General features: G+C 63.2%; 108 protein-coding genes and 3 pseudogenes (2 of these 111 only partly in view). 59 read left to right on the forward strand and 52 right to left on the reverse strand.

Going from position 1 to position 112629, the window contains the following annotated elements:
- From MAFF_RS27775 to MAFF_RS27800, 6 genes are all read left to right on the forward strand, one after another.
- Positions 1-86, forward strand: the final stretch of a protein-coding gene (locus tag MAFF_RS27775; RefSeq protein WP_244420636.1) for a class II aldolase/adducin family protein. It extends 571 nt beyond the left edge of the window; 86 of the gene's 657 nt are visible here — the last part of the coding sequence; the start codon falls outside the window, past its left edge; its stop codon occupies positions 84-86.
- A 111-nt stretch (positions 87-197) separates the two neighbouring features.
- Positions 198-1829, forward strand: a complete 1632-nt coding sequence (locus tag MAFF_RS27780) for a GMC family oxidoreductase (RefSeq protein ID WP_010914331.1) — start codon at positions 198-200, stop codon at positions 1827-1829.
- Positions 1826-2755 (forward strand): 5-formyl-3-hydroxy-2-methylpyridine 4-carboxylate 5-dehydrogenase, encoded by a 930-nt coding sequence (gene fhmpcd1 / locus MAFF_RS27785; RefSeq protein WP_010914332.1) that lies wholly within the window; start codon positions 1826-1828, stop codon positions 2753-2755. The genes MAFF_RS27780 and fhmpcd1 overlap by 4 nt, the downstream gene beginning before the upstream one ends.
- A 130-nt stretch (positions 2756-2885) precedes the next feature.
- Positions 2886-3716: an ABC transporter ATP-binding protein gene (locus tag MAFF_RS27790; protein ID WP_010914333.1), complete on the forward strand. Its 831-nt coding sequence runs from the start codon at positions 2886-2888 to the stop codon at positions 3714-3716.
- Positions 3713-4540 (forward strand): ABC transporter permease, encoded by an 828-nt coding sequence (locus MAFF_RS27795; RefSeq protein ID WP_010914334.1) that lies wholly within the window; start codon positions 3713-3715, stop codon positions 4538-4540. Before MAFF_RS27790 ends, MAFF_RS27795 begins: the two co-directional genes overlap by 4 nt.
- Before the next feature lie 33 nt (positions 4541-4573).
- Positions 4574-5584 carry an ABC transporter substrate-binding protein gene (locus MAFF_RS27800; RefSeq protein ID WP_010914335.1) on the forward strand — a complete coding sequence of 337 codons (1011 nt, stop codon included), beginning with the start codon at positions 4574-4576 and terminating at the stop codon, positions 5582-5584.
- Positions 5585-5621: 37 nt separating this feature from the next.
- On the opposite strand, the gene MAFF_RS27805 is transcribed toward MAFF_RS27800, so the two are convergent.
- Positions 5622-6047: a hypothetical protein gene (locus MAFF_RS27805; protein ID WP_080511954.1), complete on the reverse strand. Its 426-nt coding sequence runs from the start codon at positions 6045-6047 to the stop codon at positions 5622-5624.
- A 101-nt stretch (positions 6048-6148) separates the two neighbouring features.
- On the opposite strand from MAFF_RS27805, the gene MAFF_RS27810 reads away from it, so the two are divergent.
- The 7 genes from MAFF_RS27810 (at position 6149) to pldH (ending at position 13699) form a co-directional block, all read left to right on the forward strand.
- Complete coding sequence (locus MAFF_RS27810) at positions 6149-7177, forward strand: putative B6 ABC transporter substrate-binding protein (RefSeq protein WP_044549415.1); 1029 nt, start codon at positions 6149-6151, stop codon at positions 7175-7177.
- Positions 7178-7255: 78 nt separating this feature from the next.
- A complete protein-coding gene (locus tag MAFF_RS27815) occupies positions 7256-8824 on the forward strand; it encodes a putative B6 ABC transporter ATP-binding protein (RefSeq protein WP_032928954.1) in 1569 nt (522 codons plus the stop codon).
- On the forward strand, positions 8821-9918 hold the full coding sequence (locus tag MAFF_RS27820; RefSeq protein WP_044549417.1) for a putative B6 ABC transporter permease subunit 2: 1098 nt from the start codon (positions 8821-8823) through the stop codon (positions 9916-9918). The genes MAFF_RS27815 and MAFF_RS27820 overlap by 4 nt, the downstream gene beginning before the upstream one ends.
- Before the next feature lie 3 nt (positions 9919-9921).
- Entirely contained in the window at positions 9922-10857 is a 936-nt protein-coding gene (locus tag MAFF_RS27825; protein WP_010914340.1) for a putative B6 ABC transporter permease subunit 1, read from the forward strand.
- Positions 10858-10904: 47 nt separating this feature from the next.
- A complete protein-coding gene (pldA, locus tag MAFF_RS27830; RefSeq protein WP_010914341.1) occupies positions 10905-11711 on the forward strand; it encodes a 4-pyridoxolactonase in 807 nt (268 codons plus the stop codon).
- 25 nt (positions 11712-11736) lie between these two features.
- Complete coding sequence (gene ppaT, locus MAFF_RS27835; protein ID WP_044551453.1) at positions 11737-12915, forward strand: pyridoxamine--pyruvate transaminase; 1179 nt, start codon at positions 11737-11739, stop codon at positions 12913-12915.
- 37 nt (positions 12916-12952) lie between these two features.
- The gene (gene pldH, locus MAFF_RS27840; RefSeq protein WP_010914343.1) at positions 12953-13699 is read left to right on the forward strand and encodes a pyridoxal 4-dehydrogenase, SDR-type; all 747 of its coding nucleotides are present in this window, start codon (positions 12953-12955) and stop codon (positions 13697-13699) included.
- Positions 13700-13772: 73 nt separating this feature from the next.
- On the opposite strand, the gene MAFF_RS27845 is transcribed toward pldH, so the two are convergent.
- On the reverse strand, positions 13773-14735 hold the full coding sequence (locus MAFF_RS27845) for a dihydrodipicolinate synthase family protein (RefSeq protein WP_010914344.1): 963 nt from the start codon (positions 14733-14735) through the stop codon (positions 13773-13775).
- A 108-nt stretch (positions 14736-14843) separates the two neighbouring features.
- On the opposite strand from MAFF_RS27845, the gene MAFF_RS27850 reads away from it, so the two are divergent.
- The 11 genes from MAFF_RS27850 (at position 14844) to MAFF_RS27900 (ending at position 24938) form a co-directional block, all read left to right on the forward strand.
- Positions 14844-15884 carry a proline racemase family protein gene (locus MAFF_RS27850; RefSeq protein WP_010914345.1) on the forward strand — a complete coding sequence of 347 codons (1041 nt, stop codon included), beginning with the start codon at positions 14844-14846 and terminating at the stop codon, positions 15882-15884.
- Positions 15885-15935: 51 nt separating this feature from the next.
- Positions 15936-17174: a serine hydrolase domain-containing protein gene (locus MAFF_RS27855; protein ID WP_244420637.1), complete on the forward strand. Its 1239-nt coding sequence runs from the start codon at positions 15936-15938 to the stop codon at positions 17172-17174.
- Between the two features lie 224 nt (positions 17175-17398).
- The gene (locus MAFF_RS27860) at positions 17399-18448 is read left to right on the forward strand and encodes a PilN domain-containing protein (protein WP_010914347.1); all 1050 of its coding nucleotides are present in this window, start codon (positions 17399-17401) and stop codon (positions 18446-18448) included.
- 2 nt (positions 18449-18450) lie between these two features.
- The gene (gspM, locus tag MAFF_RS27865) at positions 18451-19044 is read left to right on the forward strand and encodes a type II secretion system protein GspM (protein WP_044549419.1); all 594 of its coding nucleotides are present in this window, start codon (positions 18451-18453) and stop codon (positions 19042-19044) included.
- Positions 19041-19616, forward strand: a complete 576-nt coding sequence (locus MAFF_RS27870; RefSeq protein WP_044549421.1) for a hypothetical protein — start codon at positions 19041-19043, stop codon at positions 19614-19616. The genes gspM and MAFF_RS27870 overlap by 4 nt, the downstream gene beginning before the upstream one ends.
- Entirely contained in the window at positions 19613-20539 is a 927-nt protein-coding gene (locus tag MAFF_RS27875; protein WP_044549423.1) for a hypothetical protein, read from the forward strand. The genes MAFF_RS27870 and MAFF_RS27875 overlap by 4 nt, the downstream gene beginning before the upstream one ends.
- Positions 20536-22179 (forward strand): GspE/PulE family protein, encoded by a 1644-nt coding sequence (locus MAFF_RS27880; protein ID WP_032928967.1) that lies wholly within the window; start codon positions 20536-20538, stop codon positions 22177-22179. The genes MAFF_RS27875 and MAFF_RS27880 overlap by 4 nt, the downstream gene beginning before the upstream one ends.
- Complete coding sequence (locus MAFF_RS27885; protein ID WP_010914351.1) at positions 22179-23396, forward strand: type II secretion system F family protein; 1218 nt, start codon at positions 22179-22181, stop codon at positions 23394-23396. Before MAFF_RS27880 ends, MAFF_RS27885 begins: the two co-directional genes overlap by 1 nt.
- Complete coding sequence (locus MAFF_RS27890; RefSeq protein WP_010914352.1) at positions 23393-23866, forward strand: prepilin-type N-terminal cleavage/methylation domain-containing protein; 474 nt, start codon at positions 23393-23395, stop codon at positions 23864-23866. The genes MAFF_RS27885 and MAFF_RS27890 overlap by 4 nt, the downstream gene beginning before the upstream one ends.
- On the forward strand, positions 23863-24222 hold the full coding sequence (locus MAFF_RS27895; protein ID WP_080511955.1) for a PulJ/GspJ family protein: 360 nt from the start codon (positions 23863-23865) through the stop codon (positions 24220-24222). The genes MAFF_RS27890 and MAFF_RS27895 overlap by 4 nt, the downstream gene beginning before the upstream one ends.
- Complete coding sequence (locus MAFF_RS27900) at positions 24219-24938, forward strand: PulJ/GspJ family protein (RefSeq protein ID WP_157866098.1); 720 nt, start codon at positions 24219-24221, stop codon at positions 24936-24938. The genes MAFF_RS27895 and MAFF_RS27900 overlap by 4 nt, the downstream gene beginning before the upstream one ends.
- 19 nt (positions 24939-24957) lie before the next feature.
- On the opposite strand, the gene gspG is transcribed toward MAFF_RS27900, so the two are convergent.
- The 14 genes from gspG to MAFF_RS27955 all read right to left on the reverse strand — a co-directional run bounded on the left by gspG (position 24958) and on the right by MAFF_RS27955 (position 40576).
- Entirely contained in the window at positions 24958-25428 is a 471-nt protein-coding gene (gspG, locus tag MAFF_RS27905) for a type II secretion system major pseudopilin GspG (RefSeq protein ID WP_010914355.1), read from the reverse strand.
- Positions 25428-25922, reverse strand: coding sequence for a prepilin peptidase (locus MAFF_RS27910; RefSeq protein ID WP_010914356.1), 495 nt, complete (start codon positions 25920-25922; stop codon positions 25428-25430). The genes gspG and MAFF_RS27910 overlap by 1 nt, the downstream gene beginning before the upstream one ends.
- A 2-nt stretch (positions 25923-25924) precedes the next feature.
- A complete protein-coding gene (gene gspD / locus MAFF_RS27915) occupies positions 25925-28051 on the reverse strand; it encodes a type II secretion system secretin GspD (protein ID WP_010914357.1) in 2127 nt (708 codons plus the stop codon).
- Positions 28052-28313: 262 nt separating this feature from the next.
- Positions 28314-28571 carry a transposase gene (locus tag MAFF_RS27920; RefSeq protein ID WP_010914358.1) on the reverse strand — a complete coding sequence of 86 codons (258 nt, stop codon included), beginning with the start codon at positions 28569-28571 and terminating at the stop codon, positions 28314-28316.
- Between the two features lie 96 nt (positions 28572-28667).
- Positions 28668-29015 (reverse strand): hypothetical protein, encoded by a 348-nt coding sequence (locus tag MAFF_RS39415; RefSeq protein ID WP_157866099.1) that lies wholly within the window; start codon positions 29013-29015, stop codon positions 28668-28670.
- Positions 29016-29147: 132 nt separating this feature from the next.
- The gene (locus MAFF_RS27925) at positions 29148-29810 is read right to left on the reverse strand and encodes a transposase (RefSeq protein ID WP_010914359.1); all 663 of its coding nucleotides are present in this window, start codon (positions 29808-29810) and stop codon (positions 29148-29150) included.
- A gap of 74 nt (positions 29811-29884) precedes the next feature.
- The gene (locus tag MAFF_RS39420; RefSeq protein WP_157866100.1) at positions 29885-30250 is read right to left on the reverse strand and encodes a hypothetical protein; all 366 of its coding nucleotides are present in this window, start codon (positions 30248-30250) and stop codon (positions 29885-29887) included.
- A gap of 312 nt (positions 30251-30562) precedes the next feature.
- Entirely contained in the window at positions 30563-30946 is a 384-nt protein-coding gene (locus MAFF_RS40910) for a transposase (protein ID WP_010914361.1), read from the reverse strand.
- Positions 30947-31052: 106 nt separating this feature from the next.
- Positions 31053-31784, reverse strand: coding sequence for a hypothetical protein (locus MAFF_RS27935; protein WP_044549428.1), 732 nt, complete (start codon positions 31782-31784; stop codon positions 31053-31055).
- Between the two features lie 183 nt (positions 31785-31967).
- Positions 31968-32660 carry a transposase gene (locus tag MAFF_RS27940; RefSeq protein WP_010914362.1) on the reverse strand — a complete coding sequence of 231 codons (693 nt, stop codon included), beginning with the start codon at positions 32658-32660 and terminating at the stop codon, positions 31968-31970.
- A gap of 40 nt (positions 32661-32700) precedes the next feature.
- Positions 32701-33342, reverse strand: coding sequence for a hypothetical protein (locus MAFF_RS39425; RefSeq protein WP_157866101.1), 642 nt, complete (start codon positions 33340-33342; stop codon positions 32701-32703).
- Between the two features lie 14 nt (positions 33343-33356).
- Entirely contained in the window at positions 33357-38804 is a 5448-nt protein-coding gene (locus MAFF_RS39810; protein ID WP_044549432.1) for an RHS repeat-associated core domain-containing protein, read from the reverse strand.
- Entirely contained in the window at positions 38755-39444 is a 690-nt protein-coding gene (locus MAFF_RS39815; RefSeq protein ID WP_048894813.1) for a SpvB/TcaC N-terminal domain-containing protein, read from the reverse strand. The genes MAFF_RS39810 and MAFF_RS39815 overlap by 50 nt, the downstream gene beginning before the upstream one ends.
- Positions 39445-39937: 493 nt before the next feature.
- Positions 39938-40576 carry a MarR family winged helix-turn-helix transcriptional regulator gene (locus MAFF_RS27955; RefSeq protein WP_010914365.1) on the reverse strand — a complete coding sequence of 213 codons (639 nt, stop codon included), beginning with the start codon at positions 40574-40576 and terminating at the stop codon, positions 39938-39940.
- A gap of 118 nt (positions 40577-40694) precedes the next feature.
- Between MAFF_RS27955 and MAFF_RS27960 the strand changes: the two genes are divergently transcribed.
- Entirely contained in the window at positions 40695-42224 is a 1530-nt protein-coding gene (locus MAFF_RS27960; RefSeq protein ID WP_048894814.1) for an MDR family MFS transporter, read from the forward strand.
- Between the two features lie 174 nt (positions 42225-42398).
- Positions 42399-43418: an NADP-dependent oxidoreductase gene (locus tag MAFF_RS27965; protein ID WP_010914367.1), complete on the forward strand. Its 1020-nt coding sequence runs from the start codon at positions 42399-42401 to the stop codon at positions 43416-43418.
- 39 nt (positions 43419-43457) lie between these two features.
- On the opposite strand, the gene MAFF_RS27970 is transcribed toward MAFF_RS27965, so the two are convergent.
- Entirely contained in the window at positions 43458-44780 is a 1323-nt protein-coding gene (locus tag MAFF_RS27970; protein ID WP_044549434.1) for an MFS transporter, read from the reverse strand.
- Positions 44781-44995: 215 nt separating this feature from the next.
- Here MAFF_RS27970 and cyoA point away from each other — a divergent pair, with 215 nt between their 5' ends.
- From cyoA to MAFF_RS28015, 9 genes are all read left to right on the forward strand, one after another.
- A complete protein-coding gene (gene cyoA / locus MAFF_RS27975; RefSeq protein ID WP_010914369.1) occupies positions 44996-46177 on the forward strand; it encodes a ubiquinol oxidase subunit II in 1182 nt (393 codons plus the stop codon).
- Between the two features lie 10 nt (positions 46178-46187).
- Positions 46188-48185: a cytochrome o ubiquinol oxidase subunit I gene (gene cyoB, locus MAFF_RS27980; protein WP_010914370.1), complete on the forward strand. Its 1998-nt coding sequence runs from the start codon at positions 46188-46190 to the stop codon at positions 48183-48185.
- Between the two features lie 9 nt (positions 48186-48194).
- Positions 48195-48821: a cytochrome o ubiquinol oxidase subunit III gene (cyoC, locus tag MAFF_RS27985; RefSeq protein WP_010914371.1), complete on the forward strand. Its 627-nt coding sequence runs from the start codon at positions 48195-48197 to the stop codon at positions 48819-48821.
- Positions 48818-49195: a cytochrome o ubiquinol oxidase subunit IV gene (cyoD, locus tag MAFF_RS27990; RefSeq protein WP_010914372.1), complete on the forward strand. Its 378-nt coding sequence runs from the start codon at positions 48818-48820 to the stop codon at positions 49193-49195. The genes cyoC and cyoD overlap by 4 nt, the downstream gene beginning before the upstream one ends.
- Positions 49192-50007: an SURF1 family protein gene (locus MAFF_RS27995; RefSeq protein WP_080511957.1), complete on the forward strand. Its 816-nt coding sequence runs from the start codon at positions 49192-49194 to the stop codon at positions 50005-50007. Before cyoD ends, MAFF_RS27995 begins: the two co-directional genes overlap by 4 nt.
- Complete coding sequence (locus tag MAFF_RS28000; protein WP_010914374.1) at positions 50004-51356, forward strand: ATP-binding protein; 1353 nt, start codon at positions 50004-50006, stop codon at positions 51354-51356. The genes MAFF_RS27995 and MAFF_RS28000 overlap by 4 nt, the downstream gene beginning before the upstream one ends.
- Positions 51346-51882, forward strand: a complete 537-nt coding sequence (locus tag MAFF_RS28005; RefSeq protein WP_044551461.1) for a response regulator transcription factor — start codon at positions 51346-51348, stop codon at positions 51880-51882. The genes MAFF_RS28000 and MAFF_RS28005 overlap by 11 nt, the downstream gene beginning before the upstream one ends.
- A gap of 317 nt (positions 51883-52199) precedes the next feature.
- Positions 52200-52808: a cysteine hydrolase family protein gene (locus MAFF_RS28010; RefSeq protein ID WP_044549436.1), complete on the forward strand. Its 609-nt coding sequence runs from the start codon at positions 52200-52202 to the stop codon at positions 52806-52808.
- Positions 52809-52910: 102 nt separating this feature from the next.
- Positions 52911-54173, forward strand: a complete 1263-nt coding sequence (locus MAFF_RS28015) for a DUF763 domain-containing protein (protein ID WP_044549438.1) — start codon at positions 52911-52913, stop codon at positions 54171-54173.
- Positions 54174-54208: 35 nt separating this feature from the next.
- Here MAFF_RS28015 and MAFF_RS28020 read toward each other — a convergent pair.
- The 3 genes and pseudogenes from MAFF_RS28020 to MAFF_RS41345 all read right to left on the reverse strand — a co-directional run.
- Positions 54209-54514 (reverse strand): annotated as a pseudogene (locus MAFF_RS28020) (PPC domain-containing DNA-binding protein); the annotation flags it as partial.
- A gap of 99 nt (positions 54515-54613) precedes the next feature.
- Positions 54614-55579, reverse strand: coding sequence for an SDR family oxidoreductase (locus MAFF_RS28025; protein ID WP_010914379.1), 966 nt, complete (start codon positions 55577-55579; stop codon positions 54614-54616).
- Between the two features lie 79 nt (positions 55580-55658).
- Positions 55659-55988 (reverse strand): KTSC domain-containing protein, encoded by a 330-nt coding sequence (locus MAFF_RS41345; RefSeq protein WP_010914380.1) that lies wholly within the window; start codon positions 55986-55988, stop codon positions 55659-55661.
- A 9-nt stretch (positions 55989-55997) separates the two neighbouring features.
- Between MAFF_RS41345 and MAFF_RS28035 the strand changes: the two are divergent.
- A pseudogene (locus MAFF_RS28035) lies at positions 55998-56613 on the forward strand (alpha-ketoglutarate-dependent dioxygenase AlkB).
- Positions 56614-56636: 23 nt separating this feature from the next.
- On the opposite strand, the gene MAFF_RS28040 reads toward MAFF_RS28035, so the two are convergent.
- Positions 56637-57422, reverse strand: a complete 786-nt coding sequence (locus tag MAFF_RS28040) for an SDR family NAD(P)-dependent oxidoreductase (RefSeq protein WP_010914383.1) — start codon at positions 57420-57422, stop codon at positions 56637-56639.
- Positions 57415-58179 (reverse strand): FadR/GntR family transcriptional regulator, encoded by a 765-nt coding sequence (locus tag MAFF_RS28045; RefSeq protein ID WP_044549440.1) that lies wholly within the window; start codon positions 58177-58179, stop codon positions 57415-57417. Before MAFF_RS28045 ends, MAFF_RS28040 begins: the two co-directional genes overlap by 8 nt.
- 155 nt (positions 58180-58334) lie before the next feature.
- Here MAFF_RS28045 and uxuA point away from each other — a divergent pair, with 155 nt between their 5' ends.
- Complete coding sequence (uxuA, locus tag MAFF_RS28050) at positions 58335-59519, forward strand: mannonate dehydratase (RefSeq protein ID WP_010914385.1); 1185 nt, start codon at positions 58335-58337, stop codon at positions 59517-59519.
- 158 nt (positions 59520-59677) lie between these two features.
- Here uxuA and MAFF_RS28055 read toward each other — a convergent pair whose 3' ends face one another.
- The 3 genes and pseudogenes from MAFF_RS28055 to MAFF_RS28065 form a co-directional block, all read right to left on the reverse strand.
- Positions 59678-60538, reverse strand: a complete 861-nt coding sequence (locus tag MAFF_RS28055; protein ID WP_010914386.1) for a sigma-70 family RNA polymerase sigma factor — start codon at positions 60536-60538, stop codon at positions 59678-59680.
- A 165-nt stretch (positions 60539-60703) separates the two neighbouring features.
- Positions 60704-61297 (reverse strand): annotated as a pseudogene (locus tag MAFF_RS28060) (crotonase/enoyl-CoA hydratase family protein); the annotation flags it as partial.
- A 463-nt stretch (positions 61298-61760) separates the two neighbouring features.
- Positions 61761-62582 carry an alpha/beta fold hydrolase gene (locus MAFF_RS28065; RefSeq protein WP_010914388.1) on the reverse strand — a complete coding sequence of 274 codons (822 nt, stop codon included), beginning with the start codon at positions 62580-62582 and terminating at the stop codon, positions 61761-61763.
- Positions 62583-62758: 176 nt separating this feature from the next.
- Here MAFF_RS28065 and MAFF_RS28070 point away from each other — a divergent pair, with 176 nt between their 5' ends.
- A complete protein-coding gene (locus MAFF_RS28070) occupies positions 62759-65470 on the forward strand; it encodes an ATP-binding protein (protein ID WP_010914389.1) in 2712 nt (903 codons plus the stop codon).
- A gap of 194 nt (positions 65471-65664) precedes the next feature.
- Here MAFF_RS28070 and MAFF_RS28075 read toward each other — a convergent pair whose 3' ends face one another.
- A complete protein-coding gene (locus MAFF_RS28075) occupies positions 65665-66144 on the reverse strand; it encodes a carboxymuconolactone decarboxylase family protein (protein WP_010914390.1) in 480 nt (159 codons plus the stop codon).
- 274 nt (positions 66145-66418) lie between these two features.
- Here MAFF_RS28075 and MAFF_RS28080 point away from each other — a divergent pair, with 274 nt between their 5' ends.
- Positions 66419-67858 (forward strand): FAD-binding oxidoreductase, encoded by a 1440-nt coding sequence (locus tag MAFF_RS28080; protein ID WP_010914391.1) that lies wholly within the window; start codon positions 66419-66421, stop codon positions 67856-67858.
- 271 nt (positions 67859-68129) lie between these two features.
- Here the strand turns inward: MAFF_RS28080 and MAFF_RS28085 are convergent, their stop codons facing one another.
- The 11 genes from MAFF_RS28085 to MAFF_RS28135 all read right to left on the reverse strand — a co-directional run bounded on the left by MAFF_RS28085 (position 68130) and on the right by MAFF_RS28135 (position 78668).
- Positions 68130-68618: a response regulator transcription factor gene (locus tag MAFF_RS28085; protein WP_010914393.1), complete on the reverse strand. Its 489-nt coding sequence runs from the start codon at positions 68616-68618 to the stop codon at positions 68130-68132.
- 184 nt (positions 68619-68802) lie between these two features.
- Complete coding sequence (locus MAFF_RS28090; protein ID WP_010914394.1) at positions 68803-69618, reverse strand: trypsin-like serine peptidase; 816 nt, start codon at positions 69616-69618, stop codon at positions 68803-68805.
- A complete protein-coding gene (locus tag MAFF_RS28095) occupies positions 69615-69971 on the reverse strand; it encodes a hypothetical protein (RefSeq protein ID WP_010914395.1) in 357 nt (118 codons plus the stop codon). The genes MAFF_RS28090 and MAFF_RS28095 overlap by 4 nt, the downstream gene beginning before the upstream one ends.
- Before the next feature lie 16 nt (positions 69972-69987).
- Positions 69988-70689 (reverse strand): hypothetical protein, encoded by a 702-nt coding sequence (locus MAFF_RS28100; RefSeq protein ID WP_010914396.1) that lies wholly within the window; start codon positions 70687-70689, stop codon positions 69988-69990.
- Positions 70690-70733: 44 nt separating this feature from the next.
- Positions 70734-71768 carry a DUF4438 domain-containing protein gene (locus tag MAFF_RS28105; RefSeq protein WP_010914397.1) on the reverse strand — a complete coding sequence of 345 codons (1035 nt, stop codon included), beginning with the start codon at positions 71766-71768 and terminating at the stop codon, positions 70734-70736.
- Positions 71765-72601: a hypothetical protein gene (locus tag MAFF_RS28110; RefSeq protein WP_044549446.1), complete on the reverse strand. Its 837-nt coding sequence runs from the start codon at positions 72599-72601 to the stop codon at positions 71765-71767. The genes MAFF_RS28105 and MAFF_RS28110 overlap by 4 nt, the downstream gene beginning before the upstream one ends.
- 30 nt (positions 72602-72631) lie before the next feature.
- On the reverse strand, positions 72632-73735 hold the full coding sequence (locus MAFF_RS28115) for a hypothetical protein (protein WP_010914399.1): 1104 nt from the start codon (positions 73733-73735) through the stop codon (positions 72632-72634).
- An 88-nt stretch (positions 73736-73823) separates the two neighbouring features.
- Complete coding sequence (locus tag MAFF_RS28120) at positions 73824-74498, reverse strand: hypothetical protein (protein WP_010914400.1); 675 nt, start codon at positions 74496-74498, stop codon at positions 73824-73826.
- Between the two features lie 23 nt (positions 74499-74521).
- The gene (locus MAFF_RS28125; protein WP_244420639.1) at positions 74522-76282 is read right to left on the reverse strand and encodes a hypothetical protein; all 1761 of its coding nucleotides are present in this window, start codon (positions 76280-76282) and stop codon (positions 74522-74524) included.
- An 11-nt stretch (positions 76283-76293) separates the two neighbouring features.
- The gene (locus MAFF_RS28130; RefSeq protein WP_044549448.1) at positions 76294-77586 is read right to left on the reverse strand and encodes a hypothetical protein; all 1293 of its coding nucleotides are present in this window, start codon (positions 77584-77586) and stop codon (positions 76294-76296) included.
- A gap of 32 nt (positions 77587-77618) precedes the next feature.
- Positions 77619-78668, reverse strand: coding sequence for a hypothetical protein (locus MAFF_RS28135; protein WP_010914403.1), 1050 nt, complete (start codon positions 78666-78668; stop codon positions 77619-77621).
- A 591-nt stretch (positions 78669-79259) separates the two neighbouring features.
- Between MAFF_RS28135 and MAFF_RS28140 the strand changes: the two genes are divergently transcribed.
- From MAFF_RS28140 to MAFF_RS28150, 3 genes are all read left to right on the forward strand, one after another.
- Positions 79260-80279, forward strand: a complete 1020-nt coding sequence (locus tag MAFF_RS28140) for an isopenicillin N synthase family dioxygenase (RefSeq protein WP_032929016.1) — start codon at positions 79260-79262, stop codon at positions 80277-80279.
- 299 nt (positions 80280-80578) lie between these two features.
- The gene (locus MAFF_RS28145) at positions 80579-81268 is read left to right on the forward strand and encodes an SDR family NAD(P)-dependent oxidoreductase (RefSeq protein ID WP_010914405.1); all 690 of its coding nucleotides are present in this window, start codon (positions 80579-80581) and stop codon (positions 81266-81268) included.
- A gap of 390 nt (positions 81269-81658) precedes the next feature.
- Positions 81659-81910, forward strand: coding sequence for a DUF768 domain-containing protein (locus MAFF_RS28150; protein ID WP_044549455.1), 252 nt, complete (start codon positions 81659-81661; stop codon positions 81908-81910).
- Positions 81911-81970: 60 nt separating this feature from the next.
- Here MAFF_RS28150 and MAFF_RS28155 read toward each other — a convergent pair whose 3' ends face one another.
- The 3 genes from MAFF_RS28155 to MAFF_RS28165 are packed head-to-tail and all read right to left on the reverse strand — an operon-like array spanning position 81971 to position 85683.
- A complete protein-coding gene (locus MAFF_RS28155) occupies positions 81971-83107 on the reverse strand; it encodes a P1 family peptidase (RefSeq protein ID WP_010914406.1) in 1137 nt (378 codons plus the stop codon).
- A 2-nt stretch (positions 83108-83109) separates the two neighbouring features.
- Complete coding sequence (gene xseA, locus MAFF_RS28160; protein WP_010914407.1) at positions 83110-84675, reverse strand: exodeoxyribonuclease VII large subunit; 1566 nt, start codon at positions 84673-84675, stop codon at positions 83110-83112.
- Positions 84676-84726: 51 nt separating this feature from the next.
- Positions 84727-85683 (reverse strand): LysR substrate-binding domain-containing protein, encoded by a 957-nt coding sequence (locus MAFF_RS28165; RefSeq protein ID WP_032933113.1) that lies wholly within the window; start codon positions 85681-85683, stop codon positions 84727-84729.
- 177 nt (positions 85684-85860) lie between these two features.
- On the opposite strand from MAFF_RS28165, the gene MAFF_RS28170 reads away from it, so the two are divergent.
- Positions 85861-86151: a DUF1127 domain-containing protein gene (locus MAFF_RS28170; protein WP_019860034.1), complete on the forward strand. Its 291-nt coding sequence runs from the start codon at positions 85861-85863 to the stop codon at positions 86149-86151.
- A 171-nt stretch (positions 86152-86322) separates the two neighbouring features.
- Here the strand turns inward: MAFF_RS28170 and MAFF_RS28175 are convergent, their stop codons facing one another.
- The 4 genes from MAFF_RS28175 to MAFF_RS28190 all read right to left on the reverse strand — a co-directional run bounded on the left by MAFF_RS28175 (position 86323) and on the right by MAFF_RS28190 (position 90414).
- The gene (locus MAFF_RS28175; RefSeq protein ID WP_010914410.1) at positions 86323-87336 is read right to left on the reverse strand and encodes a DUF937 domain-containing protein; all 1014 of its coding nucleotides are present in this window, start codon (positions 87334-87336) and stop codon (positions 86323-86325) included.
- 89 nt (positions 87337-87425) lie between these two features.
- Positions 87426-88799, reverse strand: coding sequence for a glutamate--cysteine ligase (locus MAFF_RS28180; protein ID WP_010914411.1), 1374 nt, complete (start codon positions 88797-88799; stop codon positions 87426-87428).
- 201 nt (positions 88800-89000) lie between these two features.
- Positions 89001-89735 (reverse strand): 16S rRNA (uracil(1498)-N(3))-methyltransferase, encoded by a 735-nt coding sequence (locus MAFF_RS28185; protein WP_010914412.1) that lies wholly within the window; start codon positions 89733-89735, stop codon positions 89001-89003.
- A 31-nt stretch (positions 89736-89766) separates the two neighbouring features.
- Entirely contained in the window at positions 89767-90414 is a 648-nt protein-coding gene (locus MAFF_RS28190) for a hypothetical protein (RefSeq protein ID WP_010914413.1), read from the reverse strand.
- Between the two features lie 88 nt (positions 90415-90502).
- Between MAFF_RS28190 and MAFF_RS28195 the strand changes: the two genes are divergently transcribed.
- Together MAFF_RS28195 and MAFF_RS38390 are read left to right on the forward strand one after the other, a co-directional pair.
- A complete protein-coding gene (locus MAFF_RS28195) occupies positions 90503-91201 on the forward strand; it encodes a type 1 glutamine amidotransferase (RefSeq protein ID WP_044549465.1) in 699 nt (232 codons plus the stop codon).
- A 281-nt stretch (positions 91202-91482) separates the two neighbouring features.
- Entirely contained in the window at positions 91483-91623 is a 141-nt protein-coding gene (locus MAFF_RS38390; protein ID WP_162034344.1) for a hypothetical protein, read from the forward strand.
- Positions 91624-91668: 45 nt separating this feature from the next.
- On the opposite strand, the gene MAFF_RS28200 is transcribed toward MAFF_RS38390, so the two are convergent.
- Genes MAFF_RS28200 through MAFF_RS28210 form a run of 3 tightly spaced genes read right to left on the reverse strand, consistent with a single transcriptional unit; the run spans position 91669 to position 94438 of the window.
- Complete coding sequence (locus tag MAFF_RS28200) at positions 91669-92436, reverse strand: metallophosphoesterase family protein (protein WP_032929028.1); 768 nt, start codon at positions 92434-92436, stop codon at positions 91669-91671.
- Positions 92437-92473: 37 nt separating this feature from the next.
- A complete protein-coding gene (locus tag MAFF_RS28205) occupies positions 92474-93610 on the reverse strand; it encodes an alpha-hydroxy acid oxidase (protein WP_010914417.1) in 1137 nt (378 codons plus the stop codon).
- Positions 93611-93634: 24 nt separating this feature from the next.
- Positions 93635-94438: a FadR/GntR family transcriptional regulator gene (locus MAFF_RS28210; RefSeq protein ID WP_010914418.1), complete on the reverse strand. Its 804-nt coding sequence runs from the start codon at positions 94436-94438 to the stop codon at positions 93635-93637.
- Positions 94439-94647: 209 nt separating this feature from the next.
- Here MAFF_RS28210 and MAFF_RS28215 point away from each other — a divergent pair, with 209 nt between their 5' ends.
- The 5 genes from MAFF_RS28215 (at position 94648) to glcF (ending at position 100719) form a co-directional block, all read left to right on the forward strand.
- The gene (locus tag MAFF_RS28215; protein WP_010914419.1) at positions 94648-95970 is read left to right on the forward strand and encodes a DUF3422 family protein; all 1323 of its coding nucleotides are present in this window, start codon (positions 94648-94650) and stop codon (positions 95968-95970) included.
- 125 nt (positions 95971-96095) lie between these two features.
- Positions 96096-97592: an FAD-linked oxidase C-terminal domain-containing protein gene (locus MAFF_RS28220; protein ID WP_044549468.1), complete on the forward strand. Its 1497-nt coding sequence runs from the start codon at positions 96096-96098 to the stop codon at positions 97590-97592.
- A gap of 4 nt (positions 97593-97596) precedes the next feature.
- Positions 97597-98181, forward strand: a complete 585-nt coding sequence (locus tag MAFF_RS28225) for a hypothetical protein (RefSeq protein WP_044549470.1) — start codon at positions 97597-97599, stop codon at positions 98179-98181.
- Positions 98178-99383, forward strand: a complete 1206-nt coding sequence (locus MAFF_RS28230) for an FAD-binding protein (protein WP_044549472.1) — start codon at positions 98178-98180, stop codon at positions 99381-99383. The genes MAFF_RS28225 and MAFF_RS28230 overlap by 4 nt, the downstream gene beginning before the upstream one ends.
- Positions 99384-99393: 10 nt before the next feature.
- Positions 99394-100719, forward strand: coding sequence for a glycolate oxidase subunit GlcF (gene glcF / locus MAFF_RS28235; protein WP_010914423.1), 1326 nt, complete (start codon positions 99394-99396; stop codon positions 100717-100719).
- Between the two features lie 10 nt (positions 100720-100729).
- Here the strand turns inward: glcF and MAFF_RS28240 are convergent, their stop codons facing one another.
- Positions 100730-101650, reverse strand: coding sequence for a bifunctional 5,10-methylenetetrahydrofolate dehydrogenase/5,10-methenyltetrahydrofolate cyclohydrolase (locus MAFF_RS28240; RefSeq protein WP_010914424.1), 921 nt, complete (start codon positions 101648-101650; stop codon positions 100730-100732).
- 61 nt (positions 101651-101711) lie between these two features.
- Between MAFF_RS28240 and MAFF_RS39445 the strand changes: the two genes are divergently transcribed.
- Positions 101712-101903 (forward strand): hypothetical protein, encoded by a 192-nt coding sequence (locus tag MAFF_RS39445; protein WP_010914425.1) that lies wholly within the window; start codon positions 101712-101714, stop codon positions 101901-101903.
- 13 nt (positions 101904-101916) lie between these two features.
- Here MAFF_RS39445 and MAFF_RS28245 read toward each other — a convergent pair whose 3' ends face one another.
- The gene (locus tag MAFF_RS28245; RefSeq protein WP_010914426.1) at positions 101917-102648 is read right to left on the reverse strand and encodes a L,D-transpeptidase; all 732 of its coding nucleotides are present in this window, start codon (positions 102646-102648) and stop codon (positions 101917-101919) included.
- 214 nt (positions 102649-102862) lie between these two features.
- Between MAFF_RS28245 and MAFF_RS28250 the strand changes: the two genes are divergently transcribed.
- Complete coding sequence (locus MAFF_RS28250) at positions 102863-103501, forward strand: DNA-3-methyladenine glycosylase I (protein ID WP_010914427.1); 639 nt, start codon at positions 102863-102865, stop codon at positions 103499-103501.
- Between the two features lie 146 nt (positions 103502-103647).
- Here MAFF_RS28250 and MAFF_RS28255 read toward each other — a convergent pair whose 3' ends face one another.
- Entirely contained in the window at positions 103648-104037 is a 390-nt protein-coding gene (locus MAFF_RS28255; protein ID WP_010914428.1) for a hypothetical protein, read from the reverse strand.
- Positions 104038-104085: 48 nt separating this feature from the next.
- A complete protein-coding gene (locus MAFF_RS28260; protein WP_032929040.1) occupies positions 104086-104337 on the reverse strand; it encodes a hypothetical protein in 252 nt (83 codons plus the stop codon).
- Positions 104338-104586: 249 nt separating this feature from the next.
- On the opposite strand from MAFF_RS28260, the gene hisS reads away from it, so the two are divergent.
- The 6 genes from hisS (at position 104587) to MAFF_RS28290 (ending at position 111440) form a co-directional block, all read left to right on the forward strand.
- Positions 104587-106089 carry a histidine--tRNA ligase gene (gene hisS, locus MAFF_RS28265; RefSeq protein WP_010914430.1) on the forward strand — a complete coding sequence of 501 codons (1503 nt, stop codon included), beginning with the start codon at positions 104587-104589 and terminating at the stop codon, positions 106087-106089.
- 246 nt (positions 106090-106335) lie between these two features.
- A complete protein-coding gene (locus MAFF_RS28270) occupies positions 106336-107457 on the forward strand; it encodes an ATP phosphoribosyltransferase regulatory subunit (RefSeq protein WP_010914431.1) in 1122 nt (373 codons plus the stop codon).
- Positions 107454-108152 (forward strand): ATP phosphoribosyltransferase, encoded by a 699-nt coding sequence (gene hisG, locus MAFF_RS28275; RefSeq protein ID WP_010914432.1) that lies wholly within the window; start codon positions 107454-107456, stop codon positions 108150-108152. Before MAFF_RS28270 ends, hisG begins: the two co-directional genes overlap by 4 nt.
- A 103-nt stretch (positions 108153-108255) precedes the next feature.
- Positions 108256-110028 carry an AMP-binding protein gene (locus tag MAFF_RS28280; protein WP_010914433.1) on the forward strand — a complete coding sequence of 591 codons (1773 nt, stop codon included), beginning with the start codon at positions 108256-108258 and terminating at the stop codon, positions 110026-110028.
- 69 nt (positions 110029-110097) lie between these two features.
- Positions 110098-111201 (forward strand): calcium:proton antiporter, encoded by a 1104-nt coding sequence (locus MAFF_RS28285; protein WP_032929046.1) that lies wholly within the window; start codon positions 110098-110100, stop codon positions 111199-111201.
- A gap of 26 nt (positions 111202-111227) precedes the next feature.
- Complete coding sequence (locus MAFF_RS28290) at positions 111228-111440, forward strand: hypothetical protein (RefSeq protein ID WP_010914435.1); 213 nt, start codon at positions 111228-111230, stop codon at positions 111438-111440.
- On the opposite strand, the gene MAFF_RS28295 is transcribed toward MAFF_RS28290, so the two are convergent.
- Complete coding sequence (locus MAFF_RS28295; protein ID WP_010914436.1) at positions 111424-112332, reverse strand: LysR family transcriptional regulator; 909 nt, start codon at positions 112330-112332, stop codon at positions 111424-111426. The genes MAFF_RS28290 and MAFF_RS28295 overlap by 17 nt on opposite strands.
- A gap of 32 nt (positions 112333-112364) precedes the next feature.
- Here MAFF_RS28295 and MAFF_RS28300 point away from each other — a divergent pair, with 32 nt between their 5' ends.
- On the forward strand, positions 112365-112629 hold the 5' end (the start) of the coding sequence (locus tag MAFF_RS28300; RefSeq protein WP_244420640.1) for a class I SAM-dependent methyltransferase. It continues 611 nt past the right edge of the window; the window shows 265 of its 876 coding nt (coding positions 1-265); its start codon is at positions 112365-112367; its stop codon lies off the right edge, out of view.

Raw genomic sequence — 112629 nt, forward strand, 5'->3', positions numbered from 1 at the left:
AGACGGCAGGAAAACTCGTCGGCGCCCAGATCGATCGAGGATGGAACCACTGGTCGCAGCGCCTCAGGCAAGCAGGCCTCGCCTGATGTCCATCGGGCTTTGAACATCAGCTGGGAAGCCTGGTGTCGGCCAGGACTTTCCAGCCTCAATCGCACTAGTTCTCTGGCGCCGGGGCGTCGGACGAAAGCAATGAAACCATGCCGCACGCGGAAAGTTACGACTATATCATCGTTGGGGCCGGATCGGCCGGTTGCGTGCTCGCCAACCGGCTGAGCGCCGATCCGAGATGTTCGGTGCTGCTGCTGGAGGCCGGCGGCTGGGATCGCGATCCCATGATCCACATTCCGCTTGGATGGGGCAAGATCCTGACCGAGCGCCGCCATGACTGGATGTATTTCTGCGAGCCGGAAGACAATGTCGGCGGACGCCGGGTCGAGTGCGCGCGCGGCAAGGTCATTGGCGGATCGTCGTCGACCAACGCCATGGCCTATGTGCGGGGAAATCGCGGCGACTATGATCGTTGGGCAGCGACAGGGCTCAGCGAGTGGTCATACGACAAGGTCCTACCGTACTTCCGCAAGCAGGAGAGCTGGGAAGGGGGCGCGAACCAGTATCGCGGCGGCAATGGCCCGGTCAGCACCCAGTTCTGCCGCTACAAGGACACGCTGATCGACGCCTTCGCGCAAGCCAGCGTGCAGGCAGGCTATGCGCAGACGAAGGACTATAATGGCGAGCGGCAGGAAGGTTTCGGCCGCCTCCAGATGACGATTTCAAAAGGTCGGCGCGCCTCGACCGCGTCAGCCTATCTGCGGCCGGTGCTGAAGCGGCCCAACCTGACCGTTCTGACGGAAGCGAGCGCGACCAGGATCGTGCTGGAGGGTGCGCGCGCCACCGGCGTCACCATCAACCATCGCGGCGGCGAACGTACGGTTCTCGCCCGCAAGGAAGTGCTGCTTGCCGGCGGCGTGATCAACACGCCGCAACTGATGATGCTGTCGGGTATCGGGGCGCAGGATGAGCTTGCCGCGCACGGTGTCCAGACGCGGGTCAATCTGCCGGCGGTCGGCAAGAACCTGCAAGATCACGTCTCGGTCATTCTCATGTACCGGCGCCGGGCTCCGGGCGGCCCCTTCCTGCGCAACATGCGTGCCGATCGCATCGGCTTCGATTTCGTCAAGACCTACCTGACGGGACGCGGTTTCTCTGGCGATGTGCCCGGCGGGGTTGTCGCCTTCCTCAAGAGCGGTCCGGCGCGACCCTTGCCGGATGTGCAACTGCTCTTCACGGCGGCGCCGCTCGCGGCATGGCCATACTTCAAGCCGTTCAAGGCGCCGTTTGCGGACGGCTTCGCGACACGGATCGTAGCGACACAGCCCGAAAGCCGGGGAGCGGTGAAACTGGCCTCGGCCGATCCTTCCGCGGCGCCCCTGATCCACCAGAATTTCCTCGCGTCGCCCAAGGATTGGGAGTCGCTGCGGGCCGGTTTCCGTGTGGCAAGGGATCTGGCCGCGCAGCCCTCCATGCAACCCTTCATCGAGGCGGAGTTCTTTCCCGGCCCGAAGTGCCAGAGCGACGACGAGATCGACGAGCATATCCGCAAGACCTCCATCACCGTGCATCACCCGGCCGGGACCTGCAGGATGGGGGCGGATGCGGCCTCGGTCGTCGACCCGCAATTGCGGGTTCGCGGCGTCGATAGGCTTAGAGTGGTGGACGCTTCCGTCATGCCCGACCTGGTCTGCGGAAACATCAACGCGGCAGTGATCATGATTGCCGAAAAGGCCGCCGACCTCATCGCGAGCTCAAAAGAAGGCAGGGCAGTGCAATGATCCGAAATATCGCCATCATCGGCCTGGGTACGATGGGGCCGGGCATGGCCGCCCGGCTCGCCAGAGGCGGCCTGCAGGTGGTCGCCTACGATGTTGCCCCGGCAGCGATAGAGCGCGCGCGATCCATGCTGAGCGTGGCCGAGACCGTTCTGGACGCCTTGGGCATCGCGCTGCCGTCAGCTGGCGTCGGGACGGTTCGCTTCACCGACGATATCGGCGATGCGGTATCCGGTGCCGACCTCGTCATCGAGAACGTTCCTGAAAACATCTCGATCAAGGCCGATGTCTATCGCACCATCGACGGCCTGATAGGCCAGGATACGATCGTCGCGTCCGACACGTCGGGTATCCCGATCACCAAGTTGCAGGCGCATATCTCGTATCCCGAGCGGATGGTGGGCATGCACTGGTCGAACCCGCCGCACATCATCCCGATGATCGAGGTGATCGCCGGCGAGAAGACCGCGCCGCAAACCGTGGCGACGATCCGCGATCTCATCCGCTCGATCGGCCTGTTGCCGGTGGTGGTGAAGAAGGACGTCCCCGGTTTCGTCGAAAACCGCGTGCTCTATGCGCTGCTGCGCGAGGCGGTCGACCTCGTCGAGCGCGGCGTCATCGATCCGGAAGATCTCGACACCTGCGTGTCCTGGGGCATCGGCTACAAGATCGCCGTGATCGGGCCGATGGCTCTGCTCGATATGGCGGGCCTGGATATCTACAAGTCCGTCTCCTCCTTCCTCAACGCCGATCTTTCCAATCGCGACGATGTCGCGCCCATGGTGCTGGAAAAGACCAGCGCGTCGAAGTTCGGCATCAAGTCAGGCGAGGGCATGTTTTGCTACACGCCCGAGCAGACCAAGGCGCTGCAAGCCGAAAGGGCGCGCAAACTCGTCGCGGTACGACGCATCCTGGAAGGCCGGGAGTAGCCAATGGTTTATCGAGCTCACAAAGCCGGCTGGGTTGGGGAGGTCGTAACGGCCGCCGCGGATGCCAAGGGCGCCTTCGCGGACCGGACGGTGCGGTTGAGGCTGATGGCAGCGAATGGAGTGGCAAGCCATGCGCGTTGAAACCATTCGAGCAGCCGGCGGCCGGCCAGCCCATATCCGCCATGACGACCTGATCTCCGCCAAGGGTGTGTCGGTGGTCATGGCCAAGCAACTGGTTCTGCAGAATATCGATCTTTCGGTGCCGAAGGGATCGTTTGTCTCCCTTATTGGTCCCTCCGGTTGCGGCAAGAGCACTTTGCTCAAGGTCCTGGCCGGACTTGTCAATCCGACGAGCGGCAACGTTTCGATTGCCGGGCTTTCGCCGGTCGAGGCGGCGCGCAAGCGCATGATCGGCCTCGTCTTCCAGGACGCCAACTTGCTTCCCTGGAAGAACGCCGTCGACAACGCATCGATGCTGCTTAGCATTGCCGACAAATCGCTCTCGCGCGCCGAGTTGCGGGCGCGCGGCCAGGAGATGCTGGAACTGGTGGGGCTGGGCGACAGCGCCCACAAGCGCCCCCATGAATTGTCCGGCGGCATGCGCCAGCGCGTGGCCATCGCGCGAGCCCTGGCGCTCGATCCGGCGGTGCTGCTGATGGACGAGCCGTTCGGCGCGCTCGACGCCATTACCCGCGATGCGATGGGCCAGTCGCTGCTGGAGATCTGGCAGCGCACCGGCAAGACCATCGTGCTCGTCACCCATTCGATAGATGAGGCCATTCACCTGTCGCGCCATGTCCACGTGCTGGGGATCAAGCCTGGGCGGATCACCGAAAGCCTCGACATTGGTCTGCCCTATCCGCGCGACCTGACGGTCACCGAGGATCCGGAGTTCGTCAGGCTCGTGGTTCAACTGCGCACCATGCTGCGCGCCAGCCATCAACCGGGAGGTGCGTCGTGAGCGATCAACCCATCACCAATCTCTCCGAGTCGCGACCCGAGTCGCGGTTTGCCTCGAGCTGGGGCGCGGCGACAGGCAGCTGGCTTCCGGCGGTCATCCTTCTGCTGGTGACGATCGTGGTGTGGGAAGCCGTGGTGCGGATTTTCGCCATATCCGCCTTCATCATTCCCGCCCCGTCCGAGATCGCGCAATCGCTGGTCGCGCAATGGGGAACGCTTATGCAGGCGACGCTGGTGACGGCGGGCGAGATCCTGTTCGGGTTCCTTGTCTCTGTCGTGGTCGGCATTGCCATTGCCTTGGTCATCGTACGCTTCGACTGGCTGGGGCGAGCGCTCTATCCGCTGGTGGTGCTGTTCCAGAACGTGCCCAAGGTGGCACTGGCGCCGATCTTCATCCTCTGGTTCGGCTATGGGCTCGCGCCCAAGATCGGCCTGATCCTGGTCATCGCCTTCTTCCCGGTGACCTTGTCGATGCTGGCGGGCATGCAGTCGGTCGATCGCTCGCTGCTGTCGCTGATGAATTCGGTCGGCGCCAGCCGCACGCAGATCCTGTTTAGGATTCGCGTTCCGCATTCGCTGCCCAACCTGATGGCTGGCACCAAGATCGCCGCGACGCTCAGCGTCATCGGCGCCATCGTCGGCGAATTCGCCGGCGCCTCGGACGGGCTCGGCTACGTCATCCAGTTCGCCTCGACCCAGCTCGACACCGCGCTGGTCTTCGCGGCCCTGCTCCTCGTTTCGGTGCTGGGCATCGCCTTCTACTACGCGGCCGAAATTCTCGAACGCATCGTGGTGCCGTGGGCGCCGAAATTCAGCCAGTCCTAGGTCAGCTCTCAATCAACAAAAAAGGGAACAAAAATGCTCAGACGCTCACTCATCAAGGCAGCCACGCTTGCGGCCTGTGTCGCGACACTCGGCTTTTCGAGCGCGGCCCTGGCGGCCGACAAGGTCAACGTCCAGCTCGACTGGGTGGTGCGCGGCAACCATGCCATGTTCTTCGTCGGCAAGGAAAAAGGCTTCTTCGCCAAGAACGACATCGACGTCGCCGAGATCCGCAAGGGATCGGGCTCGCCGGACGCCATGCGGCTGGTGGGCAATGAGAACGCGGATTTCGGTTTCGGCGATCTTCCCACGCTCGCCGTCGCGCGGTCGCAGAATGTTCCCGTCGTGGCGCTGGCCGCCGTCAACCAGCACTCGCCGCTGGGCATCATTTCGCTTGCCAAGACGTTGAAGCTGGCAAAGCCGTCCGATCTCAAGGGTCTCACCATCGGCATTCATCCTGCCGGTTCAACCTACATCTTCTTCAAGGGCTTCCTGGCGGCCAATGGCCTGACCGAGAAGGACATGACGCTGAACAGCGTCTCGCCGCCCTATGAAAGCTATCTGCTTCTGGGCAGGGTCCAGACGGTGGTCGGCTATGTCGACGCCGAGGTTCCCGAACTAGAGGCCAAGGCCGGCGGTCCTGGTTCGCTCAGCATCATGATGGGTTCGGACCATGGCTGGAAGGCCTATGGCTCGGGCCTGTTCACCTCGCAGAAGATGATCAAGGACAAGCCCGAAATCGTCGCCCGCTTCGTCAAGGCGTACAGGGAGGCCTTCGACTATGTCGTGGCGCACCCCGAAGAGGCAGCCGAGATCACCGCCAAGGCCGCACCCGGCTACGCCGACAAGAAGGATGTGCTTCTGGCGCAGATCAACGCAGACATCGCGTCGACCTTCACCAGCCCGGACACCAAGGAACACGGCCTCGGCTGGATGACGAAGACGCAGTGGGAGGAAACGCTGAAGACGCTCACCGATCAGGGCGTGCTCAAGGCGGCCCTGTCGGCGGACGACGTCTTTACCGACAAATTCCTGGCCAAGGAATAGGCCGCGCTATGTCGCGAGCCAACGGATCGATGAGCGCCTACCGGCACGCCAGCGTGTCCTGCTCCACGCCGCAGGACACAGTGCGTGCTCCCTTGGCCGCGCCGGTGCGGTCAAGCGTGATTTGCACCCGTGTGGCGTATGCGCGGCCCGACAGGCCGCACCACAACCGCTCGACCGGCAGGTTCTCGCGCTTGTCGTTGAGGATCGTGAACGTGCCGGTCTTGGCGTCGAACCAGAGCTCGACGCGGGCGCTCTCGCCCGGCTCGACCGTCGCGATCCCTGCCGAATACCAGTGGGCGAAGTCGGCATTGCAGGACAGTGCTTCCTTGCCCGCATTCGAAATCGTCAACGGCACCATGTCGAGCCCGTCGGTGCCCTTGCGGACGATGACATGGTGCAACTCGACCGCGTTGGCGAAGGATGTGAACGCCAGCGCCACCGGAAGGACATAACGAATCTTCACTTTGCTCGATCTCCATGGGTAGATTTTCATCGGGCAGTCTATCTCGCTTGTGCGCAATAACAACAAGAATATTGATTGGCAAATCAAACAGAGAGGGTAACATGTTAAAGATTCTTAAAAGCAGTGTAAGTGCAGTTATACTGAGCAGCATCTTGCTGGGTGGCGCGCTTGCCGGAGAAGTCAAGTCGATCGCCATCCTGACGCCCGAAGAAGGCACCGACTACGGCTGGAACCAGCAAGGCATCGACGCCGCCAAGGCGGCGGGCAAGGCCGCTGGCGTCGAAGTGGTCGTGGCCCAGGGCCTCGGCTATGGCGACGTTCGTCCGACCTTGCGCGAACTTGCGTCCGACGGCGCCAGCCTGCTGATCGCCCACGCCAGCGGCTACAACACCTCGGCGCCTGAAATCGCCAAGGAGTTGAAGGTTCCGGTGGCGATCGTCGACACGCCGAACGGGCTGGAGAAGGGCCTCGTCGCCGACTACACGCTGAGCGGCCACCAGGGCGCCTATCTCGCCGGCCGTCTCGCCGCCAAGATGTCGCGCTCGAAGTCTGTCGGGATCGTCGTGTCGGGCGAACCGCCATCATGGAATTCGCAGTCGGCGGCTTTCGCGCAAGGCGTGAAGGCGGAAAACCCGGACGTCAAGATCACCTATGCGGTGATCGGACCTGCCGCCTACAGCGATGCGGCCGGCGGCAAGCGCGTCACCGAAAGCGTGATCGCATCGGGGGCCGACATCATCTTCGGCCAGGGCAACGGTTCGAGCTTCGGTATGCTGCAGGCGGTCGAAACGACCAAGGCAGCGGATGGCGGCAAGGTCTATTTCATCGACGTCATCGGTGACAAGTCGCCGATCGACAAGGGCTTCCTGCTGTCGTCGGTGGTGTGGAACATCGAGCCGGTCTACGCGGCGATGATCGCCGACCTGAAGGCCGACACGTTCGGCACCAAACACTACACGATCGGCCTCAAGGACGACTCGGTGAAGCTGCTGAAAACCGCTGCCATTCCGGACAATGTCTGGACGGAAATCCAGACGCTGCGCGAAGACGTCATTTCCGGCAAGATCAAGGTCGATCCGGTCTATGACGCGGCCGCCGTCAGGGCGCTGATGACCAGCGTCGCCCAGTAAGGCGATGACGGGTCAACTGCCGGAGGGGTGATCTGTTCGCCCCTCCGGCTGATTACCATTCTTTGGTGCAGGGCTTTCATGAGCGGTTCTTCTTCATCGTCCGTTGCCGGGCGCGACATCGTCGCGCTTGAAGGCGTGACCAAGCGGTTTCCCGGCATTGTCGCCAATGACAGTGTCGACCTGTCGATCCGTCCCGGCGAGGTGCATGTGCTGCTCGGCGAGAACGGCGCGGGAAAATCCACCTTGATCGGCATGCTGTCAGGCCTGCAGCAGCCGGACGAAGGGCGCATACTGGTCGACGGCAAGCCAACGCCGATCACTTCGCCGCGCCATGCGCTGGCGCTGGGTATCGGCACTGTCTTCCAGCACATGATGTTGGTGCCGACGCTGACGGTGGCGGAAAACCTCTTGCTTGGCGGACCCTGGTGGCAACGCCCCAGGACCGAGGAGCTTGAGGCGCGCGTCGCCGAGATCACCCGAAGTCTCGGCATCACGGTGAAGCTGCATGCCAAGGTGTCGGAGCTTTCGCTCGGCGAGCAGCAGCAGGTTGAAATCCTGCGCGCCATGGTGCGCAACAGCCGGCTGCTGATCCTTGACGAGTCCACCTCCATGTTGACGCCGAAAGGCATCGACGAACTGGGCGCGCTGATGCGCCGCCTCGTCGAGCAGGGTCTGGCGATCGTCTTCATCACCCACAAGCTCAAGGAGGCGGCGGCCTTCGGCGACCGCATCTCGGTGCTGAAGCTCGGCCGCAAGGTTGGCGAGATTCCGCCCGAGCGGTTTCGCGCGCTGGACGAACAGGCGATCATCTCGGAGATCGTGGAACTGATGTTCGGCAAGCAGAAGGACGATCCGGAAGCTGTCGGGCGCCCGGTCCGTACAGTCCAGGCCGAAGCGGCGCCGCTGCTCCAGGTCGTGGATCTGGCGGTCGCGCCGACGGACAATGCGCCCGGCCTGTCGTCGATCTCCTTCGACATCCGCCCGGGCGAGATCCTGGGCATCGCCGGCATCGACGGCAACGGACAGAAACAGCTAGCCGAAGCGCTGGCCGGCCAGCGCGCGGCGACCAGCGGTTCGGTGCGGCTGGAGGGCGTCGCCATCGAGGCGCTGAGCGTCGGCGAACGCCGTCGGCGCGGTCTGCGCTACCTGACCGACGACCGGCTCGGCGAAGGCACTGTCGGCACCTTCCCGGTTTCGATCAACTTCTTCCTCAAGCAGGTCGGCGCTGCGCCGTTCTGGCGCCACGGCGTCGAGCAGCGTGGCGAGATCGACAGGCGCGCCGTCGAACTCGTACGCGAATACGACGTGCGCACGCCAAGCCTGAAGACGCCGGTCGCCCGGCTGTCCGGCGGCAACATCCAGAAGGTGCTGCTGGCGCGCGAACTGGCCGAAGGCGCCAAGGTGGTGATCTTCAACAAGCCGACCTATGGGCTCGATCTCGCCAACACATTGGCGTCGCGCCAACGCATCCGCGATACGGCGGCGCGCGGCCTTGCCGTGCTGCTCATCTCCACCGACCTCGAGGAGTTGCTTGTTATGTGCGACCGCGTCGCCGTCATCGCCAGCGGAGCGCTCGTCGGCACCGTCGAGAACACCGACGATGCGCGCACCAGGATCGGCCGCCTGATGATCGGACTTGCCGCATGAGCATCGACACCGCGCCCACAGCCAGTGCCACCGCACTCGATGCGACGAGCGCGGCGGCGACACGCCGCGACATCCTGCATCGGCTGCTGATGACGCTAGGCCCGATCCTCATCGCCCTCATCATAGCAGGCTGCATCCTGCTTGCAGTCGGCGTCGACCCGCTCGCCTATTACGGCTTCGTGCTGGAGAAAGGACTGTTCTCGCCGCTCGGTATCCAGCAAACGCTGACGCGGATGGCGCCGCTGCTGTTTCTTGCCGCCGGCCTGATCGTCGCCTTTCGCGCGGGCATGTGGAATCTCGGTGGCGACGGCCAGTTCCTGCTTGGCGCGGTGACGGCGGCGGCCAGCGCGCCCGTACTCGTTCAGATCATGCCGTCCTGGCTGGCGCTGACCTTTTCGTTCTTCATCGCCATGGCGGTGGCGATGATCTGGTCGCTGGTGCCGGCTCTTCTGCGTGCCTATCAGGGCGTCAACGAGATCATCACCACGCTGATGATGACGTTCCTCGGAACCTCGCTCGCCAATGTTCTGGTCAAGCTCATGTTTCGCGACCCCAGCACGACCGTGCCGCAGACGCGTACGCTGCCGGTGGAAGACCGGCTGCCGCGCCTGTTCGAAACGACCATCACCAGCGGCCTGCTGCTCGGCCTGGCGGCGATCATCATCGTGCATCTGGTGATGACGCGCACGGCGTTCGGGCTGAAATTGCGGATCGTCGGCGCCAATCCGCGTGCAGCGGTCCATTCGGGGCTCGGCGTGCCCGGCCTGACCGTCGCCGTCTTTGCCATTTCGGCCGGGCTTGCCGGCCTCGCCGGCGCCGTCGACATCATCGGGGTGCAGGGCAATGTCCGCGCCGACTGGAATCCCGCCTACGGGCTTGCCGTCATCCCGGCCGTGTTCCTCGCCCGCATGAACGGCTTTGCCGCCATCGGTTTCGTGTTCCTGCTCTCGGTGCTGTCGATCGGCGGCGAGAGTGCGGCCCGGCGGCTCGGCGTGCCCAATCATTTCACGCTGGTGCTGGTCTCCATCGTGCTGATCGTGCTGGCGCTCGCCGAATATGTCGACCATCGCCACAACCAGTCGAGAAAGGCTTAGGGCATGACCGGGCTCTTCAGCGAAGTCTTTCTCAGCGCGCTGCTGTTCGGTGCCGTCACCGCGGCGATCCCGCTGCTGCTGGCCGGCCTCGGCGAGCAGATGTCGGAAAAAGCCGGCGTGCTCAACATCGGCATCGAAGGCATGATGCTGGCCGGCGCCTATCTCGGCTTCGTCGGCGCGTTCTATTCCGGGTCGCTATGGCTGGGGTTCCTTACCGGTGCCGCCGGCGGCGTCGCCGTGGCGTTGATCATGGCGCTGCTTTGCGTGTGCATCGGGCTGAACCAGATCGTCATCGGCATCGCGCTGACGCTCGGCCTCGAAGGCCTGACGGCGCTGCTTCATCATTTCCAGTTCTCGCGCAGCTATCCCCGCCTGCCGGCGGCGGAGGCCACTGTCATTCCCTTGCTGTCGGATATCCCTGTCGTCGGGCCGGCCCTCTTCAAACACCATCTGATCGTCTATCTGGCGGTCGCGCTGGTGTTCGGCATGGGCTACCTCTATCGGCGCACGCAGCTCGGCCTCAACCTGCAGGCAGCGGGCGACAAGCCGGCAGCACTCGACGTCGCCGGTATCGACGTCATCAGGACCCGGACCATCGCGGTGCTGACGACCGGTGCGCTGGCCGGGCTGGGCGGCGCCTATCTCGCCAATGTCGGTGCGGGCCTGTTCATTCCGTTCATCACCAATGGCGCCGGCTTTCTCGGCATCGTGCTGGCCATGCTGGCGCGTGGCCGTCCGGTCTGGGTGCTGCTCGGCGCGTTGCTGTTCGGCGTCTGCCTGTCGCTGACGACGGCCATGCAGGTGGCCGGCATCAACATACCGACCGACGTCATCCAGATGCTGCCGTTCCTGGCGGTGATGATCATGCTGGTGCTGTTCGGCCGGCGTGCCAGCCTACCGGCGGCACTTGGCATTCCATACGAGCGCGGCGCGCGCTGACCACAATCAGATGCGCGGAAGGGACCCGCGCCAAACAGGAGGCAAGAATGTCGGATACAAAGGTCTACCTGCTCGACGGCGGCTCGCTCGTTCTCGACGGCTATCACGTGTTCTGGAACCGGGGCCCTGGTGGCGAAGTGCGCTTCCCCGTCTATTCGATCCTGATCGAGCATGCCGAGGGCCGGTTCCTCATCGACACCGGCTACGACTACGATCACGTCATGAAGGTGCTGCCCTTCGAGAAGCCGATCCAGGAAAAGCATCAGACCATCCCCGGCGCGCTTGGCCTGCTCGGGCTCGAGCCCAGGGATATCGACGTCGTCGTCAATTCGCATTTCCATTTCGACCATTGCGGCGGCAACAAGTATTTTCCACACGCCAAGAAGATCTGCCATCGCTCGGAGGTGCCGCAGGCCTGCAATCCGCAGCCTTTCGAACATCTCGGCTATTCCGACCTGAGCTTCTCGGCGGAGGCCGCCGAAGCCCGCGGCGCGACCGCGCAACTGCTGGAAGGCACGACGCGCGCCAACTCGACCTTCGAGGGCATCGACGGCGACGTCGATCTCGCCAGGGGCGTGAAGCTGATCTCGACGCCAGGCCATTCGATCGGCCACTACAGCCTGCTGGTCGAATTCCCCAGGCGCAAGCCGATCCTATTCACCATCGACGCCGCCTACACCCAGAAGAGCCTGGAGACGCTGTGCCAGGCAGCTTTCCACATCGACCCGGTAGCGGGCGTCAATTCGATGCGCAAGGTAAAGAAGCTCGCCGAGGACCATGGCGCCGAGCTGATGTACTCGCACGACATGGACAACTTCAAGACCTACAGGACCGGCACGCAATTCTACGGCTGATCGCCGCCAATCCGGAGACAAGATGATGCGCTATCCCGAACATGCCGATCCGGTCATCACCCTGACCGCGGGGCCGGTGAACGCCTATCCAGAAGTGTTGCGCGGCCTCGGCCGTACGGTGCTTTATGATTACGATCCTGCATTCCAGCTCCTTTACGAGAAGGTGGTCGACAAGGCGCAGAAGGCGATGCGGCTGTCGAACAAGCCGGTCATCCTGCATGGCGAGCCGGTGCTCGGCCTCGAAGCGGCGGCGGCGTCGCTGATCTCGCCCGACGACGTTGTGCTCAATCTTGCCTCGGGCGTCTACGGCAAGGGCTTTGGCTATTGGGCGAAGCGGTACTCGCCGCATCTGCTCGAGATCGAAGTGCCCTATAACGAGGCGATCGATCCGCAGGCGGTCGCCGACATGCTCAAGGCGCATCCGGAGATCACCGTTGTGTCGGTCTGTCATCACGACACGCCGTCGGGCACCATCAATCCGATCGACGCCATCGGCGCGCTGGTCTCGGCGCATGGCGCCTATCTGATCGTCGACGCGGTCTCGTCCTTTGGCGGCATGAAGACGCATCCCGAGGATTGCAAAGCCGATATTTATGTCACCGGCCCCAACAAATGCCTGGGCGCCCCTCCCGGCCTCACCATGATGGGCGTCAGCGAGCGGGCCTGGGCCAAGATGAAGGCCAACCCCCTGGCGCCGCGCGCATCGATGCTGAGCATTGTCGACTGGGAAAATGCCTGGTCGAGGGACAAGCCGTTTCCGTTCACGCCGTCGGTCTCGGAGATCAACGGGCTCGACGTCGCGCTCGATCTTTACCTCAATGAGGGACCGGAGGCGGTATGGGCGCGCCATGCGCTCACCGCCAAGGCCATGCGAGCGGGCGTCACCGCGATGGGCCTGTCGGTCTGGGCCGCCAGCGACAGCATCGCGTCGCCGACCACCACCGCCGTCCGCACCCCCGATGGTGTCGACGAGAAGGCGCTTCGCCAGGCCGCGCGTGCCCGTTACGGCGTGGTGTTTTCGTCGGGGCGGGGCGAGACGTTGGGGAAGCTGACGCGCATCGGCCATATGGGGCCGACCGCCCAGCCGATCTACGCGATCGCGGCGCTGACGGCACTTGGCGGCGCCATGAACGCGGCCGGCCGGAAACTCGCAATCGGCAAAGGCATCGAGGCGGCGCTGGCCGTAATCGACGCCGACGCCTGAACAGACATCACCAGATCACGGATTGAGGGAGCATTTCATGACTGAACGGCTTGCGGGAAAGACGGCCCTGGTTACCGGCGCCGCACAGGGTATCGGCAAGGCGATCGCGGCGCGGCTTGCCGCCGACGGGGCGACCGTCATCGTCAGCGACATCAACGCCGAAGGCGCCAAGGCGGCCGCCGCGTCGATCGGCAAAAAGGCGAGGGCGATCGCCGCCGACATTTCCGATCCGGGCTCGGTCAAGGCACTCTTCGCCGAAATTCAGGCTCTGACCGGAGGCATCGATATCCTGGTCAACAATGCCAGTATCGTGCCGTTCGTCGCCTGGGACGATGTCGATCTCGACCACTGGCGCAAGATCATCGACGTCAATCTGACCGGCACCTTCATCGTCACCCGCGCCGGCACCGACCAGATGCGCGCGGCGGGCAAGGCCGGGCGGGTGATCAGCATCGCCTCCAACACCTTCTTTGCCGGCACGCCGAACATGGCGGCCTATGTCGCGGCCAAGGGCGGCGTCATCGGCTTCACCCGCGCGCTGGCCACGGAACTCGGCAAATACAACATCACGGCGAACGCGGTGACGCCCGGCCTGATCGAGAGCGACGGCGTCAAGGCGAGCCCGCACAACGAGGCATTCGGCTTCGTCGAGATGCTTCAGGCGATGAAAGGCAAAGGACAGCCGGAACATATCGCCGATGTGGTTTCGTTCCTGGCTTCCGACGATGCGCGCTGGATCACCGGCCAGACGCTGAATGTCGACGCCGGGATGGTCAGGCACTAAGTCGGATAGTGGCTGCTCAGCCTCGCAATGCAACCGGCGGCCGTACTATGGCCGCCCGTCGCACTTGCCGGGCTCAGGCTGCAGACCTTGCAATCACGCCGGGTTGCCTCGACCATTGGGCATACCAGCTGTCGAACAATTTGAGCTGCGCCTCGGCGTAGCCGCGCTGGCTGTCGGTCAAGGCATCGGTCTCGTTGAAGTGCAGCTTGTACTCGGGATTACCCTTCAGCACCATCATGTGCTTGAAATAGAGCACCAGGTCTGGGCCTTCGTCGAAGGAGGACAGCACGGCGAGCGCAGCGTCGAGCTCCAGCGCGCGCTGGCGGGCTTCGACGTCGCCCTTGGCCGCCGCCTGGCTCAAGCCCACAAGGTGCAGCACCTCCTTTGGCAGCACGTTGCCGATGCCGGTGATGGCGCCGGACGCGCCGCAATTGACGAAACCGTGGAAGACGGCGGTGTCGACGCCGATCATCAGCGCGACCTCATCGTCGCGGCTGGTGATGTTTTCCGCCGCGTAGCGCAGGTCCGACGGGCCGCCGAACTCCTTGAAGCCGACCAGGTTCGGATGTTCGGCGCGTAGCGCGAAGAACAGGTCCGCACGCGTGGCAAAGCCGTAATAGGGGCTGTTGTAGATGACCGCCGGCAGGCCGGGCGCGGCGGCAAGAATTGCCTTGAAATGATGGCGCTGCGCCGTCACCGAAGGCCCGCGCGACAAAACACGCGGGATCACCATCAGGCCTCGCGCGCCGACCTTCTGGGCATGCGCCGCGTGCGCCACGGCCTTGGCGGTGTTGACCGCGCCGGTGCCGACGATCACCGGCACGCCGGCCTTCACCAGGCGCTCGACGCCTTCCATGCGTTGCTCGTCGGTCAGGAGCGGCCAGTCGCCCATCGAGCCGCAATAGACGACGGCCGACATGCCGGCGGCTATCAGCTCTCGTCCCTTGCGTACCAGCGCGTCGAAGTCGGGCTGACGGTCCTGCGTGCATGGGGTCATCAACGCCGGCATGCAGCCGGAAAAAACATTAGCAGTCATTTCGGATTCTCCTTGAGGCTTGCACGCGGATTGATCAGTTTGTCCCGAAGCGGCACGGCTTGCCAAGCAAAATAGTCGTGGCCGCGAGGGACCAACGCAGGAACAGCAATGCGCAGCAAAACCAGCATTCGTGTCGTCGGCTGCCATGCCGAAGGTGAAGTCGGCGATGTCATCATCGGCGGTGTCCTGCCGCCGGCTGGCCGCACGATGATGGACAAGATGATCACGATGGAGCGCGATCATGACCATATCAGGCGCATGCTGATCTGCGAGCCGCGCGGCAGCGTCGCGCGCCACGTGAACCTGCTCGTTCCCTCGACGCGGGAGGATTGCGCCGCCGGCGCCATCATCATGGAGCCGACGGAATATCCGCCGATGTCCGGTTCCAACACGATCTGCGTCGCCACGGTGCTGCTGGAGACCGGCATGGTACCGATGCAGGAGCCCGAGACACGCTTCAAGCTCGATATGCCGGGTGGCGTCATCGAGGTGCGCGCGCAATGCCGCGACGGCAAATGCGTCTCGATCACCTTGCGCAACGCACCGGCCTTTGTTGACCGCCTCGATGCCAGCATCGAGGTCGAGGGGCTGGGCACGCTCACCGTCGACATCGCCTACGGCGGCATGTTCTACGCCATCGTCGATGCCAAGGCGCTCGGCTTCTCGATCGCTCCCGACGAAGCGCGCGAGCTGGCGGTGGCCGGCGAGAAGATCAGGCGGGCCGCGCGCGAGCAGCTCGATGTCGTCCATCCGCAATTCGATCATGTGCGCGGCGTGTCGATCGTCCAGTTCGCCATGCCGTTCCAGGGGCCGGGCAATGTCACGCGCAACACCTGCATCGTCTCGCCGGGCCGCTCCGACCGCAGCCCGACCGGAACGGGTACATCGGCCCGCATGGCCGTGCTGCAGGCACGCGGCTTGATGGGTGTTGGCGACGTGTTGATCCATGAATCGATCATCGGCTCGCGCTTCACGGGCAGGATCGTGGAGCTGGCCGAAATCGCAGGACGCAAGGCGATCGTTCCGGAGATCACCGGCCGGGCCTGGATTACCGGCGAGCACAGCTACTATCTCGATCCGACGGATCCATACCCTCAAGGCTACGTGCTGTCGGATACCTGGGGCACCTCCACCTCGGTGAAGCAGTAGGCCTGAGCCGGCCCATCGATTGCCTTGGTGCCATGATTTTCGGGTCGCATCATGTGGGCGACGATCTTGAATGTCGGCAATTCGCTGGACTGCTGGGTTCCCGCCGAGCCAGAATGGTCGACGGCGGCATTCCCGTCATATCAGCCTGGTGAGAGTTCACGCATGAACATGGATGGTATCTGCGATCCGCGCTTTGGTGCCGTGCGCGCGGCATTCGCCGAGTGTTTCGCCCAAGGGCTGGAACATGGCGGGGGCGTATCCGTCGTCGTCCACGGCAAGACCGTCGTTGACCTCTGGGGCGGTCATGCCGATGCCGCGCGAACCCGTCCGTGGCGGCAGGACACGCTGATCAATGTCTGGTCCTCCACCAAGGGCGTCGTGGCGCTGGCGATCGCAATGTTGGTCGAGCGCGGCAGGCTGGACTATGCCGCACCCATTGCCCGCTACTGGCCTGAATTCGCGGCCGGCGGCAAGGAACACATCACGCTCGACCAGGTGATGTCGCACCAGGCCGGGCTGAATGGTCTTGCCGTGCCGATGGACGAAGCGGGCCTGTTCGCGTGGACGCCTTTTGTGGACGCGCTTGCGGCCATGCCGCCACTCTGGGAGCCCGGCAGCCGCTGCATCTATCACGCCCTTACCTACGGCCACCTTGCTGGCGAAGTGCTGCGCCGCGTCGACGGGCGAAGCATCGGCCGCTTCATCGGCGAAGAGATCGCGGGCCCGCTTGGAGCTGACTTTCATGTCGGTCTGCCGGATCGTGAGGATTCCAGGGTCGCCGAGATGATCGAAGGCCCCGGCGCTTCGGACTGGGTCGATTTTGTCCGCGCCTCGCCCTTTCCCCACGCAAGCGACAATCCGGCGCCCCGTGCATTGGCCCCCAACGACCGCGTCTGGCGCGCCGCCGAGGTGCCGGGCGGCAACGGCCAGTCGACGGCGCATGCACTGGCCCGTATTTACGGCATGATGGCAGCCGGTGGCGTCTGGGAGGGCCATCCACTGATCGGGCGCGCGGCAATCGAAGCGGCGGCGCGTCAGCGTGTTCGCGGCACGGATGAAAGCTTCGCCGCACCGGCCGCCTTCGCCGCCGGCTATCAGATGGAGGATCCGGTCTATGCCGGCCGCGCGTCGCCGCAAACCTTCGGCCACACCGGCTGGGGCGGCGCCATCGGCTTTGCCGATCCCGGTGCCGGCATCGGTTTCGGCTACGTCACCAACCGCATGCTGGGTTTTGACGACATGGACCCACGCCGCAAGATGTTGATCGACGCCGTCTACGACTCGCTCTGACTGAATGGCCTAAAAGCCAGCCGGGTGGTTCCGCAGGCTGGAAACGGTGCGCGCCACTGCCGAGCTCCGCAACGGACAGCGTTCGCACGTGCGTTCGGCTCCCAACAAAAGCTGTGGCTAATCCCTCTCCCGCGCCTTCGCAAATATCCGCATGGCACCAGCATCTGTAGTAGTCTCAGCCTGAACCTCGGCTGAGAATCAGCCGGGGCGGCGGGTGGTTGATTGTGGCGACATTCAACGCGCAATTTCTGGATTTTTTCGACTGGTGGCTCGATGAGCTGCGAGGGGTCTGGACGCGGGTTGTTCCCGGGAAAGCACAAGCTTCGACCGTCGACTGGATCGTCAGCCTGGCGGATGACGGCATTCGTGTGCGCGAGGCCAAGGCGCCGGAGTTCCAGTCGATCCCGCTGGCGCTCACGGCTTCCTCCGACGAGATCCTGGCGCTGCTGCAGGGCGGGACCCGGCGCAGGCGTTCGAGCTTCGATATCAGGGTCCAGCCAGGCCTGTTCCTGACCCGGCAGCTCTCGGCGCGGCGTCTGCCTGTCCGGCAGGCGCGCGACATGGCCGAACTCGACCTTATGGCTTCGACGCCGATCGACCCGGCGCAGGTGCATGTCGTGTTCGCCGCGGCGGCGGAACAGGACAGCGCCTACCATGTCGTCAAGGCCAAGACGCTTGCCGCCGTGCTGGACGCGGTGCGCCGGGCCGGTGGCTCGGTCCGCTGCTTGTCGTTGTCGCAGCCCGAAAACACGCTGCGCGCCGATCCGCTCAGCCTGGCCGCCATCTGGCCGCCGACGGCGCGCGACCGGCGTGCCAGGACCGCCTGGATTGCGGCCCTTTCGGTGCTGGCCGGGGCGGTGCTGGTGACCTTTGCGCATGCGCATTGGCGCGCCTGGCAGGCCGAGGCCGAACTGGATACGCAGATCGCCGATGCGCAGGTCCTGGCCAAAGCGGCGCGCGCCTCGCTGCAGAAGCGCCAGGCCGGCATCGAGCGGATCGAAAAGATCCGCCAGGAAAAGAAGACGACGGCGTCGCTGGTGCGCGTCTGGGCCGAGTTGACGCATCTGCTGCCCGACACGGCCTGGCTGACCGATCTCTCGGCCAAGGGCGACGACCTGACCATTTCAGGCTTTTCCACCTCGGCCGCCGAACTGATCCAGCCGATCGACGCCTCGCCGCTGTTTTCGGCGCCTGAATTCGCCTCGCCGGTGGTCAAGGTTCCCGGTCAGGATGGCGAGCACTTCACCATTTCGGCCAAGATCGGGGCGCTCTGACGATGCTCTCCACCATCCTCAACACAAGGCCGACGATCCGCCGCCTGATCGCGCTGGCGATCGCCGCGGTCACGGCCTGCGTGCTTGCCTGGGTGGTGTTCGCGGCGTTCGACAGCGTCGCCTCCGTACAGGCCGGGATCGAGGAAAAGCGCGAGCTTCTCGGCCAGTTGCAGAGCGTGGCCGCCCTGGCAAAGCGCCTCGACAGCGCCGCCAGTCCGGAAGCCGCGGCCAATCCCGAATTTCTCACCGGCGGCAGCGAGGCGATCATCCGCGGCGGGCTGCAGACCCGGCTGAACGCGATTGCCGCCGCCAATGGGGTCAGCGTGCTGTCGGCTGGCAATGCACCGGTGCTCAGCGAAGCCGGCGTCGATTTCATCGGGCTGCGGGCCAACCTTTCGGGATCGCTGGAAGGCATCCACAACGCCATCCTCGCCATCGAGACGTCGCTGCCGGTGCTGTTCATCCGCGAGGCCACCTTGCGCACCACCGATGTCGGGCCGGCGGCGGGACGGACCGGCGATCCCGAGCTTTTCGCCGAGATCCTGTTTTACGGGCCGCTGCAAACACCGATGGCACCCGCCGGGGTCAAACCATGACCGGGAAATTCGCAGGCCTGGCGATTGCGGCTGTCATTGCGGCCCTCGCTTTGGTCAATGTCGCGCTCTTCGACACGCCTGTCGATATCACGCCCGTCGCTTCCGGCAAGGGGCATGATGGCGGCCTCGTCTCAGTCGCGGGATCGCTGCAATTTCCCGAAGCCGGCGATTTCAGCGAGACGTTCCAGCGTCCGCTGTTCACGCCGACACGCCGGAAATTCGTGCCCCCGCCGGTCGCGCCGCCGCCGGTGGAGGTTGCCGCTGCCCCGGTCGAGCAGGCGCCGGCGCCGCCGCCATCCGAAGCGCCACCGGCCGTCGCCCCATCGCTGCTGGGCATCAGCATTCACGGCGGCGCCGCGAAGGCGCTGCTGCGCGTCGCCGGCAGCGAAGCCGCGGTCTGGTATGGCAGTGGAGACACGGTTGACGGCTGGAGGGTGTCGGCGGTCGACAAGGATCAGGCCGTGCTGGAGCGGGATGGCAAGCTGGCGCGCATCCCGCTTTATCCGCCATGGAAGAATGTCCCGGCACCCGCGAATGCGCCGCCGCCACTCCCGAGCGAACCGCAACTATGAGCGACAGCGCACTCCATGATAGCGCGGGCACCAACTGGCGGGATGAAAGCGCCCGCAGCGGCTTTTCGCTGGTTGCCGTGCTGGTGTTCATGCTGATCGTCTCGGCGATCGTCGTCCCCTTTGCCGTGACGGCCAAGACACGGTTGATGATCGCCAACAGCGAGGTCGAACAGGAGCGCCTGTCGCTGCTGGCGGAAGGCCTCGGCAATGTGGTCGCGAGCGCATTGACCGGCGGCTCCGGCGGGCAAAAGTTTTCGCTGGATTCCACGCCGACATCATGCCGGTCGGGAGAGTATAGTTTCACCGTGCGCGTCCAGGATCATGGCGGGCTGATCGATCTCAACGCCGCGGATGACCGCCTGCTGGAGCTTGGCTTTGCGGCGCTCGGCTTCGAGCAGCAGGCATCGGCCGAATTGGCCAAGGCCACGATCCGGTTTCGCGACAGCGCAAAGCTGTTCGCCGACCTGCCGCGGTCGAGAAGCACTGTCGGGCCGCCCGAAGACAAGCAGGCGCCGTTCGAATCCGTGTCCGAACTGCAGGAGTTTTCAGCACTGTCGTCGATACCGCTGCATACCCTGAATGGCGTTTTCACGGTCAACTCGAAGCGTGGCACGATCAGCGCTGATCGCGCGCCAGGCCGGCTTCGCGCCGCCCTTGCAAGCGGCTCCAGCGCTTCGGTCGTTCAGGCGGTGGCCGATGCATCTGCCTACACGGTCGACGTGGCGGCGAGGCGGGACGGCTCCGGGATCGCGGGCGAGGCCGGGTTCATCATCGAGAAATCTCCGACGGGCGCGGCATTTTCCCGCGTCGCCCGAAGCCCGGCCGCCGAAGCCGGCGTATTGCCGCCAGTTGCCGGCACCGCCGACTGCGAGATGCTTTTCGGCACCGAGGCGGCACAGATCCTTAGGGGTTGGAGCTCATGAACGCTTCCGCCCAGACGAAGGGGATCGAGGCGTTTCTCGCCTTTCTCGAGGGCGAGAAAGTGCTGACCGCGCATGCCGCTCAACGCGCCTTGGGAGCATCGCGAACATCGGGGCACCCGTTTGATACGGTGATGACCGAACTCGGGCTGATCGGCGAGCAGGAGCTGGCCAGCAGCCTCAGCCGCTATCTCGAAGCACCGATGCCGGTCGAGATCCCCGAACAGGTCAGCCCTGAAATGCTGGCAAGCGTACCGCTGGCCTATCTCAGGGAAAACGCCATCCTGCCGCTGCAGATGGACGCCGAGCGGCTGGTCGTCGCGGTGGCCGATCCTTTCTCTTCGGCCACCATCGATGCATTGGCCTTCCACTATGAGCGCACCCTGGCGCTGCGCATCTTGCCAAGGCGCATGATCGCCGAATGCATCGACCGCATCGAGCAATCGGCCCTTGCCGCCGTTTCGAATGGCGGCGGCAGTGGTGAAATCCTGGATTTCGGCCCTGACGACCTCGAGCGCTTGAAGGATTTCGCCCGTGAGGCGCCGATCGTGCGCTTCGTCGCCGAGACCATCCACAAGGCGGTCGATGCAAGAGCCACCGACATTCACATCGAGCCGCTCGAAGACCATGTCCGTATCCGCTTCAGGCATGACGGCATGCTGTCCACCGTCGACACCGCGTCGATCGCGATGCTGTCCGGCATCTCGACCCGCATCAAGATCCTGTCGCGGCTCAACATCGCCGAACGGCGCCTGCCGCAGGACGGTCGCATGCGCATTGCCGTGCGCGGCCGCGACGTCGACCTGCGCGTCTCGGTCATTCCGTCCATTCACGGCGAGGCCATCGTGCTGCGCATTCTCGATCGCGCCGGCGTCGAACTGAAGCTGGAGAAGCTTGGCTTCGACGGCGCCGCGCAGGCCAAGATCCGCAACATGTCGCAATCGGCCAATGGCATCGTGCTGATCACCGGTCCGACCGGCAGCGGCAAGACGACGACGCTGTACTCGATCCTTGCCGAGCGTTCGCGGCCGGACGTCAAGATCTTCACCGTCGAGGATCCGGTCGAGTACCGCATGGCCGGCATCACCCAGCTCCAGGTCAATCCTGCGATCGACCTCGACTTCGCCGCCGCCTTGCGCTCGATCCTGCGCCAGGATCCCGACATCATCCTGCTCGGGGAAATCCGCGACCGCGAGACGGCGCAGGTCGCGGTCCAGGCGGCGCTGACCGGCCATCTGGTGTTCTCCACACTGCACACCAACAGCGCCGCCGGCGCGCTGACGCGGCTGCGCGACATGGGCATCGACGGCTATCTGCTCGGCGCGACGATCCGCGGCGTCATCGCGCAGCGGCTGTTGCGCCGTGTCTGCCCGACCTGCCGGGGCGCGGAGCAGACCGGTCCGGCCTGCCGCACCTGCAACGGCTCCGGCTACAGCGGCCGCACGGTGACCTATGAAATGCTGCAAGTGTCGCCGCGCATCGCCGAACTCATCGACCAGGGCGCCGGCGAAATGGAGATCGGCCGCATTGCCGCCGAGGACGACCTGGTGCCGATGTCGGTCCACGCAACCGCCCTTGCCCGATCGCAGGTCACCACAATGGACGAGGTCCGCCGTGTCATCGATCTGGCGGGAGCTGACTGATGCCGGCCTTCGCCTATCGCGCCTACCTGGCCGACGGCTCGACGGAGGCCGGCGTTCTCGATGCGTCGACCAAACAGGACGCCGCCCGAAAACTGGCGCAGCAGGGTCGCCGGTCCTACCATCTTGCACCCGTGAACAGCGAAAGGCCGCAGCTTCGCCTGCCGGGCCGCAGCGCGCTGACGCTGACCCGCAGGGTCGACCTCAGCCGCTTGTTCTCCGAGCTTTCGGTTCTCCTGAACGCCGGCTTCACGGTCGACCGCGCCCTGGGCGCGGTCATTTCGGGCGAAGCCAACCGGCAGCGGCGCCAGCAACTGCAATCGGTGCTCGACCTGACGACCGGCGGCCGGCCGATCGCCGAAGCCTTTGCCGCACTGCCGGGCATCACGCCGGACGTTGCCGCCTTGCTTGCCAGCGGCGAGCGCAGCGGCAAGATGGCCTTTATCTGCCAGCGGCTGGCGGACACGTTCGAGGCGACGGCCAAGCGCCGCGCCGCGATCATCGAGGCGTTGGCCTATCCGGCCTTCCTGCTCCTGGTCATGAGCGGGGCACTCGTCATTCTGGCGACGGTCCTGGTGCCGGCGCTGGAGCCGATCTTCGAGGGCTCGTCGGCCCCCAAGCCCTTCACCATGACCATGCTTTCCGCCTTCGGCACGGTGTTCCGCGACTACCCCTTCGTTTTCCCGCTGGCGGCGGTGCTCGGCCTGCTTTGCTATCTCCTGCTGTCCCGTTCCGCCGGCGCCAGAAGACGGCTTTCGCACTGGCTGCTGCGGATCCCGCTGATCGGCGCGCTGGTCAGGGACGCGGTGATCGCGCGCTATCTCGAAACGCTTGCGCTGCTGCTCGGCAACGGCGTGGCGATGACCGAGGCGCTTGGCCTTGCCGCCAATGTTTCCAGGCAGAGTTCGTTGGCGACAAGCTTCGCATCGATCGAAGACAATGTCGCCAATGGCGCCCGCCTGCACGGCGCGATCGTCAAGGCAGGGATTTTCGACCACGCGACAATGTCGCTGGTCTCCCTTGGCGAAGAGGCCAATGCACTTCCCGTGGTGCTGGATCGCGCCGCTAAAATGCTTCAGCTGACGCTGACGCGGCGGATCGACACCGTGCTGAAGCTGCTGACGCCAGCGCTGACGATCTCGCTCGGTTTTCTCGTCGGCAGCCTGGTCATTTCGGTTATGACGACGATCCTCTCCATCAACGATCTGGCGCTGCAATGACCGCCGCTCCCGCAGCCGACACGCAGGCACACGCGACGGCGGGGTTCACCCTGGTCGAGATGCTGGTGGTGCTGGCGATCATGGCGCTTGTCGCCGCCATCGCTGCACCGGGGCTGGTCAGCCACTATCGCACCAAGAGCCTGGAGACGGTGGCCGGCGAGATCACCATGCGGTTGCGCCTGTCGCGCACATCGGCCATCGCCACCGCCCGGCCGAAGCAGGTCCTTGTCGACCTGGGTAGCCGTGTTATCCGCTTCGGCGAACGAGACAGCCTGGCCTTGCCGGACGATGTCAAAATGACCGTCATCACCGGCCAGGAGACCGTCGTCGCCGACCGGCAGACGGTGCTCACCTTCCTTCCCGACGGCCGCGCTTCCGGCATGGACATGGCGCTGCAGCGGAAAGGACGGACCGCGCGTATCGCGGTCAACTGGCTGACAGGGCTTCCGACATGGCGAACCCTGCCATGACTGGGCCATTGCCCCAATCCTCATCCGAAGATGGATTCTCGATCCTGGAGATGATCGTCGCCATGACGATCCTGGCGCTCGTGCTGGGCATCGCCAGCCAGTCGATCGTGCTGGCCAGCCGCAGCATTGCCGCGGCCAAGCGCCAGGTCGAAGCGGCCAGAACGGTTCGCATGATGCTGGCCGACTACGAGGCCCGGGCACAAACCACGGCACAACCGGGCTGGACCCTGAAGACCCGCACGATAGACGTCGCGAAGGCGAAAGTGACCGCCGTTCTCATCGAGAAGCAGGGCGGCGCGTTTCCAAGCGGGCCGTTTCTGACCTTTGTGCCGGCGCGAGGCCCGGCTGCGCCATGAGCTGGATGTTCTCCCGCGCTCGGGCGAAGGCCCGCGCCGTTCGCCGCCATCTTGCAGGTGCTGCTTCATCAAGCGTCAATGCGCATCCGCAATCCTCGGGGCCGGTGGCGGGTTTCGCGCTCATCGATGTGTTGGTGGGGCTGGCGCTGATCGGCGTCATCACGTCGCTGATGATGGTCTTTCTCGGCCAGGCTCGAACGATGATGCGCATCGAAAAGGCAACCGAGTTCCAGATGGAGGTCGACGCCGCATCGCGGTTTCTCGAGACGGCGATCAGCCATGCCGAGGCCTTGCCCCTGTCGAAATCGTCGCCGGACCAAGTGCTCTATCTCAGCGGCGATGGTGCCTGGGTCGAGTTCAATGCCGTTCAGGCGATCGGCTTCAAATCCTCCGCATTGCGCGAAATCACCGTTTCGCTTGCCGACGGGGGCCAGACGGGGGCGGCGCTGGCCATCGTCCAGAAAACGCGGCGCGGCAGCAAACCTGGTGCAGCGGTGTCGAGCGAACCGGTGCGGCTGATCGGCGGCGTGAGTGCCATGAAATTCGAATATCTAGACAACGCGCTGGCGCCGCCATCGTGGCTGCCGGGCTGGAATGCGCCGCGGCAACTGCCCGCCGCCGTGCGCTTCACCCTCTCGGTGGTGCGCGATGGCGCGGCCTATTCGTCGCGCGGGTTTGCCCGCCTCGATCTTGCCGGCACCCCTCGCACGAATTGAGCGCTCTCTCCGGTCGCCGTCAGTTGGTGACGTCCTGGTCCTCGCCGGTTCCGTCGGGCTTGCCGTCCTTGCCAAGGCTGCGGATGACCACGCCGCTGGCATCGGCCTTCACTTCGTAGGAGTAGGGCCTGCCCCATGGATCCTTCAGGCCGGTACTTCCCTTGAGATAAGGCCCGTTCCAGCGCGTTTCACCGGCAGGCTGCGCGACCAGGGCGTTGAGGCCCTCTTCGTTGGTCGGATATTTCGCATTGTCGACATAGTAGAGTTCGAGCGCGCTTTCGATGTTGCGGATCTGCGCCTTGGCCGCATTGGTCCTGGCCGCGCCGAGATAGCGCAGCACCTGTGGCGCCGCCAGCGTGGCGATCAGTGCGATGATGGCAAGCACGACCAGAAGCTCGACCAGGGTGAAACCGCCTTCGCGATCGTCGCGAGCGCGGCCCGTTTTTTCGGAGGATTGAAGTCTTTCGGAGGGTTGAAGAAAGCGCATCATCAGAGCAGTCCCATGTCTAGACCTGCAAATTGCTCCAGCGCCCAGCTTGCGCCGAGGCCGATGGCGATGAACGGACCGAAGGCGACGCGGGCCCGCGCCGCCGCCGGCCCCGTCGCGACCACCTGGCCGCCGACGAACAGCAAAGCGCTGGCGCTGGCGATGAACAGCAGCACCGGCAACAGCAGCGGGCTGATCCAGCATGAAGCGGCCGCCAGCATCTTGACGTCGCCGAGGCCGAGGCCGATGCGTCCGGTCATGAGGAAATGGCCGCGCCTCAGCAGCCAGGCGGCGGCGAAGGTCGCGGCGGCGAAGAGCAGGCGCTGCGGCATTGCGTCGGCGTCGGCCGCCAGCTGATAGGAAAGGCCGATCCCGGCGAGCGCCAGGTTGAGCCCGTCCGGGATGATCTGCCGGCGGAAATCGGCGATCGAAATGGCGCCAAGCACAACCGCCAGGGCGATCGTCGCGGCAAGCACGAGAGAGGGGTGCGTCACCATCGTCAATACGCCAGCCTCTTCAAATCCTGCTGCAGCTTGGTGCCGCCGCGCCGCTTCTGGATCGGCGTCTGCAGGCTGATCTTGCCGCGGAATTCGTCGGTCACCTCGCGGGCTTCGTTGATATCACGCACGACATGTGGCCGGATGAAGATAATCAATTCGGTCCGTCTGATCGTGTCGTCCTTTTGCTTGAACGCATTGCCGAGTATAGGGATGTCGCCGAGGATCGGCACCTGGCTGCGGTCGACACTGTTGTTCTGCTGGATGAGGCCGCCCAGCGCCAGGCTCTCGCCGTCATTGACCAGCACGCGCGTCTGGACCTTGCGCTGCTGGATGGTTGGCGAGTCGATATCGGAACTGTCCGTCTTGGTGACGTTGCTGACCTCCTGCTGGATGTCGAGCATGACCCTGCCGGCATTGTTGATGCGCGGCGTCACCGTCAGGATGACGCCGGTATCCTTCATCTGGACCGAGTTGATGATCGGCGCGCTGCCGTTGCCGGTGTCCTGCGATTGCTGGGTCAGGATCGGCACCTGGTCGCCGACCTGCAGGATCGCCTTCTGGTTGTTGAGCGCCATGATGGTGGGCGCCGAAATGACGTTGACGTCGGTGATCTTGGAAAGCGCGTTCAGCGTCACCTGGATGTTGTCGGTTGCATAGCTCCAGTTGAAGCCGGGCAGGGTGGCCGCCGCGGCGGCCTTGGCCACGTCGGTCACGGAGACCTTGGTACCGCCATTCTCGAAGAACCAGCGCAGGCCGTATTTCAAATCGTCGTTGAGCGTGACTTCGGCGATCACCGCTTCCAGCATGACTTGCGTCGGCAGCACGTCGACCTTGGACAGGATCTGCTCGATGCGCTGGTAGTCGCGCGCCGTGGTCTGGATCAGCAGCGCATTGTTCTCGACATCGGCGACGACAGTGGCATGGGCGGGCGCCTGATTGTCCTGCTGAGGCAGCGAGGGCGAAGGCCCGGTCAGCGGCGCCGGTGTGACGCCGTCCGACTGCATGGCGATCGGCGTCTGGTCGGGCGCCACGTTCGAGCCGCCCGATTGGCCTTCGGTCTTCACCGTGGTGCCGAGAACCGAACTCAGCACCGATGCCAGTTCCTTGGCCGGCCGGTTCTGGATCTGGTAGACGAAGAGCTGGCTTTCATTGGTCTCGGCCAGCCTGTCGAGCTTGTTGATCCAGGTTGCCGCGCGCGCCAGATAGGCCGGGCGCGAGGTGATCACCAGCACCGAATTCAGCCTGTCGTTGGGGATGAACTGGATGAGCTTGGCGCCTGGCCCTTCCTTGGTGCCGAAGATCGAATCGAGTTCGGCGGCGACCGCTTCCGGCTTGGAGGTCTTCAAGGGGTGCAGCGCCACCGACATGCCGCGCATCCAGTCGACATCGAACACCGAGACCGCTTCGCGGATGGCATTGAGGTCGCTGTCGCTGCCGGCGACGGTGATGATGTTGCGGGTGGAATCGACGCGCAGCACCGAGCCCTGGCGGGTGATCGGTTCCAGAATGGTCTTCATCTCGTCGGCGGCGATGAATTGCAGCTGCAGCACCTGCACCTTGACGCCGGGACCGGACGGTGAGGTCGACGGCACGCTGACCGGCGGAGTGCTGGCCATGATCTCCGACAGCGGCACGATCTGGTAGGTGCCGGCGCGGCTGGTGATGCCGGCGGCGTTCACCGCCAGCGCCGATTGCAGGATGTCGACCAGCGCGTCCTGCGACACCGGCTGCGAGGTCTGCAGCGTCACCGTGCCCTGCACGCGCGGGTCGACGATGTAGTTGAGGTGCAGCGCGTCGCCCAGCACCGCCTTGGCCGCGTCGGCGATCGGCGCGTTGACCAGGTTGAGCTCGAACTTGCCGGAGCCGTCGCTCGTCACCTTGGTGACCGGGGCGCCCGACGAGACGAACTGGCCAGTGCCCTGATATTGCGCGCCGTTGAAGCGCTGTGCCGCGCTCGACGCCGAAGTGACGGCGGCAGGCCCGCTATAGCCCGCCCGCAGCGGCGAGTTCTTGGCGTGCAGGCTGTCGATGGTCTCGGTGAAGAAGTCCTTGCCCGGCGCGGAGGTGCAGCCGGCAACAGCCAGCAGCGTGAACAACACGACGCAATGACTCGGCTTGCTCGACATCCACCCGATTCCCCAAGAGCCTCAGTCTAGGGCTTCTTGCAAGCCGATGTCGGGAATGATGGCGGTGTTTGGGGTCTATCCACAGGGTAGGTGGGTTGTGGGCTGCTGGGGTAGGGTGGGAGCGTCAGCGATCGGGATATCGATTGAGGACGCTTGAATTCCGGCAGAGCAGATTGGTCTCGTCCGGCACTGCTTTGGACTACAGAGGCGGCGTGGCTTTAGCGGCTCAGGTGGTCGAGACGGTCTGGCAATAAATGCACTGTCACCGTAATTCGCGGTGCACCTTGGCGAGTGCGCGGCGCAGGCCGCCGGGATCGGCCGGCGTCAGGATCAAATGCACATGGTTCGGCATCAGGCACCATGCCCAGATGCCGACATTGGCGGCACGGCAATGCTCGGCCAGCAGGGTCTTGTAGAGCGCGTAGTCCTCGGGCGTGAAGAACACCTTGGCCCGCCTGTTGCCGCGTTGCGTCACGTGATGCGGCAGACCGGGAACGACGATGCGGGCAAGGCGAGCCATGCGGTCGATCTACGCGCGGCGATAGCCAGACGAACAGGGTAAAAAGTGCACTGTCACCGTAATTTCCGCATTCAAATAGTGCACTCTCGTCGTAATTTATTCTCCAATTAGCCACCAATGGTAGGTAATTTCTGGGGTGAAGGTAATTAAGGCTTCAGAGACGACGTCATGAATATTAAATACGACACGCAGGCCACTTTCCCCGTTCTGACCTTGAGTTATTTCAATGAGATTTACCTTCTCGGATGATATAGTGCCAAATATATTGCCTGCTATGCGAGTGGAAATCTGAAAAGATTTTGAAACATCGCTAAAAGAAACCTCCGCTTCCAACGGGCCAGTATTCGATCGAAAAACATATCGCACATATGATGTGCTTGGGTCTTCATCCTCTGGCTCGAGACCAAATGCAGCTAGAAATTCCAACTTGTCGGGAAATTTCATTCCGTTGTCCTCTTGCCCATATGGGTAATCATCGTCGAAAACTGTCGAGTCCCGTCGTCCATGACACGAAATGTTGACTCTGCCTTTGCAGCCTTTCCCGATGGTCCCATAATGAATTACGGTGACAGTGCACTAATTTTGCCCCGCCGCCCCCCGCTTTCCTGGTTTTAAGGCTCTTCCAGTTTGCCCGGCAATCTGACCAAGAAACACCTCGTCGCCCACCGGTCGGCCGATGCTCTCGGCCTGGCGCAGCGCGTCGAAGGCCGCGACATCCGTCTCGACCAGGTCGAACAGCCCGCTCGATGATGGCAGACGGTCCCGCATTGGCTGCAGATCGGTGACGCCATCGGGCTCGCCCGTCAGATGCGCCTGGGCGCTTGACCAGGGCCAATCGGTCGCCTGTTTCGCCAGCCCTGCGCGCACCGGATTCAGTCCGACATAGCGCACCGCCGACAGGAGGTGGTCCTCGTCCATCGCGACGGCGCCGAAGCGACCTTGCCAGAAATGTCCGGTTTTCTTCTGCCGCGCATGGATGATGCCGGCATAGGCGCGATGCAGCTTGGCGAGCGCGCGCCGCAGGCCGTCAAGATCGGCCGGCGTCAGGATCAGGTGCACTTGGTTCGGCATAAGGCACCATGCCCAGATGCCGACATTGGCGGCGCGGCAATGCTCGACCAACAGGTTGTTGTAGAGCGCGTAGTCCTCGGGCGTGAAAAACACTTTGGCCCGCCCGTTGCCGCGTTGCGTCACGTGATGCGGCAGACCGGGAACGACAATGCGAGCAAGGCGAGCCATGCGGTTAATCTACGCACGGCGACAGCTGAGTGAATAGGTAAAAGTGCACTGTCACCGTAATTCCCGCTAAGAGTTTAGCTGTCAAAAAGTGAATTTATATCCAATTCCTGGAAAAAACTCCATATGCTTATAATGCTTAATTCCGAATCGTCAGTACTATGCATAGTTAGAATGATATTCGTTCCATTTTTCGATTTTAACATGGTGTAGATGAGACGACCTCCGTCTTCTAGCAATGTCATCTTGATAGATTTATTCAAGCTTTCTCTGGACTGTCGAATCCACTTGGAAGAATATTGAAATTGTTCGAGCATAGACTTTTCATTTGAAAACGGTTCATCTGACAGACGTTTGAAGTCATCCCAAGATTTTGAAATCGATGCAAGAATTACCTTGTCAATTCTCTTTTTTTCCGTTGAACTGACTTCAAGATTATTCATTCATTTTCGCTCCAGCTTTTTTGCCCTGGTTTTTGGTAGGCCACGCGGACATGCACTGAAGCTTCAATACGACGAATTACGGTGACAGTGCACTAATTTTGCCCCGCCGGCCCCGCTTCCCTGGTTTTTGCGGCTCTTCCGGTTTGCCCGGCAATCCGGCTAAGAAACGCCTCGCCGCCCACCGGTCGGCCGATGCTCTCAGCCTTGCGTAGAGCCTCGAAGGCCACGGCATCCGTCTCGACCAGATCGAACAGCCCGCTCGATGATGGCAGACGGTCCCTCATTGGCTGCGGATCAGTAACGCCATCGGGCTCACCTGTCAGATGCGCCCGGCCAATCGGCCGCCTGTTTCACCAGCCCTGCGCGCACCGGATTCAGTCCGACATAGCGCACCGCCGACAGGAGGTGGTCCTCATCCATCGCGACGGCGCCGAAGCGGCCTTGCCAGAAATGACCGGTTTTCTTCTGTCGCGCATGGATGATGCCGGCATAGGCGCGGTGCAGCTTGGCGAGCGCGCGGCGCAGGCCGTCGGGATCGGTCGGCGTCAGGATCAAGTGCACATGGTTCGGCATAAGGCACCAAGCCCAGATGCCGACATTGGCGGCGCGGCAATGCTCGACCAACAGGTTGTTGTAGAGCGCGTAGTCCTCGGGCGTGAGAAACACCTTGGCCCGCCCGTTGCCGCGTTGCGTCACGTGGTGCGGCAGATCGGGAGCGACGATGCGGGAAGGCGAGCCATGCGGTCAATTTACACGCAGAGATAGAGGCGAACAGGGTAAAAGTGTACTGTCACTGTAATTACTAAAATCTCCAAGTTCTTATTTCGTTCAATACCGATCCTGCGACGGATAAATAATTATAAAGGTTGATAAAATTATGTTTTTGCGTGCCGCAATACTCAAAACTACAATCAAAATTCAGCTCGACTACTGCATATATAATTTTTCCAAAAATCTCCCAGTCGCTTACGTTACAAAGTAGCATTCCATCCTTTGAGAAAATTCCGATATTAAATCGCATTCTCCAGTCATATTTATTCCTAATATCGAAAGTCATCCTCATGCTTATTTTGTCGAGGAATTCGCTGCCTCGCCAAGTTAGATATCCGCTCCCCTTCGTTGGGGATATGTCTTTTAATCCTAATTCTGAAAAGTAACCGTTGACTATATTGTTGATAAACTTGGCGTCGGTGCTATCTGGCGTCTCGCGCTTGGAAGAATTTGCGTCATGGTGATAGAGATAGCCGGTTCGCTCTTTCCATAGGCCTATGTCTCGAATGACGGCGTTGAGTGAACTTTCCTCAGCGGGGCCTATGCTGGCGGATAGGGGCATCGCCTGCTGGAGCCGCCGCGCCATGAATGCGGCGATAACCTGAGACTTATCTGAGCTAATTTCCTTCATTGCAGGCTCATGGAAAATACCTTGCAAGCCATTGTAGCTAAGCTCAGAAAAGATGCCCTGATGATTGTTGACGGTGCGAAGCAATACCTCCAAGTTCCGTTTAATTAGATTTCCCATATTGAAATCTATCATAGTTTTACCCTTCAAAGCGCTAGTGCTGCTAGTCCAGCCATGGTTGCAAGCGCGCCCATCAATCCAATTGCATTTCGAGTAGATTGTCTTGATCAGAAACACTCGGTTTTGTGGAATCATCTGTAACGTGCGCAGAAGACGTAGCCTCATTTGTCCTTTTCGACGAATTACGGTGACAGTGCACTAATTTTGCCCCGCCGGCCCCGCTTCCCTGGATTTTGCGGCTCTTCCGGTTTGCCCGGCAATCCGACTAAGAAACGCCTCGCCGCCCGCCGGTCGGCCAATGCTCTCGGCTTTGCGTAGAGCGTCGAAGGCCGCGACATCCGTCTCGATCAGGTCGAACAGCCCGCTCGATGATGGCAGACGGTCCCGCATTGGCTGCGGATCGGCAACGCCATCGGGCTCGCCCGTCAGATGCGCCCGAGCGCTTGACCAGGGCCAATCGGCCGCCTGCTTCACCAGCTCTGCACGCACCGGATTCAGTCCGACATAACGCACCGCCGACAGGAGGTGGTCCTCGTCCATTGCGACGGCGCCGAAGCGGCCTTGCCAGAAATGTCCGGTTTTCTTTTGCCGCGCATGGATGATGCCGGCATAGGCGCGGTGCACCTTGGCGAGCGCGCGGCGCAGGCCATCGGCGTCGGCCGGCGTCAAGATCGGGTGCACATGGTTCGGCATAAGGCACCACGCCCAGATGCCGACATTGGCAGCGCGGCAATGCTCGACCAGCAGGATCTTGTAGAGCGCGTAGTCCTCGGTCGTGAAAAACACCTTGGCGCGCCCGTTACCGCGCTGTGTCACGTGGTGAGGCAGACCAGGGACGACGATACGAGCAAGGCCGGGCCATGCGGTCAGTCTACTCGCGGCGATAGCCAAGCAAACAGGGTAAAAAGTGCACTGTCACCGTAGGTCGCTGTCAGGGCAATCGACAAATATTTGATCTCAGATACTCTACTTGAGCAGCTAAGAATTCGGGCCAATTTGTGGAATCTATGGTCCGGACCCACGAACAAGCAGTTTCACGACCATGAACCTGTTCAGCCAAGCAAAAATATGCAGCGTTTCGCCAAGCGCCACAAAGGTCGCCATTATCCTCCATCGTAGCTAGCGCTGATGACCAGGTGAACCATCTTGCAATCCATTGACCGACTTTCCCATTAAGGTCGGCTAGACATTGTGTGATGAACATCTCCAGGTCTTCTTCGTTACTTACCAAGAACGCCCCCCGACTTCTGGCAGAAAAATCGCCTTCAATTGCACTGAAAGATGCCCCCAGAAAGATTTTTAAAGGCTGTGCAGATTCCAAGTAGGCATCATTATACCAAGAGACAAGGCCCTCGTAAAACTTAGAAAATTTCTTCCATTTTATAATGACAATTGCCGAGCAATCGAAATGTCCATATCGCCGATCAGCATTGATGTCGATGTCAATGGTAAAATCAGTCATATTTTTTTCGCTCGCAACAGTTAATTTATCACGACCTAAATCGAATAGTCGTAATCCGACCCGATCTCGAATCGCTTTAGCAGCAGTTTTTTTAATGAATTTTGATTCCATTTTATTATATTCGCTCACGGATATGGCGTAGTGTTTATTTTACCTGACCCCGTATCTACGCTCGTTTTAGTCGTGGTGATACTGTCGGCCTGTTTACCTACAGCGATGCCGGGCTGGAAGCCCGCCTCTTCAATAGCTTTTTTGCCGAAGGGAATAGCTGTCCCATCTTTTATCGCCGCCATCACCGCTTTCTGCCTGCTATTCAATTCTCCCATATTGGCCTTAGCTTCGTCGACGCTCAAGACACGATTTTTTGCATCGAATACTACCGCGTCTATCTTCGCCCAGGCCTTGGTTTTGGGGTCGCGGAATGAAACTTGTGTCACTGGCGTCTTGCCAGTTCGATCTGCAAGCGCCTGCGACGCTATCTTTTCAGCCCTCCAGGCGTTCACTCGATTTGTCGCTAGGGTCTGCCGCTTCGCAGTAAGCCTTTGCTGCTCAGCTATATCCCTTGCGATGAATGCACTGCCGATTGCCATCGCTAATGGATTTGGGTTTATCTGGTATACCTGGATATTGCTCCGGTCTTGGTAGAAATCACCGACGACTCCGAAGTACCCATGGGGCTGGCCAACTTGCAGCTCAACGTGAGTGCCTTCGTCGTCGAGCGGAGGTCCGCCATTGCTTGGCCACTCGTCGCCATGCCCATTCTGATCACTGTTGTTGACCGGATCGTTCTGCGCATACGCGTACCGGTTGGTCCCAACACCAGGCAGCGTCGGATCCCAATCGTCCGGCGAAATAAACCGCCCCAACACCGGATCCATGTACCGAGCATTGAGATACAGCAGTCCGGTCTCGGCATCGAAGCGTTCGCCGATGTAGCCCTTCTGCGTCTGGAAGCCGGTGTTGAGCTGCTCGCCGTAGGTGGCGTAGGTGGTTCCCTCAACCACGGCGCCAGACATGTCGGTGACCAGCCGCACCGAGGCCAGATGCTCGCGGTGCAGGAAGTATTTGGTCGTGCCGACCACCTTGATGTCGGGATGAGGGTAGCGCGTGTAGATCTCCGCACCCGGCGTCGCCGGATTGATCTCGACATCGGCGTCGGGATAGAGCGTCGTGGCGAAGCTTGAGGTCTTCTTCGCGCGTGATCCGTCCGGTCCATAGGCAAGGTTGACGGTGTTGGAGGCAAGGCTGACCGTCTTCAGCCGGTTGGCCTCGTCCCAGGACAGCGTGCGGCTGCCGTCCGAGGTGAGATTGCCATTGGCATCATAGGCCATCGCATTGGCGCCGACGCTGATGGGCGCGTGCGGACGAGCTGCGCTCGCCGAGGGATAGACATAGCTGCCGGGGACACGCGTGCGCGAGAGCATGTTGTCGTTGGCGGCATAGATGAAGCTCTCGCTCAAGCTGGTGTTGCCCAGATTGGTGCTCGAGGTCAGCCGGTCGGCATTGTCATAGACATAGGTCCAGCTGTCGGAGGCGGTAAGCCCCGTGGTGCCGGTGATGCGGCCAAGATTGTCACGCGCATATTGCTCGTCGAGGAGAACGGTCGCGCCCTTCGAGGTGGTGATGCGCGTCACCCAGCGGCGGGTCGGCGAATAGGTGAAGGACGTCTTCACCCCATTGGCGTAGGTGATCTCCTTGGTCTGGCCATCGGCCTCGTAAATGGTCGAGGTGATGTAGCCGGGAGCCGAGTAGAGCTTGTTGCCGGCGGTGTATTGCAAGGGGTTGGTCCAGGTGCCGAACCACAGATCGCCCGGCTGGTAATTCTTCAGGATGGTCTGGCCGGACCTGTCGTGGATATCGACCGTGGTGTGCGTCAGGCCGGCAATGGTCATGTCATGCCGGCCAAGCTTGCCAAGCCCGTCATAATTGTAGCTGTGCGTCGCCGTCGCATTGGTCGAGGTGGTGAGCTGGCCGATGTTGTACCAATAGCTTGGAGCCGCCTGGTCATAGGTGTTCTGGGTGAGCACAACCGGGCTGCCGCCAGGAGCGGTTGCGGTCTTCAGCGTCAGCCGGTCCATCTGGTCGTAGCTGAGATTGGTGACCGTGCCCCTGGCGTCGGTCTGGCTGACCAGCCGGTTGCCGGCATCGTAGGTGTAGGTCCAGGTGCCGAGATCGGGATCCGACGCCGACAGCCGGTTGCCCACCATGTCGTAGGTGTAGGTCCAGGTCGAGCCGCTGGTGTCGGTAAGGCCGACCAGCCGGCCCAGCACGTCGAAGGTGCGGGTTTGCGCAAGCTGAAGACCGGCGAAGTCACGAACCACGCCCGCGACATCGCCACGCGTCGACCATGCCGTCCGGGTCTGATGGCCGAGCTCGTCGGTCATTGTCGTGCCATGCAGTCGCGGAGTGGTGGTGGGCGCGGTGGCGAGATCGTTGAGATAGCTGCGTTGGCTGCCATCCGGATTGACGGTCTTGGTCAGCCGGTCGGCCCAGTCGTAGCTGTTGGTGGTCCACTGCGCGGTCTCGCCGACGAAGCGGGTGAAATCCGTGCGCAAGACATTGCCGCGCGGATCATAGTCGGTGTCGGCAATGCGCCTTGGCCCGGCCGCTGTCTCTCCGGGCGTTTCCACGTGGTAGACCCGGCCAAGCCCGTCATACCAAGAGATGGTAAAATCCTCCCCCGCGCCATTGGGGAGCGGCGTGTATCTGATCAGCGCTTGCGCCCCGGGATTGCCCTCGCTGACAAACTGGTTCCTGACATAGGCGCCGGTGACGCTCTGCGAGGCCTGGTAGAGACGGCAGAACGGATCGTAGGCAAAGGTCTTCACCAGGCCGTTGATGTCGGTCCTCGTCGCCGGCAGGCCGCAGACTGGATTGTAGGTGGCCGTCGAAACGAAGCGCGTGTCGGCGGTCTGGCCGCCGGTGGCAAAATACTTCGGCACCCGCTCGGTTACGGGGTAGAGATGATAGGTGGCGTCATAATCCCATTCGGTCCTGTGGCCGAGGCCGTTGATGGCCGAGATCTTGTTGCCGTAGCTGTCATAGGTAAAATACTGGCTGATCGTCTTGGTCAGGGCGGGGTCGGTAAAGATCTGCACCCAGGTCAGATTGCCCTTGACCGGCACCCCCCAGACGGCGGTGCTGCCGTCATAGTAAGTGTATTTGTAGCCGACATAAGGATCCGTGGCAGCGAGACCGGCATGGGTGCGCTCGGCAATCGGGGCCGAGACGATGTAGGCCGAGGTGTTGGGCGAGAAGAAGCGCTCGGTCCAGGTCTCGTCGCCGCTGGCGTCAGTGCGGCCATAATCCTTGAGGCTGACGACATTGTTGTAGGCATCGAAGCCGCGCTCGACCCGGAGCGTGCGCGTGACGTTCTCGGTCAGCGTCGTATCGGTTGCCGTGTTCTGCACCGTGTAAGGCTTGCTCGCCGTGTTGACGGCATAGGTCTCGGCGACCTGCTTGTGCACGACACCCGCGCCATCCTTCCACACCGTCAGCGACGGCAGGCCATAGCTGGCCAGATCCTGGCGATAGGTGGTCGTCACCGTCGAGGGCGCCGTCTCGCCATTGGCCATCGGCCTGGTCTCGACGATCGAGGCAAAACCCAAAAACTTGCGCGCCGCCGGGTCGTATTTGCCGCCGGCATACTGATAGGTGCTCACCGCCGTCTGGCCACGGCCGTCGCTCACCGACAGCTTCGTCACCGCATGCACCACTTGCGGCAGGTAGTTGTTCGTCCAGGTCGACGACGGCAAGTACTCCACCGCGACCGTGCCGCCGAGCTCCGTGGTGATCTGCTTCAACAGGTTCGGATTGCCCGTGCCCGCGTTCGAGATAAGGTTCGGGAAGTCTGGCAGGCCATCGCCATTGAAGTCGCCGATGGTTGTTCCTGAACTTATTGAAGTAGGCAACGTGAACTCTATTGGCGTCATCGTGGTCGAGGACGGTCGCAGAGAGAATATCTTCACAGGGCCGGATGTCGGCGGCGAACCGATCCCGCCACCGGTGATGGTGACGACGTCGGCCTTGCCATCGTTGTCGAAGTCTCGAAGGACTCCGGTTGTTCCCGAAAGAGACGACACGGAAAGGCTTTTGAAGCCGATACCGGTCGAGAGCCATACTCCGGCACTGAGATTCAATCCGTCGTAGCGGACGATATCTGTTGCCCCGTCGCCGTTGACGTCCGCTAGAACGCAAGTCCCAGAGCCCGAATATTGGGTCGAAGGGCATGTGATAGAAAATGACGCACCGCTACTTTGCCAAACACCACCGGAAAATATTCCTTTCGTTACGGTTCCCCCGCTACCCCGAATGAGAGGCTGCTGTCGGCCGTTGCCGAGGAAATCTCCGACGCCGATCCCGCTGGCGCCGACCGTATCCACTCCGTCACCATTCGGATCTGCGACAAAAGCCGGGGCTGATGGAGAAGTGCTTAAATTGGTACCAGCCGGAAACGCGCTACAGATAGTCTGATAGCTGCTTGGCGGCGTCGATGCACAGCTGGACGCGGTCATGGCCAGCTGTAAATCCGTCACAAGAATATAGGCTGATGGAGAATACCGTATTATCGGATTACCGTCGCGGGTGGTGCCGATCGATTGCCTGCCGTCACTATAGTATGCAAAATCCATAGTGTTTTTGTCCGAGATAAAACTCCCGGGGACTGTCAGATAGTAGGGTGGTGTCTCTGGGTTTTGTGCCGCAGAAGTTATCTCGGATTTTGTTCTAATAAATATCGACTTGGTATCAATCCGTATGCCGTTCAAGTTAAATTTTATAATCTGATTATACGTTCTTGTAGTTGTTGTCGTTTCTCCTTCGCGTCCACCGGACCTCTGGTCCGTAGCCTCTGAATAGTCGCCAAAAATCTCGTCTCGTCCGTCAAAGTCGAGATCGCCAACCTCTCTCGGTGCTTCAGTTTTTCGCTGGCCCCAAATGAGAGGCTGGCCGCCTATATCCGATGCAACCGTCGAATACACCCCATCGGTGTTCTGATAGGTCATCTGACCGAGCACCTTCGATGTCCCGCCGGTGATGGTGCCGTCGGCGGTGCCGGTGGCGTCGGTACCGTAGCGGGTGACCTGGGTGAGGCGTGAGGCGTTGGAGAACGGCGCCTGGTCGTAGGTGAGCTTGTAGGCGCTGCGCACTGCGCCATTGACAATGACGCCGATCGTCTTGATGCGCCGGCTGGTCTCGGAGATGTCGCGGCCATTGCCCATCAGGATCATGTCCGGACGGGTCTCCAGATAGAATTTTACCACCGTGCCGTTATAGCTGACACTGTCAGGGTAGCAGACCGGGCTTGCGGGGCAGGTATAGTTGTAGTTGACCGTGTTGCCGTTGGTGTCGGTGACGGAGGTGAGCAGCCAGCGGTAGCTGTAGGCCAGATCATAGGCGGGCGTGCCGGCCGCCGGAGTGAGGTTGGCAACGGCCGCCACCGAGCGGAAGGTCGACACGGTGCCGTCCCTGTCCGTCACCTTCCATTCATTGGTGGCGCTGTTCAGCGCGATGCGGCGGTAGCTCTCATTCTCCGTCGCATACGTGCCGCCGGTCGCGCAGGAGGGCGACGCCATGCCGGCAAACGCAGGCCACCATCGCCTGGCCATCGAGCAGATAGATGTCGTTGGCGTCATAGGCCGGCATGCCATAGCCCGGTGTTGCCCGTTCGATGACGTCAAAACCATCGAGACCCCAAGCATAGCCCAGCCAGCCCTGATAGAGGCCGCCGAGCTTGGTCTTGCGCGACGAATTGTAGTTGAGCGCGATCTGCGGCTCGATGCCGTGGAAGGCGGGCACGTCGATGCCGATCGAATAGCCGAGATTGCCATTGCCGGCTGCCTTGGGCAGGTCCACCTTCGGCGTGCCGATCGCTTCGGGGTCGCCGCTGTCTGTCGTCGCGGCTGCTGCCGCCATTGCCTGCGCCGCCGGCTCCTCGGGTGCGGCCTCTGCGTCAGTGGTCTTGGCCGCCTTGCCGGCTGCCTTCGTGGTCTTGGTGTCGGCGGCCTTGGTGCCGTCGGTGGTGCTGGTGTCGTCGGCGGCCTTGGCGTCGGCCGGGTTGGCGCCGACCTTGGCCGCCGCATCGGGACTGCCGGATGAACCATCTCCGGTTGTCTGTACTGACGATGAACTCGATGGGCTGCCCGCGGCCTGTCCGCCGGCTCCCAGCGCTGCTCCGCCATTGCCGTAGCCGGCAGCAGAATTTCCGGCGGTCATGGGAGAGCTTTGGCTCTCCTGTGCAAGTGCTGCCATTCCTGCACTTCGGCTAATATAAGAGACAGCAGAAATATCCGCGCCGACGACACTTGCGGCAAGCACTGCCGCGCCAACAAGCAACCGTTTCATGAGACCCCCGAGCCAAGTTGCTTATCGTTACGCACCTTTCATTTGGCCGATACGACACGCCCTAGTCACAAGGCCAATATCCACAGACTTATTTTCGGAACAGAAAAAAGAACACTGTGCAGACTCAGTGAATGTTCGACGGATCGAGCATCCTTCGAATGATGCGATCCATCGCGCTGCATAGCCGGCATAGAAAGGCGGCGGAGAATTCATGGTGGCGGGCGCTGCATTTGTCATCCGCCAAGGGTGGGCACGGACAACTCTTCGCCAGCTCTATCGCCTTCGACGGCAATGATCCATGCGCGCGCCTGTCGTGCGCTTCGTCGGTTCGTGTAAGCTCCGGCTGGCGATCGAGCCCGGCAGCCTACACCGGCTCAGCCTCGTCCATCATCTGCTTCACCGCATCCGCCGACCTGCGCATGCTCGCTTCGTCCGTGGCCCAGCCGGCGAAGCGTTCCAGCAGGCGAGCGAACGTCACCAGCTCCTGCTCGTCCCATTGCGCCAGGGACTCGGCGAAAATCCGCCATTTGGTCTGGCGCACCGCCGTCACCAGGCGCTCGCCCCTGGCGGTGAGCCTGAGGCAAATGCGGCGGGCATCGAGTTGCGATGCGACGCGCAAGGCGTAGCCGCGCTCGACGATATCGGCCGAGATGCGGCTGGCACGGGACGGGTCGATCCCGAGGCGCTCGGCGATGTTGCCGACCGTCACCTCGTCCTGCGGCGTGTCGCCGACGGCCGGATTGTGCGCAATGGCGATGATCACATCGAGATGGCTCACTTCCAGCGAAGGGTCGATACGGGCCAGGATCAAACGACCGAAGTCCCGTCGCTGGATGGAGCGGCGCACCTTGTTCAACACAGCATCGATGGCGGCGACGGCATCGGCCGCTGCTTCGGACAGGCCATTGCTGCGCGCCAGATCGGCGAGATCCTGATCGCCATGCGTCTTGGACAGGGGGGAAAATCGGTCGGGCTTGTCCGGCCTGGTATCGTCGCTGCTCATGTCACAGCGCGCTAGCAAAAATATATGTCGGTGTCAATTGCATGCTGATAGCATATATTTGATATTGACATATATCTGCTGCGGGCACATAAACCGCCCCCGAACGTCGGAGACACCCATGAGCATTGACTCGACCCTCCCGGATGCGCCGCCCGCAGAGTCCGGGGCCAAGCCCGACATCACGACGCTGGTCGTCTATTCCGGCGCGCTGATCGCCATGTTCATGGCCACCATCGACATGCAGATCGTCGTCACCGCCTTGCCGACCATTGCCGGCGAACTCGGCAATTTGCATCTGTTCGGCTGGGTCGGCGCCGCCTATCTGCTGTCGACCGCCGCCGTCGCGCCGTTCTACGGCAAACTTGGCGACATGTATGGCCGCAAGAATGTGGTGCTGACGGCGATCGCCTTGTTCCTGCTGGGCTCGCTGGTCTGCGGCATGGCCTGGTCGATGGAAAGCCTGATCGCGGCGCGTGTCCTGCAAGGCATCGGCGGCGGCGGCCTGATGGTCTCGGCCTTTGCCATGATCGGCGAACTGTTCGGGCCGCGCGACCGCGCCAAATACCAGGGCTACAGCTCGGCGGTGTTCGCGCTGTCGTCGGTCCTCGGCCCGTTGGCCGGCGGCTATATCACCAGCCTGTTCGGCTGGCGCTGGGTGTTTTTGGTCAACCTGCCGATTGGCATCGTCGTGCTGGCGATCCTGGCGTTCGCCATGCGCAGCCGGTTCAACGAGAAGAGGCACAGCATCGACTATCTGGGCGGCTTGCTGCTGGCCATCGGCACCACCGCAATCGTCTATTGGGGCTATCATCTGCTCGACCCCGCCGGACCGGACCTGCTCACCTTCGCGCTGCCGGTCGTCGCGCTGGCGGCAATCGCCTCGTTCATCCTGGTCGAGCGGCGGGCCGAAGAGCCGATCGTGCCCTTGCGGCTGTTCGGCTCCTCGACGGTGCGCATCGTCTCGGGCGTGTCGGTGGTCGCCGGGTCTGTGACGCTTGGCATGTTCTTCTATTTCGCGCTCTACATGCAGACGTTGACCGGGCTCAGTCCGGCCGAAGTCGGCTTCCTGTTCCTGCCGGCTTCCTTGACCTCGATGGTCATCTCGATCGTGGCCGGGCGGGTGATTGCCGCGACCGGCCGCTACAAATGGATGCCGGTGGTGGCGATGGGTATTGGCGGGCTGTTGATGATAGGTTTTGTCTTCATCAATTCGCACACGCCGATCTGGGTTCTGGCGGTGATGATGGGCCTGTTCGGCATCAGCATGGGCCTGCAGTTCCAGGTGCTGATCGTGGCGATCCAGGCCGCAGCACCCCTGCAGGACATCGGCGCGGTGACGTCGCTGATCACCCAGGCGCGCACGATCGGCGCATCGCTGGGGCTGGCGCTGAACGGCGCGGTGATGACCTGGGCCCTGAACCGGCAGACTTCGGAGCTTCCCGCCGATGCCGCCGCCCTGCTGCCGGATGGCCTGACCGGGCTGAACCCGCATCTGGCGTCAAGCCTGCCGGCCGCGATCCGCGACGTGGTGCTCGCCCACTATTCGAGTGGTTTCAACGTGATGTTCATCTGGGTGGCGGCGCTTTACTTCGTTGCCATGGCGCTGACGCTTCTGCTGGAGGATATCCAGATCCCGAAGCGGGGCTGAGCCGAGCATCCCCGGTGGTGACTTTACCGTCTCCAACCATGCGGTCGCAGTTGGTGAATCCGACGAAGACCTTTGCATTCAGACGACAGTATAAGGGGTCGACGCCGCACGAGAATCCCGGCCTTTTAGCGCCACCGGTTCTTCGCGTGGAACGTTGTTCGAAGGGAGCAGCCAATGTCGACTGAGACGAACATTCGCATCGTGCTTGCGGCGCGACCGCAAGGCCGGCCGAAGCCGAGCGATTTCCGCATCGAGTCCGTTGGGATCGCCGAACCGGGCGAAGGCGAACTGTTGCTGCAGATCCTCTATCTGTCGCTAGACCCCTATATGCGCGGCCGCATGAACGCCACCAAATCCTATGCCAAGCCGGTCGAGATCGACGGCGTGATGGAGGGCGGCACCGTTGCGCGCGTCGTCAAATCCCGCCATGCCGGCTTCGCCGAGGGCGATATCGTGCTGTCGCACTCGGGATGGCAGGGCTTCGCCCTGTCCGACGGTGTCGGGTTGCGCAAGCTCGATCCCGCGGCGGCACCCGTCACCACCGCACTCGGCGTGCTGGGCATGCCGGGCTTTACCGCCTATGCCGGCCTGCTCACAATCGGGCAGCCAAAGGCCGGCGAGACGGTGGTCGTGGCGGCGGCCAGCGGGGCGGTCGGCTCGGCTGTCGGCCAGATCGCACGCATCAAGGGCGCGCGCGCCGTTGGCATCGCTGGCGGCGCCGACAAATGCGCCTTCGTGCGGCGGGAGCTCGGTTTCGATGCGGTCGTCGACCACCGGGCCGACAATTTCGCCGAGCAGTTAAAGGCGGCCTGTCCCGATGGCATCGACGTCTATTTCGAGAATGTCGGCGGTCCTGTCTGGGATGCGGTGTTTCCGCTGCTCAACGAGTTCGCGCGTGTGCCTGTCTGCGGGCTGATCGCACAATACAACACCGTCGCGGCTTCCGCCGACGACCGGCTGCCGACGCTGATGCAACAAGTGCTCCACCGCAGCCTGACGATCAGGGGCTTCATCCAGCGCGAATTTGTCGACCAGCGCCCCGCCTTTTATCGTGACATGGCCGGGTGGATCGCGTCCGGCCAGGTCCGCTACAGGGAAGATATAGTGGATGGTCTGGAGAACGCGCCGCAGGCTTTCATGGGCCTTCTCGAAGGCAAGAACTTCGGCAAACTCATCGTGCGGGTGGCGCAATAACTGCGTCTCGCCACCACCCGCAATCGCGAACTGGACGGATCAGTCGGGCTGACGGTCCGCGGCCGGACGGCGCCCGTCGATCCACAGGGCAAGCAACGTGCAGGCAGCGCCCGACAGCAGATAGGCGCCGGCGGCGATGAGGCCGAAATTGCCGGCGAGCAGCAGAGCTGCGAGTGGCGCGAAGCCGGCGCCGAACATCCACGCCAGATCCGAGGTGATCGCCGAGCCGGTATAGCGATACTGCCGCGAAAAGCTCGAGGCGACGACGCCCGACGATTGCCCGAAGCTCAGCCCCAGCAGGATGAAGCCCAGCACCATGAACAGTGCCTCGCCGACGGCGCCGCCATCCAGAAGCTGCGGGGCGAAGCCGCTGAAGGTCGCGATGGCGATCGCCGAACCGCCGAGCAGCGCGCGGCGTCCGACGCGATCGGCCAGTGGCCCCGATGCGACGATGGCCGCAATGCCGAACAACGCGCTCACCGCCTCGATCATCAGGAAGCGTGCCGGCCCTTCATTGGTGAACAGGAACACCCAGGAAAGCGGAAACACCGTCACCATGTGGAACAGCGCGAAACTCGCCAGCGGCGCGAAAGCGCCGATGACGACGTTGTGGCCCTCGGCCCGGATCGTGTCCCTGATGCGCGTCGGCTGCAGGTCGCCGCTCTCGTACAATTTCGAGAATTCAGGCGTGACGACAATGCGCAGTCTGGCGAACAGGGCCACGACATTGATGGCGAAGGCAACGAAGAAGGGATAGCGCCAGCCCCAGGAGAAGAAGTCGTCGGCCGATAGATTGGCGACGAAGAAGGCGAAGAGGGAGCTTGCCACGATGAGGCCGATCGGCGCGCCCAGCTGCGGGATCATGGCATAGAAGCCGCGCCGGTTCTGCGGCGCATTCAGCGCCAGCAGCGAAGGCAGTCCGTCCCATGTTCCGCCGAGCGCCAGCCCCTGGCCGATGCGGGCAAGCGCCAAAAGCCAAACCGCGACCGCGCCGATGTCGCCATAGGCCGGCAGAAATGCGATGGCGACGGTCGATGTGCCGAGCAGGAACAGCGCGATCGTCAGTTTCGCGCCGCGGCCATAGGCGCGGTCGATCGCCATGAACAGCACGGAGCCGAACGGGCGCGCGACGAAGGCCAGCGCGAAGATGCAGAAGGAATACAGCGTTCCAACAAGCGGATCGTGCGTCGGAAACACCAGCTTGGGAAACACGATGACGGAGGCGATCGCATAGACGAAGAAGTCGAAGAATTCCGACGTCCTGCCCACGATCACGCCGACCGCGATATCGCCCGCGCTGACCTGGCCATGATGCGAGCCGATCAGCTCGCTGTTCGTTTCGGCAGTCGAAGTCTGAGCCATCTTATCCGTCGCCACCGCGTGGAATGAACTGTCCGGAACCCAACTCTGGGGATTCCCCAAGTGTTCCATTGTGCGGTGCACACTGCGCCAAAGCCATGCCGACTGGGCATTGGACAAATTGTCCAATGTTGCCGCAGCGCCGCGAGCAGTAGCCCTTGGATCGATACCGCACTGCAACATGAACAGTTGCGGCGGTCCTTCGAGGGCAGCGTTTGATGAAACGATTTGGAGCCTTGCTTCTGTTCCCCCTGGCCGGGTTGTTGAGCGGCTGCGATCTGGTCGTGCTCGCGCCCGCCGGCGATGTCGCGGCCCAGCAGCGCGACCTGCTCGTGGTCTCGACCTTGCTGATGCTGGTCATCATCGTGCCGGTCATGGCGCTGACGGTCTTCTTCGCTTGGCGCTATCGGCAATCCAACACCGCGGCGACCTATGCGCCGGACTGGGATCATTCGACGAAGCTGGAGCTGGTGATCTGGGCGGCGCCCCTGCTCATCATCATCTGCCTTGGCGCGCTGACCTGGCTCGGCACGCATTTGCTCGACCCATACCGCCGGATCGACCGCATCGAGCCCGGCCAGCCGGTCACTGAAGCGCACAAGCCGCTCCGGGTCGAGGTCGTGGCGCTCGACTGGAAATGGCTCTTCATCTATCCCGACTATGGCATCGCCTCCGTCAACGAGCTGGCGGCGCCGGTCAACCAGCCGATCGACTTCCGCATCACCTCGTCGGCGGTGATGAATTCCTTCTACATTCCAGCCCTGGCCGGGCAGATCTATGCCATGCCGGCGATGGAGACCAAGCTGCACGCCGTCATCAACCTGCCGGGCACCTATAGCGGCTTCTCGGCCAATTACAGCGGCGCCGGTTTTTCGGGGATGCGCTTTGCCTTCCACGGCCTGTCCGACCAGGCTTTCGACCAGTGGGTGGCGCAGGCCAGGACCGCGCCGGGGGCGCTCAGCCGAGAAAACTATCTCGAACTTGAAAAGCCGAGCGAGAACGAGCCGGTCCGCCACTTCGCCTCCGTCGATCCCGACCTTTTTGGCGCCATCCTCAATCTGTGCGTCGAGCGCGGCAAGATGTGCATGAACGAGATGATGTCGATCGACGCCAAGGGCGGCCTCGGTCTTGCGGGTGTGCGCAACACGCTGCCGCTGCAATACGACAAGCTCGCCCGGCGCGGCGCGGTGTTCGGCAATGATCCGTCCTATGTCGCCAGCATTTGCACGGCGGAGGAAGCGGCTGCCGCAGCGCGCGCGGCCAGCGATGCCACGTCAAAGGATTGGCCGGCCAGAAATCTTTCCCCGCTGCGCGGGGCGGGGCTGCTGAGGCCCGGGACCGAGAGCCGTCGCGCCGCGGCGGATACGCCGTCGCTCGGCCTGCTGCGGCGCGAATTGTGAGAGACAGCCGATGCCCGATACGCTGACCAAATTCATTTTCGGCCGTCTTACCTGGGACTCGCTGCCGCTGCACGAGCCGATCGTGGTGGCAACCTTCGTCGCGGTGGCGCTCGGCGGCATCGCGCTTCTCGGCGTCGTCACCTATTTCAAGCTCTGGACCTACCTGTGGCGCGAGTGGTTCACCAGCGTCGACCACAAGAAGATCGGCATCATGTACATGGTGCTCGGCCTGGTCATGCTGCTGCGCGGCTTCTCCGATGCCATCATGATGCGCCTGCAGCAGGCCATGGCGTTCAACGGTTCCGAGGGCTACCTCAATTCGCATCACTACGACCAGATCTTCACCGCGCACGGCGTGATCATGATCTTCTTCGTGGCGATGCCTTTCGTCACCGGGCTGATGAATTTCGTCGTGCCGCTGCAGATCGGCGCGCGCGATGTCTCCTTCCCGTTCCTCAACAATTTCAGCTTCTGGATGACGGTCGGCGGCGCCATCCTGGTCATGGCGTCGCTGTTCGTCGGCGAATTCGCCCGCACCGGCTGGCTCGCCTATCCGCCACTCTCCGGCATCGGCTACAGTCCGGATGTCGGCGTCGATTATTACATCTGGGCGCTGCAGGTGGCGGGCGTCGGCACCACACTGTCGGGCATCAACCTGATCTGCACGATCATCAAGATGCGCGCGCCCGGCATGACCATGATGCGCATGCCTGTCTTCACCTGGACGTCGCTCTGCACCAACGTGCTGATCGTGGCGTCCTTCCCGGTGCTGACGGCGGTGCTCTCGCTCTTGGCGCTCGACCGCTATGTCGGCACCAATTTCTTCACCAACGACTTCGGCGGCAACCCGATGATGTACGTGAACCTCATCTGGATATGGGGTCACCCGGAAGTCTACATCCTCATCCTGCCGCTTTTCGGCGTCTTTTCCGAGGTCACTTCCACCTTCTCCGGCAAGCGCCTGTTCGGCTACACCTCGATGGTCTATGCCACGGTGGTCATCACCATCCTGTCGTACCTGGTCTGGCTGCACCACTTCTTCACCATGGGCTCCGGCGCCAGCGTCAATTCCTTCTTCGGCATCACCACGATGATCATCTCGATCCCGACCGGAGCGAAGATCTTCAACTGGCTGTTCACCATGTATCGCGGCCGCATCCGCTTCGAACTCCCGATGATGTGGACGATGGCCTTCATGCTCACCTTCGTCGTCGGCGGCATGACCGGCGTGCTGCTCGCCGTGCCGCCGGCGGACTTCGTGCTGCACAACAGCCTGTTCCTGATCGCGCACTTCCACAACGTCATCATCGGCGGCGTGCTGTTCGGCCTGTTTGCCGGCATCGCCTACTGGTGGCCCAAGGCCTTCGGCTTCAAGCTCGATCCGTTCTGGGGCAAGGTGTCGTTCTGGTGCTGGGTGGTCGGCTTCTGGTTCGCCTTCATGCCGCTCTACATACTCGGCCTGATGGGCGTGACGCGCCGCATGCGTGTCTTCGACGATCCCTCGCTGCAGATATGGTTCGTCATCGCCGCCTTCGGCGCGGTGCTGATCGCCTTCGGCATCGCCGCCTTCCTGATCCAGATCTTCGTCTCCATTCGCAAGCGCGAGGCTCTGACCGATCCGACCGGCGATCCTTGGGACGGCCGCACGCTCGAATGGTCGACCTCTTCGCCGCCGCCGGCCTATAATTTCGCCTTCACGCCGGTCGTACGCGACAACGACGCCTGGTGGGACATGAAGAAGGCCGGCTACACCAGGCCGCTCTCAGGTTTCAAGCCGATCCATATGCCCAGCAATACCGGCACCGGCGTCATCCTGGCCGCCTTCAGCGTGGCGCTCGGCTTCGGCCTGATCTGGTACATCTGGTGGCTGGCGGCGTTGAGCTTCGTCTGCCTGATCGCCACCGCGATCGGCCACACTTTCAACTATCACCGCGACTTCCACATTCCGGCTGCCGAGGTCACACAAACGGAGGTGGCGAGGACGACGCTCCTTGCCGCCCAGGGCTAGGGTTTAAGCATGGATTCGATAGCGACCACGGCCGGCACCGAACCGGTCTTCCACCTGGAAGAAGAGCATGTGCATGCCGAAGGCAGCAGCACCATGCTCGGCTTCTGGCTCTACCTGATGAGCGACTGCCTGATCTTCGCCATGCTCTTCGCGGCCTATGGCGTGCTTGGCGCCAACTACGCTGCGGGACCCGCGCCGAAGGACCTGTTCGATCTCGATCTGGTGGCGGTCAACACCACCATGCTGCTCCTCTCCTCGATCACCTATGGCTTTGCCATGCTGACCATGGACAAGGGCCGCGTCGCGGCGACGCAAGCCTGGCTTGCCGTGACCGGCTTGTTCGGCCTGGCCTTCCTGTCGATCGAGCTCTACGAATTCGCGCACATGATCCACGAAGGCGCGACACCACAGCGCAGCGCCTTCCTGTCGTCCTTCTTCACGCTGGTCGGCACGCACGGCCTGCACGTCACCTTCGGCATCGTCTGGCTGGTGACGCTGATGACGCAGGTCGCCCGGTTCGGCCTCATCGAGGCCAATCGCCGCCGGGTGATGTGCCTCTCGATGTTCTGGCATTTCCTCGACGTCGTCTGGATCGGCGTCTTCACCTTCGTCTACCTGATGGGGATGTTGCGATGAGCGCTCCTGATCACGCCGAAGGCCATGGCCACGCCCATGGCGGCGCCGCGCATGGATCGTTCAAGGGCTATCTGATCGGCTTCGTCCTGTCGGTGATCCTGACCGCCATCCCGTTCTGGCTTGTCATGAGCGGTGCCATCGACAACAAGCAGGCCACGGCCATCGTCATCATGGCCTTCGCGGTGGTGCAGATCGTCGTCCACATGGTCTTCTTCCTGCATATGAAGACCGCCTCGGAAGGCGGATGGTCGATGCTGGCGCTGATCTTCACGCTGATCCTGGTCGTGATCGTGCTGACTGGCTCGCTCTGGGTGATGTACCACCTCAATGCCAACATGATGCCGGGGCTTCACGATATGCGCGAGATGCCATGAGCCCGGCGCCGGGCGCGGGGAGAACCACTGCCGAAGCACGGATCGGGCAGGCGGACATCAGCTTGCCCGCCGTGCCAGGAAAGGGCGCCGGCAGATCGGCCGCGTCTCGGCTTTTTCTCCTGCTGCTCGGGCTTCTCGGCTTGCTGGTGTTTATTGGGCTTGGCGTCTGGCAGCTGGAAAGGCGGGTCTGGAAGCTCGACCTGATCGCCCGCGTCGACCAGCGCATCCACGCTCCGGTTGCCGATGCGCCTGGCCCGGCGAGCTGGGCCAGCGTGACCGCGGCCGGCGACGAGTATAGCCATGTGCGATTGGCCGGACGGTTTCTGGACGGCAAGAACACGCTCGTGCAGGCGGTGACGGAGCTTGGCGGCGGCTATTGGGTGCTGACGCCGATGCGGACCGAGGGTGGCTTCATCGTGCTGGTCAACCGCGGCTTCATCCCCCAGGGGCGCAAGGCCGAGTTCGAACAAGAGAGCGGCGGCCTTGGTTCGTCGACCGTCATCGGCGGCCTGTTGCGCATGAGCGAGCCGGGCGGCGGCTTCCTGCGCAGCAACGATGCGGCCGGCAATCGCTGGTATTCGCGCGACGTCGCCGCCATCGCAGCCGCTCGCGGCCTGACGAACGACGTCGCCCCTTATTTCGTCGATGCGGAAGCATCCGGCGGCTGGCCGCGCGGCGGCCTGACGGTCGTGACTTTCCGCAACAGCCACCTCGTCTATGCTTTGACCTGGTTCACGCTCGCTGCGATGCTCGCTGCGGCCCTGGCCGCGCCGATGATCGGCGCCCGCTGGCGGCGAGGACCGGCACGATGAGCGCCCCGACGCAAACGCTTCGCAACGACAAATCATTCGCGGCCGCATCGCTTGCGGGCAAGAACGGCGCGGCCCCCGATCCCGACGCGGCGAACAGGAAGAACCTGCTCCTGCTTATCCAGCTGCGCTGGCTGGCGGTGGCGGGTCAGGTGCTCACCATCCTGGTGACGCAATACTGGTTCGACATCCCGCTGCCGCTGGGGGAGATGGCCGGGGTGGTGGTTTTCCTGGTCGGGCTGAACATCTTCAGCCTGCTCGCTTTGCGCGGCCAGCGGCCGATCAGCAACGCGCAGCTGTTCGTCGCGCTCATCTTCGACATGGCGGCACTGACGACGCAGCTTTACCTCAGCGGCGGTGCCTCGAACCCGTTCGTGTCGCTTTATCTCTTGCAGATCACCCTTGGCGCCGCGCTTTTGACACCCTGGTCCACCTGGAGCCTGGTGGCCGCCGCTTCCGCGTGCTTCGTCTTCCTCACCTTCCAGTTCCAGCCGATCGCGATTCCGCATCACGGCGGCAGCGACCTGTTGGCCCTGCATATCAGGGGCATGTTCATCTGCTTCGTGCTGGCGGCCGGCCTGATCGTCATCTTCATGACGCGCATCAACCGTAATCTTCGTGAGCGCGACGCCTATCTCGCCGATCTGCGCCAGCACTCGGCCGAGGAGGACCACATCGTGCGCATGGGCTTGCTCGCCTCCGGAGCCGCGCATGAACTGGGCACGCCGCTGTCGACCATCTCCGTCATCCTCTCCGACTGGCGCCAGATCCGCAGCGTCACCCGCAACCGCGAATTGGCCGGGGACGTCGCCGAAATGCAGGCGCAGATCGAACGCTGCAAAAGCATCGTCTCGGGCATCCTGATGTCGTCGGGGCAGGCACGGGGCGAGGGCACGATCCGCACCAGCATCCGCCATTTCCTCGGCGATCTGGTCCAGGAATGGCGGGTCAGCCGCCAGCCGCTCAATCTGGAGTACAAGAACGATTTCGAACCTGACGAGCAGATCGTCTCCGACACGGCGCTGAAGCAGGTCATCTTCAATGTGTTCGACAATGCTCTGGAGGCATCGCAGGATTGGGTCGGCGTCGCCGCCGGGCGGCAGGGCGAGAAACTGGTGATTTCGGTGCGTGACCGCGGGCCGGGCTTTGACGAGGGTATTCTGGCCGCGCTCGGCCAGCCCTATATGTCGAGCAAGGGACGACCCGGCGGCGGCCTTGGCCTTTTCCTCGTCGTCAACGTGGTCCGAAAGCTGGGAGGCGACTTTTCGGCGCGCAACATGGAGCAGGGGGCCTGTGTTACGCTTTCGCTGCCGCTCGCGGCGCTGACTGATGGAGATGATCATGAGGCCTGATCGATCCCTGTTTATCGTCGAGGACGACGCCACTTTCGCGAAGACGCTGAAGCGCTCCTTCGAAAAGCGCGACTACGACGTCGTGGTCTGCCACGGCAGGGAAGATCTGCTCGGCGCCCTCGAAACGGCGGTTCCGGCCTACGCCGTCGTCGATCTCAAGCTTGGCGCCCGCGGCTCCGGGCTGGAATGCGTCAAGCTGCTCAGCGCCCGCGACACGTCGATGAGGATCGTCGTGCTGACCGGCTTTGCCAGCATCGCCACGGCGGTCGAGGCGATCAAGCTTGGCGCATGTCATTACCTGGCCAAGCCCGCCAACACCGATGACATCGAAGCCGCCTTCGGCCGGGCCGAGGGCGATGTTTCGGTCTCGCTGAGCAGCCGTCCCACCTCGATCAAGAACCTCGAATGGGAGCGTATCCACGAGACGCTCGTCGAGACCGGCTTCAACATCTCCGAAACGGCGCGCCGGCTCGGCCTGCATCGGCGCACTTTGGCTCGCAAGCTCGAGAAACGCGTGGTGAGGTAGGCTCAACCGTCGTTCTTCAGTGTCGTGGTGCGGCAGGTCTATTCCGCAGCAAACCCAGATAAGCCGCTGGCTTGATCCATAATTGTAGTGGGGCTGTAACGAGGCCGGATCGTCGAACGTGCCGACATGCATCGCTACCTTGGTTGGGCGATGCATAGTAGGTCGGGCTGAGCGGCGATCCACAGGCTGAACGCGTCGACCAATCGCGTTGGTTGCCGCCGGTCCACCAGGAACGAGTCCTGGCTTATGGCGTTCCCGTGTCCTGGGCAGCAATGGGAGAAGTCCATGAGAAGACACCACCAGCCGGATATTCTTTGATGTCGGTGCCGGGCTTGGCATATGGGCCGTTGGGTCACGGCTGCATGCATGTCTGCGTGGATATGCAGCGGCTGTTCGCGGAACCGTCGCCGTGGGCGACGCCCTGGATCACGCGTGTCCTCCCTCAGATTAAGAGGCTCGTTGAAAGACGGGCAGAACAGACGGTCTTCACGCGCTTCCTTCCCGCGCAGAGGGCGGGGCAGGGTGTCGGGGCATGGAAGCGCTACTATGAGCGCTGGTCTTCGATGGCGATCGACAATATCGGCCCGGAAATGGTCGAGCTGTTGCCGTCATTGGCTGCTTGCTGTCCGCCGGCGGCGGTCATCGACAAGCATATTTATTCGCCCTGGTTTGAAGGCCGTCTGCGAGCCTTTCTGATGGAACACGAGATCGATACGCTGGTCATCACCGGCGGTGAAACCGACGTGTGCGTACTGGCCACGGTGCTCGGCGCCATCGATTTCGGCTACCGTGTCGTTCTCGTCACGGACGCGCTGTGCAGTTCTTCCGATGCAACGCATGACGCCCTGCTCACTGTCTATCACCAACGTTTCGCGCAGCAGGTCGAGACGGTCGAGATGGAGACGGTTCTTTCGAACTGGACTTGAATGTCACCAGGCGTCGAGGAGGCAGAAGCATCAGGTGCTTCTTCGCGCGGGCTGGGATACCTATCTGTCGAGATAAGACAGAGATCGGAACAGGCAACGGAATTGGCGCAACGATCGGGCAGTGCTGATCTTCCACTTCACGGCGGACGCGTGCCGAAGTGGCTCGGCGACCGCATGACGCGCCTTGGCGCCGTGATGTGCGAGGCGATCATCCATCATTATGGTCGCAACGAGCTGCTGCGGCGTCTGGCGCATCCCTTCTGGTTCCAGTCTTTCGGTGCCGTTATGGGCATGGACTGGCACTCGTCCGGCATCACGACCAGCGTCGTCGGCGCCTTGAAACGCGGTCTGACGCCGCTGTCGGGCGAACTCGGCATTCATGTCTGCGGGGGCCGTGGCGCCCACTCGCGCAAAACCCCGCATGAGTTGGCCGCCATCGGCGAGCGCATCGGCTTCGACGGAACCCGCCTGGCAAGCGTCAGCCGGCTTGTCGCCAAGGTGGACAGTGCCGCCGTCCAGGATGGGTTCGACCTCTATCTGCACGGCTTCATCGTCACCGATGACGGCGACTGGGTGGTGGTGCAGCAAGGCATGAATGGCGACAGCAAGGTGGCGCGTCGCTACCATTGGCTGTCCGAAGGTTTGAAGAGTTTCGTCGATCAGCCGCACGCCGCCATCGAGGGCGCCAACCAGGGCGAGATCGTCAACCTGACCGACCATCGTGCCGAGGCCTCGCGCCAGGGACAGCTGGACCTGCTCCAGGATCTCGGCCCGGACCGCATCCTGCGCGAATTCGCTGCCCTGGATGCCGGCACAGCGGCGGCTCCCGAACAGCCGATGCTGCCGCATCTGATCATGCCGGCTCACCATGATGTGCGCGAAAGCGATATCGTCATGCGCCGCCTGCATGGAAACATGGCCGCCGCCGCCGAACGCGGCCCGGCGGATTTCTCTGAACTTCTTCTGGTTCCTGGCGTGGGCGCGCGCACGGTGCGCGCGCTGGCGCTGGTCGCCGAAGTGGTGCATGGCGCGCCGTGCCGGTTTTCGGATCCGGGCCGGTTTTCAATCGCCCATGGCGGCAAGGACAGGCACCCGTTCCCCGTTCCGCTCAAGGTCTATGATGAGACGATCGGCGTGCTGAAGTCGGCTGTGCAGAAAGCCAGGCTTGGCCGCGAGGAGGAAATCGGCGCGTTGAAGCGGCTCGACGATCAGTCGCGGCAGGTCGAACGATATGTCACCGGCCCCAGCCTGAAGGAAATCGTTGCCGGCGAATTCGACCAGTCGCACCTGCTTGGCGGCCGCAGTGTCTTTGGCTGGGAGCCGCCGCCGGACAAGGCACCGACGAAGTTGGACAAGAAGGCATGACAGGGGCAGGCTGAACTCCGCAGTCGGGCTCGAAATCAACCGTCCAGATCGATCAACGCAACGCCCAATTCCGGACGCCTGGTACGGCGCAGATGGCCGGGCGCCTCCACCAGAGTCACTTCCAGCGTCGGTCGCACCATGGCCTGAAGCAGGTGTCCACCCCGGGTCGTGCCGTCGCTCAATCCCAACACCGTATGAACGTGGAGGCTGGGCTTGCCGTCATCGCCCAGCGCCACATCGCCGATGGCGCTCAGAACTTCGCATTGTTCGTCGATCGGGATTTTGCGGTAGGTCTTCGCATTGGGGTCGAACCAGCCCACGATCGCTCTTTCAAAGGCGCCCGCTCCAGCGCGGCAAGAGTCTTCTTCGAGACGATCCCGTCATGCGCAAGCGTGCCGTCGTAGTCCGTCGCCAATGCGATGAAATACATTGCACGGACCTCAGTAGCCGCCGACCACGGGCAATATCTCGCCGGTGATGTAGCTCGAGCAATGCGGCGAGGCGAGAAACACATAGGCCGGTGCGAGTTCTTCCGGCTGCGCCGGCCGCTTCATCGGTGTATCCGCGCCGAACTTCGAAACGTCACCGGCTTCCTTGTCCGAAGGGTTGAGCGGGGTCCATACCGGACCCGGTGCAACCGCGTTCACCCGGATGCCCTTGCCGAGAAGATTGCCGGAGAGGGCGCGGGTGAAGGCATGGATGCCTCCCTTGGTCATGGAGTAGTCGACCAGCGCCTTCGACCCGTCTATGCCGGTGACCGAACCTGTGTTGATGATGGCCGAGCCCGGCTTCATATGCGGCACGGCTTCCTGTGCCATATGGAAATAGCCGTAGAGGTTGGTCTTCAGCGTCGTGTCGAAATGCTCTTCGGTCAGTTCGGCGAACTCGCTTGAATGAATCTGGAATGCCGCATTGTTGACCAGCACGTCGATGCGGCCGAATGCCTTGACCGTTTGCGCCACCGCGTTGCGGCATTGGTCGCGTTCGCTGACGTCTGCCTTCACCAGGATACAGCGCCGTCCTTCCGCTTCGACGGCGGATTTTGTCGCCTTGGCATCCCTGTCCTCGGCCAGATAGACAATCGCAATGTCAGCTCCCTCGCGGGCGAACAGAACCGCCACCGAACGGCCGATGCCGGAATCGCCGCCGGTGATGAGAGCGACTTTGTCTTCGAGTTTTTTCGATCCGAGATAGAAGGGCGCATCGTAGAGCGGCGCCGGGTCGATCGCCCATTCATCCCCCGGCTTGGGATGATGTTGCTCGGGAAAGGGTGGCTCCGGATATTTTCGGGCGCCGGCCTGCATGGCGTGCTGGCCCTTGCCGTTGCCTTTCGATTTGTCCCTGGCATCGATGCCACGCTGGATGCGACGGTGCTTGGCGGCTTCGCTGGTTGTCTTGCTCTGCATGGCTGTCTCCTCGGCTTCGAGGAAGAACAACGCGCGTCGGACGAAAAGGTTTGCGCAAAAGACGATCTTGCCGCCAGCGTCATGCCACGCGACGGTAGCTGTAGTGATCCCTGATGAATTCATTGAAGAAGCGGCCTTTCGAGGCAGCCTTTCTGAAAGCGGCATAGGTTGCCGGGGCAACGTCCGCATAGTCGTAGCGATGGCCGCTCGGCACGAACCAGACGGAGAGGATTCTGGTCGCGGGATCGTATTGTGTGCTCCGGATCGCGGTCGACGGCATGTTGGCAACCTGACTGCTCAGCCAGATAAATCCGCCAGAAATGGTCCGGTTCCCTGCCTTTTGCCACAGCACTATCTGTCGCGCACGCAAGAGCGACCCGATATTGCTCTGCGGCTCGGCCCTCACCATCTAGGCGGGATGTCGTCACTCAAATCGAAAGCCACCGGCCGCACTCCGGCATTCCAGCATGATCTCTTTGGTACCGCGCAGGATCTGCCCGAAGGTTTTGCCTACCAGCCGGGATTGATCACGCCGCAGGAAGAGACAGAGCTTGCCCGGCATCTCGAGGGACTGCCGTTCCAGGCGTTCGATTTCCATGGCCATCTGGCAAACCGGCGTGTCGTCGGGTTTGGCCTGCGCTACGATTATGACCGGCGCGAAGTCGTCGAGGCGCTGCCGATCCCCGACTTCCTGCTGCCTGTGCGCGAGAGGGGTCGCGGCCCTTGCGCGCCGGCCCGTCGAGGCTTTCGCGCAGGTGCTGATCAATGAATACCGGCCTGGCGCCGGTATCGGCTGGCATCGCGACAAGCCGCATTTCGAGGATGTCGCCGGCATCTCGCTGCTGGCGCCCTGCAGCTTCCGGCTTCGGCGAAAGAGCGGTGACCGGTGGGAGCGCCGGACCATCGTCGTCGAGCCAAGATCGGCCTATCTCATGACGGGACCTTCGCGCACGGAGTGGGAGCACAGCATCCCGCCGCTTGCCGAGCATCGCTACTCGATCACCTTGCGGACATTGCGCTCCCAAAACCCCTGAGGGTCAAGCCGATCGCCGCGGCTCTACCTCACGCCGATGCCGGCGGTCAGGCCGCCGTCGATCTTGTAGTCGGCGCCGGTGCAGAAGCTGGCTTTTGACGAGCACAGGAAAGCGATGAACTCAGCCACTTCCTCCGGCTCGCCGATGCGGCCAAGCGGATGGGCCGCGCCGAAGCGCTTGTAAGCTTCCTCGACATCGGCGTCGCTGCCGTGGTCGCCGCGCGCGGCCTTCTCGAGGATCGGCGTGCGGATCGAGCCCGGGCTCACCGAATTCACCCTTATGCCTGCTGCCGCGTAGTCGAGCGCCAGCGAGCGTGTCAGCGTATGGATGGCGCCCTTGGTCGTGGCATAGGCGGCGACGTTCTGCTGGCAGGCGAAGCCTTGTACCGAGGCGACGTTGACGATGGCGCCGCCGCCGCGCTTGATCATTTCCGGAATGCCGAAGTGGGCGGTCAGGTAGATCGATCCGACATTGACCGACATCGCCCGGTTCCAGGTTTCCCAATCGGTCGTCGTCGCGGTTCCGTAGGGATGGACCGCGGCGGAATTGACGATGACGTCGATGCCGCCGAATTTCGCGACGCCGGCCACGACCGCGTCGCGCACCTGATCGGAAATCGACACGTCGACTGTTTGCACCAGCGCATCCGCTCCGGCCTTGGCGAGGCTCTCCTGCATGGCGGCATTGGCTGCCCGGTCGATGCCGCAGGCGATGATCGCGGCACCTCCTTGCGCCAGCCGTCTTGCGGTGGCGAGCGCGATGCCGGTCGTGCCTGTGATCAACGCGACCTTATTTTCAAAGTCAGACATTGTGCAAATCCTTGGAAGAAGTCGGGCCCGGCACTGCCGGCAAGGTCCGTGCGTTTTCGAGGTCGTCGGGAAGGAAGCGCAGCCCGAAATCGAGATGCCGGCTCATCAAATAGCTGTAGGCAATGCGGTCGCGCGCGCGAAGCGCGGCGATGATCTCGCCATGGGCGTGGCGTGTTTCGCTCAACACCGGCCGAATCGATTTGCCGACTGTCATGATGTGCAGGATGACCGGCGACAGGAACTGGTAGGTCTGCACCAGCATGCGGTTGTCGGCGAGCTTCATCAGCGCCATGTGGAAATCGAAATCGCGCTGTGCGGCTTCCTGGACATCCTTGCTGGTCTCGATCAGTCCGTTGACCTCGTCCAGGGCGTCGAGTTCGGCGGCGCTGGCATTGAGAATGATGTGGTCGCCGACGCTCACTTCAATGATGCGGCGAAACCCCTGTATGTCGTGAAAGGAGGTTCTCGAAATATCCATCTGGGCGGCGAAGAAGTTCTGGATCGCGATATCATGGCGATCGGCCAGCACCGCGCCGACGCGCGGCTTGGGGTCGATCAGACCATAGGTGCGAATGGTGCGCAGCGCTTCGCGTATCGTGTTGCGGCTGGCGCCGAACAGTTCGCCAAGCTCGCGTTCGGTGGGCAGGACGTCGCCGAGGGACATGGCGCGATTTCGAATGAGGTCGAGGATTTGCCGCACGGTCTGGTCGACGGCTGAACTGCTGACTCCCGCATCTTCCGCCACGTCTTGCTCCAAGGGCTGTCTCCTTTCTATTTGTTGGACCAAGGATAGTGTCGATCGAATAGGAAATCAATTGGTGGGTCGTAAAAGGCCAGAATGCAGCCGATCTTAGCTTATTGACAGGCTCTTGGTCCAACAATATGGTCGCCGCCTAACATTGAGGAGGCTTCATGGAACAGTGCTGGCGCTGGTATGGTCCGGATGATCCGGTGACACTCGATCATGTCAGGCAGGCCGGCGCCACCGGCGTTGTTTCGGCGCTTCACCACATCTATGATGGCAGGGCCTGGCCTGAGGCCGATGTGCTCGAGCGCAAACGGATCATCGAGGCCGCCGGCCTGACATGGTCGGTAGTCGAGAGCATCCCGGTCCACAATTCCTTCAAGATCGGCGCGCCGGAACGCGAGCGCTACGCCGGCTACTATCGCGACAGCATCCGCACGCTTGCCACGGCCGGCATCAAAACAATCTGCTACAATTTCATGCCGGTGGTGGACTGGACGCGCACCGACCTCATGTATCGCCTGCCGACGACCGGCTATGCCTTGCGTTTCGACGCCGTCGATTTTGCCGCCTATGATCTTTTCGTGCTGCAGCGCAAGGATGGCGCGGCCAGCTATACGCCGGCGCGGATCGCCGAAGCCGAGAAGCGGCTGAAGGCGTTGACGTCGGAGCAGGTCGATCAGATCGAGCGCAACCTCATCGCCGGCCTGCCGGCAACCGAGCGCAAATATGACCGCGACAGTTTCCGCGAGGCGTTGGCGGAGTATGACGGAATCGGGCCGAAGGAGCTGCGCGACAACCTCGCCTGGTTCCTGCGCGAGATCATTCCGGTCGCAGAAGAGGAGGGGGTGCGCATGTGCATCCATCCCGACGATCCGCCCTTTTCGCTCTATGGCCTGCCCCGCGTCGTTTCGACCGCGCAGGATGCGCGCTTCATCCTCAACGCCGTCGACAGCCCGGCCAATGGGCTGACCTTCTGCACCGGCTCCTACGGCACGCGCGCCGACAACGACATCGTCGCCATGGTCAAGGAATTCGCCGACCGCATCCATTTCGTCCACCTGCGCAACATCACCATCGAGGAGGACGGCTCGTTCTATGAAGCCGAGCATCTCGAGGGCGGCACCGACATGGCGCATGTCATCCTGGCTCTGATGCAGGAGGAGGCACGCCGCCGCAAGGAGGGCCGCGCCGACTGGCGCATTCCGATGCGGCCGGACCATGGCCATCTGCTCGCCGATGACATCGGCAAGAAGAAGATCAATCCCGGCTACTCGTTGATCGGCCGGCTGAAAGGCCTCGCCGAACTGCGTGGCATCATGCGCGCCGTGGAGAAGTTCGGGCTGGCCTGATTAAATCTGTTGCCCAAGGTGTGTTGAGATTCAGGTCAGGCCGAGCCGAAAATGGTTGCTTTCGAGAACCGGAGCGGAGCGGACATTCGGGTCCGTGAGCACCGGAAGCGCAGAAAGCCGCCGTTTGCAGGCCGGCATCACCTGAATATCAACATACCTCAATGCAGGTGCCTGAGCTTGTCGGGGTTTCGCACGACATAGATCGCCGCGATCTTCCCATCCTCGATGTCGAGTGCGGTGGTCTGGAACTCGCCATCGGCTTCCAGGGAGACGAAACCCGGCAATCCGTTGATGAAACCGATGCGGACCAGCTTCGAGCCATGCGTGCGCAGCCAGGCCGCGACCTGTTCATACTGTCTCATCACGGCATCGAAGCCCAGGGCCGGCAGCGTGGCCGCCGGACGCTTGCCGCCACCGTCGGCATGCGCGATGACATCGGTCGCCAGCATGGCGCCTAGCGCCTTCATGTCGCCGCTGCGCGAGGCCGTGAAGAAAGCCTCGGCAAGCGCCAGGCCGCGTTGCCTTTCCACCGTGAAGCGGGGCCGCGCCTCGCGGACATGGCCGCGTGCCCGGGCCGCGAGCTGGCGGCAGGCCGCCGGGTCGCGCTCGATGGCGGCCGCGACCTCGTCGAACCCGAGCCCGAACACGTCGTGCAGCATGAAGGCCGCCCGCTCGAGCGGAGACAGGCGCTCGAGCACCAGCATCAGCGGCAAGGTCACATCCTCCACCTCGTCCTCTTCCACAACGGGATCGGGAAGCCAGGGGCCGACATAGGTCTCGCGTTTGTGCCGCGCGGATTTGAGCTGGTCGAGACACAGCCGTGTCACCGTGCGGCGCAGGAACGCCTCGGGCTCGCGAACAGCACTGCGGTCGGCCTTCATCCAGCGGATGAAGGCCTCCTGCACGGCATCCTCGGCGTCCGCCACCGAACCCAGCATGCGGTAGGCGACGCGCATGAGCTTCGGCCGCAGCGGGGCGAAGCCCGCTGCGGCATCGTCCGGCGCTGAGCTTGTCAACATGGCTGACCCGCCGGATTTCGGATCGAGCCGCTACAGCCCCGGAACTCGGTCAAGACCGCCGTCCGACCGAGGTGAAGCCAGAGGGACACAGTCCACTTCACAGTCTGGACGCTGCCGGTTCAGCGCCAGTCCTGTTCTTTTGGCGATAACATCGGCGCAGCCTCATCAACTGTTAGGTCGTACCCTGGCCGCCGATTTGTCGGCAAAGGCCGCAAGACGGGCGCGGGCGTCAGGCTGGGTGTTCACCACGCCCGCCACCACCGCCTCGGCATAGGCTGCATCCAGCGCCGACATGTTCTGCATATGGCTGACGGCTGAGCAGATGGCAAAGTTCGAAAGGGGCAAGTTCTGAGCCGCCTTGCGAGCCAGTTCCATCGCCCTTTCAAGGCTGGAGCTTTCGGTGATGTATTGCGCAAGTCCCAGATTGACTGCCTCCTGCCCCTGATAGACACGGCCTGTCAGCATCATGTCGATCACGCGCGACTTGCCGACGAGGTCGGCGACGCGGATCGTCGCACCGCCGCCCGTGAATAGTCCGCGTTGACCCTCGGGCAGCGCAAAATACGTCGTCTGGTCCATCACCCGGATATGGGCAGCACTTGCAAGCTCCAGACCGCCGCCGACGACGGCGCCCTTCAGTGCGGCGATGACGGGGACGCCGCCGTACTCCATCTTGTTGAATGCCTCATGCCAACGCATGCAAAGATGCATGAACTCGGCCGGGCTGCGGTCAGCCTGATGATGCTCGACCATTGGAAGTTGCCTACGCCACAGACTATGGGAGATAGTGACTTGGCGCGATCTGAATCCCATGGCTTTCATGCGCGTCTCAATTGCCTCCGCAGCCTTCTGGCGGGGGAGGATGAGCCAGGTGTTCAAGAGCCGACTTCTTGCTTCCGGCCTCAATCAAGCTGACAGTTGGGCGCACCGGGAACGACGGCTTCGGAAAGCCCTCCCTCACTTCGGAACAACAGAGAGAGGTCGTACGTGAACGGCAGCTTACCTCAAATCCTGAGCTGACGGTCCGGTAACGGCCCTTAATGGCCCTTCCGCGCCTCGATTATCGCTCGCCTTTTAATTAGCCACAATGTTAGCACGGCTGATCCGCCGGGCTGCTGATTACGAGGTCAGTTTCGGTACTGCTAGGGTCGGATTCGCCCTTAGGGACATGCGGCGTCCAGGGTGATGACGGACGCCGCAATTCTCCCTCGCAGCGCGGATGCTAGCTCCGGAAAAAGGCCAGCAGATCGGCGTTGATAGTGTCCGCATGCGTCGTCGGCATTCCGTGCGGAAGGCCGGGATAGGATTTCAACGAGCCATGTTTGAGGAGCTTCCAGGACACCGCACCGGTCGTCGGGAACGGGCAAATCTGATCGTCTTCGCCATGCATGACCAGGACGGGGCATTCAATGACGGCAAGATCATCGTAGAACTCTGTCTCGGATAGCACACGAACGCACTCCCAATGGGCAATGGCGGCGCCCATCATACCTTGCCGCCACCAGTTCTGGCGGATGCCTTCAGAGACCACCGCCCCAGGGCGGTTGAAGCCGTAAAAAGGAATGGTGATATCCTGGTAAAACTGCGAGCGGTGATAGGCGGTGCCATCACGAATGCTGTCGACTACCGCCTTTGGCACGCCGTTGGGGTTGCGATCCGACTGCATGAAAGTGGGTGGAATGGCGCTGATCAAGACCGCTTTGGAGACCTTGCCCTTGCCGTATCTTGCGACATAGCGTGCCACCTCACCGCCACCGGTGGAGTGACCGATATGGATAGCGTCCTTCAGGCCGAGCGCCTGCACGACCGCTTCGGCATCCGCAGCATAGGTATCCATGTCGTGACCGTCCGCCGTCTGTGTTGAGCGGCCATGGCCACGGCGATCATGGGCAATTACCCGGAAGCCCTGAGCCAGGAAGAACATCATCTGCGAGTCCCAGTCGTCCGCCGACAGAGGCCAGCCATGGTGGAAGAACAGGGCTTGGCCTTTGCCCCAGTCCTTGTAAAAGATTTCGGTTCCGTCCTTGGTGGTAACGAAAGACATGATGATCTCCTTTGGGTTCGATCTGGTTGGGCAATCATCTGCCCGGGATGACGCTAGGCGGTTCCCAGTTCCGGCGACACTTAAACGCCGCTAAAGCGCGCTAAATCGCGCTTTGCCACGGGTTGGGCCGCAATCCGTGCTAAACCCTGGGAGTGTTGAAGGGAGCGCAGGCTGAAATGGACGGCCAGATATTTCGCTTCGGCCCTTTTGAGATGCACCGCGAGCAGCGCCGCCTCTATCGGGACGGCAAGCTGTTGCAGTTGGGTAGCCGCGCCTTTGACATTCTCCAAATCCTGGTCATGAGAGCTGGCGAGGTTGTCAGACACGAAGAGTTGATCGCGATGGTATGGCCCGACACCTTCGTCGCCGAGAATAATCTGCGCGTGAATATGACGGCCTTGCGAAGGGCGCTTGGGCCCGAGGGCTCGCTAACCAATGGCCTGATCGCCAACGTGCCAGGTCGCGGCTACAGCTTCACAGCTCCAGTAGCGCATCAGACGGTTGAACATGCGCCAGACCGCCACGACAACAGCGAGGGATTGCGGACCCTGCCAAGGCCACTAGGCGCAGTATTCGGGCGCGACACTGCGCTGGCCACGCTTGCCGGACAGGTGCCCAGCAGGCGGCTCGTTACGATAACTGGAGCCGGTGGCATAGGTAAGACCACATTGGTCTTGGCCGCTTCTCATCATCTGAGGAACGCATACCCAGACGGCGTCATTTTGGTCGATCTAGCCCCGATCAGTGATCCACAGTTGGTGGCGAGCGCAGTTGCGACCGCCCTTGGTCAGGCATTCCGCAACGAGAGCGTGGTATCCGAGCTCACCGCCGTTATTGCTGACCGCCGTATTCTGATAATTCTGGATAGCTGTGAGCACGTTGTCGATCCTGCGGCACTTCTGTCCGAGCAACTCCTACAATCAACTTCGCGGCTGGGAATCATAGCCACGAGCCGGGAAGCGTTGCGCGCAGAGGGCGAGTGGGTCTTGCCGCTCTCACCGCTTGAACTCCCGGAAGACGACGCCAATGTTTCTGCTAAGTCGGCTCTTTCGTTCTCCGCAATCCAACTCTTTGTGAACCGGGCCTCAGCTGTCGGCGGCAGCTTCGTTTTTGACGATGCGAACGCGCCCTACATCGCCAACATATGCCGGCAGCTCGATGGCATCCCTCTAGCGCTCGAACTGGCGGCGAGCCGTGTTCAAACCCTTGGACCGAAAGTACTGGCCGCCTCACTCAACGACCGCTTTCACGTTCTGACCCGAGGCCGGCGCACCGCAGTGCCGCGTCATCAAACGCTGCGTGCCACGCTCGACTGGAGCTATCGGCTTTTAACCGCGTCGGAGCAGCATGTGCTATGCCGCCTCTCAACGCTGGTTGGCCGTTTCACTTCGAAGGCTGCGACGACGGTTGCAGCCGATAGTGCCATTTCTGATTTTGAAATCGAAGAGGCCTTGGCTAATTTGGTTGCCAAGTCCTTGATTTCAGTCGACGCCAGCTATGATCACACGATCTTCCGGCTCGCAGATACAACGCGGGCCTACGCCGTTGAAAAGCTGGCGGAATCTGGAGAGCTTCGAAGGGTACAAAGAGCGCATGCGCGCTTCTTCCTGGAAGCTTTCGGAGAGGCTGAAGGGGACTTTGAGAACCTTCCTGCCATCGATTGGCTAAGGCTCTATGGTTGGCAGATTGACGATTTGCGGGCGGCTCTTGATTGGGCGTTCGCACCCGGTGGAGACGATGCGTTGGGCGTCGAGCTTACCGCCATCGCAATCCCGCTCTGGCACCAATTGTCCTTGCTGGACGAATGCCTCGGTCGCGTCGCGCAGGCGTTGAGCGCTCACTCGAAGGAAAGTCGTGACAAGCGTCGTATGCAGTTGCAAGCGGCACTGGGCTGGCCGCAGATGGTTGCTGTTTCAGATTTCCCGAGCGGCGCGGACGCTTGGAAGGAGACGCTAGCGTTGGCGGAAACCCTCGGGGACATTGACTATCAGCTTCGATCGCTTTGGGCACTTTGGGTCGATCGCACCAATAGCGCACAGCCCCGTGAAGCGATGGTCTTTGCTGACCGGTTCCGGAAACTTACCGAATCTTCAAGAGGACGGAGTGACGACGCGGTCGCCGACCGCATGCAGGGCGCTACCTTTCACCTCTTGGGCCAGCAACCTCAGGCGCAGGCGTTGCTGGAGAAAATGCTGGCCAGTTATGACGAGCAATCGCACAGAAGGCACATCATTCGCTTCCAGTATGATCAGCGACTTTTGGCCGAGCTCGCTCTGTCCCGTGTCCTCTGGCTACGGGGGGAATCGGAAGAATCTCTTTTCCTTGTCGAGAAACTCATAGACCGAGCCAAGGTACTCAATCACGGCCCGACCTATGCGAATATTCTGGCCGAGGCAGCTTGCCCGATAGCCCTCATGGCAAACGATTTTTCGCTAGCTCAGAGGTTCATAGCATTGTTGCGTACCGAAACCCGGGCACGGTCAATGGATGTTTGGCGGACCTATGCCGACGCTTTCGAAGGCGAATTGCTCATCCGGCGCGGTGAGCCAAAGCTCGGCCTCGCCATGATGTATCCAGCATTGACCAAGCTCCGCGCCACAGGCTTTGTCCTTTACGATATGGCGTTCCGGGGGGTCGTCGCGGCCGGGCTAATGGCCGTTGGCGACAACGTCGAGGCCGCTACAGAGCTAGATCTAGCCGTGGCCCAGTGCGCCAAAACTGGCGAAGCATGGTGTTTGCCGGAACTCCAACGTATTCGGGCGGAGCTCCACGCTGCTGTCAAGGAACAGCAGGCTGCAAAGAACCTTCTTCGGTCGGCCTCGGCATTGGCCTCTGCGCAAGGATCCGAGTTTTGGCTGGCTAGGATTGAAGCATCGCCAGCGTGGTAATTCCCGACAATTCAATCAATCACGGGCGCGAAGGGAAGCGTATACCGCTGATCGCCAGCGCAAACCACGCGCGTACCTAGGACGATCGTCGTCCGTCGAAAGCGACAGCACTGGGCAAACGATGAACAGCGGCAAGTGGCCTTACCGTACGCTTCGATAGGCGATCATGGCGCGCCGTTTAATTAGCCACACCATCAGCACGTTGTGGCCACCCGGGCGGCCTTCACGGCAGCCGGATCGGCATAGAGGCCAAAACCGACGGCGATACGGTTCCAGGCGTTGATGATGTTGATCGTCAAGGTGAGCTTGATCTGCTCCTCCTCGGTGAAATGCGCCTTCAACTCTTCATAGGCGCCTGCGCGGCCGGTGTCTTCCGAAAGTCGGGTCAGCGCCTCGGTCCAGCCGAGTGCGGCGCGTTCGCGGTCGCTGTAGCAGGGCGCCTCGCGCCAGGCCGGCAAAAGGTAGATGCGCTGCTCGGTTTCCCCGTTCTCGCGCGCCTCGCTGGCGTGAAGATTGATGCAGTTGGCGCAGCCATTGATCTGCGAGCCACGCAGCTTCACCAGTTCGGTGAGGCTGTGCTCGAGGCTGGCGGCGGCGGAGAGCTCGATCGAGGAACGCTGCCATTTCTTCATCAGCGAAGGGGCGGCGGCGAAGAGGTCGATTTTTGCAGTCATGGTGGGCTTGCTTCTGTTGGTGCCGACCACATGACGAGGCAGCATCTGCCAGTGTGACATGCCCGCCAGGACTTTTTTGTCCGCCATGCATCGTTCCCGTCAGTTGCTCCGGAATGCTTCGTGGCGTCGGCCAAGCCAGCTTCGACTGGTCACCGCCGTTGATGCGCACCAAGCGGCGGCCCACCGTCAGGCGTAACTTGCGCGGTGTCTAATATAAGAGCAGAATTGAAGGCGTTTGAAGGAGATCGGCTCATAAGCAAATCGGGAGGAAACCATGAAAAGCATGAGCCTCACCACGCTTGATCGCGGCAAGACGACGGTCGACGCCGCAACCATCGAAACGCTTTCGGCACAATTGCGCGGCACACTGCTTCAGCAGGGAGATGCTGCCTACAACGAAGCCCGCACCGTGTGGAATGCCACGGTCGACCGGCGGCCCGGGCTGATCGTGTGTTGCGTCGGCGCCTCCGACGTCATTCGTGCCGTGAATTTCGCCAGGGAAAACAGGCTTCTCGTCTCCGTGCGCGGCGGCGGCCATAACATTGCCGGCAGCGCCGTCTGCGATGGCGGTCTGATGATCGATCTGTCGCCGATGAAGTCGGTGCGGGTCGATCCCGTCGCACGGCGGGCATGGGTTGGACCCGGCGCAACGCTCGCCGATGTCGACCGCGAAACGCAGGCCTTCGGGCTGGCGGTGCCGACCGGCATCAATTCGACCACCGGCATATCAGGGCTGACCCTGGGCGGTGGCTTTGGCTGGATCACCCGCAAATTCGGCCTGACCATCGACAATCTTGTCTCCGCCGATGTGGTCACCGCCGACGGCAAGTTGCTGCGCGCCAGCCAGACGGAAAATCCGGACCTGTTCTGGGCACTGCGTGGCGGCGGCGGCAATTTCGGCATTGTCACGGCATTCGAGTTTCAGCTCCACCAGATGGGTCCGCAGGTTCTGTCGGGGCTTGTCGTCCATCCCTTCGCCGATGCCGAGAAGGTGCTGGAGGAGTATCGCAACGCGCTCGAAACAGCGCCCGACGAGCTGACCTGCTGGGTGGTCATGCGGCAAGCGCCGCCACTGCCCTTCCTGCCGGCCGAGTGGCATGGCAAGGATGTTCTGGTGCTGGCCATGTGCTATTGCGGCGATCTCCAGGCAGGTGAAAAGGCGACGAAGAAGCTTCGCGCCATCGGCTCGCCAATTGCCGATGTCGTCGGCCCCAACCCGTTCACCGGCTGGCAGCAGGCATTCGACCCATTGCTCGCACCCGGCGCCCGCAACTACTGGAAGAGCCATGACTTCACCGAGCTTTCCGACAGGGCAGCCGAGATCGTCACCGAAGCGATACGTGAGCTTCCTGGCCCGGAATGCGAGATATTCATCGGCCATGTTGGCGGTGCGGCGGGCCGTGTGGCACAGAACGCGACGGCGTTTCCGCAACGCAGCTCGCACTTCGTCATGAATGTCCATGCCCGCTGGCGCGATCCGGCAATGGACAGGGCCTGCATCGGTTGGGCGCGCGGCCTCTATGAGGCGGCCAAGCCCTATGCCGCCGGCACAGCCTATGTGAACTTCATGCCTGAGGACGAGGTCGACCGGGTGGAAGCGGCCTATGGCGGCAATTACCAGAGGCTTCTGGAAATCAAGCAGCGCTATGACCCGCTGAACCTGTTCCGCATGAACCAGAATTTGCGGCCGAAACAAAGCCAGCGGGCCGCCTGAGCCGCCCGCGTGACAGTAACGAAAGCCCGCGCCTCCCACCACAGGCGCGGGCTTTCGCTTGGCCATGGGGCATGGCTGTTCCGTGGCTCAGTTCACATGGGCCGCCAGCGCGTCAGGCGCTGGTCCTCACGAAACCGTCTCCGTCTCATGCGCGGGCAGCGCCGCCGCCAGCCGGTTCGCCCACTCCTCGGTGCCGGACCGGTTCGCCAGCAAATCCTGCCGGATCTCGACGAGAACGGCGGGGATCCCTCGAAAAAGTCTCTCGACCGACCTATCGCGCCTCTTGGCGAAAGTCCGCCCGCCCCGCGAGCACACAGGATGCAATCGCCGAGCGGCGACCGATATTCAGCTTCGCGAAAATCCGCCTGATATGCTCGCGTACGGTGTAGCCGCTGATGCCGAGCTGCCTTGCGATCTCCTTGTCGACTTTTCCGTCACTGATCAACAGGGCTATCTGCAGCTCACGCCGGGTCAATATCTCGGCGACCGAGAGTGGAAGATCGGCGGTGGTGCCCGGCATGTAGACGGCATCATAGATCAGGTATTGCGTGCCGGCGCAGACGATGCGTCCTACTGGCCGGCGCTGATCTGCATGACTATTTGGATCACCGTGATCGTCCGCGTAACGGATGGCGACCAGCGAATGGCCATTCACGACAAAGCTCGAAGTATCCGTTTCCGGGTCGCACTTCTTTCGTGACGCAGAAATCTCATCAGCGAAGTCGGAAAGTCTCTGCAAGTTCTCGGCACGTGCAACCATGGCCGAACGCCCCAGTTGGCAGGAAACTCAGTACAATCACAAGCCCCTGGCGTCCCAACAAAACTGCCACGCCGCCGAACCCCGGGGTGGCCAGTATGAATGCTGCATAGATAGCTTCGACTATAGCACTTTTCGAAATATTAGCATTGCAAAAATCATCGTTGGGTCGTCAATTTTTCACCGTTCAGCGCCTGAATCCGGCGCGAATCGAACGCAAGAGATCGGGGGTCAGCCTGACGCCTCGGTTGAACAGGCCCGCTGGGGCCAGCGGCACGCCGGGCCGGCATCCCCAGGCCCCACCCGAATGTGGACGTGGACCGGCGGTGTGAACCGCGATCACCACGGGTGGGCCAGCCTGTTGGCGATGGATCCAGACTGGAGCGCCGCTGTGTCCCGGACAGGTATCGACGCTATAGAAAAGCTGCCGTTCGGTGATCCGGTCCAGGCGCTCGGAATGCTCCCATTGCGTCCCGTCCGGCTTGTCGGCCGGATAACCCGAAATGTGCAGCAGACGCGTGTTGCGAAGCCGCTCGAGGTCCTGACGGTTCGGCGACCAGAGCTGGAAGTGCCCGGGCGATGGCGAAAACGGCCGCTCGAGCTCGATCAACCCGACATCGTGCAGGCCTGACGGACGGCGGCGGTAAGGCGGGTTGACGTGCCATTGCTTGGCCCACTGCCAGCCAAAGGGCCGCGCGTCACGCGAGGCCCGACCCGGCGTGACACGAATGCGCACGGCGAGATTGGGCAGGCCAAGCCGCTGCCGGATCGGGCTGGTGATGCAGTGCGCCGCGGTCAACAGTCGCGTCGGCGAAATCAGGAAGGCGGTACAGCCGGTCATCCTGCCGTCGCCGAAATCGCGCTCGATGTGGCAGACCGCACTGTGCGGAAAGCGGTTGGTGTGGGTGACCCTGGCGCGCCCGTCCGTCGGCCCAACCACCGCATAGTCGGCTTCGTCCGCCAGCCGGTCGAGTTCGAAGGGCGCGGGCGAGAACAGCATCATGTCTCTTGCTCGTGTTCGGCCCCCGGTGAGGCGGCATCCGCGGGCATGACACCCTGTTGCGGTACATCATCGATCCCACCTTCATGCGCGGGCTCTTGCAACGCCTCGGCCTGATCCGTGGCAGCACTTGCAGTGAGGCCAAGCAGGCTTCGCAGGCGCTCCATCAGAATATGAGCCTCGTCGCCGCGGCCTTCGAGATAGGCCGCCGCGCGATCCATGAATTCCTCGTCGGAGCCGAAGGGTATTTCAGCTGGGCGCGGCGATGCGGCGCGCAGCGCTTTGACCTCCTGAAGAACGATGGCGTCGAGGTCGGCCCATACCGACCTTGCATGAGTTGCGGCTTGCCCGTGCATGGGAATCTCCCTTGGTTCAATTGTTGCGCATCAGCGGCATTTCATCGAATGTGGTGCTGTTGGGGTCGTACAGCAGCGGGCGCTCCCGGTCCTGCAGCCAGCCTTCGTAGTTCCTGGCCCGCCTTGGATGCATCGCCTGGCGGGTGAGCCGGGCTGCCTGGACCAGGATCTGGCCCGGCTGCAGATTGCGGATTGCGGTGTTTACCCTGGGGTCGGCCCGGCTCGGTTGCCGGTAGTGTTCGATAATTCTCTGGGCGATCGAATTGTTGCCTTTGGTCATGCCGATGCTGAGCGGCCGGTCGCGGTCGATGCCGGCGCGGGTGATGCGATAGACCTGCGGTCCCGGCGCCAGGAACGGCCGCAGCAAAGCGTCGACGTGTCCGCCGCGGCTCGCGGCAGTGCGTGCCGCGTCGATTGCCGCCAGCGAGACCGGCGGCGTCCAGCCGCGCCAGCCCGGCAGTTGTGACCCGCGCGCCCGCACCGAGGTCTGGCCACGCGCCGGCCTTGGGGTACGCCCGCGCCGTATGGCCGTCTCATCGAAGGAAGCGAGGTCTCCGCAACTGCCGCAGCCGCAACTCGGAAAATGCCGGCGCCTGACCTCGACGGCGCGAAAGCCTTGCTGCCGGCGACAGCGCGCGCAGCCGCATGGCGGACGGTGAGCGACTGTTTGCGCGGCCGCGTTGACCAGCGCGTCGAGTTGTTCGTCGAGATATGACATGCCGATCCCTTTCTCGTAACTCGTTTCTCCGCTCGGGCTCGGATCTAGCCGGGTCCGGCCACCATGCTTGCGTCCGATGCCGTCGCCCGCCGGCGCAGCCTTGCCACGGTTCGTTCCCTTTGCTCGACGGTCGGCAAGGGAAAGGACGGCCGTGCCGGTCGGGGTGGGCGAATGTCCAGGTAGCGCGCGATGTTGGCGTCCGGGCTGAGCTCCAGCTGGAGAATGGAGGCCGGCGCTGAAAGCAGCGAGACAACGCCCGGGCCGTGACCCGCGACAGTGGAGTCGCTGTGCACGATGACGCCAACCGACACATGTCCTCCCAACCGCGACCGGCCATAACGGTTGTCGGCATCCATGATGCCGACAATGTCGCCGAAGCGCAGCGATCCAAGCTTGTAGCGCCGCACCATGCCAGGATCGGACATCTGGATGTCGTAGTCGCCGCGCAGCACATTATTGCGGCCGAGACCCGAGCCCATGACGCGGGCAGGGATGCGGTGCGTCACCTTGACGTGGATCCTGCCGTTGCGCTCGACCGGGCGCCAGCGCGCCAGCAGCCTTGGCGAACAGTTCCAGATCGCGACGTCAGGATAGTCGGTCAGGCGCAGGCCAAGCCCGTAGGCCCAGACCTGGATGCGGTCGCCGATCGCCATCTGCCGCATCGCCGGCAGCGGAAAGTCGATCAGCACGGTGTCGACGCCGCCATGCTTGCCGGTCACCACGCCGCGTGCGCCGGCCGCGCGTCCTGACGTGACGATGGCGTGGTTGCCGACGCAGGAATAGCTCTGCAGCGCCTGGTTGGCGGCGTCGGGGTTGCCGCCGGCGGCGCGCGCTTCATTGCGGATCGACACCGCCGGTTCGACATGGTCCCCGGCCAGCCCGACACAGGGGTCGCCGACGCGGTGGTTGAGCACGATGCCGCCGGTGCCTGGCAGAGAGCGCGGCCTGCCATCGTAACCGATGCGCCATGGAGTGCCCCTCTCCGTCGGCGATGCCACTTGTCCTGCGACGCTGATCATCACCAGGTCGCGCGCATTCGTCCGCAGCCCGTGCACCGGGTGAATGCGGGGCGGTTTCATGCCGCGGCCTCCGCCGGGACCACATCGTACCAGAGCGCGCAGGCATTGCGCCAGGGATCGTCCGGCGTCCCGTCATCGTGGTCGGCCGGATCTTCCAGCGCCCAGTCGGTCTCGCTCCATCCGTCGGGCAGCGCCAGGATGACCGGGGCGACAACCTGGACGATCGCGGCATTTCGGCCGCTCGCGGCGATTGGAGCCGCAGCGGGCCACAGCGCCGGGCCGGACCATCCGGGGATTGCTCCAGGATGGCGTTTGGTGGGAAATGCCAGCCGCTCGAGATAGTCGCACAATGGCGGCCTGGCGCCGTCATTGCCGGCGATGGTGAGAATATAGGTGCTGTCGGGCTGAAGCGCGGCGGAAAGCGCGATCACGTCGCGCGCGCATTCGTCGAGTGGAGCGGCGGTGCCTGCCACATCGCCAAGACGTGTTTCAAGCGCGGCGCAGCAGCCTTCGAAGCGCGGCAACAGGGCTGTTTCCTCACGCTCGGGCAGCGCGCTTTCATACTGGGCGTCGCCGATCCAGTGCACCCGGGATGACAGGCGGCCATTCTGCCACGCCCGGCGCCATGGTTCGAGCTCCAGAGTCAGTTCCTTGAGGATGGCATCGCGCGTGCCGGGGGCGAGCCAACCGCCTCCCATCTGATCGGGCCGGCGCCGATAGTATTCGTCATTGTCGAGCAAGGTGTAGAAGCCGCGCGGCAGCCACACCCGCGCTGATAGCGAAAGCGTTACCGTCACCAGCAGCCCCATCGGCGACAGTGCCAGCGGGGCGTCGATGACGATGTTCGGCGGCTTGGCCGCGAAACGCCCCGCAAGAGCAAGTTGGTGGTCCATCGCAGACACCCTTCAGTCCCGGCGAACGGTTCAGGCGGCTATTCGCGACGCGGTGTTGCGGTTCAGCCCATATGACCAGTGCACACGATCGCCATCGAGGCCGGGGAAGCGCCGCCCTTCGCGTGTCAGCCGGTAGGCCGCCAGCCATGCGTCGGCCTGCGCGCCCATCTTCTTGGCGTCCGCGTCGAACTCCGCCGGCGTGATCGTCGTGCGGAAATCGTTTTCGGCGATGTATTGCAGGATTCTGCGCCCCGCATCGGCCATCTTGGCCCGTTCCGACATCTCGGTAGCGCCGCCCAGATGACGGTTGGCGACGGCTTCGATAACGTCCCATTTGGTGTTGGCGTCGAAGGATTTCTTGATGTCCGGCGCGTCGAACAGCTCGAAGATCTGCTGTACGTACTGTCCGGTTTCACGGGTCAGGGCCAGGATGTTGCCATAGCTCGAACGGTCGAGGTGATAGCGCAGGTCGGTGCCGACGCGCTGCACCGTGGCCAGCGCCGCGAAAGGCCGGTCGTTGATGGTGGAGCTGCCGCGAATAACCTGACCGATGGTCAGATCCTGGAAATATTGCGACATCGCATTCATGAAGGCGACCAGCTGGAAGTGGAAGCTGCGGTTGACGATGGCTCCGGCGGGCACCGGAGCGCGACCGTAGTTGAAGACGCGTCGATAGGCGATCAGCCGGTCACGGCGCTTGTAGCGGATTGGGCGCCATTTCTCGAGTATGTAGAGCCCGCGCGCGCCGGGGCCGCGCTGGATGCGGATCTGGCCGTTCTGGAACAGCCGGCGCAGCACATCGACCACCTGGAACAGCTTCATGCGGTCCATTTGGTAGATGTAGTAAAGCTCGGCCGACGCCTGCAGCTGCGGTGGTATGATCGATTCGTCGAAATCGTTGCGCAGCAGCGGCATCTGCAGCGAATCGAACGGCTTGATCGGTCCGTCGCCAAAGCCGACCAGATCGGCGAAACTGGTGGTCGTGGCACTGGACGAGCGATCAAGCAATTCCCCGTAACGACCCTCGAATTCGCTCTCGAAAGCGGCGCGGTCGGCCGGCGACAAACCCGCCAGCTCGTCCCTGAAGAAGCGCTGGAACAGCCGTTGGATGACCTGGTTGGATTCACTAGCCATAATCAGACCTCATCTTGCTCGAATTGGCTGCTCGTAGTTCTCAGGCACTTGGTTTCTCAAGCACTTGGGATCTCAGGCACTTGGGATCTCAGGCACTTGGCGGCTGTTGGCCGCCGGACACTGCGTCCTGGCTGGCGGCAATCGCGTTCATCACGGCTGGCGCGAGGTCGAAGAAGCGCACCAGTTCGCTATCGGTGACGACCGACGGCAGGCCGCCGCTGAACGTGTTGGCATCGCGCAGGCGCTTCACGAACTCGTTGCGGCGATTTTCCTGCGGCTTGCCCTTCTGGAACGCCACGATGTCCTGCAACGACGCGAATTTCGCCTGGTTGAACCAGCGCCCGGCGATTGTCCGGCCGACAATGTCGCCCGACGTGTCGACAGCGGCGGCATAGAGCGCCGTGACATTGTCCTTGTCGCGCAGACCAAGCGACTGCACCGTTTCATCCAGCCTGTTGATCGCCGTGGTGATCTCGCCGAGCTTCTTGTCGATGGCGTCGCCATCGGGCAGTCCAGTCGCGATGGTTTCGATCGCGGCTATCAGCCGGTCGAAAATCTGCTTCGACCGTTTTCCATCGGGGAACTCCCTGATTGCGCTGGCAACGTCGCCGATGGCGGTCTTGGTCCTGTCGCCGCTGGTGACGACCTTGTCGGTCAGACGATCGATCGATTGCGGTGTCTCGGCCTCGACCTCGAAGCGGGCCTTGACCCCGGCGTGGAACTTGTTGGCCGGGTGGTAGGGAAACGGAATCTTCGCAGCCATTGTCGTGCTCCTCTCCTGCCAGCTCAGGCTGACCAGTAGTCGGGACGGTTCTGACCCATGCTCGCCATGGAACTGGCGATCGGCGACGGCATCTGGACCGGGCTCGGCAGATTGGTGCCAAGGCCGAACATATCCTGGAGGATCGCACTTATCATCCAGCGGATCAGCGACTGATTGTTGGGGAAATTGAAGACGTTGAAGTCGCATTGCGGCGTCAGCGAACGCACCAGGCGTTCCGTCTGGTCCTCAGCCTGGTAGGCGATACGCAGCTCACGCACCATCAGCGACTTCAGGCCCGGGTCCCAGGCCGCAGGAGCGCCGAATGGGTCGAGCAACTCATCACGGATGACACTGAGCTTGTTTTTCAGCTTGTCGCTGAATTCACACAGAAGCACGCCCGGATTCTTCAACTGGTCGGTCAGGTCCAGCGCCGCGCCGATGGCGAGGCCAACGGCGGTAGCCCGCCTTTCCTGTTCGCCGAGGCCGTCCGGATCCGTGCCGACCGCATAGAGGTCGATCGCCCTGTCGAGCAGGAACAGCAGGTAATCGAGCAGCACCTGGCAGGAGATATCGTCGTCATCGCAGCCGCAGCCGGCGAAGCAGTCGACCTGCTCGAGCAGGAAACCGCGCGCGATGGTCAGGTTCATCAGCCGGATGGCGCCCTGGTCCGGTCCGCCGGCGCCGTAAAGGCCATAGACGATGATCGGCGGGCGCGCGACGTAGAGCAGCCGCGAGCTGCCTTTCGAGACGAAGGCGTCGACGAACAGCTGCAGGCTGGAGACGAATGCCACCAGCGGCGGCGATTCCGGCGGGCCCGAAGTGATCGGCACATCGATCGGAACCGGGATGCTCTGGCCGAACTGGATCAGGCGCTGGAAGCGGTGAACCAGCATTGCCGACGCGGTCGACAGCTCGCGCAAGCCTTCGACGCTTGCCCCGGTCGAGAGGTCGACAAGGTCGTCCATCGCTTGCGACAGTGCGTTCTCTTCCAGCAGCGCGCGCAGATCCGCCTGGCCGCCGGCCTCCAGCTGCTGCACCAGATTTCGGTAGGCCTCGATGCCGCGCGGCCAGTCCTCCTGGCCAAGCGTGCTTTCAACCGAACCGGTCAGGCTGCGCAGCGCCATGATGACGGCGTTGCGGCGTGCCTGCAGTTCTCCGGCCGCCGAACGCACGATCGAGGTGCTGCGGGTGATGCCGTTGGACGCCAGCCCCTCGCCGATGGCGACAAGAATGAGCCCGGCCAGCACATCGCAGCTCTGGGCAAACCGCCTGAACAGGATGGCGCTGCCGTCGGTGAGCGTGCCGACATAGCGCGCCAGGCGCGAATACTCGCCGAGCTGGCGGCGCGCCGACATCGCACGGTCGTGATTGACCGAATCGAGAGCGAGCCTGGCGGCAGCCAGTCCATCATTGGCGAGCTGCCGGATCGAGCGGCCCCAGCCGATCATCTCGATGCGGATGTCCTTCAGCGGCGAGGAGGTCGAAAGCGTCTGCAGGTCGCGCTCGAGATCGTCCTGCGCCTGTGCCATCTCGACGGAGGAGGGGCCCGTGTTGCGGGCTTGCGGCACATAGTCGGGCACGCTCGAATAAGGCAGGCCGGCTTGTTCGCGTCGATCCCTGTCTGCCTCCTCCGGATAGAAGTTCAAGAGAGCGTTGGCGATCTGGTCGGGATCGCGCGGGTCACTCACGCGCAGCGTCTTGCGCAGCAGATTGTCCACGGCAACCGTGGCAGGAGACCGAAATTTCGAGACCGGGCTGGCGGCGGCTGTAAATACGTCGACCATGACATCTCACCTCATGCAACGAGTGCGGCTGGGGACGGTTGCGCAGTAGGCCGTCGGTTTGCCTGACGCTGGGCCAGGTTTCTGATGACAAGCTTTGCAATGGCGTCCGGTTCGGCGCCGGCTTCCAGCGCGAACCGGCTGGCCGACACAAGAAAACGTGGCGGCAGGTCGGGTACTTGCCCCGCCGCGATCTGGATTCCGCCACGACGGATGCGGGCTTCGTCGGCGCGCGTGAAAGGGATGGCGTCGGCCAGCGCGTGCTGCCCAAGACCCCGGCGCGGCTGATAGGCGATCTCATCGACCACCGCCGGAATGACGCGAGGAGCCGAAGCAAGCAGGACCGGCGGCAGCCTGTGGCCGCGCGCCGGATTGTAAAGGCCACGCCAGACGCGTTCGGCGCGCGCCGCCTCGGCGGCAAAGCCCATGCGACGCAGCATTTCGGTCAAGATCAGAACCCGGATCCAGCCGGTTGGATGCGCCCCCCCGGGGCGATAGGTGAGGGCACGCGCGCCTGGATGGGCGAGGAATTCCATCATGCCCCAGACCGACGCGGTGCCGCCGAGCAGCAGTGCGGCGAGGTCGGCGAAGATTTCCTTGTGCCAGCGGCGCAGGATCGTCACCACCAACGGGTCGAAACGCATCGAGGCCAGGCGGTTGGCGACCGCTTGCGCGTTCTCCTGCCACAGGCCCATGTCGGCCTGCAAATTGTGGGCGACTTCGTGCAGGAACACGGACTGCCAGGGATTGTCGCGATCCCAGGGAATGCGGATCACCGGGAACGGATTGCTGTCGCCGAGCAAGCGGGCGAGGGCTACGCCTCGGCGCTGCGTGGCCGGCGAATAGCCGTGTTCCATGTAGGTCAGCGGCTTGAGCAGCGGGCCACCAAAGACGCCCGGCAAGGCCGCGCGGACGACCGTGTAGCAGTCGAGCGCGATCGCGTCATGGGCGGCGAGCGCCGGCGCGAAGCCTGAGCCGCGCTGCGACATCACCTCGAAGAACATGCCGAAGGTCCGGCGCAGCCGATCGATCCTGCGGTCGAGCATCGCCATCTGGGTGAGCGCGGCCTGGGCCGTCGCGGGCGGCCAGGCGCGTTCGATCTCGGCGATATGCCGGTTGATGGCATTGCCGATGGTCGCCAGCCGCTTGTTGGCGGCATGGAAGTGAGCCCGCGACGGCGCATAGGGCAGGTCTTCGGGACGAAGTCCGATGCGCCTCGGTGTCAGGCGGTTGAGGCGTTGTGCGCGAGCTTTCAAAGCCCGCAGCTTGGTGTCCAGGAACCGCCTGGTCGAAGAACCCGTGCGCATCGCCACGATCCTTCTTGTTGCACCGACTGGGTTTAATTGGGCCGGATGGTGATGCTGACCGGACCGCGGATCACGATACGCCGCCGGCGCCCTTGATTTGGGCCATATCCGCCAGTCCAACCGCCTGGCCAACCGCCGGCAGCCCGCCCCAAGGCCCGTCCGGCGATACGCGCCAGGTTGCGTCCTGGGGCCATGCCGGCGCGAACCGCCGCCGCGGTGCGGCGCACGATCTGGCGCCCTCTCTGCAGGGGTCGCGTCAACTGCCGGCGCAGACCCTGCCCGCGTGCCGCGACGCGACGCGCGGTTCGTGCCAGAACCAGTGGCCGGACCGATGCCGGGGTGCGGCGCGTGACGGCGGTGCGGCGGACGCTGTTGGCGATGCGCGGCAGAGCGCGGATCGCGGTCGGACCGCCACGGTTGACGAGCTGGGTGGCGGCACGGCGCACGGTGCGAACCGCCTGGGTGCGTGCGGCCGCGGGCATGCGCACCGCCACCGGGCCAAGCACTCGCCTCGTCGCAAGCGCGGCCACAACGGGAATGGCGGCACGATTGCGCACCGCGAGCTCGGCGAAGGCGTCAAGCGCCTCGTCCTCGGAGGCTTCGTCCGCCATCAACTGGCCGACGACATTGGCGATGCCACCAATCGCGGTGCCGTAGCCGGGAATAAGGCTGGCGACCGGCGCAACGGCGCGAGCGATGCGGCCGATTGTGGGAGCGGCACGTCGGACCGTGCGCACGACGCCGCGCACGCCGCGGGCGATGCGGCGGAAGAACTCGTCGCTGTCTTCAGCCGCAAGCGCGTAGCTCATGGCCTGATCCCAGGCATCGTCGTCGGACTCATCGCCTTCATCGAAACCGTCGCCTTCGTCGAACTCGTCACCGGCATCGAATTCGTCGCCAGCGTCCATCTCGTCGAAGCCCGAGGCCTCGAATTCGTCGCCTTCGTCGAACTCGTCGCCTTCGTCGGCCTCATCGAAGCCGTCGCCCTCGTCCATTTCGTCGAATTCGTCGTAGCTGTCGGCGGGGCCTTCCGCTTCATCAAAGGCAAGGTCGTCGAACATCGATTCGTCATACCCGTCCATCTCGAGATCTCCTCTTGAGCGATCGGCCCCTCAGGGGAGCGGGACCAAAGCGATTAACGCCGGTCTGGATAGTCGCGCTCGAGACAATAGCTCTCAAGTCGACAGGAACGGGTAGTTGAAAGGTGGTCGCCAATATCAGCGACTGTTCAGTCGAGTGGTTTTGTGCGTAATCATAATTACAATGTAGATATTATTTTATCTTTATTTTCATAGAGGTTGATGAGAGGACGGATTGACGTGACTCAATCAAATCGCGGGCGACCAGCAAGATTTCGCCCTTCGGCCTTGTACTTGCGGGCTGAACGGACGGTGCTATCGAAGCGGCCGCTGGCGAGGCAGAGCGGCCTTCGCTCCGCCTGAATTCCCTTGGATCGTGATCATCATCCACTTGCCCCCTGTGAATGGAAAAATTGTTCGTCAAGGCCACCCCGAAGGGCCGATCGTTCCTTTCCCGGCCATCCGAAGTCGATAAGACTAGCGCGCATTGATCGCGGCTATGGTCGCTCAAAAGTGCCTGCATGTTCAATCGGCTGGGTTTTTCGGACGGAAATTTCAAGCAACATCCGGAAAGCACTGGGAAAGGAGCTTGATATGCCCAGAATAGTGCCTGTGCTCGATCTGAGCCGTCTTGAACAGGGCGCGTCGGAACGCCGGACATTTCTAGCGGATCTTCGTTCCGCCTCGCGCGACATCGGCTTTTTCTATCTTGCCGGACATGGCATCTCCTGGGCGGAGATCAGCGAGGTGCTCACCGCATCGCGCCAGTTCTTTGCCTTGCCGGAGGCCGACAAGCTGGCGATCGAGATGGTCAAGTCCTCGCAGTTTCGCGGCTATACGCGCGCCGGCGGCGAACTGACTAAGGGCAGAGAGGACTGGCGCGAACAGCTTGACATCGGCGTCGAGCGCCAGGCAATCGCGCAAGGGCCGGGAACTCCCGCCTGGACCCGGCTGCAAGGACCGAACCAGTGGCCCGCGGCGCTGCCGGATCTCAAACCCGCGCTGCTTGCCTGGCAGAGCAAGGTGACAGCCGTGGCGATCCGGCTGCTGAAGGCCTTCGCGCAATCGCTCGATCAGCCCGAGGATGCGTTCGATCCGATCTACAGCAGCGAGCCCAACCATCGCATGAAGATCGTGCGCTACCCCGGCCGTGACACAACCGGCGGCGACCAGGGTGTCGGCGCGCACAAGGATGGTGGTTTCCTCACCCTGCTGCTTCAGGATGACAATAAGGGGCTGCAGGTCGACTATGACGGCAGCTGGGTGGATGTGGACCCCATTCCCGGCACGCTCGTCGTCAACATCGGCGAATTGCTCGAACTGGCCTCCAACGGCTACTTGCGCGCGACCGTGCATCGTGTCGTGACGCCGCCCGCCGGCGTCGAGCGCATTTCGGTGCCGTTCTTCTTCAGCGCCAGGCTCGATGCGACGATACCGCTGCTTGGGCTTTCCGAGGAACTGGCGGCGCAGGCGCGCGGGCCGGCAAGCGATCCGGACAATCCGCTGTTTCGCGATGTCGGAACCAATGTGCTCAAAAGCCGCCTGCGCTCGCATCCCGACGTCGCGCGGCGCCATTACGCGGATCTGCTCAAAGGGGAAAGCCGGGTCGGTTGAGCTTTCCTGGCGAACAAAGGACAGGATTTTCGCCAGTCTGGCCGATTTTTAGAAAACAGTTCGTCGTATCCGGTCGCGAATCGGTTCAAAAGAGAAAAATCCGTTTGGTGTTTTCCTCCCATTTCGCCGAGCGGTGTTCCCCTCTGAAGGTTATGACCTTCTTTTTGGCCGGGCCGGTTTCGCGCCCGGCCTTTTTCTAGCCGCCGTGCGCATTGCCGTCGCCGCGCTGATCCGGCAAGTTTCAACACAGCTCATTCGCCAGCCATCGACCGCAGTCCCCTGGAAAGAAGGAGAGGTTCATGACATCCAATGTCGCAATTATCGCCGGTGCGGGTTCCGGCTTGAGCGCCTCGCTGGCGCGCCTGCTCGCGAAGGAAGGGTTCAGCGTCGTTCTGGCCGCCCGCAACATTGAGAAGCTCGGTGCCTTGCAGGCTGAGACCGGCGCGCAGGCCGTGGCAACGGATGTTTCCGATGCCGCGTCTGTGGAGCATCTGTTCGATATCGCCGACAAGGCCGGTCCGCTCTCGCTGGTGATTTTCAACGCCAGCGGACGCGCCCGCGGTCCGATAGCGGAGCTCGATCCCGAAGCGGTCCGGCAGGCTTTGCTGGTTGGCGCCTATGGCGGGTTCCTGGTCGGCCAGCAGGCCGCTCGCCGGCTGGTGGCTCTAGGTTCGGGTTCGATCCTCTTCACCGGCGCCACGGCCAGCGTGAAAGGGTTCGCCGGCTCCGCCGGCTTTGCGATGCCAAAATTCGGCTTGCGCGGCCTGGCGCAGTCCATGGCTCGTGAACTGGCGCCGAAGAACATCCACGTCGCGCATTTCATCATCGATGGCGCCATTGCCTCGGCCGCGTCCGGACAGGAGGCCGGGCAGCAGGATCGCCGGCTGTCCCCGGACGCCATCGCCGAGGCTTATCTCTCCATCCATCGCCAGCACCGCAGCGCCTGGACCTGGGAAATGGAACTCAGGCCCTGGGTTGAAACCTTCTGATGGAGCTGGCGAGGTGCGACGTTCCGGGAGTCGACATTGCATGGGGATATCACTATATAGCGGCGGCTTCGACCGGCGCGCCTAGCGCAGCCCTCCGGAGCGGCTGTAAAAATATGTTACGCATTGCGCCATCATTTGTGACGAAAAATCGGCTGGAAAACCGGAAAAGCAAATAGAAACAGTGGCGCGAAGCTGGATTGATCCAGCTCACGGAAGCAACCCTCCAGAATCAGAAATGTGCTTGAACCCTCGATTTCCTTCGGCTCTGTGGACCCAGGACGGCATTGACTTGCCGGCTGGCCGCGACTCGGCTGGAATGGGAGGATGCATCCTTAGCGGGATGCCGACGTTTATGATTACCAACCGGCTTTGCCGCCAGGGAACAGCAGTATGAGTGAACACGCGATCGAGTTCTTGCGGGGATGGATCGGCGAAAAGGTCCATTGCCAGTCCCAGGCCAGGATCGACAAGCAGGCCGAGACCTTGGCCAGGGAATGCGCCGCCAAGGCCGCCGAGGTCGGCATCCCGCTGGAGGATATCCAGGAAGAAGTCGGCGACATCCAAGAACTCATCGCGTCCCGGCTCGAGGAAGCGGCCGAGGCCGACGAGCACCAGCATGCGGCCAGCAAGGCCGCGGAATAGATCTTACCGGGAACTCTCTGTTTGTCTGAATGCGCGGGCCCTTTGGCCCGCGTTTTCGTCTCAGCCCAATTTCTCTTTCAGCCCAAACTTTTCTTTCAGCCAAGCCTTCGGCAGCGCCGGCACGAAATTGCCGTTGCGACCGGTCATGTCGTCATTGGCGGCCAGGGCGTTGAGGATCGATTCCTCCACCGTCTGGATCACGGCATCGAAAAACGGATCGATGTCTGTATCGGGAATAAAATCGGCCTTGGCGATACGGCCCGACGGCGCAAGTGCGGCGGCAGGATTGGCTGTCGAGAAGGCGAGAAAGATGTCACCTGAGCTGTGATAGCCGAAGCCGCCGGTCATCGCGACGCCCAGCGGCACCCGGCGTGCCAGCCGCTTCATCTGGTGCGGCAGGAACGGCGCATCGGTGGCGACAACGGCGATGATCGAACCCTTTTCGGCGCGTGGCGTGCCTTCGCGGATCGCGGGCTCCGTGAGTTCGGATCCGGCGCGCAGGCCACGAAGGGTAAAATTGCGCCGTTTGCCGAAATTCGACTGCACGAAGGCCCCGACCGTGTAGGAATTTCCCTGCCACCCAACGATGCGCGACGCCGTGCCCGAGCCGGCCTTGAAGCCGAAAGTGATCATGCCGGTGCCGCCGCCGACGCTGCCTTCCTCGATCGGGCCGCCGGTTGCGTCATCGAGTGCCTGGGCAACGTGATCGAAGGTTAAATGGTGGCCATTGATGTCGTTGAGAAACCCGTCATAGGTCTCCGCCGCCACCGGCAGGCCCCAGGCGCTGTCGACCGCGGTGGGCAGTACGCGTTGCATCCATCGCAGCGTGCCGTCACGCGAAACACCGCAGGAGTGCGTATTGGTGATGGTGATCGGGAAGTTGAAAGCGCCGGTTTCCTCGATGATGTGCGAGCCGGTCAGCTCGCCATTGCCGTTCTGGCTGAAAATACCGGCGAAGACCGGTATGGCCAAGTCGGCGAGCGGTCTTGGCAGGATCGCCGTGACGCCGGTGCGTACCGGCCCCTTGCCGACGATGAGCGGCCCGTCGCCTGAAATCAGCGTCGCATAGCCGACCGCGACGCCGGGTAGGTCGGTGATTGCGTTGAACGGCCCGGGCGTTCCGTCGAAGCCGATGCCGAAGCTTCGCGCGCGCGGTTTGCCGCTGGGCGTCGCCAGATGGTGCGGATTGTCGGTCATGGTCAGAACAGCGATCCCTGATTGCCGGGTTCTTTGGCCTTTGTTGATGGCTTGGCTGCCGGCTTTGGCCGCGCCGCACCGCTGGTCGCCACCGCATCCGCCGTGCCGTCGGCGAACTCCAGCGTAAGCGCCATCCCCGATACCACGTCGGCCGCCTGCTTGATGACGGCGCCGTCGGCATTCTTCACCAGCGCGAAGCCGCGCGCGAGCACGGCCTTGTGCGACAGCGTGGTCAGCAGGCGCTCGGCCTGGCTCAACTGGCCGCGCAGGCGTTCGAGCCGCAGCGAGATGACCCGATCTTGCCGCCTGGCGAGCGCCGCCAGCGTGTCGGCCTGCAGTTTCTGCCGGCGTGCGATCGGCGCCGGCGACAGCCGCGTCGCGGTACGCGCGAAGCGTGCGCGCCGTTCGCGCACAATGGCAAAGAACGCCGCCTGCGCGCGGGCGAGGTCACGCCCGGTCAGCGTGCGCGCCTCGTTGATGCGTCGCGACAGCGTAGCCGGCGTCAGCCTCTGGCCCTGGAGACGCGCCCGCTTGCGATCGACGCTGACGGACAGGCCACGACCGAGCCTGGATGTCGCCTCGTCGAGGCGTCGGCGCGGCAGCGCCAGCAATTGATCGGGTGAGGGCAGGGCGCGCGCCGCCGCGCGGGCGGCCTGCCGCTTGCGTTCGAAATTGCGCAACACCGCCGCCTTGAGCCGCGCGCCAAGGCTGGCCAGCGTCGCTTCGAGGTCAGCCTTCACCGGCACCGCGATTTCGGCGGCGCCCGTCGGGGTCGGCGCCCGCACATCCGCGACGAGGTCGATCAGCGTCCAGTCGGTCTCGTGGCCGACAGCGGAAATCACCGGAATGCCGGAGGCCGCAACGGCGCGGGCCAGCGCCTCGTCGTTGAAGCCCCACAGATCCTCCAGGCTGCCGCCGCCGCGCGCCACGATCAGGAGATCGGGGCGCTGGATGGAGCCATCCCAGGCCAGCGCGTTGAAGCCGGTGACGGCATTGGTCACTTCCGCACTCGCAGTATCGCCCTGCACGCGCACCGGCCAGACCAGCACATGCAGCGGAAAGCGGTCCTTGATGCGGTGGATGATGTCGCGGATGACCGACCCGGTCGGCGAGGTGACGACGCCGATTGTGCGCGGCATGAACGGCAACCGGCGTTTGCGGCCGGCATCGAAAAGCCCCTCCGCCTGCAGCCGGCGCTTGCGCTCTTCCAGCAGCGCCATCAGCGCGCCTGCGCCGGCAGGCTCCAGATTGTCGATGACGATCTGGTAGTTGGACTTGCCGGGGTAGGTGGTGAGCTTGCCGGTGGCGATCACCTCCATCCCTTCCTCGGGGCGGAATTTCAGCCGGCTCATCGTGCCCTTCCACACCACGGCATCGAGCCGTGCGCGGTCGTCCTTCAGTGCGAAATAGGCATGGCCGGAGGAATGCGGGCCGCGATAGCCCGAGATTTCGCCGCGCACCCGCACATTGCCGAAGACGTCCTCGACCGTGCGCTTCAGCGCGCCGGAAATCTCGCTCACCGTGTATTCGGTGGCGTTGGTGCGTGATTCGGATGCTGCTTCGCTCATCGGCCGATTGGGGGCTGGTTGGCGCCCCGCGTCAAGGCGCCACGATCCTTCCTACCAGCCCGGCAGGATCTGGTTCGCCTTGGTCCGCCTGATCTTGGCGTAGGCAAGTGCCGCGAAATCGAACGTCCCGGCCTCTTCGACGAGCGGCACCGAGATGTTGTCCAGGCTCTCCGAGATGTGGCGGGCGAGCGCATCGACGATCTCCGGCCGCGAGGTCTGGCCGCGCATGATGCCGATGCGGCAGTCGGGCAGGGCGCCGAAGCCGTCGGCTTCGCCCAGCACCCGCATGCCGGGCCTGAGCGCGCATTCCGGCAGCACCGAGATCGCCAGGCCTGACAGAACCGCGGCGGTGATGACGGTCGCCGAGAAGCTGGTGAACAGGATGCGATAGTCGCGGTTCTGCTGGTCCAGCACATCGACCGCGGCGCGCCGCCAGATGCAGTTCGGCCGGCCAAAGGCCATCGGCAGCGTCTCCTCTTCATGCGTCGCATGATTGGCCGAGGTGACCCACAGCAGCGGCTCGCGCCGCACCACTTCCGACTGGCCGCGCACATCATTGTGCGTCACCAGCGCCAGGTCGAGATTGCCGCGCTTGATGTGCTCGACCAGCCCCGGTGTCGGCTCGCAGATGACGGTCAGCTCGACGCGCGGATTGGAGCGGGTGAAGCGCGCCATGATCTCGGGCAGGAAGCGGTCGGCATAGTCGTCGGGTGTGCCGATGCGGATCGTGCCTTCAAGCCGCTGGTCGTCGAAGGCGGCGAGTGTTTCGCGGTTGAGGTAGAGCAGCCGTCTTGCGTAGGAGAGCAGCTTGTCGCCTTCCTCCGTCAGCCTGTTGCTGCGCCCCTCCTTCTCGAACAACGGCTTGCCTATCCGCTCCTCCAGCCGACGCATCTGCATCGACACCGCCGACTGGGTCCGGTGCACCTCTTCGGCTGCCCGCGTGAAGCTGCCGGTATCGGCAATCGAAATGAAGGTTTGCAACTGATCGAGATCGAGCGGCGCTTTCATCGGCATGATCCATCACTGGTGTTGATGGTAAAGATTAAAAACATTCGTTGGATTAATCAATCGTCCGATGGCAAATTGCTGACATCCACATGAAGGCATGTGAATCGAAGCCGAAACGGCCGCTGTCGCCAGCGCCTGTTGCTTGGTTTCGTCCGCTCGACTCCGAAGGAGACAGACATGACCACGATCGATTTCGCCACCGAGACCTCGCGCATCACCTCGCGTCCGGCCGTTGCGATGCGCGTGGCCAACACCGTCTTCAATTTCTACCGCGCCTGGAAAAACCGTCGCGCCTTCTACCGCCTTGGCGAGATGTCGGACGCCGAACTCGCCGATATAGGCCTGACGCGCGCCGACCTGCATGTCGCCATCGACGTGCCGTTCGGCCGCGACCCGACGGCGATCCTGCGCGAAATCGCCAGCGATCGCGTCGAAACGATCGAGGACATCGCCCGCAAGGTGGCCTGATCGGCTGATTTTCGGCCGCATTGAACCTTTTCAGATTCAGCGCGACCAAGGATTATGCAGGCTCACCACTCCCTGCCGGTTCCCCGCCGGCCTGCCTGCACGTTGCCCGGTCCTCCCAAGGACCGGGCTCTTCTTTTCTGGCCTGCTCAGAAAGGGCCGTAGGTTTGGCACCTACCGCCGGTCCATGTCCCGCTTGAACTGGTCGAAGATCGTTTCTACGCCCTTCTGGTAGTCGTCACGCTGCTGGGCGCCGGTCTCGAACATCTTGCCGAACAGATCGTCGAACGGGTTTCTTGGCCGGCCGCTCGGATTGGTCTGCGGCTGCGGCGCCTGGCGCTGCTGTGGAGCTTGCGGCTGCGGCACCGGCTGCCCCCCAGGCATGCCGAAGCCACCTCCACCACCTCCGCGCAGCATCTCTTCGAAGATTTTCCCGAGCGGGTTGTCGCCATAGGGGCTTTGCGTCTGCTGCGGCTGCGCCCGGCCTTGCGGCTGCGGGGTACCGCCACCGAACATGTCCTGCAGCACCTTCCCCAATGGATTGTCGCCATAGGGATTGGGTGCCGGCTGCGGCTGCGGTTGCGGTGCGCCGCCGCCGAACATGTCCTGCAAGACCTTGCCGAGCGGGTTGTCCATCGGGTTCTGGGGCTGAGGTGCCTGGCGCTGCTGTGGCGCCTGCGCCTGCATGCCGCCTTGGCGCATCATCTGCTCGATGATCTCGCCGAGCGGATTGTTGCCGCCGCCGAAACCGCCTGCGGCCTGCATCTGACTTGTCGTTTGCTTGAACAGTCCGCCCATCACCATCGAGGCGATCGCCGGCAGCATCTGCTGCAGGATCTGCTGGCTGACGCCGCTCGCCTGCGCCGCCTGGCTGGCGACGGCGCGCGACAGGTCCTTCGAGCCGAACAGATGCCCGAGAATGCCATTGCCTTCGTCGACGCCTTGCGGCGAGAAGGCGCGCGTCGCGTCCTCGAAATATTTGGCGTGCTGGCCGCTTGCCATCGCCGTCATGAAGGCGCCGAGCCCGTAAGGATCGGCGGTGTTGCGTTGCAACCCCTGCGAAAAGGCCGGCAGCAGGGCGGCGACCGCGGCCTGTGTCTGCTGCATCGAAAGCCCATATTGCTGGGCAAGCGCCTGCATGCCATTGCCGTTTTGGGCCTGCGCCAGCATGTCGAACAAGGTAGGCATCGGCTTCTCCTCCTGAATTCCTCGGAAGGGAGCCTAATTCGTTTCAACGGTCGATTGAAGCGGCTTTTGCCGCTCCCTAACGCGCCAGCTTAGTAGGCGTATTCCATGAACACCGGTTCGATCGAGCCGCCCCAGCGCGTGTGGTAGGCCGAAAGCATCTCCTCGGCGCTGGTCGTGCCGCGCGCGACCACCTCGTCCAATGTGTTGAGGAACGAGGTTTCGTCGTAGCCGTCGCGGTTTTTCTTGCCGCGGTTCTTCAGCCCGGTGCGCGAAATGGCCAGCACGTCACGCGCCATCTCGCGCAGCGTGGCGTTGCGGAAGGGCGCGGCAATGCCGAGTTCGGGCACGGCGTTGCGCATCGCCAGCACTTCCTTGTAGGTCCAGCTCGCGGTCAACGCCTCGGCCGCATCAAGTGCGGCCTCGTCGTAGAGCAGCCCGACCCAGAAGGCCGGCAGCGCGCAGATGCGCCGCCACGGGCCGCCATCGGCGCCGCGCATTTCGAGGAAACGCTTCAGCCGCACGTCGGGGAACAGCGTCGACAGGTGGTTCGCCCAGTCGCCCATGGTCGGCAGGCCGTCCGGCACTTCGTTGCGCGCGGCACCGGCCATGAACTGGCGGAAGGTGATGTGCGTCATGTCGTGATAGTGGCCGTCGCGGATGACGAAATACATCGGTACGTCGAGCGCCCATTCGACATAGTCGGCGAAACCGAAATCGGGCGAGAAGCAGAATTCGAGCAGGCCCGAGCGCTGGTTGTCGGTGTCGCGCCAGATGTCGCCGCGCCAGCTCTGCAGGCCGTTCGGCCGGCTTTCGGTGAAGGGCGAGTTGGCGAACAGCGCCGTCGACAGCGGCTGCAGCTTCAGCGACACCTGCATCTTGCGGCGCATGTCAGCCTCGCTCTCGAAGTCGAGATTCACCTGGATCGTGCAGGTGCGGTACATCATGTCGAGGCCCTTGGTGCCGACCTTGGGCATGTAGCGCGTCATGATCTCATAGCGCGACTTCGGCATTTTCGGCGTTTCGGCCAGCGACCATTTCGGGCTGCCGCCCAGCCCGAGGAAGCGGATGCCCATCGGCTCGGCGATCTCGCGCACCTGCGCCAGGTGCGCATTGCCCTCGCGGCAGGTCTGATGGATGGTCTCCAGCGGCGCACCGGAAAGCTCGAACTGGCCGCCCGGTTCCAGTGAAATCGCGCCCTGGCCGGTCGGTTCGACCAGGCCGATGATGCGGCCGTCGTCGATGATCGGGTCCCAGCCGAGCTTCGACTGCATGCCTTCGAGGATGGCGCGGATGCCGCGCTCGCCGCCATAGGGCACGGGCGCGTTGCCGTCGACATAGAAGGGGAACTTCTCGTGCTCGGTGCCGATGCGCCATTTGTCGCGCGGCTTGTTGCCCTCGGCCAGGTGGTCGACGAGTTCGTCGACGCCTTCGATCGGCCGGAAATCGGTTGTGTCGCGCGCCATGATCAAGCCCTCCGCACATGACCCGGAAAATCGACCTTTCGATTTTCGGGAAGGATCATGTGCCCAATCAAAGTGCGGTCGAGTGACCGCCGGCGGTAAATGGACGAAATGTCAGTAGCCGATCAAGCGAAAAATCCTGAGCCACAGGTCAAGAGGAATTGAAGGCCACGATCCGGGCGGCCTCTTGCAAGACATGACGTCCTACCAGTCTCCGACGGTTGCCTGCATCACTGCAAGGGCGGCCACCGCCGCCGTGTCGGCGCGCAGGATGCGTGGGCCGAGCGGAATGGCGGTCACGAAGGGCAGGGCGCGCAGCATCTTGCGCTCGTCATCGGAAAAGCCGCCCTCCGGCCCGACCAGCAGCGCGAGCTTCTTCTCCTTCACTGCCCGCAAGGCTGGCAGCGGATTGTTGGTCGACGCGTCCTCGTCGCAGAAGACCAGCCGCCTTTCCTTGTCCCAGCCGGCCAGCAGGCGTTCGAATTTTTCTGCTTCTCGCACTTCCGGAACCGCCAGTATGCCGCATTGTTCGGCGGCCTCGACGACATTGGCGCGCAGCCGATCGATGGAAGGCTTGGCCACTTGCGTGTGCTGCGTGATAACGGGCTGCAAAATGCCCGCGCCCATTTCGACCGCCTTCTGCACGAGATAATCGAGCCTCCCCTGCTTCAGCGGCGCGAAACAATAGATGAGATCGGGGAGAGGTGGCTGCGGCCGCTGCAGGGTCTGTACCCTAAGCCTCACCGCTTTCTTAGATTTCGCCGCGATGGCCGCCGACCATTCACCGTCGCGGCCATTGAACAGCAGGATTTCGGCACCTTCGCCAAGCCGCAGCACATGAATGAGATAGTGGCTCTGCTGCTGGTCGGCGTCGAACTCGGCATCCGGCCCGAGATCGTCAGGCACGAACAGACGTTGCATCTTGTAATTGGCGCGCATGGCCGAGGAATGAGCGAGCCGGCCGCTGGCGTCAAGCCTTGGCGGATGGATGCCACACCGGCCGAAAACCGTGCCGCAGGACGGCTAGTGTCGTCCCCGGGGTCAGCAGCATAAGCGCCTTTTCGCCGAGTGAACCGAAATCGGCGGGTGGGCCGTACCCGGCGAACGACCAGCGCAGCACCTTGCCGCCGCGCAGTGCATAGGCTTTGCCCCCATCCGCAACCATGGCGCCATCTGGCAGGCCGCGAAGGTCTTCAGCGACAACGACAGGTGGCTTGCCACCCGACGCCAGCCGCTCCTTGTGCAGGCGCTTGTCGACCATCGGCGCGCGCGGCTCGGCAATGCCGAAGGCTTCGCCGAAGCGGCCGACAAAATCCTTGGCCCGTTCGCGCTGGCAAAAGAAGCACGGCCGATGACCGGCGGCCAGCGCCGTCATTTCGTCTAGGAAGAAAAGCTCGGTCCATCCGGCCTTGCCTCCCGGCCTGTTACGGCCCATCGGCTCGCGCCGCACATTGCGAAACTGGCACACGCAGATGATCCAGGCCTGAAGCGCCCAGCGCTTCTTCAACAACGTCTTGGTCGCGGGGTCGTGGATGATGCCGCGATTGCCGGTGAACAGCCCGCGCTCGGGCACGGTGTGGATGGCGCCGAACGCATCGACCCGGTTCTGCAGTGGCATAGTTCTCTCCTGGAATACGCATCTTGGCTGCAATGCGGGCGGCATGATATCGCTCGTGGCATCATTTTCATGTCAGCAGGGTTTTGCGATGCGGGTGCTGGTGGTCCAGAACTACGACAATACCGGCCTCGGCCAGGTCGGTGCCGCACTTGCGGAAGCCGGCGCCGATCTCGACGTGCGCCTCCCCTACAAAGGCGATCCCCTTCCTGAAGATGCGACCGGGCACGATGCCATGGTGGTGCTCGGCGGTGGCCAGAATGCGCTGGCCGATGATGAGTACCCCTATTTCCCCGCGCTGCTCGAACTCACCCGCGATTTCGCCGGCAAGGACCGCGCCGTGCTCGGCATCTGCCTTGGCAGCCAGCTCGTCGCCCGCGCCTTCGGCGGCGAGAACCGCATCGGCGGCGCCAATGAATTCGGCTGGCGCGGCGTGTCGCTCACGCCGGACGCCAAGGCCGATCCGGTGCTGGGCGCCCTGCCGGAAAAATTCCCGATCTTCCAGTGGCACGACGACACGTTCGATCTGCCGCAAAACGCCGTGCGGCTGGCCGCCAACGAAGTCGCCGAAAACCAGGCGTTCCGTGTCGGACGCGCCATCTATGGCTTCCAGTTCCATTTCGAGGCCGACCGGCCGATGGTGAAGGACTGGAGTACCTCCTTCGCGTCGACCATCGCTTCGCGGCATCCCGATTGGGCCGACAAGCTCGATGGCGAAATGGCCCTTAACGGACCCGACGCCGATGCCGCCGGTATGGCGATTGCCCGCGCCTGGGTAGCCACGATCTAAGCGCCTGCCCCTCGCGCTCCGCGTGACATAATTGGCACGCAACCGTGAAACCGGCTGGGGAAAACTGCTTTCATCCTTGGCTTGTGTCCGGCCGCCATCCTAGAAGGCGCGCGCTCTGCATCGGCTGTGCAACCGAAATGAACCTTTTGTGTGACCCGTGCGACACACCTCCGATACAGAACGCGCTTAGAAGCGCGAAATCGTCGAAACTTTGAAGCGAATTCTCCGTTTCAACGCATTGGTAACCGCCTGGTGCACAGATGCAGGAAGCTCAACAAGAGATGACGTCCGTGAAAGCAGCGCTTCTGTCCTTTGCCATGTTGTCCGCCATCGTGCTGTGCGGTCTCGGCATCTATTCTGCCGATGCCGCCAACAACCACAACGCCGTCGACGGCTACGGCGTCACCGCCTCGCTTCGCTAAGAAAGCCGGCCCCCTCGCGACGCATTCCCTGCGACGCGGCTGGGCTCAAGCTCCCTTTATAGCCATTTCCAGGATGCGTTTGTCCGCACCGTCGACGACGAACGCGGTCAGCATGCCTGACTGCCAGGCAAGCGTGTCGACATTGACGCGGTTGGCCATCACTTCGGCCTCGGGGACAGGTGTGTGGCCGTGCACCACAATCTTCGGGAACAGGCCGGTGTGATCGTGGAAAACGTCGCGGATCCAGATCAGGTCCTGCGGATTCTGTTTGTCCAGCGGAATGCCCGGCCTGATGCCGGCATGGCAGAAGAAGAAGTCTCCGAACGTTAGCGAGAACGGCAGCGATCGCAGGAAATCGACATGGCCCGGCGGCATCGCCTCGAGCAGGGCCTGATGTCCGCGTCTCATCGTCTCCATCTTGCCGAACCAGCTGGCGTCAGCAGTCAGCGACACGCCATAGGACAGCGCCGTCTGGACGCCGCCATAGCGCATGAAAAGCCCTTCCGGCTCGGGGGTTCTGAGAAAATCGAGAAAGCCGATGTCGTGGTTGCCGGCGAGCATGAGATGGCGCGGATCGCGTTCCCGCGCCGCGATCAGAAAATCGATGACGCCCTTGGAGTCCGGTCCGCGGTCGACATAGTCGCCGAGGTGGATCACCCGCCAGTCGCGAACCGGTTTCCACTCCAACTCGCTCTCGATCCGCTGGTGCATGGCGGCCAGCAGGTCGAGCCGGCCATGTACGTCGCCGATTGCGTAAAGACGCACACCCTCCGGCCCATGAGCGTCGAGAAAATGGATGCCGGGTTCCGCCAACGCGTCGTGGTCTCCGTGGTCAGGCTGTCACCGGACCCTAGCGCCGGAGCTGGTCCTTGCCCATGTCGGTGACTAGACGCTTTCCGCACAGAGCCAGCGTGATGTCCATCTCCTTGCGGATGATTTCCAACGCTTTGGTAACCCCTTCCTTGCCGAGCGCACCGAGGCCGTAAAGGAACGGCCGGCCGATATAGGTGCCCTTGGCGCCGAGGCAGAGCGCCTTCAGGACGTCCTGGCCGGAGCGGATGCCGCCGTCCATATGCACCTCTATTCTGTCGCCGACCGTGTCCGCGATTTCTTCGAGCACCATGATCGAGGACGATGCGCCATCGAGCTGGCGCCCGCCATGGTTGGAAACCACGATCGCGTCGGCGCCGGTCTTGGCCGCCATCAGCGCGTCCTCCTTGTCGAGGATGCCTTTCAGGATCAGCTTGCCGCCCCAGCGTTCCTTGATCCAGGCGACATCCTTCCACGACAGCTGCGGGTCGAACTGCTCGTTTGTCCAGGACGACAGCGAAGACACGTCGCCGACACCCTTGGCGTGGCCGACGATGTTGCGGAAGGTACGGCGCTTGGTGCCGGCGATACCCAGGCACCAGCGTGGCTTGCTGGCCAGGTCGATGATGTTGGCCAGCGTCATCTTGGGCGGCGCCGAAAGCCCGTTGCGCACATCCTTGTGGCGCTGGCCAAGGATCTGCAGATCGAGCGTCAGGACCAGCGCCGAGCATTTCGCCGCCTTGGCGCGGTCGATCAAATCGAGCACGAAATCCTTGTCGCGCAGCACATAGAGCTGGAACCAGAACGGTTTCGTCGTCGCCGAGGCGACATCCTCGATCGAGCAGATGCTCATCGTCGACAGGGTGAAAGGCACGCCGAATTCCTCCGCCGCCTTCGCCGCCAGCATCTCGCCATCGGCGTGCTGCATGCCGGTCAGGCCGGTCGGCGCCAGCGCCACCGGCATCGACACTTTCTGGCCGATCATGGTCGATTCCAGCGACCGGTTGCTCATGTCGACCATCACGCGCTGGCGGAACTTGATCTTCTGGAAATCTTCCTCGTTGGCCCGATAGGTGCTCTCGGTCCAGGCGCCTGAATCGGCATAGTCGAAAAACATCTTGGGCACGCGCCGGCGGGCGAGATCCTTGAGGTCCGCGATGGTGAGAATGTCGCTCATGATGGTTCCCGCTTGATCGTACTACTAGGAGCGTCTGCGCGCCGGTTCGGTGTCGCCGGCTTCCGAACGCTGCCGCAGCCGCAGCCGTGACACGCGTTGCCAGTCGCCGCTGCGCTCGGCTTCGGCCATCGACCGCTCGACATAGGTCATGTGGTCCATTGCCGCGTGCCGGGCAGCGTTGGGATCGCCGGCCTTGACCGCGGCGTGGATTGCCTTGTGCTGCGCCAGCAGTGCCTCGCGCGCCCCGGGCACGGTGAAGACCAGCAGCCGGTTCTGGAAGACGCCTTCCGACAAAAGCCGGTAGCAGGAGCGCAGCGTGTGCAAAAGCAGGATGTTGTGCGCGCATTCGCAGATCGCTTGATGGAACTCGACGTCGATCTCGGCCTCGTCGTCGAAATCGCCGGTGCGGTGCGCCTCGTCCATGCGCGCCATAATGCGGTCGAGCAGGGCGAGATCCTCCGGGGTGGCGCGCCGCGCGGCATATTCGGCGGCTATGCCTTCGATCTCGCGGCGATATTCCAGATAATCGGTCACCGCCTTGCGATGCATCGAGATCAGGTCGGCCACCGGCTTGGTGAACAGCTGGCCGATGATGTCGGCGACATGAGTGCCGCCGCCGGCCTTGGTCGTCAGCAGCCCACGCCCTTCCAGCGCCTTCAGCGCGTCGCGCAGGATCGGCCGCGATACGTCGAACTGGCGTGCCAGCTCGCGCTCGCCCGGCAACCGGTCGCCGGTGCGCAGCACGCCTTCGAGGATGAGGCTCTCGATCTGCTGCACCACCTCGTCGGCGGTGCGCGAATGCTCGATCCTGGAAAAAATATCGCTCAACAGCTGTGCCTGGGAATTGGACCGGTGTCGCGCAGGATAAAGCCTGCGTCGCCAACTGGTCAAATTATTTATCCAATTGGTCGAAACGTGTCGGTTTCGCCGTCCGGCGCAATATCATCTTCGGCTAAACTTTGTTGTTTGCGTCGTCAGCCTATTGGCTCTAGAGGACGCGACTGCAAGAGGGTCTAGAGAACCCCGGGGGACAAGCCGTGTCAGACGACCCGTCCAATCTCGAATTCCAGCCGCGCGCCAAGGGCAGCGTCATGGGTTTCCCCGCGCATGAGGGCCGGCCCGGTGCGCTGGGCGAGGTCCATGCCAGGCCGCATCCGCTCATCGAAAAGCCGCGGGTCCTGGTGCAACTCGCCTTCATGACCGAGGGCGGTTCCGGCGTCGACCATGCCGTGCTTTCCGAACTGTCGCGGCGTCTCGGCATCGCCGCGCCTGACCGTCAGGCCCGCCATCACGCCATGAAATGGGGCAAGGGCTCGCTGCGCTGGGAACGGCATACGGAGTTCTCGACCTATCTCTGGGAAGGCCCGCTTTCCGAAAGCGGCAGGGCGCAGGAGGATACGCCCTTCGGCAACGGCTTTTCGCCGCCCGGCACCGTCATTTCGGGCATTCGGCTGGAGATCCGCAAATGGACGCAGACGAGCGAGCGGCTGATCGCCGCTTTTGACCCGACCAGCCTTTGCTACTCGCTGGTCGAGCGCGGCAATGCGGCCATCGTCACGGATTTCCGCCAGGATGGCGACGGCATGACCCGCATATTGGTGCTCGACCGTGGCCTGACGCCGGCGCGCACCGGGGCGCTCTCGCAACGACTGATCGACATCGAAACCTACCGCACGCTCGCCATGCTCGGCTTGCCGCTGGCGCTGACCTTGTCGGGCCGCGCCCGCCGCATCGAGGACAGGCTGGCCCAGACCACGCTGGAAATGAAGGTTGCTGAGACCCGTGACAGCCAGACCTTGCTCGCCGACCTGACCGAGCTTGCCGCCGAACTGGAGGCCGACGCTGCCTCCAGTCTCTACCGCTTTGGCGCCAGCCGCGCCTATGACGGCATCGTCGTCGAGCGGCTGGAGGCGCTCGAGGAAGAGGCCGTGCCCGGCTATGATACTTGGGGCGGGTTCCTGCAGCGCCGCGTTGCGCCGGCCATGCGCACCTGTCGCTCGGTCGAGGAGCGGCAAGCCAATCTGTCGCGCAAACTGACCCGCGCCACGACGCTGCTGCGCACCTGGGTCGATGTCGAGGTCGAGAAGCAGAACCGCGACCTGCTTGCCTCGATGAACAACCGCGCCCGACTGCAACTGCGCCTGCAGCAGACCGTCGAAGGCCTCTCGGTTGCCGCTGTCTCCTATTATGTCGTCGGTCTCATAGGCTACGTCGCCAAGGGCGCCTCGATCTTCGGCCATGCTTTCGCGCCCGAGGTGGTCACCGCCGCCTCGGTGCCGGTCGCCATCCTGCTGGTCTGGTGGGGCGTGCGCCGCGTGCGCCGGATGCATTCCGAGCCGGCCAAACACCCGGGCGAATAGCGGCAGATTGCCGCTGCGGAAGCCTGTCCCGGCCTGACGCGGGAGCCTCTCGCCACAGCGGCATTTGCAACCAGCGCGCTTCACTGGTAAAAGATTTTGACCAGTGAAGCGAAACGAGGCTGCTGATGTCCGGCCTGGCCATGCCGAAACCAGACGACGCCACGATGCGCCGGCGCGGCGAGATCGTCGCCGACATGCGCATCATCGTGCCGGGCGAGGGCGTGGTCGACGCGGCCAATGCCATGCGCGCCTTCGAGAGCGACGGCCTGACCGCCTATCGGCAATTGCCGCTGGTCGTCGTTCTGCCCGAGACCGTGGCGCAGGTCTCCCGCGTGCTGAAATACTGCAACGACCGCAACATCCGCGTCGTGCCGCGCGGTTCCGGTACCTCGCTGTCCGGCGGTGCGCTGCCGCTCGAGGACGCGGTGCTTCTGGTGATGAGCCGTTTCAACCGCATCCTGGCGATCGATTTTCCCAACCGCATCGTCGTCGCCCAGCCGGGCGTCACCAATCTAGGCATCACCACCGCCGTCGAGCAGGAGGGCTTTTATTACGCCCCCGATCCATCCTCCCAGATCGCCTGCTCGATCGGCGGCAATGTCGCGGAGAATTCCGGCGGCGTGCATTGCCTGAAATACGGCCTCACCGCCAACAATGTGCTCGGCATCGAGATGGTGCTGATGAATGGCGAGGTGGTGCGGCTCGGCGGCAGCCATCTCGATGCCGAAGGCTACGATCTGCTTGGCGTCATGACCGGTTCGGAAGGTCTGCTCGGCGTCGTCACCGAGGTTACGGTCCGCATCTTGAAGAAGCCGGAGACGGCACGCGCCCTGCTGATCGGCTTTCCGACCAGCGAGCAGGGCGGCCAGTGCGTCGCCGACATCATCGGCGCCGGCATCATCCCCGGCGGCATGGAAATGATGGACCGGCCGGCGATCCACGCTGCGGAGGATTTCGTCCATGCCGGCTATCCCCTCGATGTCGAGGCGTTGCTGATCGTCGAGCTCGACGGGCCGGGAGTCGAGGTCGATCACCTCATCACCGCGGTCGAGGCGATCGCCATAAGCAACGGCTCGACCACCTGCCGCATCTCGCAATCCGAGGCGGAGCGGCTGAGCTTCTGGGCCGGCCGCAAGGCGGCATTCCCGGCGGTCGGCCGCATTTCGCCCGACTATTACTGCATGGACGGCACCATCCCCCGCAAGGAACTGCCGCGCGTGCTCGCCGGCATGCGCGAACTGTCGGAGAAATACGGTCTCGGCGTCGCCAATGTCTTTCACGCCGGCGACGGCAATCTGCATCCGCTGATCCTCTACGATGCCAATGTTCCCGGCGAACTCGACAAGGCCGAAAGTTTTGGCGCCGACATATTGCGCCTTTGTGTCAAGGTCGGCGGCGTGCTGACGGGCGAACATGGGGTTGGGGTCGAGAAGCGCGATCTGATGCCGGAAATGTTCAACCAGGTCGATCTCGACCAGCAGATGCGCATCAAATGCGCCTTCGACCCCAACCACCTGCTCAACCCGGGAAAAGTCTTCCCGCAACTGCGCCGCTGCGCCGAGCTTGGGCGCATGCATGTGCACCGGGGTCAGGTGGCATTTCCGGACATTCCGAGGTTTTGAGGGGATGCTGTTCCGGGACCAGACCCTTGCGGCCATTGCGTCGGGCGAAGTGACGCTTGCCTTTCGCCGCCGGAAGCGGCCGACGGTTAAGGCTGGCGGGCGGGTGAGGACGGCGTCGGGCGTCGTGCTGATCGGCGATATCGCGATTGTTGACATCTCCGCATTGTCGGAAAGCGATGCGAGCTCTGCCGGCTTTCCGACCCTCGAAGCCCTTCGGGAGATGCTGGGGCCTGACGACGGCACCCCGGTCTACCGCATTGAGCTCACCGGTCTTGAACCCGACGAACGGGTTGGCTTGCGCGGCGAGGCCTCGCTGTCCGATGCGGATTGGCACGCCCTGACCCTGCGTTTTGCCCGCTGGGACAAGACGGCGCCCGGCTATTTCCCGTCGATCCTGCAGGCAATCGGCGCCCATCCAGAGGTGCGGGCGGCTGACCTGGCGGCCAAGGCCGGCGTCGAGACGCCAAAATTCAAGCAGGATGTCCGCAAGCTCAAGGAACTCGGCCTGACCGAGAGCCTGGAGATCGGTTACCGGCTGTCGCCCAGGGGCGAAGCCGTGCTCGAAAAGCTCAGGGAGCACAGGCTTTGACGACTTTCACCCCGACGACGTCAGACGAAGTCTTGTCGACTATCACCTGGGCGGTGGCGGAAGGCTCGCCGCTCGAAATCCTTGGTCATGGTTCCAAGCGCGGCATTGGCCGGCCGCTGCAGACGGAGCACACGCTCGATTTGTCGAAACTCACCGGCGTCACGCTTTACGAGCCCGCCGAACTGGTGCTGTCGGCGAAGGCCGGCACGCCGCTGGCCGAGATCGAGAAGCTGCTGGCGGAAAACGGCCAGCAACTTGCCTTCGAGCCGATGGACTACGGCCCGCTGCTCGGCGGCGAGCCGGGCAAAGGCACGATCGGCGGCGTGCTTGGCGTGAACCTGTCCGGTCCGCGCCGGCTGAAGGCGGGCGCGGCGCGCGATCATATCCTCGGCATCAATGTCGTGTCCGGCCGGGGCGAAGCTTTCAAGTCCGGCGGCCGCGTGGTCAAGAATGTCACCGGCTATGACATGTCGAAGCTGATGGCCAACAGCTGGGGCACATTGGCCGTGTTCACCGACGTCACCTTCAAGGTGCTGCCATCAGCCGAGACCGAGGTGACGCTCGCGGTCCGTGGGCTGCTCGACGATGCCGCGGCAAGCGCCATGGCGCTGGCGCTCGGCTCCAGCGCCGAAGTGTCGAGCGCTGCCCATCTGCCGGAGCGCATCGCCGCGCGCGTCGCCGGCGGCGCGCTCGGCAGTGAAGCAGCCACGCTGCTTAGGGTCGAGGGCTTTGGCCCTTCCGTCGTCTATCGCATTGCCACGCTGAAGACGCTGCTCGGCAAGGCCGGGCCGCTGGAGGAGATTGCCGGCGAGGCTTCGCATCTGATCTGGCGCGATGTGCGCGATATCAGGCCTTTCGCCGATGGCAGCGAGAAACCAGTCTGGCGCGTGTCGATGGCACCCTTTCACGCGCATCAGATGGTTCTGACCCTGCGCATGCAGGCCGCCGTCAGCGCCTTCTACGACTGGCAGGGCGGGCTGGTGTGGCTGCGCATGGAAGAGGGCGACCCGGAAGCCTCCCTGCTGCGCGGCCTGTTGCGCAAACATGGCGGTGGCCATGCGACGCTGGTCCGTGCCACCCCCGCCCATCGCGCCGCGCTGCCGGTGTTCGAGCCGCAGCCGCCGGCGCTGGCGGCGCTCAGCCAGCGGCTGAAGCAGGAATTCGACCCGAAGAACATCCTCAATCCCGGCCGCATGGCCTAGGACATCAGCGATGCAGACGAATTTCTCATCCGACCAACTCGCCGACCCGCATGTCGCGGAATCGGAAAAGATCCTGCGCAAATGCGTGCATTGCGGCTTCTGCACCGCCACTTGCCCGACCTATGTGACGCTCGGCAACGAGCTCGATTCACCGCGCGGGCGCATCTATCTGATCAAGGACATGCTGGAGAACGGCCGTCCGGCCGACAAGGAGATCGTCACCCATATCGACCGCTGCCTGTCGTGCCTTGCCTGCATGACCACATGCCCCTCGGGCGTGAACTACATGCACCTGGTCGATCACGCCCGCGCCCACATCCAGGAGACCTATAACAGGCCGCTGCTCGACCGCCTGACGCGCGCCATGCTGGCCTTCGTGCTGCCCTATCCCCGGCGTTTTCGCGCCGCGCTCAAACTGGCGAAACTCGGCAAGCCCTTCATCGGCCTGTTCGAGAAGGTCCCGGCGCTAAAACCGCTTGGCGCGATGCTCAAGCTCGCGCCGGCCTCGATCCCGGCAGCCTCGCCGATGGCCTCGCCGGGCGTCCATGCCGGGCAGGGGGCCAAAAAGGGCCGCGTCGCCATCCTCACCGGCTGCGCGCAATCGGTGCTTGATCCCGCCATCAACGACACGACGATTTCGCTGCTGACGCGGCTTGGCGTCGAGGTCGTGGTGCCGCCGGGCGAGGGCTGCTGCGGCGCCCTGGTGCACCATATGGGGCGGGAAGAGGCCGCACTCGCCTCGGCGAGACAGAATGTCGACGCCTGGACACGCTCGATTGAGCAGGGCGGGCTCGATGCCATCATCATCACCGCGTCCGGCTGCGGCACGACGATCAAGGACTATGGCTTCATGCTGCGGCTCGACCCGGCCTATGCCGACAAGGCCGCACGCGTCTCGGCGCTGGCCAAGGACATCACCGAATATCTGGCAAGCCTCGACTTGCCCGAGCCGGTGCGCAGGCCGGGCACGGTCGTCGCCTATCACTCCGCCTGTTTGATGCAGCACGGCCAGAAGATCGTCCGCCAGCCGAAGGAGTTGCTGGCCAAAGCCGGTTTCATCGTTCGGGAGCCGCGCGAGGGCCATCTGTGCTGCGGCTCGGCCGGCACCTACAACATCCTGCAGTCCGAGATTTCGGCAAAACTGCGCGACCGCAAGGTGAAAAACATCGAGGCGACGGGCGCCTCGATCGTCGCCACCGGCAACATAGGCTGCATTACGCAGATCGCGTCAGCCGCCAGCATGCCAGTGGTGCACACCATCAAGCTGCTCGACTGGGCTTATGGCGGACCGAAGCCGGAGGGTGTCCGAGACGAGAGCCTGATCGCTGCGGAGTAGGGATCGGCGCTTACTCCGCCGCGAGCCTGTCCGCCGTGCCGTAGGTTGCCTCGTAAAGCGCGCGCTGCCGGCTGAGCGCCACCATCGTGTTACGCAGCAGGATCGCCACCGTGATCGGGCCGACGCCGCCCGGCACCGGCGTGATCCAGGAGGCCACGTCTTTCACACTGTCGGTGTCGACGTCGCCGACGATACGGCTCGTCCCATCGGGCCCGATCTCGGAATTGATGCCGATATCGATGACGGCAGCCCCTGGCTTGACCATGTCGGCCTTGATCAGCCGCGGCTTGCCCACGGCGACGAACAGCGCATCGGCGCGGCGCGCATGCGCGGCGACCGATCGCGTCAAGTGGTGGCAGACCGTGACCGTCGCGCCTTCGCTCATCAGCAAGAAAGCGATCGGCTTGCCGACGATTTCCGAATGGCCGACGACGACCACTTCCAGCCCCTTGAGGTCGAGGCCGGTCTCCTTGAGCAGTTCGACGGAGGCAGCCGCCGTGCAGGGCGCCAGATCAAGCTGGTTGTAGACGATGTTGCCGATCGAGGCCGGGTGCATGCCTTCGACATCCTTGAGCGGATGCACTGCCGCCTGCAGCGTCTTGACCGAAATATGCGCGGGCACCGGCCGCTGGATGATGATGCCGGTGACACGCGGATCGGCGTTCAGCCCGTGGATGGCCGCTTCCAATTCGCCCGAGGTGATGGTGGCGGGAAAACGCCGTTCCTCGAAATCGATGCCGGCAAGCTGCGCCTTGGCGCGCTGGTTGCGCACATAGACATCCACGGCATCGGTATCGCCGACGGTGATCGAGATCAGCTTGGGCGGAAAACCCTCGGCCTTGGCAATCGCCGCGTCCTCGCGCACGGCGGCGATGATGCGCTGGGCAACCGGGCCGCCCTTGAGATAGCGGCTGTCGTCGGGCAGGGACATGGAGGTGGACTCTTTTCTCGCGTTGGCGCCGACATAACAAAAGACCGCCGAAAATGGCAGCATGAAAGCGAAGCGCCATGCCTTCTGCGCGACGCAACGACGCGGACTTTGTCGCAGGCATGGGACGCCGATCAAAAAAGAAGGGCAGCGCGGTTTCCCCGTGCTGCCCTTCCTGACCGACCGCATCCCCATACGGCCCGTCCCCCGTTATTCCTTCCGACCTCAGGAAATGATGTGTTTCCTGATCAAGTGATTCGCTGAAGCTATTATATCACCTCGACCGTGGTTCCGACATTGACCCGCTCATAGAGGTCGACAACGTCCTCGTTGCGCATCCGGATGCAACCCGACGACACCGCGCCGCCGATCGTCCATGGCTGGTTGGTGCCGTGGATGCGGTATTCGGTGGTGCCGAGATAGAGCGCGCGGGCGCCGAGCGGATTCTCGATACCGCCGGCCAGATAGGTCGGCAGATAGCGGCCCTTGGCGGCTTCGCGCTTGATCATCTGCGCTGGCGGGCGCCAGTCCGGCCACTCGCGCTTGTTGGTGATCTTGTGCGTGCCCGACCATTCGAAGCCTGGCTTGCCGGTGCCGACGCCGTAGCGCCGCGCCTTGCCGTTCTTCTCGACCAGATAGAGGAAATTCTGCGTCGTATCGATGACGATGGTGCCCGGCTTCTGCGGGCCGTCATAGGCGACTTCCTGCGGCAGGTAGATCGGATTGATCTGCGGGCGCATGACCATGCGTTTCGCCGGCGCCTGCACGGCGGCCGTCTGCACCCGGTCGGGCTGCGCGGTCCGCAGGCGCGGCTGCTGCACGATTTGGCGGTTCTGCCGCACGATGCCGGGCGCATTGCCGAGCTGCAGCACCCAGGGGGCGGAAAGGTCGGGGCTCACCATCACTGGCGGCCTGTCGGCATAGCGGTCGCCAGCGGCCGAGGGTGTGACGCCGGCAAACACAGCCGCGGCGCCGAGCACGGAAAACACAACTCTCTTCATCGGGAACGCACCTTAGATCGTCTGATATACCGGGTGGAAACGCTCCCCGGTTCAGCGATCATTGGCGCCCAAGCAGCAACCGAAACATGAATCGGAATGCGTAAAATGCGGTTCTGTCAGTAAACCTTTTGGTGTGGTTACCGCCGGGTTCAGGAATCTGGTAAAGCCACGGTAAAAGCAGCGCTAGAGCGCATTAACGGATGGATTTTTCGCAATGAGCAATGAAAACACCGGCCTGCTTGCCGGTCCCGATGGTGTCGCGCGCTGCTTCTGGCACGGCAACCTGCCCGACTATCTGCACTACCATGATCATGAATGGGGCCGGCCGGTGGCAGACGACCGCAGGCTTTTCGAAAAGATCTGCCTTGAAGGTTTTCAGTCGGGCCTGTCGTGGCTGACCATCCTGCGCAAACGCGAGAATTTTCGCGAGGCCTTCGCCGGCTTCGATTTCGACAAAATCGCCGCCTTCACCGACAAGGATGTCGAGCGCCTGCTCGGCAATGCCGGCATCATCCGCCATCGCGGCAAGATCGTTTCGACCATCAACAACGCCAAACGCGCCCGCGAAATGGTCGACGAGTTCGGTTCGCTCGCCGCCTGGTTCTGGAAGTTCGAACCCGGCAAGGCGGAGCGGCCCGAAATCGTCGACCTCGCCCATCTGCGCGCCAACCCGACGACGGCGGTCTCGGTGCGGATATCGAAGGAGTTGAAGAAGCGCGGCTGGAGTTTTGTCGGCCCGACCACGGTCTATGCCTTCATGCAGGCCATGGGCCTGGTCAACGACCATCTCGAAGGCTGTGTCTGCCGCAAGCAGGTCGAGAAGGAACGCAAGGCTTTCAAACGGCCGACGTAGCTTCCTTCTCCCCGTTCACGGGAGAAGGTGCCGGCAGGCGGACGAGGGCGGCGCGAACTTGCGCAGGCTGGGCGTTACCCCTCACCCTGCTCCGCCCGGCGGGCTCCGCTTCCCTCTCCCCGTAAACGGGGCGGAGGAGAAGGCGCCTACCTCTCAAACCGTCCCTTGTGCCCGCTGCCGTTGATGTCCCACACCAGGCTGCGGCCGGAAATGGTCAGCACCAGGCCGCCAAAACCGCTGTCGTCGGGCGTGTGGTGCGTCGATGCCGAACTGCGGCCGGCCGGAATGACCTCGACGGTCGATCCCTTTTTCACCCAGCAGCCCTTGCCGTACTGGTCGTTGGCGCCATAGGCGAGCATGAACTCGAAGCTGCCGTCTTTCCTGAGCAGCAGTTCCGAACCGACCTCCATGACGCCGCGCAGATAGTAATGGCCGGCAAGGCCCGCATCGCCGGGCTTGCAGCCCGCGGCGCTGGCCGGGTTGGCCACTCCAAGTAAAAATGCGCAGCCAAGCGCGTATGCGTAGCCCAGTCGCATGCTCAATCCCTCGATCAGAAAATATGGAACCCGACGAAGCGGGCAGGTTCAGGTGCCGTTGACGCTGGCCAGGAACAGCCCGGCAACGATCGCCACCACCGTGGCCACCGTCGGATAGATCACCAGCAGACCCGTCACCAAGGCGTCGCGCAGGGAAGGCCCCTTGCTTGTGTCGGCGGGCACATCGAACGGTCCGGCAACCTGGCCAACCAGTTCCGGCGCAGGGGTGCCGGCCGGGCGCAGGCGCGCTGGCAACGCACTGGCGTCGCCGTTGGCATGGAATTTCGCTGCGCTGGTCATGTCCCGAACCCCTTCATGTCCTGCGCTATATCGGCTCCGATTGTGTCGGCACGATGCCGCGCCCATGGTGGGATTGTTTCATTTTCGGTGCGTTTCTGTTTCAGGGAGGTTCGGGTCTGCCTTGTCCCGGCACGAGAGGGCAGGGCGGCAAACCCTTGCCGCACAAAGCAGCATCGGTTAGGACACGCGCGCTGCGGAAATAGGAAATTTCCTACCGCACATTAGCACGAAACACCGGGTACCCATCTCATGGCCGACAAATCGGAAAAGACGAAAGCGCGGCTGCCACGCGGTTTTGCCGACCGCAGCGCCGAGGACATCCGCGCCGTCGAGAAGATGATGGCGACGATCCGCTCGGTCTATGAGCTCTATGGTTTCGAACCCGCCGACCAGCCGCTGATCGAATACACCGATGCGCTCGGCAAATTCCTGCCAGACCAGGATCGGCCGAACGAAGGCGTGTTCTCCTTCCAGGATGATGACGAGCAGTGGCTGTCGCTGCGCTATGACCTGACCGCGCCGACGGCGCGTTTCGTCGCCGAGAACTACGAGCGCCTGCCCAAACCTTATCGCAGCTATCGCTCCGGCTGGGTGTTCCGCAACGAGAAGCCAGGCCCCGGCCGCTTCCGCCAGTTCATGCAGTTCGACGCCGACACGATCGGTACGCCGGGCGTCGCCGCCGACGCCGAGATGGCGATGATGATGGCCGACGTCATGGAAGCGCTGGGCATCAAGCGCGGCGACTACGTCATCCGCGTCAACAACCGCAAGGTGCTCGACGGCGTGCTGGAGGCGATCGGCCTTGGCGGTGAGGAAAACATCGGCCGCCGGCTGACGGTGCTGCGCGCCATCGACAAGCTGGACAAGCTCGGGCCGGAGGGCGTGAAGCTTCTGCTCGGCCCGGGGCGCTGGGACGGCGGCAAGGAAGGCGAGGGCGACTTCGCCAAGGGCGCCGGCTTGAACAACGGGCAGGCCGAGGCGGTTCTTCAAGCAACAGCGAGAAATGCGCAGGCCGCCCAGGATTCCGTGGTCGATTCCAACGCGACCTATCAGGAAGGCGTCGGCGAACTCGCGACCATCGAGGCCCTGGTCAGGGCGGCTGGATATGGCGAAGACCGCATCGCCATGGACCGCTCGGTGGTGCGCGGCCTCGAATATTACACCGGCCCGGTCTTTGAAGCCGAACTCCTGGCCGAAATCCCCAATGAAGACGGCCAGATCGTGCGCTTTGGTTCGGTCGGCGGCGGTGGGCGCTATGACGGCCTGGTCTCGCGCTTCCGTGGCGAGCCGGTGCCGGCGACCGGCTTTTCCATCGGCGTGTCGCGGCTAATGACGGCGCTGAAGAACCTCGGCAAGCTCGACAACGCCGACGTGATCGCGCCGGTCGTGGTCCTGGTCATGGACAAGGACACCGAAAGCCTCGGCCGCTACCAGAAGATGGTGAGCGAGTTGCGTGCCGCCGGTATTCGCTCCGAAATGTATCTTGGCGGCGCCGGCATGAAGGCGCAGCTCAAATATGCCGACCGGCGCGGCTGCCCGGTCGCCATCATCCAGGGCGGCGACGAGCGCGCCAAGGGGGAGCTGCAGATCAAGGATCTGATCGAAGGCGCACGCATGTCCGCCGAAATCACCGACAACGCCGAATGGCGCGCCGCGCGCCCGGCGCAGGTCACGGTTGCGGAAAGTGAACTGGTCGCAGAGGTGAAGAAGATCCTGGCGGCGCAGGCCGAGGAGCGGGCGCGTGGCAAATAGAGGTCGCGTTCTGTCGCGCCCCCCTCTGTCCTGCCGGACATCTCCCCCACGAGGGGGGAGATCGGATGTCATCTCGGCTTTCGCCAATCACCAACCCCTCAGAAGAAGCGCCGTCGGCGCAACTGCCAATCTCCCCCCTCGTGGGGGAGATGTCCGGCAGGACAGAGGGGGGCGCCGTAGAGCGCCGATCGTTGATCGCCCCCCTGTTCCCAAACCAGAGGGTCGCGCGATGCAAGGGCGCGCCGCATGACCTCTCGCTTCCCCGCCATCGCGGCCAACATCACAAAACTCTTCGCCGCGCGCAACACGCATGCGGTCGAGGTCGCCATCCTGCAGCCGGCGGACCCGTTCCTCGACATGGCCGGGGAGGATTTGCGCCGCCGCATCTTCCTCACCGAGAGTGAGACCGGGCAGACACTGTGCCTGCGGCCGGAATTCACCATTCCGGTCTGTCTTGACCATATAAGCTCGCAGGCCGGCACGCCGCGCCGCTATTCCTATCTCGGGGAGGTGTTTCGCCAGCGCCGCGAAGGCGGCAATGAGTTCTTCCAGGCCGGCATCGAGGATCTCGGCGACCGCGACACGGCGCAAGCCGATGCTCGCTCCGTGGCCGACGCCCATGCGCTGCTGTCGCTGGTGCTGCCCGGCCGGTCGCTGGCGGTCACACTGGGCGACCAGGGCATCTTCGAAGCGGTGCTGGCGGCGCTCGGCCTGCCGCGCGGCTGGCGTATGCGGCTGGCCCGTGCCTTCGGCTCGGCGCCGATGCTGCAGGCGGCACTTGCCGATCTCGCCAACCCGCCGCGCAATGGCCAGCTTTCCGGCGAAGTCGCTGCCCTTGTCCTCGACGGGGATCTTGACGGTCTTTCCACGCACATCGCCGGCGGCATGGAACAGGCCGGCCTGTCGGCATCGGCCGGGCGCTCGCCCACAGACATTGCGCGGCGGCTGATCGAGAAGGCCGAATTGCGCAGCGTGCGGCTGTCGAACGAGGCCTTCGCGGCATTGAAGAATTTTCTGGCGATCCATGTGCCGCTCGATGGTGCGGCGCGGGCGTTGGAGACCTTTGCCGCCGGGGCCGGGCTGTCGCTGGGTGCCGCACTGGAGAAATTCGCCGCCCGGGCCAAGGCGATCGAGGCGCATGGCTTGCCGGCGGAAAAAATCCGCTACGATGCCGCCTTCGGCCGTCCACTCGATTATTACACTGGTGTGGTCTTCGAAATCGCGGCGCAAGGCGGCGAGCGTCCCCTGGCCGGCGGCGGCCGCTACGACCGGCTGCTGACCCTGCTTGGCGCCAAGACGGCGATCCCCGGCGTCGGCTTTTCCGTCTGGCTCGACCGCATCGAGGCGTTGCGGGAGGCGGCACCATGATCACGTTGGCCATTCCCTCGAAAGGCCGGCTCAAGGAACAGGCGCTGGAGGTGCTGGCCAAGGCCGGCCTCGCCATCAGCCTGCCCGGCGACGAGCGCAAATATCATGCCCGTGTCGAGGGCCTGGACAATGTCGAGATCGCTTTCCTGTCGGCTTCCGAGATTGCAGGCGAAATCGGTCAGGGCGCCGTCGACCTTGGCATCACCGGCGAGGATCTGGTGCGGGAAAATCTCGCCGATTGGGAAGCCCGCGCCGAGATCGCCGCCCGTCTCGGCTTCGGCCATGCCGATGTCGTGGTTGCGGTGCCCGAAATCTGGCTCGATGTCGACACCATGGCCGATCTCGACGACGTTGCCGCCGATTTCCGCCAGCGCCACGGCCGGCGGCTGCGCATCGCCACCAAATACTGGCGGCTGACGCAGCAGTTCTTTTCGCAAAAACACGGTATCCAGGTCTATCGCATCGTCGAGAGCCTGGGTGCCACCGAAGGCGCGCCGGCGGCTGGACTGGCCGATGTCATCGTCGACATCACCACGACAGGCTCGACGCTGCGCGCCAACCATCTAAAAGTGCTGGGCGACGGCGTGGTGCTGAAGTCGCAGGCCTGTCTGGTGGCATCGAAAAAGGCGCGTACCGCGGGCGACGAAGCCACCTTGCGCGACATCGTCACGAAGATGGCGGCGGCGGTGGGATAGCCATGCCCGCCCCCTCCGAGGGACCAGAACTCCACGACCATCGACAGGATTTCCACTGCCCCGCCGGGCTGATAGACTCGACGCGGCCTGGGAGGAAACAGCGATGCCGGTCAATCTCGACGAGCTGAAGAACGCCACCAATCTGCGCGGCCGCGCTGCGCGCGCCGGCAGCGTCTTTATCGCACCCGTCGACGGCAGGGCGCATGTCTCGGGCGACCGCAAGGTGCCGCTGCTCGACAAGACCATTCCGGCGCTTTTCTCCGACACGGCCAGCAAATACGCCACGCAGGATGCCGCCGTCTTCGTCGGCCAGGATAAGCGCTTCACCTGGAGCGAACTGTCGGACACGGTGGATGCGCTGGCCGCCGGCTTCCTGGCGCTGGGCCTCGAAAAGGGCGACCGCGTCGGCATCTGGTCGCCCAACCGCTGGGAATGGCTGGTGACGCAGTTCGCCACCGCCCGCATCGGCTTGATCCTGGTCAACATCAACCCGGCCTACCGGCTGACCGAACTGGAATATGCGCTGAACAAGGTCGGCTGCAAGGCGCTGGTGACGGCCGCCAGTTTCAAGACCTCGGACTATCTCGGCATGATCGAGACGCTGGCGCCGGAGATCGCGAAGGCCACGCCGGGCAAGCTGAAGGCGCAAAAATTGCCGGCGCTGAAGATCGTCATCCGCATGGGCGAGGACAATTCGCCGGGCATGTTCAATTTCGCCGACGTGTTGGCCATGGCCGGCCGCGACGAGCATGACAGCCTCGACCGCATTTCCGAGGGGCTGAAGCCAGGCGATGCCATCAACATCCAGTTCACCTCAGGCACGACAGGCGCGCCCAAGGGCGCGACGCTGACGCACCACAACATCGTAAACAACGGCAATTTCGTCACCTCGGCGATCAAACTCACCGTCGACGACCGGCTCTGCATCCCTGTACCGCTCTACCATTGCTTCGGCATGTCGATGGGCACGATGGGCTGCGTCACCAAGGGCGCGACCATGGTGTTTCCGGGCGAGGGCTTCGACCCCGGCGCAACGCTGAAGGCGGTGGCGCAGGAACGCTGCACCGGCCTCTACGGCGTGCCGACCATGTTCGTCGGCATGCTCGACCATGCGGATTTCGCGACCTTCGACCTCTCCAGCCTGCGCACCGGCATCATGGCCGGCTCGCCATGCCCGATCGAGGTGATGAAGAAGGTGGTGTCGCTGATGCATATGTCCGAGGTCACCATCGCCTACGGCATGACCGAGACCAGCCCGGTGTCCTTCCAGAGCGGCGTCGACGATCCGCTTGAAAAGCGCGTCTCGACAGTCGGGCGCATCCACCCTCATGTCGAGGTCAAGGCCATCGACGCCGACGGCGCCACCGTTGCGGTCGGCGCGCCGGGCGAGCTCTGCACGCGCGGCTATTCCGTGATGAAGGGCTATTGGGACGACGCCGAAAAGACCCGCGAGGCGATCGACAGCGACGGCTGGATGCATACCGGCGACCTCGCCACCATCGATGCCGAGGGCTATTGCAACATCGTCGGCCGGGTCAAGGACATGGTCATCCGCGGTGGCGAGAACGTCTATCCCCGAGAGGTCGAGGAATTCCTCTATCGCCATCCCAAAGTCAGAGAAGTGCAGGTCTTCGGTATTCCCGACGCCAAATACGGCGAGGAGCTGTGCGCCTGGATCGTGCTCAAGCCTGGCCAGATCGCCACTGAGCAGGAGATCAAAACCTTCTGCGCCGGCCAGATCGCCCACTACAAAATCCCGCGCCACATCCGCTTCCGCACCGAATTGCCGATGACGGTGACCGGCAAGCCGCAAAAATTCCTGATGCGTCAGGCGATGGTCGAGGAATTGGGGCTTGTGGCGCAGAAGACGGCGTGAACGGGTGAACGCTTCGATCTGTCGGTGCGCGAATGCAGCCAAGGTTCGCAGAAGCGCACGGGGGCTTGGATGAGCGGTTTCGGACGATCGGTGACTTCCTATGCGATGCCGCTGGCCGCCCTGGTGATGGCTGTTGCGGTCAGATCCAGCGGGCTGTCGGTGGACCAGGGTTCGCTGAACGCCAGGATCCTTGTCGGTGCGCTGTCGAGTGCGATCATGTTCGTCACCATTTTCGTGGTGCTCGACCACGCCGAGGCGGTGGCTCGGCGGGTAGGGGAGCCGTACGGCACGCTGGTGCTGACCTTTGCCGTGACGGCAATCGAAGTGTCGATCATCGTTTCCATGATGCTGCATGGAGAGAACAACCCGACGCTGGCACGGGAGTCCGTCTTCTCGACGGTGATGATCACATCCACCGGCGTTGTCGGCATGTGTCTCGCGCTTGGCGGCTGGCGTCATCGCAAGCAGGCCATCGTACGGCAAGGGACCAGTGCCTATCTGGCGGTTCTGATCGCGCTGACCGTCATGACGCTTATTCTGCCGACCTATACCCAGGCCACGGATCCCGGCACGTTTTCGGCAGCCCAACTTGGTTTCGTCAGCGTCCTTTCAGTGCTGCTCTATGCAAGCTTCGTGTTCGCGCAGACCGTCCGGCACCGGGAAGACTTTATCCAGGGACAACCACACGACGTTTCGGTGCGCGCTGCCCCTCACGGGAACATCTCTGCCAGTGCTCTGCTGCTGATGGCCGGGCTGATCGGAATTGTCATGCTCGCCGAGCAGGTCGCGGCAAGCGTCGAAGATACGCTCGTTGCCTATCGGGTGACCCAGACTGACAGCATTGTGGGGGCAATGATCGCGGGGCTGGTGTTGATGCCGGAGGCCATTTCGGCGGTGCGCGCTTCACTCAACAACGAGCTGCAGCGCGGCTTGAATGTCGCGATGGGTTCGGCTTGCGCCACGATCGGCCTGACCATACCGGGAGTCGCAGCCGCCAGCCTGCTGACGGGGAGAGGACTGACCCTGGGGCTGCCGGCTGCCGATGCGGTCCTCTTGGTCTTGGCGCTTTTCATATGCAATGTAAGCTTCAGCACTGAAAGAACGACGTTCTTGACCGGAATGGTCCATCTTGTAGTGTTTTTTACTTATATATTTCTGATATTTATACCATGAAATCCCTTAGATAAGCGTGCGATCAGATGCGGGCATCCGTTGATCAGGAAGCCGTTATCGACCGGGTAATCGAGAGAGCAATCATTCCCTTCCGCACCGAATTGCCGATGACGGTGGCCGGCAAGTCGCAGAAGTTCCTGATGCATCAGGCGATGGTGGAAGAGCTGGGCTGGTGGCGCAGAAGACGGCGTAGCCGGGGAAGCGCCAAGGCGGCGGCACCCCTCAGATCGCGGATTTGAGGTGGTCGATGAAGGCGCGCAGCTTCGGCAGGATCTGGCGCTTGCCGGGGTGATAGAGGAAGACGCCCGGCGTCGTCGCCGCGATGGTGTCCAGCACGGGTTCGAGTTTTCCCTGTTCTATCGGACCCTCGGCGACCGGTCGTGGGATCTGCGCCAGCCCAATCCCCCGCATCGCGGCCCCGAGCAACGTCGGATAGTCGTGCGCGATCAGCGGGCCTGAGACCATGGCCTCGATCGCCTCGTTGCCGTCGACGAACGTCCATGGCGCGATGGCGCCGTTCGAACGGCGCAGGCGCAGGCAGGCGTGGTTGCGCAAATCGTCGATACGCTCAGGGCGGCCATGGCGATCGAGATAGTCGGGACTGCCGACGACCACGAACCGGAAGGACGGGGTCAGCCGCACCGCCACCATGTCGGTGGCAATGAACTGGCCGAGGCGGATGCCGGCATCGAACCCGCCGGTCGCCAGATCGACCATCTCGTCGCTCGCGGCGATCTCCAGTTCGACTTCGGGATAGGCCTGGCAGAACGACGCAATCACCGGCTCAAGGATTAACGGCACGACGGCGCGCGGCACCGACAGGCGTAGCAGGCCGGTCGGTCGCTGGCCTATGTCACGCGCGGCCTCGCCTGCGGCGACGATCTCCTCGAAGCCAGGGCCGGCACGGTCGAGGAAGCGCTGACCGGCCTCGGTCAGGCCGACACTGCGCGTCGTGCGGACAAACAGCGCCGCGCCGATGCGGGCTTCCAGCGCACGCACCGCCTGGCTCACGGCCGACGGCGTCACCCCGAGATCGGCGGCGGCGCGGCGGAAGTTGCGGTGTCTGGCGACAGCCAGGAACACCTCGACGCCCTCCAGCGCCCCGTGCCGGATTGTGTAGTTCTGCTTCATGGGTTGTTGTTATTACAGCGGATAGTCGAACGATGGAAGCGGGTTTAGGTAAGAGCTTGAGACAGGAGCATCTTGCCATGACCGATGAACTTGATGGAGTGCGCGACCACTATCGCGCGACCGGCCTGACTGAACGGTTGAGGGCGGTACTGGCTGCCTTCGGCCCTGAGGATCGGCTTCTCACGCCGCAGCAACTGGGCACCCTCGACCAGTTTCACACCCGTGGGCTTGCCGCCACCGCCGAGCTTGCCCAATTGGCTGACATCACCGCTGGCATGTCGGTTCTGGACGTCGGCT

Source organism: Mesorhizobium japonicum MAFF 303099, from assembly GCF_000009625.1.
Lineage (GTDB): Bacteria > Pseudomonadota > Alphaproteobacteria > Rhizobiales > Rhizobiaceae > Mesorhizobium > Mesorhizobium japonicum.

What these genes read in the sequence shown, in the direction of transcription:
- MAFF_RS27780 (WP_010914331.1), top strand. Translation starts at nt 198, where the DNA reads ATGCCGCACGCGGAAAGTTACGACTATATCATCGTTGGGGCCGGATCG.
- fhmpcd1 (WP_010914332.1), top strand. Translation starts at nt 1,826, where the DNA reads ATGATCCGAAATATCGCCATCATCGGCCTGGGTACGATGGGGCCGGGC.
- MAFF_RS27790 (WP_010914333.1), top strand. Translation starts at nt 2,886, where the DNA reads ATGCGCGTTGAAACCATTCGAGCAGCCGGCGGCCGGCCAGCCCATATC.
- MAFF_RS27800 (WP_010914335.1), top strand. Translation starts at nt 4,574, where the DNA reads ATGCTCAGACGCTCACTCATCAAGGCAGCCACGCTTGCGGCCTGTGTC.
- MAFF_RS27810 (WP_044549415.1), top strand. Translation starts at nt 6,149, where the DNA reads ATGTTAAAGATTCTTAAAAGCAGTGTAAGTGCAGTTATACTGAGCAGC.
- MAFF_RS27815 (WP_032928954.1), top strand. Translation starts at nt 7,256, where the DNA reads ATGAGCGGTTCTTCTTCATCGTCCGTTGCCGGGCGCGACATCGTCGCG.
- MAFF_RS27820 (WP_044549417.1), top strand. Translation starts at nt 8,821, where the DNA reads ATGAGCATCGACACCGCGCCCACAGCCAGTGCCACCGCACTCGATGCG.
- MAFF_RS27825 (WP_010914340.1), top strand. Translation starts at nt 9,922, where the DNA reads ATGACCGGGCTCTTCAGCGAAGTCTTTCTCAGCGCGCTGCTGTTCGGT.
- pldA (WP_010914341.1), top strand. Translation starts at nt 10,905, where the DNA reads ATGTCGGATACAAAGGTCTACCTGCTCGACGGCGGCTCGCTCGTTCTC.
- ppaT (WP_044551453.1), top strand. Translation starts at nt 11,737, where the DNA reads ATGCGCTATCCCGAACATGCCGATCCGGTCATCACCCTGACCGCGGGG.
- pldH (WP_010914343.1), top strand. Translation starts at nt 12,953, where the DNA reads ATGACTGAACGGCTTGCGGGAAAGACGGCCCTGGTTACCGGCGCCGCA.
- MAFF_RS27845 (WP_010914344.1), bottom strand. Translation starts at nt 14,735, where the DNA reads ATGACTGCTAATGTTTTTTCCGGCTGCATGCCGGCGTTGATGACCCCA.
- MAFF_RS27850 (WP_010914345.1), top strand. Translation starts at nt 14,844, where the DNA reads ATGCGCAGCAAAACCAGCATTCGTGTCGTCGGCTGCCATGCCGAAGGT.
- MAFF_RS27855 (WP_244420637.1), top strand. Translation starts at nt 15,936, where the DNA reads ATGTGGGCGACGATCTTGAATGTCGGCAATTCGCTGGACTGCTGGGTT.
- gspM (WP_044549419.1), top strand. Translation starts at nt 18,451, where the DNA reads ATGCTCTCCACCATCCTCAACACAAGGCCGACGATCCGCCGCCTGATC.
- MAFF_RS27870 (WP_044549421.1), top strand. Translation starts at nt 19,041, where the DNA reads ATGACCGGGAAATTCGCAGGCCTGGCGATTGCGGCTGTCATTGCGGCC.
- MAFF_RS27875 (WP_044549423.1), top strand. Translation starts at nt 19,613, where the DNA reads ATGAGCGACAGCGCACTCCATGATAGCGCGGGCACCAACTGGCGGGAT.
- MAFF_RS27880 (WP_032928967.1), top strand. Translation starts at nt 20,536, where the DNA reads ATGAACGCTTCCGCCCAGACGAAGGGGATCGAGGCGTTTCTCGCCTTT.
- MAFF_RS27885 (WP_010914351.1), top strand. Translation starts at nt 22,179, where the DNA reads ATGCCGGCCTTCGCCTATCGCGCCTACCTGGCCGACGGCTCGACGGAG.
- MAFF_RS27890 (WP_010914352.1), top strand. Translation starts at nt 23,393, where the DNA reads ATGACCGCCGCTCCCGCAGCCGACACGCAGGCACACGCGACGGCGGGG.
- MAFF_RS27895 (WP_080511955.1), top strand. Translation starts at nt 23,863, where the DNA reads ATGACTGGGCCATTGCCCCAATCCTCATCCGAAGATGGATTCTCGATC.
- MAFF_RS27900 (WP_157866098.1), top strand. Translation starts at nt 24,219, where the DNA reads ATGAGCTGGATGTTCTCCCGCGCTCGGGCGAAGGCCCGCGCCGTTCGC.
- gspG (WP_010914355.1), bottom strand. Translation starts at nt 25,428, where the DNA reads ATGATGCGCTTTCTTCAACCCTCCGAAAGACTTCAATCCTCCGAAAAA.
- MAFF_RS27910 (WP_010914356.1), bottom strand. Translation starts at nt 25,922, where the DNA reads ATGGTGACGCACCCCTCTCTCGTGCTTGCCGCGACGATCGCCCTGGCG.
- gspD (WP_010914357.1), bottom strand. Translation starts at nt 28,051, where the DNA reads ATGTCGAGCAAGCCGAGTCATTGCGTCGTGTTGTTCACGCTGCTGGCT.
- MAFF_RS27920 (WP_010914358.1), bottom strand. Translation starts at nt 28,571, where the DNA reads ATGGCTCGCCTTGCCCGCATCGTCGTTCCCGGTCTGCCGCATCACGTG.
- MAFF_RS39415 (WP_157866099.1), bottom strand. Translation starts at nt 29,015, where the DNA reads ATGAAATTTCCCGACAAGTTGGAATTTCTAGCTGCATTTGGTCTCGAG.
- MAFF_RS27925 (WP_010914359.1), bottom strand. Translation starts at nt 29,810, where the DNA reads ATGGCTCGCCTTGCTCGCATTGTCGTTCCCGGTCTGCCGCATCACGTG.
- MAFF_RS39420 (WP_157866100.1), bottom strand. Translation starts at nt 30,250, where the DNA reads ATGAATAATCTTGAAGTCAGTTCAACGGAAAAAAAGAGAATTGACAAG.
- MAFF_RS27935 (WP_044549428.1), bottom strand. Translation starts at nt 31,784, where the DNA reads ATGATAGATTTCAATATGGGAAATCTAATTAAACGGAACTTGGAGGTA.
- MAFF_RS39425 (WP_157866101.1), bottom strand. Translation starts at nt 33,342, where the DNA reads ATGGAATCAAAATTCATTAAAAAAACTGCTGCTAAAGCGATTCGAGAT.
- MAFF_RS39810 (WP_044549432.1), bottom strand. Translation starts at nt 38,804, where the DNA reads ATGGCGTCGCCCTCCTGCGCGACCGGCGGCACGTATGCGACGGAGAAT.
- MAFF_RS39815 (WP_048894813.1), bottom strand. Translation starts at nt 39,444, where the DNA reads ATGACCGCCGGAAATTCTGCTGCCGGCTACGGCAATGGCGGAGCAGCG.
- MAFF_RS27955 (WP_010914365.1), bottom strand. Translation starts at nt 40,576, where the DNA reads ATGAGCAGCGACGATACCAGGCCGGACAAGCCCGACCGATTTTCCCCC.
- MAFF_RS27960 (WP_048894814.1), top strand. Translation starts at nt 40,695, where the DNA reads ATGAGCATTGACTCGACCCTCCCGGATGCGCCGCCCGCAGAGTCCGGG.
- MAFF_RS27965 (WP_010914367.1), top strand. Translation starts at nt 42,399, where the DNA reads ATGTCGACTGAGACGAACATTCGCATCGTGCTTGCGGCGCGACCGCAA.
- MAFF_RS27970 (WP_044549434.1), bottom strand. Translation starts at nt 44,780, where the DNA reads ATGGCTCAGACTTCGACTGCCGAAACGAACAGCGAGCTGATCGGCTCG.
- cyoA (WP_010914369.1), top strand. Translation starts at nt 44,996, where the DNA reads ATGAAACGATTTGGAGCCTTGCTTCTGTTCCCCCTGGCCGGGTTGTTG.
- cyoB (WP_010914370.1), top strand. Translation starts at nt 46,188, where the DNA reads ATGCCCGATACGCTGACCAAATTCATTTTCGGCCGTCTTACCTGGGAC.
- cyoC (WP_010914371.1), top strand. Translation starts at nt 48,195, where the DNA reads ATGGATTCGATAGCGACCACGGCCGGCACCGAACCGGTCTTCCACCTG.
- cyoD (WP_010914372.1), top strand. Translation starts at nt 48,818, where the DNA reads ATGAGCGCTCCTGATCACGCCGAAGGCCATGGCCACGCCCATGGCGGC.
- MAFF_RS27995 (WP_080511957.1), top strand. Translation starts at nt 49,192, where the DNA reads ATGAGCCCGGCGCCGGGCGCGGGGAGAACCACTGCCGAAGCACGGATC.
- MAFF_RS28000 (WP_010914374.1), top strand. Translation starts at nt 50,004, where the DNA reads ATGAGCGCCCCGACGCAAACGCTTCGCAACGACAAATCATTCGCGGCC.
- MAFF_RS28005 (WP_044551461.1), top strand. Translation starts at nt 51,346, where the DNA reads ATGAGGCCTGATCGATCCCTGTTTATCGTCGAGGACGACGCCACTTTC.
- MAFF_RS28010 (WP_044549436.1), top strand. Translation starts at nt 52,200, where the DNA reads ATGTCGGTGCCGGGCTTGGCATATGGGCCGTTGGGTCACGGCTGCATG.
- MAFF_RS28025 (WP_010914379.1), bottom strand. Translation starts at nt 55,579, where the DNA reads ATGCAGAGCAAGACAACCAGCGAAGCCGCCAAGCACCGTCGCATCCAG.
- MAFF_RS41345 (WP_010914380.1), bottom strand. Translation starts at nt 55,988, where the DNA reads ATGGTGAGGGCCGAGCCGCAGAGCAATATCGGGTCGCTCTTGCGTGCG.
- MAFF_RS28040 (WP_010914383.1), bottom strand. Translation starts at nt 57,422, where the DNA reads ATGTCTGACTTTGAAAATAAGGTCGCGTTGATCACAGGCACGACCGGC.
- uxuA (WP_010914385.1), top strand. Translation starts at nt 58,335, where the DNA reads ATGGAACAGTGCTGGCGCTGGTATGGTCCGGATGATCCGGTGACACTC.
- MAFF_RS28055 (WP_010914386.1), bottom strand. Translation starts at nt 60,538, where the DNA reads ATGTTGACAAGCTCAGCGCCGGACGATGCCGCAGCGGGCTTCGCCCCG.
- MAFF_RS28065 (WP_010914388.1), bottom strand. Translation starts at nt 62,582, where the DNA reads ATGTCTTTCGTTACCACCAAGGACGGAACCGAAATCTTTTACAAGGAC.
- MAFF_RS28070 (WP_010914389.1), top strand. Translation starts at nt 62,759, where the DNA reads ATGGACGGCCAGATATTTCGCTTCGGCCCTTTTGAGATGCACCGCGAG.
- MAFF_RS28075 (WP_010914390.1), bottom strand. Translation starts at nt 66,144, where the DNA reads ATGACTGCAAAAATCGACCTCTTCGCCGCCGCCCCTTCGCTGATGAAG.
- MAFF_RS28080 (WP_010914391.1), top strand. Translation starts at nt 66,419, where the DNA reads ATGAAAAGCATGAGCCTCACCACGCTTGATCGCGGCAAGACGACGGTC.
- MAFF_RS28085 (WP_010914393.1), bottom strand. Translation starts at nt 68,618, where the DNA reads ATGGTTGCACGTGCCGAGAACTTGCAGAGACTTTCCGACTTCGCTGAT.
- MAFF_RS28090 (WP_010914394.1), bottom strand. Translation starts at nt 69,618, where the DNA reads ATGATGCTGTTCTCGCCCGCGCCCTTCGAACTCGACCGGCTGGCGGAC.
- MAFF_RS28095 (WP_010914395.1), bottom strand. Translation starts at nt 69,971, where the DNA reads ATGCACGGGCAAGCCGCAACTCATGCAAGGTCGGTATGGGCCGACCTC.
- MAFF_RS28100 (WP_010914396.1), bottom strand. Translation starts at nt 70,689, where the DNA reads ATGTCATATCTCGACGAACAACTCGACGCGCTGGTCAACGCGGCCGCG.
- MAFF_RS28105 (WP_010914397.1), bottom strand. Translation starts at nt 71,768, where the DNA reads ATGAAACCGCCCCGCATTCACCCGGTGCACGGGCTGCGGACGAATGCG.
- MAFF_RS28110 (WP_044549446.1), bottom strand. Translation starts at nt 72,601, where the DNA reads ATGGACCACCAACTTGCTCTTGCGGGGCGTTTCGCGGCCAAGCCGCCG.
- MAFF_RS28115 (WP_010914399.1), bottom strand. Translation starts at nt 73,735, where the DNA reads ATGGCTAGTGAATCCAACCAGGTCATCCAACGGCTGTTCCAGCGCTTC.
- MAFF_RS28120 (WP_010914400.1), bottom strand. Translation starts at nt 74,498, where the DNA reads ATGGCTGCGAAGATTCCGTTTCCCTACCACCCGGCCAACAAGTTCCAC.
- MAFF_RS28125 (WP_244420639.1), bottom strand. Translation starts at nt 76,282, where the DNA reads ATGGTCGACGTATTTACAGCCGCCGCCAGCCCGGTCTCGAAATTTCGG.
- MAFF_RS28130 (WP_044549448.1), bottom strand. Translation starts at nt 77,586, where the DNA reads ATGCGCACGGGTTCTTCGACCAGGCGGTTCCTGGACACCAAGCTGCGG.
- MAFF_RS28135 (WP_010914403.1), bottom strand. Translation starts at nt 78,668, where the DNA reads ATGGACGGGTATGACGAATCGATGTTCGACGACCTTGCCTTTGATGAA.
- MAFF_RS28140 (WP_032929016.1), top strand. Translation starts at nt 79,260, where the DNA reads ATGCCCAGAATAGTGCCTGTGCTCGATCTGAGCCGTCTTGAACAGGGC.
- MAFF_RS28145 (WP_010914405.1), top strand. Translation starts at nt 80,579, where the DNA reads ATGACATCCAATGTCGCAATTATCGCCGGTGCGGGTTCCGGCTTGAGC.
- MAFF_RS28150 (WP_044549455.1), top strand. Translation starts at nt 81,659, where the DNA reads ATGAGTGAACACGCGATCGAGTTCTTGCGGGGATGGATCGGCGAAAAG.
- MAFF_RS28155 (WP_010914406.1), bottom strand. Translation starts at nt 83,107, where the DNA reads ATGACCGACAATCCGCACCATCTGGCGACGCCCAGCGGCAAACCGCGC.
- xseA (WP_010914407.1), bottom strand. Translation starts at nt 84,675, where the DNA reads ATGAGCGAAGCAGCATCCGAATCACGCACCAACGCCACCGAATACACG.
- MAFF_RS28165 (WP_032933113.1), bottom strand. Translation starts at nt 85,683, where the DNA reads ATGAAAGCGCCGCTCGATCTCGATCAGTTGCAAACCTTCATTTCGATT.
- MAFF_RS28170 (WP_019860034.1), top strand. Translation starts at nt 85,861, where the DNA reads ATGACCACGATCGATTTCGCCACCGAGACCTCGCGCATCACCTCGCGT.
- MAFF_RS28175 (WP_010914410.1), bottom strand. Translation starts at nt 87,336, where the DNA reads ATGCCTACCTTGTTCGACATGCTGGCGCAGGCCCAAAACGGCAATGGC.
- MAFF_RS28180 (WP_010914411.1), bottom strand. Translation starts at nt 88,799, where the DNA reads ATGGCGCGCGACACAACCGATTTCCGGCCGATCGAAGGCGTCGACGAA.
- MAFF_RS28185 (WP_010914412.1), bottom strand. Translation starts at nt 89,735, where the DNA reads ATGCGCGCCAATTACAAGATGCAACGTCTGTTCGTGCCTGACGATCTC.
- MAFF_RS28190 (WP_010914413.1), bottom strand. Translation starts at nt 90,414, where the DNA reads ATGCCACTGCAGAACCGGGTCGATGCGTTCGGCGCCATCCACACCGTG.
- MAFF_RS28195 (WP_044549465.1), top strand. Translation starts at nt 90,503, where the DNA reads ATGCGGGTGCTGGTGGTCCAGAACTACGACAATACCGGCCTCGGCCAG.
- MAFF_RS38390 (WP_162034344.1), top strand. Translation starts at nt 91,483, where the DNA reads ATGACGTCCGTGAAAGCAGCGCTTCTGTCCTTTGCCATGTTGTCCGCC.
- MAFF_RS28205 (WP_010914417.1), bottom strand. Translation starts at nt 93,610, where the DNA reads ATGAGCGACATTCTCACCATCGCGGACCTCAAGGATCTCGCCCGCCGG.
- MAFF_RS28220 (WP_044549468.1), top strand. Translation starts at nt 96,096, where the DNA reads ATGTCCGGCCTGGCCATGCCGAAACCAGACGACGCCACGATGCGCCGG.
- MAFF_RS28225 (WP_044549470.1), top strand. Translation starts at nt 97,597, where the DNA reads ATGCTGTTCCGGGACCAGACCCTTGCGGCCATTGCGTCGGGCGAAGTG.
- glcF (WP_010914423.1), top strand. Translation starts at nt 99,394, where the DNA reads ATGCAGACGAATTTCTCATCCGACCAACTCGCCGACCCGCATGTCGCG.
- MAFF_RS28240 (WP_010914424.1), bottom strand. Translation starts at nt 101,650, where the DNA reads ATGTCCCTGCCCGACGACAGCCGCTATCTCAAGGGCGGCCCGGTTGCC.
- MAFF_RS39445 (WP_010914425.1), top strand. Translation starts at nt 101,712, where the DNA reads ATGAAAGCGAAGCGCCATGCCTTCTGCGCGACGCAACGACGCGGACTT.
- MAFF_RS28245 (WP_010914426.1), bottom strand. Translation starts at nt 102,648, where the DNA reads ATGAAGAGAGTTGTGTTTTCCGTGCTCGGCGCCGCGGCTGTGTTTGCC.
- MAFF_RS28250 (WP_010914427.1), top strand. Translation starts at nt 102,863, where the DNA reads ATGAGCAATGAAAACACCGGCCTGCTTGCCGGTCCCGATGGTGTCGCG.
- MAFF_RS28255 (WP_010914428.1), bottom strand. Translation starts at nt 104,037, where the DNA reads ATGCGACTGGGCTACGCATACGCGCTTGGCTGCGCATTTTTACTTGGA.
- MAFF_RS28260 (WP_032929040.1), bottom strand. Translation starts at nt 104,337, where the DNA reads ATGACCAGCGCAGCGAAATTCCATGCCAACGGCGACGCCAGTGCGTTG.
- hisS (WP_010914430.1), top strand. Translation starts at nt 104,587, where the DNA reads ATGGCCGACAAATCGGAAAAGACGAAAGCGCGGCTGCCACGCGGTTTT.
- MAFF_RS28270 (WP_010914431.1), top strand. Translation starts at nt 106,336, where the DNA reads ATGACCTCTCGCTTCCCCGCCATCGCGGCCAACATCACAAAACTCTTC.
- hisG (WP_010914432.1), top strand. Translation starts at nt 107,454, where the DNA reads ATGATCACGTTGGCCATTCCCTCGAAAGGCCGGCTCAAGGAACAGGCG.
- MAFF_RS28280 (WP_010914433.1), top strand. Translation starts at nt 108,256, where the DNA reads ATGCCGGTCAATCTCGACGAGCTGAAGAACGCCACCAATCTGCGCGGC.
- MAFF_RS28285 (WP_032929046.1), top strand. Translation starts at nt 110,098, where the DNA reads ATGAGCGGTTTCGGACGATCGGTGACTTCCTATGCGATGCCGCTGGCC.
- MAFF_RS28290 (WP_010914435.1), top strand. Translation starts at nt 111,228, where the DNA reads ATGCGGGCATCCGTTGATCAGGAAGCCGTTATCGACCGGGTAATCGAG.
- MAFF_RS28295 (WP_010914436.1), bottom strand. Translation starts at nt 112,332, where the DNA reads ATGAAGCAGAACTACACAATCCGGCACGGGGCGCTGGAGGGCGTCGAG.